Consider the following 115343-nt stretch of genomic DNA (forward strand, 5'->3'; position numbering starts at 1 on the left):
TTGAACTCGCCGGTTCGGTAAAGGCGATGGAGCTTGCATACAAGATTACTGGCCGTGGCGGCACAACCATCACAGCAGGATTGCCTCCAGCCACAGACACGATTCCCGTGCCGCAGGTCAATCTTGTGGCCGAAGAGCGCACGGTGAAGGGAAGCTACATCGGAAGCTGTGTGCCGGTTCGCGACCTTCCTCGCTATATCTCGCTGTACAAGATGGGGCGCCTGCCGGTGGACAAACTTGTCACCGGAAAAATGCCTCTCGCTGAAATTAATACCGGCTTCGATCGCCTGCACGAAGGCAAAGCGGTTCGCCAGTTGATCGTGTTCTAGTGCGCCGAGGGTGAGCGATTTGATGAAGCACTTCCAGGTGAGGCGAGAGCCTCACCTTTTTGCAACGATTGATACTCGTGCGCAGTGTCAATGTCCAGAGCCGCTTCGGGTAAGTCGATTGTCAGAACGCGTTCGCGATGGTGACGGAGCACTTTTGACGCACCCATGTCTCCCTGTAGCTCCGCAAGTTCTGGAAAAAGTTCTCGAGAGATCAACGCAGGAACCCCCGTTACATCACCGTAGCGCGCAGCGACCGCCAAGGGTAACGAGGTCTGCCAGCGCAGGAGCATTTGATGGAGGTGTGTCGCGGTTACGAGCGGCTGATCGCAAAGCATGAAAAGCGCAGCCTCAATCGCGGATGTTGCCGTCGCAGCGCGCAGGCCGCAGCGGATGGAACTCGCTATTCCTTCGCGCCACTCATCATTGATGAGCACTTGCGTGTCACAGTGTTGAATCGCAGGTCCGATCACGTCCGCGAACGCTCCAAGCACAGTGAAAACGGGCGCGAAACCGGCATCTGCCGCAGTGCTGATCACATGCGCAAGCAGCGTCTTGCCGTGGTAGGGCAACAGTTGCTTTGGTCGTCCCATGCGCGAGGACTCTCCTGCCGCAAGCACGATTGCTGGAATGCGACTCTTGGTCTCAAGCGGCATCGGCAAATAATTCCAGCGATGGGCGGCTGTGTATCGGTCCAGCGACGTCCTTTAGAAACACTGCAGGTCTGCCTGCATTGAGCGCCTGAATCTCCGCCAAAATCGACAACGCGATCCCTTCGGGAGTAGTAGCGCCAAGATCCAGACCAATTGGGGCTCGAATGGCCGCGACGCGATCGGCGTCTGCGCCCATGTTGATAAGCGCAGCTGAGAGTTCGCGAGCGCGGATCTTCGGTCCAAGCAAGCCGACGTATCCTGGCGAGTACGCGAGTGCAACCGCGAGTGCCTCAAGATCGGCGCTGAAGTTATGGGTGGCGACAACACAAGCTGTGTTGGTAAGCCAGGGAATGTCTTGTAGGAGCGTGTCAGGTGTTCCGGTGGAGCACACGATTGATTTCGGCAACTGCGCACCAATTCGCGAGAGCGTGCCCGGGCGACGGTCGTTGATGATCACGCGATGGCCAAGTGCGTCGGCGCAACGCGCAAGCGGAACCGCTTCAGGCCCGGCACCGAATACGACGATCGTTGGTGCGGGAATGAAAGATTCAACGAGAAACTGCCAATCTCCTTCCGACCGTGGGAGCGAGAAAACTTCGGTCCTTCCAGTTTCGAGACAATCGACTGCGCGAGCATACAGCAAGTCTGCAATTGGTTCCGGCAGTCTGTGTCGAAATGTCTGGTCCGCCTGCAGCAGAGCAGCGGCACCGACACTTCCTTCGTTTTGGGGTGCTTGAAAACAGGTGATCAGCACTGCTGGCTTCGCGAGAGATGCGAGTTCATGGAGCGAGTAGATCCGATCGGGCTCAGCAGAGATCAGTTCGGTGAGGATGCAAATCTTGCCACGACAACCTGTTCCGAATCCGCCTTCCAAATCTTCCGTGTCATAGATCGTGAGCTGTGAACGGTGTTGAAGAAGCACCTGTCGGCATCTGCGGATCACATCGCGTTCCAGACATCCGCCGCTGATATTCCCAACCACTTCGCCGTCTTCGCGGAACAACAGCCGTGCACCAGGTCGGCGATAGCTGGAGCCCTGAACTGAAACCACTGTTGCGATTGCACAAGAGAGTCCGCGTACTCTGGCCTCCGTTTCGCAAGCCACAATCGCTCGCAGTTCATTTGCAGAAACCATCCAGTACTCCCGTTCTAAGTTTCATACGCATGTCATCATTCGATGCAGATCATGTATTCCGGGGCTCATCGAAGCATCACGTCGCAACCGCTGATGCTTGCGACGCATCCACGAAAATGTGAAGCTACGTCGAACCCGAAAAACGTACGGCAGTACTCCACCAGATCAGCCACAATCGTCAGATCCAAATCGGCCGCATTCCGAAGGCTCGACCTCGCAAGGCATCGAGGCTATGCAACTGCGCAACGGTGCACTGTGTGAATGGCCGTTGTCGCGGCGCGAGTTCATCGTCGGTGCGACAGCGCTGGTCGGTGCCTCCGCAGGTGCGCCTCTTTGGACGCCTGAGCAGCTCAATGCGCAACAGGCCGTTGCGCCGGTTGCAGAGATCCCGGTCAGCATCATCGTCAATGGTGAGCATAAGAACGTTACCGTCGATCCGCGAATGACTCTTCTCGACCTGCTGCGTGAAAAGCTGAAACTCACGGGGACGAAGAAGGGTTGCGATCACGGCCAGTGTGGCGCGTGCACCATCATTGCGAATGGAAAGAGAATCAACTCCTGTCTTGCGCTGGCCGTGTCTCATAACGGTGACCAGCTCGTAACGGTTGAGGGGCTTGCGAAAGATGGTGAGCTGCATCCCGTGCAGCAGGCGTTCCTTGATCACGACGGATTCCAGTGTGGCTATTGCACTCCGGGACAGATCATCTCCGCCACAGCGCTGATTGACGAGGCAATGCATGGCGAAGCAAGTTTTGTCACCAAAGAACTGCACAACTCAGGCCCAGTCATTTTGAGCGAGGATGAAATCCGGGAGAGGATGAGCGGCAACATCTGCCGTTGCGGAGCGTATCCCGGCATTGTCGCTGCGGTCATGCAGGCATACGAGTCGAAGCAGGCGGAGAAAGTGGGAGAGACAGATGCGTCCGTTTGATTTCCAGCGCGCGCAAGATCCGGATGCGGCCATTGGTGCCGTCGCGGGCACGAAAGATACGAAGTTTCTGGCCGGAGGCACCAATCTGGTCGACCTTATGAAGCAGCAGGTCGAAGTGCCTGCGCATCTGGTGGACATCAACCAGTTGCAGTTGTCAAAGATTGAAGAACTGCAAGACGGAGCGCTGCGCCTGGGTGCGTTGGCGCGAAACTCCGACACAGCAAATCATCCGCTGGTGAGGGAGCGATATCCTCTGCTTGCGCAGGCGATTCTCGCCGGAGCTTCTCCTCAGCTTCGCAACATGGCTACCAACGGTGGAAACCTGCTTCAGCGGACTCGCTGTTACTACTTCTATGATCCGGCTTTCAGCGAGTGCAATAAGAGAAATCCTGGTAGTGGTTGCGGGGCGATGCACGGCTATAACCGCATCCATGCGATTCTAGGTGCCAGCCCGGAGTGCATTGCGACGCATCCTTCCGATATGTGCGTAGCGCTGGCGGCGTTGTCCGCTACGGTGAACGTGCGTGGAAAGGGCGGCAATCGCGCCATTCCCTTCGCCGAATTTCATCGCCTTCCGGGTTCGACTCCGCACCTGGATACGAACCTCCGCCCTGACGAGCTGATCCTCTCCATCGATCTTCCCAAGAACTCGTACGCGGCACACTCGGCATACGTCAAGGTTCGCGATCGCGTAAGTTATGCCTTTGCGCTGGTTTCTTCAGCGGCTGCATTGGAGATCGATGGTGAAACAATTCAGAGTGCTCGTCTTGCGCTTGGTGGCGTGGCGCACAAGCCCTGGAGATCAGAAAAGGCAGAGGCTCTGTTGAAAGGAAAAGCAGCAGGCGAAGCAGCGTATGCCGCCGCGGCGGATGAAATACTCTCCGGCGCAAAAGGCTACGAGCACAACGAATTCAAAATTTCGATGGCGAAGCACACCATCATTCGCGCCTTCACTCTCGCGCAGCGGGGCGGAGAAAGAGCATGACGAAAATCGGCGACCCCATCACTCGCGTCGATGGCAAATTGAAGGTCACAGGACAGGCGAAATACGCGGCGGAGTTCGAGGTGCCAGCACTCGTCTATGGCGTGATGGTGACCAGCACTATCGCAAATGGCCGTATTCAGCGCATGAACACATCCGCCGCCCAGCATGCTCCCGGAGTGATTGCGATCATGACTCCGGCGAATGCTCCGAAGTTGCCGCAGGGTGGGAAAGCAGCAGTTCATCCTCCTGCGGGGCGCGTGCTCTCTTTGTTGCAGGATGCCGATGTGCACTACAACAACCAACCGATTGCCGTGGTTGTAGCCGAGTCGCAGGAGCAGGCATTCTACGCGGCCTCGCTGATCGAGGTTCGCTATGCGACGGATACGCCTGTGCTCGATTTCAAAGCCGGGTTTCCGAAAGCTCATCCTGGGACTCACGGGCGAGATCCCGCAGATGTTTCCGTGGGCAACATGGCCGAGGGATTGGCGGGAGCCGAAGTCAAAGTCGATGAGGTCTATACCACTCCGAAGCAGAACCACAACCCGATGGAGCCGCACGCGACCATAGCGTATTGGGAAAACGATAAGCTCACGGTCTATGACGCCACCCAGTACATTAGCGGCGTCAAGCAGGTGCTATCGAAGGCCATCGGAATGCCCGAGGACAATGTGCACGTGCTCTGTCCGTTTGTCGGCGGAGGCTTCGGCTGTAAGGGCTCGACTTGGTCTCATGTGGTGCTTGCGGCAATGGCCTCAAAGGTCGCCAAGCGCCCGGTCAAGCTGGTTCTTGAACGTCCGCAAATGTTCGGGCCTGTCGGAGGCCGTCCCGAAACGCATCAGCACATCGTGCTCGGGGCAAGGCGCGACGGCACGATCACTGCGATTGAGCATCGTGTGTATTCGCACACGTCTGTGATTGAAGATTTCACCGAACCCTCTGCTACCGTTTCGCGGATGCTGTATGCCAGCCCCAACATTGCGACGTCGCAGCGCCTCGTGCCCATCAATGTAGGCACACCCACGTTTCAGCGCGCCCCCGGCGAAGCCACTGGCAGCTTTGCGCTCGAAATCGCGATGGACGAACTCGCGGAGAAACTCAAGATGGATCCGGTTGAGCTGCGCCTGAAGAATTACGCACAGAAGGACCCAACGAGCAGCAAGCCATTCTCAAGCAAGCACCTGCGCGAGTGTTATGAGCAGGGTGCACAGAAGTTCGGCTGGGCAAAACGCAATCCGCAACCGCGATCTGTGAAGGAGGGTCACGAACTGATCGGGTTGGGAATGGCTACGGCTACTTATCCGGCAAATCGCTCCTCGGCCTCGGCGTTAGTTCAGTTTGAGCCAAACGGACGTGTCACGGTCGCCTCCGGAACACAGGATCTGGGAACGGGAACGTATACCATCATGGCGCAAACCGCGGCGTCGGCACTCAATCTGCCGATTGAGATCATCGATGCAAAACTCGGAGATTCCAAGCTGCCCAAGGCGCCAGTATCTGGGGGATCGCAGTCTGCGGCGAGCGTACTTCCTGCGATTCAAGCTGCGGCCAAGCAGGCTGAACTGAAGCTGCTGAGTGCAGCCACAATGGATCAGCGCTCACCTCTTCATGGCGCTCAAGTGGAAGACTTGGAGTTCAAGAATGGGCGCATCATCCGCAAAGGGCAGCCCGACTCCGGAGAGAAGTTCACTGAGTTGCTTGCACGCAATGGCAATCAGCCCATCGGCGCTGTTGGATCGGCGGAAAAGGAACAGGACAGTGAGCGCTACTCATCACACTCGTGGGGCGCGGTCTTTGCCGAAGTGGGTGTGGACGAACGTTTGGGAATGGCGCGGGTGCGCCGAATCAACGCAGTTTACGACGTAGGGACGTTGCTGAATCAGAAGACCGGGCTTAGCCAATTGATCGGCGGCATCGTGTGGGGCGTAAGCCTGGCGCTGCATGAGGAAACTCACGTGGACGCGCGCAATGGACGCATCGTAAACGCCAACCTTGCGGAGTACCACGTGCCAGTCAATGCCGACATAGGGAAGATCGACGTGTCAGTGTTGAATATCCCGGACGAGAAGTTCGAGCCATTGGGTGCTCGTGGAATCGGCGAGATTGGGATTACGGGTGCGTGTGCAGCGGTTGCAAACGCGATCTACAACGCTACGGGCAAACGAATCCGCCGTGCTCCCATTTCCCCGGATCTGTTGATGGCGTAAGGCTGGCGGTTCGCTGGCTTACTCGGACTCAACTCGCCTGGTATGGTCTTCCAGGCGGGTTGTAATAGAACCCTCTCGGCTTGCGTGTCGCGGTCTCCAAGCTCACCACTAAGTCACCGATCCGGTCACCTTTCATGAACCAGTAATCCCAAGGAGCCGGGTTTCTTTCGGGAGGGTGGGTGCCTGAAAAGATGAAGACCGGTAACTCCGGTCGCAGCAGTTTTGCTGCTTGCGCCAACTCATCTCCGTTCATCGTAGGCATTCGGAAATCACTGATCACACCATCTATTTCCGTATCGCTCTGCAGCATGTGGAGAGCTTCTACAGGATTGCTGGTTGCCCTAACTACGAACCCGAACTCCTGGAAGACTGTGCTTAGGACGCTGAGCACATTGATGTCGTCATCGATGAGCAGGAGTGTTGGCTTTTTTCTCTTCGTGGTCATAGTCAAGAGCTCCTCTCCGCGATGCGCCATGGCTCCTCATGATCGACTGCGGGATGGCCTTGCAAGTTTGGACGTCCTCTCGGTTAAGAATCTCCGCCCAGACATGCAAGACCGCTCCGCTCCAATTCCCTGATACTCCCCCAAGTCTCAGAGAATTGGTTCTCGGTTGACAGCATTTCTGGCACTCGCTGTCAGAAATTCTGGCAGTACGTTCAGTGCTGCCTTCAAAAAACCCTCGAAATCACTAGCTCGCCGAACGACCTTGTGACTCGATAGCCATCTCAAGAGCAACTTGAATTCCAAAATTGCCTATCGTCCGTTTCCGATGCTATATTCCGCTCAAGATGAATTTGGCTAGCAATGATGACTCCCCTTGGAATTCTGAGGAGCTGAGGCTCCTATACAGAATTTCTCAACAGTTGCTCGAAGACCGCGAGTATGGCGAAGTGCTCGCCACCGTTCTAAACGCAACCATTGAGGGATTGCGTGCCGAACGCGGCTTCGTGGTGTTGAACGAAAAGGGAACCTTCCGAACCGTCGTTGCGAGTAACTTCCGAAGTGAAGCTCTAAATGAAGCGGAAGCCGTCTTTAGTAAGTCGATTGCTGCCGATGTGGTTCGACGCGGGCGTGCGCTGCTGCTGGCAGATGCGCTGAATTCCGAAGAGTTCGGAAATAATGCGAGCGTGCAAAAGCTATCGTTGCGTTCCGTGCTTTGCGCTCCGCTGGTGAACTGCGACGAAGTGTTCGCTCTCATCTACCTGGAAAATCGAAAGTTCACAAATTTCTTCACCGAGAGGACTCGCGAGCTGCTGGACGAAATCTGCTCGCTGGCCGCACCTCGCATTCGCACCGCATTTGCCATGCGCGAAGCAGAGCGCCGTGCGTCTGAGATCCAGACCTTGATTTCCGGTAACGAGGGCATCCTGACGGCCGACGCCAAAATGGCTGACGTGCTGAGCACGATAAGGAGAGTTGCGCCCACCGATCTCCCCGTGTTGATCCAGGGAGAAACCGGCACAGGAAAGGAACTCGTCGCACGCGCCATCTACCGATACAGCGCGAGATCACAGGGCGCACTGATTGTGTTGAACTGTGCAGCGCTTCCTCCCACGTTGATCGAGTCTGAACTGTTCGGGTATGTCCGCGGTGCCTTTACAGGTGCAAATCGCGATCGCATCGGAATGATTGGCGCTGCGCACCGTGGAACATTGTTTCTCGATGAGATAGGGGAACTCCCCTTAGAGCTTCAGTCACGGCTGCTACGCGTATTGCAGTCCGGAGAGTTCACCAGGGTCGGAGCATCGCATTCGGAAACGGTTGACGTAAGAGTGGTTGCGGCTACCAATCGAAATCTCGAGCAGGAAGTAGAAGAGGGGCGCTTCCGCAGTGATCTCTATTTCAGGCTCTGTCCGATCGTTCTGAAGATTCCGCCGCTTCGTGAACGCAGGCAGGACCTGCGCATGCTTGCCGAGCATTTCCTCGGGACGTATTCGCGACGCTATGGACGTGAGGTTCCGAAGCTATCCGATGCGGCGTTTGAAGTACTGTCCTCCTACAATTTCCCGGGAAACGTACGCGAACTTGAAGGAGAAATGGCACGGCTGGTCGCAATGTGCCCAGCAGGTTCGACTATATCCCCCGAGAACCTGAGTGATCGTGTTCGTGGCGCTCAGCCAAAACAAAGTTCCCCATCGGAAGCCATGCACATCCGTCCCATGCCGCTGGCCGAGATGGAAAAGCACTTGATTGCGTCGGTTCTCAACAGTACTGGAGGGAACCGCACCAACGCCGCTGCGATTCTTGGAATTACCCGAGAGGGGCTACGAACAAAGATGCAACGCCTCGGGCTATCTGAAACACCTACTGCGTAATAACGGCACTCTCGCGGTTCTGCACTTCCCGTCTTCGCGAATACAAACCCGGGTATCCTTCCACAGAACCGCGTCCGGAATTTCCGCGCCTAGAGCCTCCCTGTCGGAAAACTCCGTTGGAAATGAATTTTGCTTTGCGTATACCCGTTCCACTTCGTTCACACCACTGCCGGTGAAGTCTTCGGGCCAACTTAGAGTTAAGGTCTTTATTAAGTTGACCAATCTAGAGAAAGGAGCAAATATCCCCCACCTGAAGAGGATTTTCGACGACTCCGGTGTTCTGATGTCGAAGAGTCGTCACTTGTCCCGACGTCAGATTTCCCCCAGTCACCCAGCCCACCGCATCTTCCACCATCTCCAAAGAATGAAAGGAAGGCCCCTCAATGGGTTTGCTCTCGAAGTACACCAGCCGACGACCCACGACCATGTTGCTGGTCACTGTATTGATTTCTTTCGCTTTGACAGCTTCTGCACAGACGACCCCCACTAAGAGTTCAAGTTCTGGTACGCAAGAGGACCCTAACTTCCTCGTTTGCGATTACGGAACGTTGACCGCCTACTTCACGTACAACAGCTTCGCCATCTGCCGTCAGGACAGTGGAGGTACACGTCAGTGCGTCGGCCACCTCGTCACCGACGCGGTGGTGACAAATCCGCTAAACGGCAAAGTTGCGACCGGCAGTTGGACATTAAGTACGAAGGAAAGCTCTACCTCCGTCGTAAATGCGGGGGAAGTTCTTGACTTGAACGTATCTGGCGTGGGCAAAGTAGCCCACTTGTCGGGCAGACTGGTCTTCGATTTGGGTACCGGAACCGTTGTGTTTGGTACCCCATCGCTAGACAGGAGCTTTGTACCAGCTCTGTGCTCTGCTTTGCGCTAACCTAGCGATTCCCAGCCCCGGTATTAGGCCCCGTTCGGGTTTCCCTGTGAGCGGGGCTTTGTCGGCCTGATCGAGCTTTCCGCTGTTCACGAAAATCAACGTTGTCCGTTGAATGAGCCGCACTTAGATTTCCTTCTTGAACACCTTTGCAAGCTTGTCCTCACGTGCTGCTTGAACTGGCGCATATCGCAGGTAATCCAGAGTTACTGCAGAGTTGTCATTCTTCTTCCTTCCCGAAAAACTCGTTCAGCTCCTCCGCAAGTTCGCGTGAGAACAACAACGCCGACCAATAGCGGTTCCCATATTGAATTCCGCCAAACCATCTCGGTGACCTGCGCAGGGCTTATTCGAATCGGAGGAGGCGGTTGATAGTCTGCGCTTCCGAGGTCTAGGAAGATTCTTGCGATGTTTTTTCCTGTGCTCCAGCGGCAGGTCGGCCGGAGGACGTTGACGCGAGACCAGACGGCCTCGAGCGGCGGAGCAGCGATTTCTCGAATCGCCTTTCTGCGTCGTCGTCCTTCGCTTACCCGCCTCTGGCCTCCATCACCCTGAATCGAGCGGAATAGAAAACCATTTTGAACATTATTTTCAAAGCGTGACTTTGGTCATCGTCTCACATCGCTGCCTCGGGAAGAATGTGAATCGTGGGAAGGACATAGGAGGCAACATGCAGACACAAGTTTCGAAAACGGTTAGAGAGATCGCTCTGGAGAGCACAGCGGCTCCCGCGGTATTGGAAGCACTCGGCATCGACTATTGTTGCGGCGGACACGTTCCTTTTGAAGAGGCATGCAGAAAGTCGGGCAAGAGTCCCGAAGCGGTGATCGCTCAGCTTGAGAAGGCGGCGCGCGAGGGCGAAGCGCGCAATGACAAGAGCACTGACTGGAACTCGCAGCCTTTGACGGCCCTGATCGATCACATCACCAAGACTCACCACGCATTTGTTCGCAGCGAATCTCCGCGCCTGCTGGCACTGGCTGAAAAAGTGGCAACCAAGCACGGACCGAACAAGCCCGAGCTGAAGCGAGCGCATGAAATATTCAACGCACTGGCCGAGGAACTCGCCGCTCACCTCATGAAGGAAGAGCAAATTCTGTTCCCGTATGTCGCGCAGCTTGAGCAAGCGTCTGCGCCGGCTGCTTCGTGCTTTGGCTCGGTTGAGAATCCCATCCGCATGATGATGTTTGAACACGACAATGCAGGCGAAGCTCTCCGCGAACTGCGTAGCCTGACGAACGATTACACGGTTCCGGCTGAGGGCTGCATGAGCTATCGCGCGCTGTTCGAGGGTCTCGCGGCATTTGAGGCCGACCTGCACCAGCACATCCATCTCGAGAACAACATCCTGTTCCCCCGCGCTGTCGAACTGGCGCACAGCAAGTAAGTGGAGAGAGCAATGAACTACAAGCGTCTTTGGATCGCATTGGCAATCGTGCTCATCGCGTCTTTTGCAGTTCTCGGCGGCGTGGGCTACAAAGGCATCAAGAGCGCGCCTCCGCTGCCGGAGAGGCTGGTCACGACGGATGGGCAGGTTCTCTTCCAGGGACCAGCCGTCATGGATGGCCAGAATGTGTGGCAGTCGCTTGGCGGCCAGGAAATCGGCTCCATCTGGGGACACGGCGCTTATGTCGCTCCAGACTGGACGGCGGATTATCTGCATCGCGAGTGCGAGATCATTCTTGATCGCTGGGCACAAGAAAAAGGCGCGGCGAATTTCGCCGCAATGTCCGTTGAATCGCAAGCGGGTCTGCGTGGACGTCTCGAGCAGTTGATGCGTCGCAATACCTACGATGAGGCGACCGGCACAATTACCATCGATCCCGTGCAGGCCGTTGCTTACACGCAACTCGCCACCTACTACGCCAACATCTTCGAGAATGGGCGCAGCGACTACGCAATCCCGCAAGGTGCACTCACCGATGCGACGAAGCAGCAAAAAATGGCGGCGTTCTTCTGGTGGACCGCATGGGCAGCCTCTACCAATCGCCCTGGGCAGACGGTTAGTTACACGCAGAATTGGCCGCATGAAACGCTTGTTGGCAACAGTCCCACCGGAAACGCAATCGTCTGGAGTCTCCTCAGCTTCGTTATGCTGCTCGCCGGAGTTGGCGCTCTGGTTTGGTATTTCGGAGCGAAGCAGGAAGCTCCTGAAGCGGACCTCAAGCCGCACAGCGATCCTTTGCTCGGACTTGTTCCCACACCATCGCAACGCGCAACGGTCAAATACTTCCTTATCGTAGCAGCGCTATGGGTGTTGCAAATCGGCCTCGGAGTCCTGACTGCGCACTACGGAGTTGAGGGCAATGGATTCTTCGGCATTCCGCTCGCGAAGTGGCTGCCCTATTCCATCACGCGCACCTGGCATCTACAGATTGCGATCTTCTGGATCGCGACATCGTGGCTGGCAACGGGCTTGTATATCGCACCAGCCGTGGGTGGCGCCGAACCAAAGGGACAGCGCCTTGGCGTGAACATTCTGTTCGGCGCGCTCGTGCTGGTCGTCGGTGGCTCGCTCACCGGTGAGTGGCTCGGCATCCAGCAGAAACTCGGCAACCTGTGGTTCTGGCTGGGTTCGCAGGGCTTCGAATATGTTGATCTCGGCCGTCTATGGCAAATTCTGTTGTTCGGCGGACTGATCTTCTGGTTGTGGTTGATGTATCGTGCGCTCAAGCCGGCTCTCGCCAAGCGCGATGAGAATTTCGCTCTGCTGATGATGTTCGTCATCTCGGCCATCGCGATCCCGACCTTCTACGCCGCCGGACTGATGTACGGCCAGCGCTCGCACCTCGTCACTGCCGAATACTGGCGCTGGTGGGTTGTTCACCTCTGGGTCGAAGGGTTCTTCGAGGTCTTCGCCACGGTGGTGATCGCCTTCCTGTTCACACGACTGCGCTTGCTCTCCGTGAAGTCTGCGACTCGCGCGGTGCTGTTCTCAACCGTAATCTTCTTGTCCGGCGGAATCATCGGCACATTCCATCATCTCTACTTCACAGGCATGCCTGCCTCGGTTATGGCGCTGGGCGCGGTATTCAGCGCTCTCGAAGTGGTGCCGCTTGTGCTGGTCGGCAAAGAAGCTTGGGAAAACATTCGGCTCACGAAAGCGAATCCGCGTGCTCCCTGGCTTGGTGCCTATAAGTGGCCGGTGTACTTCTTCGTCGCGGTAGCGTTCTGGAACTTCGTTGGCGCAGGCTTGTTCGGCTTCCTGATCAACCCGCCGGTAGCGCTCTACTATGTGCAGGGCCTCAACACTACTCCCGTGCACGGACACACCGCTCTCTTCGGTGTTTACGGAATGCTCGGACTTGGATTGATGTTGTTCTGCCTGCGTGCGATCAAGCCCGCAGTGGCCTGGAAGGAAAAGCCGATCGCGCTGGCCTTCTGGTTGATCAACATCGGACTGGGCGCAATGGTGGTCTTCAGCGTCCTGCCCGTGGGTCTAATGCAAGCCTGGGCCTCGGTCGATCACGGGACGTGGTATGCCCGCTCCTCCGAATTCCTGCACGGTCCATACATGACTGCGTTGAAGTGGATGCGCGTTCCCGGCGACGTACTGTTCGGAATCGGTGCCGTGATCCTCGGCTACTTTGTCATCGGCCTGATCACAGGACACTCCTACGACCTGGGCCGCTCATACGAAGAGGACTTCGAGGAGGTTGCTACCCGAGTAGCTGCTGGCGACTAACTGAAGCCGTGAGTAGCTCGAATACGTACCGTTCGGGCTACTCACGCACCATCTCTTCCCCTGTCAGAACTCCCATCCACGCTGATTACATCCGTTCCCGCTGTGCAGCTCTGAAGTAGTTTGCAAGCTCCGATTGCGTAACGCTGCGCTTAGTAGCGATTGAGCGAGTACGTAATTTTCCGATCAACTTCCCCGTCAGCTCGCAATCCGGACTTAGTCCCTCAGCGGCAAGCAGGTATGCGATTGCCGCTTTCCCGGAGTGTCGTCCCGCCGTGATCTCCGAACGCCGTCCCACCTGCGCCGGAACGAAAGGTTCAAACGCCCGCGAGTCCCGCAGTTGTCCACTGCAATGAATGCCAGATTCGTGCTGAAAGGTGCTTCGTCCGACGATGGGTTGCGACTCGGGAATCTTCCGGCCCGAGAACTCAGCGACCACTCTGCACAACTCGGCAAAGCGCTCTGTCTCAACTTGGCAATCTCGTCCCAGCGAATGACGAAGCGCCATCACAACCTGCTCCAGCGCGGCATTGCCCGCCCGCTCTCCCAGCCCGTTCACTGTCAGGCTGATGCAGTCCGCGCCTCCATGCACGGCCGCAACGCAGTTCGCAGTGGCCATGCCCAGATCGTTGTGTCCATGAAATTCCAGCAACATGTCACCGGCAACGCCGCGCAATGTGCGAAACGTTTCAACGAGCTGAATAGGATTGCAAATGCCTACCGTGTCGGCAAATCGAAGACGCTGCGCGCCAGCAATGCGTGCTGCCGCGACGAACTGATGCAGAAATCCTGCCTCCGCCCGCGAAGCATCCTGCGCACCAACTGCCACGAAATCGAAATTCGTTCTTGCGTACGCCACAAGCTCAGCCACAGTTGCTAACGCCCACGACTCATCCTGCCGAATGCACCCAAGCTGGATATCCGACACGGGAAAAGCGATGTGTACGGAACGCAGTCCGCAAGCCGCGGTAGCGTCGAGATCTTCACGCCGGGCGCGGCACCATCCCGTCAGCCGCGCGTGCAATCCGAGTGCGGCAATGCTGCGGATGTCTTCGCAGGCATCTTCCCCCATGGCAGCAATGCCGCACTCGAGTTCAGGAACTCCAACAGCATCGAGCATGGTTGCGATCTTCATCTTCTCTGAGCGCGAGAAGGCAACGCCAGGAGCTTGCTCGCCGTCGCGAAGACTCGAATCGATCAGCCATACTCGGTGGGTCATCTGTTTGCCTTGGCTAATTCAGGAGGTGCGCCGTCGCAGGTTCGCCATCTTCCAGCGAATCGAGCACTTCGTCAATCTTGTCTTCATTCATCTCGCCATACCAGAAGCCTTCCGGATAGATGACCATCACCGGACCCTTCTCGCAGCGATTCAGGCAGCCGGTACTTGAGACCATCACGTCTTCCATGTCGCGATCAGACAATTCCGATTCGAGATACCCGAGCAGTGAGCCCGAGTCCTTGCGATGACACGCGCCCTTGCTCTCGCCTGCTGCGCGAAAGCTCGCGCATACCAATATGTGGTGCTTCGGCCTTTCCATAATGATTCCTCCTTAGAATTTATGCGCATCCCATGCCGGTGCCCTGGCACTCGGAAGATGAACAGGACCTGAACTGTTTCTTCATCGAGGCGGGTACATCACCCGTCCGATGCAAGCTCTCCATCACATCTGAAACCAATCCGCTGACCTCGAGCACGCGAAGCCCTGACTGCTCCAACACCCATCGCGGAGCGCGGCCCACTCCGCTTACCACCACCGTGTGGCAATCCTCCAGGCTCGACGCCAACTCGCGCCACCGTGCGTTGCCCCCACCAGTTTCAGGAGTGTAGCGAAGCTCAATCAGCTTGGGTTCGTCTTCCGCATACTCCATAATCCAGAGCCGTGTTGCTTCGCCAAGATGCTGATTGACCAGAATGCCTTCCATGCTTGCGACGGCAACATATGGGCGACCCTTGCGATCGTCGAGAAGTCCATTGGCAGCGGCCCGCATAATCTCCACCAACTCTGCAGACTGTTCCTGTCCAAGCAGCCCCACAGCATCGGCACGGCAACGGGTGCAGTGCTCCATCTGCGGAATGATCTCCGACACCTGCGCGCGAATCTCACGCATCGCGTTCTCGGAAATCTCTTCCTTATCCTCAAATGCCGTATCTTTCACCGGGTACACCGGGATGCAGTTCATCACATCGACACCGAGGTGGCGCATGCGCTCGGCAACCAGCGGTGCGTGATCGTCGTTCACTCCCGGAACAAGGATCGTGTTCACCTTCACCGTGATTCCAGCGGCCTTCAATGCCGCCACCGCCGCGAGTTGGCGATCGAGCAGCAATTGAGCAGCCGCCGTTCCACGATAGATGGTCTTGTTATCTCGCACCCACGCATAGATCTGCGCTCCAATAAGCGGATCGACCGTATTGATCGTTACCGTCACGTGGCTCACCTGCAATTGCGCGAGTTCGGCAACGTGCGGCTCCAGGTTCAGTCCGTTCGTCGCCACGCACAACAGCATCTCGGGATACTTCTCGCGAACCAGGCGCAGCGTCTCGAGCGTCTCCTCCGGCTTGGCAAAAGGATCTCCGGGACCGGCAATGCCCACCACTCGAAGTTGCGGTGCGCGCTCCAATGCCTGGTCGAGATACGCCAATGCCTGATCCGGCTTCAGCACAGCGCTTGTGACGCCGGGCCGGCTCTCATTCATGCAGTCAAATTTGCGATTGCAATAGTTGCATTGGATGTTGCAGCGCGGAGCAACCGGAAGATGAATGCGTCCAGTCTGGTGCCTTACTTCTGAGTTGAAACACGGATGCTGCGTAAGATCTAGTGGCATAAGCCCTCACATATAGCTGTAGCCCACAGGCGACGAGTTTTGTTTGCGTTCAATGATGGTGTTGACGACGAGATCGAAGAGTTGTTGTGTGCCGCGATAGCCGACGTGCAGAATGCGCTGTCCGCCCACGCGGTCGTGTATCGGGAAATCGACGCGAATCAGCGGAATGCCCAGTTGGCGCGCAAGTTTTGCGCCCTTGCTGCTGCCGATCATGAAGTGAAGATTGCACTCTCGCGCCATCTGTTCCATGGTCATGAAGTCGAGGTTGTCCCGCGCCATCACTGGCTCGAGGCAGTCCTTCGTGACTTCGGCGATGGAGGATGCAAACCCACTGCTCTTTCCTCCCGCCGCGCACAGCGCCGGAACCACGCCCATCTCCGACAGGAATGACGCAAGGCCCACGACCATGTCATCATTGCCAAAAACCAAGGCGCGCTTGCCAAACGCATACTTGTGTCCATCGACGTAGGCATCGAGCAGTCGGCCTCGCTCCAACTCATACCTCGAAGGCATCGACTTCCCAGAAAGCGCCGAGAGCACCGAAAAGAATGCATCCGTTTCCCGCACTCCGATTGGCATTCCGATCCGATGTGCCTTGACTCCAAATCGTTCTTCGAGGTGACCTGCTGCCGTAGCCTTCGACTGCAGCGCGCGTCCGAACTCGATGCTTGCAGTGGCAGTATTTACCCTGCGAAGTTGTGCAAGCGGAGTTCCTCCCACCGGAATCTTCTCGTAATGCGCCACAACGGGAGAGTCCAGCGTTTCTGAATAGTCCGGAAAAAGCGTGAGTGGAAGGTCGAAGTCGGCGGCGATCTCCTTCAGGTGTCGCAGATCGGCAGGCGACACCATCCCGGGAAACAGGTTTATCCCCACACGAGCGGCGTCACTCTTCTCGGCGCTACCTGCAAGCTGTTCCACCACTGCGCGAACTGCTGCATGGAATCCGTCCAGGTGCGTGCCGTTGTAACTAGGTGTCGAGACGTGGACCAGTTCCGGGGCACTCTCGCCACTTCGCGATTCACGGTAGTTCCGCAGCATCAGCCCCACATCTTCGCCAATCGTCTCGGTCAGGCATGTGGTCGCGATTCCGACGAGCCGCGGCCTGTACTGTTCAGTGACGTTCTTCAGCCCCTGCATCAGGTTCTGCTCTCCGCCGAATATCGTGCTCGCCTCACTAAAGCCGGATGCTGCAATGTCCATCGGCTCGCGGAAATGGCTGATGATGTAACGCCGCATGTATGTCGCGCAGCCCTGTGATCCGTGTAGAAATGGCAGTCCGCCTTCGATGCCTCGCATCACCAGCGAAGCCCCAAGCGGTGCGCAGAGCTTGCACGGATTGCGCGTGCTTACAAAGTTCGGCGCCGTAGTTTTCAGGACGGTCAGCTCTGTGCTCATCGCGCCACCTCCGCGCAGCCTGCACGACGCCGCGGCATGAGTTTCCACACCGGACTTGCGACGCTGCTGTACACCTCGCGTGCAAAGTTCACCATGCCTTCAAATCCGGCGAGCGCTTCCTTGCGCTCGTGGTTGTGATCGCAGAATCCAATGCCCAACTTGTACGCAATGGGCCGCTCCTTCACTCCACCGATGAACACATCGACATCCTTCTCCTGCAGAAAGCTCGACAGTTCCAGCGGATTCGAGTCATCGACGATGATCGTGCCTTCGTCGCAGAGCTCGCGCAGCAGTTCGTAGTCTTCGCGGTTTCCCGTCTGCGACCCAACCATCACGGTCGTCATTCCCAGGTGGCGAAGAGCTCGCACCAGCGAGAAGGCCTTAAACGCCCCGCCCACATAGATCGCGGCACGCGCGCCTTCGAGCTTGCGGCGATACCGCGAAACCTCAGGCATAATGCGCTGCAGTTCATCTCGAACGAGATCTTGCGCACCATGCATGATCTCTTCGCTCTTGAAGAACCGTGCCACGTCATAGAGCGCCTGCGACATGTCTTCCATGCCGAAATAAGAAACCTTGATGAACGGCGTGCCCCAGCGCTCTTTCAGCTTCTTTGCCAGGTGTGTCATTGAGCCCGAGCACTGCACCACGTTCAGAGCAGCGCCATGTGCGCGGTTGATCTCCTCCACGCGGCCGTCTCCCGTGATGCACGAAACCACTTCGACTCCCATCCGCCGGTAGTAATCTTTGATGGTCCATATTTCGCCCGCGAGGTTGAAGTCCCCAAGGATGTTGATACTCGTAGGAGTCACCGTTTCGGTGTTGCCCGTGCCGATCAGTTCGAACAGCGCATCGCAAGCGGCGCGGTAGCCATCTTTCTTCGTTCCCTTGAAGCCTTCCGAATGTACCGGCAGGACAGGGATTCCTTTCTCCCTGCTTACCCGCTTGCAGACCGCCTCGACATCGTCGCCGATCACGCCAACGATGCAGGTCGCGTACACAAATGCGGCTTTCGGATGATGCGCGTCGATCAATTCGCAGAGCGCGGAGTAGAGCTTTTTTTCTCCACCCTGAATCACATCGAGTTCCTGCAGATCGGTCGAGAAACTCAGTCGATGAATCTGCGGGCCCGACGAGAGCGCTCCGCGAATATCCCACGTATAACTTGCACAACCAATAGGTCCATGCACGACGTGAAGGGCGTCAGCAATGGGATAGAGGACCACGCGCGACCCGCAGAATACGCACGCGCGCTGGCTTACCGAACCCGCCGCGCTCGGCTTCTCGCAGTCGAGTTGGAAGGGTTGTTGCCCCTTACGGTAAACCTGCTTCGTCCGCTCTCTCAGAATGTCTGCCATTGCTACGCCCCGCTCCGGTGTTTGTGTTCGTGCAGTTTGCCTACATCGTCAATTCAAACTTCTCTTCGGGTGCTTCGCGATCCTGGCGGTCCATAAGAACGCCGAGAATCTTCTCCAGCAATCGCATGCCGCCCTCGTAGCCCACCGTTGGGAAATATTGATGTCCGACACGGTCGAGTATCGGAAAACCGTGGCGCACGAACGGAATATCTTCATCGCGCGAAATGTACTTTCCGTAGGTGTTGCCAATCAGCAGATCGACCCCTTCGTTTTTGATCCACTGATGCATCAGGTACATGTCAGCTTGCGGCCCCGCCTTGATCTTCGCCGTCTCCGCAAGTCCGCCCAGAACCTGCGTCACCCGCTTCTCAAAACGCGGTGACGGAGTTCCCGTGACGACATACGCCGGCTTCATATCAAGAGCAACGAGGAACTCGCACAGTGATACGAGTTGATCTGGATCGCCGTAGAGCGCCACACGTTTGCCGAATGTGTACTGGTGCATATCGGCCATCATGTCCAGCAGGCGTCCGCGCTCGTCGGTAACAGAATCAGGAACCTTCACTCCTGCCATCTTCCGCAGAGCTTCAATGAAGCGATCCGTCGCCTGGATTCCGATCGGAAGTTCGAGCATCTCTCGTGGCACTTCGCACTTCTGCTCCAGGGCATCAGCGGCGCGAGTCGAGGCCGTGAGTCCAAGGCCGAGCGTTCCAATACTCGAGCCCGCACTCTTCAACTGCTCAATGGTTGCTCCGCCGCGAGGATAGAACTCGTGCGTACCAGTCTGTGGAGCATCCAGCACGTCGCTTGTGTCGGGAAACATCACGACGTCCACGCCCAGTTTGTGCGCCAGACACTTGAGTTCGCGCATGTCCGACGGCTCCACCCAACCCGGAAGAATGTTGACCTGCTTCTTCTCTTCCTTCGAGGACTCGGCGAAGTAATCCACGATTCCCTTGCACATGTTGGCAAACCCCGTCACATGCGAGCCCACATAGCTCGGCGTGTTCGCGTGGATCACAAACTTGCCTTCGGGAATCTTGCCTTCGTCGCGTGCCTTCGCAATGATCTGCACCAGGTCATCACCAATCGTTTCCGAAAGGCAGGTGGTGTGTACCGCGATCACGTCAGGGTTGTACACGGCAAAGATGATCTGGATTGCCTGCAGCAGGTTAGCCTGCCCGCCAAAAACCGAAGCGCCCTCGGTGAATGAACTTGTGGCGGCCATCACCGGCTCCTTGTAGTGGCGGGTCAGAGTGCTGCGATGGTAGGAGCAGCATCCCTGCGATCCATGGCTGTGAGGCAAGCAGTTGTGAATGCCGAGTGCGGCATACATCGCTCCGATGGGCTGGCATGTTTTCGCCGGATTCACGGTGAGCGACGTGCGCTCCAGAACCTCAGTGGGTGTGTGTCGCAAAAGCATAGACTTCTCCCTTCTGCTCCAGTGAGCAGCGGCTGTTGACTCTCATCATTCGGAAATTAGTGGGCGGCGATTTTGGTAGGCTCTGGCTGCTGCCACGGAGCCACGGTCAATTTCCAGACCTTCATGTTCACCATGCGGTCAATCTCGCGATAGAAGTTGATGGCGCCTTCAAAACCCGCGTACGGGCCGCCGTAGTCGTAGCTGTGAAGCTGCTTGCATGGAATACCCATCTTCTGGACGGCGTACTTCTCCTTGATGCCGGCACAGAAAATATCAGGCTTGTAGAGTTCAAGCAGCCGCTCTGTTTCGTGATGGCTGATGTCGTCAATCACAAGTTGATCGGCATCCATGTCGGGCATCATGCCGCGGTAATTGCGGAACTCGAGTTCGACATCTGCCTCGAGCTTTGCCAGTTCTTCCGGCGTGCGGCGCGGGCGATAGCGGATGGGATCGGGAACCACCTCGATCTCTTCGATGTTCTTGCTGTCCGCATCCACCTTCAGATCGCCCAACACGCGACGGCCTTCGTAATCGTCGCGATGTCCGAATTCATACCCGGCAGCGATGGTCTTCATCCCAAGCTCATTGAAGAGCATCTGATAGTGGTGCGCGCGTGAGCCGCCCACGAAGAGCATGGCAGTCTTGCCCTGCACGCGGCTGCGAACTTCATCGCGAACAGCATTCACCTTCGGCAGTTCTTCCGTAATCACCTTCTCGACGCGTTCGGTCAATTCTGGATCATTGAAGTACTGCGCCACTTTACGTAGCGACTTCGCCGTCGCCTCACCCCCGATGAAGTTCACCTTCAGCCAGGGAATGCCAAACTTCGTTTCCATCATCTCGGCCACATAGTTGATCGAGCGGTGGCACATCACGATATTGAGATCGGCAGTATGCGAATTGGCGAGCGTGTCGTAAGTAGAGTTGCCGCTAAAGGTCGCAACCACCTTGATGCCGCAGCTTTTCAGGATTTCGTCGATAACAAATCCATCACCGCCGATGTTGTATTCACCAAGAAGATTGATCTTCCATTTCTCTTCATGCTGCGTTTCGTTCAGTCCAATCACATGCTTGAAGAGCTGATTGTTTGCGATATGATGTCCCGCCGACTGGCTCACACCTCGATACCCTTCGCAGGAGAACCCGAACACATTGATGCCGAGTTCCGCCTTCATCTCGCGAGCAACCGAGTGCACGTCATCGCCGATCAGTCCCACCGGGCAGGTTGAGAAGATCGCAATCGCCTTGGGATGAAATAGCTGATAAGCCTCGCGGATTGCTTCCTTCAACTTCTTCTCACCGCCAAACACGATTTGTTCTTCCGTCATGTCGGTCGAGAGGCAGTAGTTGATGAAGTTTGCGTCCTCCGGAGTAGGCGGCAGCGTCTGGTTCCGGCGAGTAAGCCAAGAGTAGAAGCCGCAGCCGATAGGCCCATGCGTGATGCTCAGAATGTCGCGGCTCGGGCCAATGACCACGCCCTTGCAGCCTGCATACGTGCAGCCGCGCTGTGTAATGATGCCCGGGCTGCTGCGCGTGTTCGCCTTGATTTCCGGCACCGTGCCGTCAGGACATATCTCATTTACCACGATCTGATCGGCGCGTTTCCGGGACAGTTTCTTCGGGTAAATTTGTACTAATTCTTCTTTTACTTTTCTCGGATCCAACGTCATAAACCGCTCCATCGCTGCGCCACATCAGGCGTCTGTGCTGTGCGCGCCGGCACGGTGTTCGCCAGGCCGGCGCGGATCAATCTGGAGGATCGACTAGGCGATCGCGTGCTTCGGTGCGTCTTCGGAAAGACCGAAGTCGATCAGCAGCTTTTCCAACGCCTCGATTTCCAGCGGCTTCGGGATCACGAAGTTGGTGTTCGTGTCGATCGCCTTCGCCAGTGCACGATACTCATCAGCCTGTGCGCACTCTGGACGCCACTCGATCACCGTCTTGCGATTGATCTCCGCGCGCTGCACGTCGTTGTCGCGGGGTACGAAGTGGATCATCTGTGTGCCGAGCTGGCGAGCCAGTTCCTGGATCATTTCTCGCTCGTTATCGACCTTGCGGCTGTTGCAGATCAGTCCGCCGAGGCGTACACCGCCCGCCTGTGCGAACTTCACAATACCCTTGCAGATGTTATTGGCCGCATACATGGCCATCATCTCTCCAGAGCACACGATGTAAATCTCCTGCGCTTTTCCTTCGCGAATCGGCATGGCAAAACCGCCGCACACAACGTCACCGAGAACATCGTAGAAAACGTAATCGAGACCGACGTCTTCCTTGTAGGCTCCGAGCTGCTCAAGCATATTGATCGAGGTGATGATGCCGCGGCCTGCGCATCCTACGCCTGGCTCGGGGCCACCGGACTCCGTGCAATAGGTGTTGCCATAACCCATGCGCCGGATGTCTTCGAGATCGACCTCGTCGCCTTCTTCGCGCAGCGTGTCGAGCACAGTCTTTTGTGCCAGTCCGCCTAAGAGCAGCCGCGTAGAGTCCGCCTTTGGATCGCAACCTACGACCATTACCTTCTTGCCCATTTCAGCCAATGCTGCAACCGTGTTCTGAGTGGTGGTTGATTTGCCGATGCCGCCCTTGCCGTAGATCGCTACTTTTCGCATGATTTCTTGTCTTCCTTTCAGAGAATTCTTGAATAAAGTCGATCCCGCACTCCGGAGTAAGTAGACCGGTGCGCCGCGCTGCGGTGAGTGCGAAATGCTGCTGTGCTTTGTTGAAGGTAGAGTTCTGCTTTCGGCTGGAATCAGCCGCAGTATCGCGTGCTCGAGCTTGGAGCGGGATTTCTCAGGCGTCAGCTACAGCGCGACGCTGATTAGAAGAATAGAAAGTGCGACAAGTCAGCGACGTCCGTGGTCGGTTGATTGTCGGTAACCATTGCTGGTGAAGGAGAGAATAGGAGAGAAGCTCTCCGGAGTCCAATCGGAATTTTCTATCCGGCCGATTGCATTCGCTGATGAGGCATTGCCGCAAGCTCACCACTGAAACAGGCCTAAACTATCACATCGACATGGCGAGTTATACGCGCTTATAGATGGAATAAGAACTATTGATTGGCGCGGGTCAGCAATACCGAACTACTCTCACTTAATCCTGAAAAGCACCAGCTTCAATTCAAGCGAGGAAGTCATGCTTCCGAAAGATGAGACCGCGATGTGGCAGGTGGAAATCCTGCATCGCACAAGCAGAATTGTCAGTTCCGGGTTGTCGATCGACGACATGCTGGCGGAGCTTATCGCCATCACAGTCGAGGTCACTGGCTGCGATGCTTGCCTCATCTACTTGCCCGACCATGAAACAGGAGACGTTGTTTTGCGCGCTTCACAACTCCCTCATGACGCTGAGATCGGAAACGTGCGTCTCAGCATGGGTGAGGGAATTGCAGGCTGGGTTGCCAAGCACAAGACTGTAGTGGCGCTCTCAAACAACGCATGGGCCGACGCTCGCTTCAAGACATTCTCCACGATGGTCGAGGACACTTACGAGGCGCTCGTTTCCGTTCCGCTGGTGCGGGGTGGAGAAGTGATCGGCGTGTTCAATGTGCATCATCGCGAGGTGCACAACCACACTCCGAATGAGATCAGCTTGCTCAGCTTTCTCGGCGAGCAAATGGGCGGAGCCATCGCCTATTCCGCACTGGTCGAGCACAATACCCGACTCAAGCAGGAGGCCCTATTAGTGCGCCAGCAACTTGAGGAACGCAAACTCGTCGAGCGCGCGAAGGGCATTCTGCAGCAGCGTTTTGGCCTTTCAGAGCAGGAGTCTTACCAAAGCCTGCGTGAGGAAAGTCGCCGCCATCGCAAGTCAATTCGCGAAGTTGCCGAGGCCGTGCTGATGGTTGAAAACATCGCCACCCGACGCCCCACTGCAGCGCGCGAACAGAGTGGTGAATCTGAGTAGTCCTACAGTTGTTACGGGCCTTATCGACGCAGTCTTACCGACCAACGACACGTGGAGGAATTCGAATGACGTTCAATCTTGTCGCCATCAACCTGAAGGATGCGCAGGGAAACCTTCCCGCATGCCACGTCGCCAAATGCGCGAATCAAGGCCGGTATCAGTTCTTTCCTCCGCTTGCCGAGGGCGATCTGCCCGACTGGGAAGGGAAGTCCATCTGCTCCAAGCATCTTGTCGATGAAGCTCGGTATCGCCCCGAGATCATCTTGTCATTGCTCGATATTCTGATCGATGCCATGGAGTCGAAACACGTGCTCACTGGGCCTTCCGCGCCGCGTGGACCTGGCCGCGTAGTTCCGCTGCGGTAGTTCATCGCTTTGCAGCGCTTCTTGTTGATGCCTGATCGACTGGAAGCCTAGTCGCTACTCGCCGATCCGAGCAGCACTTCGGTGGTCGAAGCAGGCATCACAACGTGAACCTTCGCATGTTCTTTTCTGGATGAGAACCTTGACCTGAGAGGCAGGTCAAGCGCGTACAGCGCGAATGCTGCTATCGAAAAAGAGCCCGCCAGTAAAACTGCCATACTGCTCATGCCTAGCGCGAGCATGGCTATGAATGCCGGAAGGTGAAACAGGTAAAGAGGGTACGAGATGTCTCCAAGCCAGTCGAGCAATCGCGCCCAGTTGCCCTTCACCACAACTTCTGTACTCATGACCAGAACGAAGATTGAGAAGAACAGCGGCAGTCCCCAATTCTTGTTCAGCGCCAGTGCCAGGGTTGCAGGGAAGGCCAGTATTGTGAACCCAAGCGGCGTTCTTCTCAGCCGGAAGTAAACGAACCCAGTCACCCACATCCAGGAGGACACCAGCAGAATCCTCCAATTGGCAAGCGTTTCAATTCCGCCGTTCGGAGGATGGATCAACATGAATGCAAGAAATGACGCAAGAAGCAACGCGATCAGCGCAAACGTCGGCAGCTTCCTGAGTTGAGGAGCCACCATGTAGTGCCACCATTCCGGACTGAGCGACCAGAGTGGTCCGTTGAGTGGGACCGGCGCGCTGATTACGCTCTGCAGCATCAGAAATGAAGCCACGATGGAAATCGTAGATGCGCTCGAAACCTGCTCCCCAAGCGGCCACACAAAGATCTGCGAATGCAACGTGTGGTGAACCAGTAATTGCACCGCCAGTGCGAACACAACCGAGGCGATGTACATTGGCCAGATTCGCAGAAAACGACGTCTGTAAAAGCCGACGCTCTCTCGCTCTACGCTCGCTGCAATGCTGTACCCGGAAAGCACAAAGAATCCGAAGACCGCGCTGCTTGGATTCAGATGATCAGCCCTGAAGATTACGTAGAGGTTGGGCTTCACCAGCATGGAGTAGTGTCCCAGGACGACCACAGACGCAAGAAAAAAGCGCCAGGCCGCCAGCAGGCTCCAATTTGTTTGGGGTGCGATGTTTTCTGACATTGAGCGTTACGTCTTCTTCAATGTTATCGCATGATGCTGGAGTGAGACATATCCGCCCATGATCTTGAGACCCGCAGCGAGCGCCAAGGCTGCTATTCTGGAAATGTGACTTCCACGGTATCTACACGAGCCAAGGCCTCGAGCCGGAAACGTTCGGTTCCTACCCTTGTTCGACGGTTTGCGTTCGGCCTCGTCAGCATCTGGCTGTTTGCCGTGCTGCTTCTTGTTGCTGCGCGGTGGATTAATCCGCCAACAACCGCGGTGCAGATGCAGCGCCGTGTGCAGTCCTGGTTCCGCGACACGCCTTATCAGAAGCGCTACACGTTCGTCCCCCTAAAACAGATCTCGCCCGATTTTCAGCACGCCGTCATTGCCGCGGAAGACACGCGCTTTTACCAGCATCATGGATTTGACTGGCACGCCATCCGACTCGCGGCCGAGGAAGACATAGAAGGTGGCCGTACACGCGGCGGGTCCACGCTCACGCAGCAACTCGTGAAGAACCTGTTCTTCGGAACCGGACGTTCTTTCCTCCGCAAAGGTGCGGAAGCCACGCTGGTGCCAGTAGCCGAAGTCGTGCTCGGCAAGCAGCGCATTCTGGAGCTATACCTCAATGTAGTCGAGTGGGGGCCTGGCGTTTATGGTGCAGAGGCGGCTTGTCGCTACCATGACAGAACCTCGGCCCGGCATATCGGCCGCGAACAATCGGCACGGCTGGCTGCCATTCTTCCTGCGCCGCTGAAACGACGCCCAGAGCGCATGAACAGCTACAGCGCTGTCATCCTCAGGCGAATGCGCCAAGTCGGTTGGTAGTAGCCAGTCCTGCTGGTTATTAGGTGCAACAGCCTACATGAAGAATTCGGTTCCAGAGACGTCGTTCATTTGAGATAAATGAGTGGAATGCGAAAACTCTTTATCTTCAACGACTCGCCTTACGGTAGCCAGAGGACCTACAACGGCCTACGCCTGGCGCTCGCCTGTGCCCGCAAAGCAAAGATTCGCGTCTTCTTCTTCGGCGATGGTGTGACTTCCGCCATCGCGGGACTCTCCCCCGCGCATGCCGAATACAATCCGCAGGAGATGCTGACGGCGATTTCTGATCTTGGCGCCGATCTCGCTGCGTGCGGCACCTGCATGGAAGCCCGAGGGATTAAACCAGAAAATCTGATACCGCAGGTACAGCGCGGCTCTCTCGACCAACTCGTCGAGTGGACAGAAGACGCTGACAAGGTTCTGACCTTCTAGCAACGCCTCTGCGAATCGCTCTTCTCAAAATTCAACCGTCCTCAATCTCGTGCGCGGGAACTAGCTTTCTCGCGCATCGGCTACACCTTTGTGTCGCGGCGAACGTGAGCGGGTGATGTATGTCACTGAAGCACGTGTCATTCCGTAGTACATCAGGAATAACCGCAATATTTCTTGTTGTTATGTTAGCTCCTGCCGAACGTCAAAAGGGGTAGAGGAACAAATGGGGATAAGCCGAAGAGACTTATTGAAGATGGGCACTGGTGTCGGTCTGACTCTTGCCGAGTTGGGCATCCAGGTTCCACAAGCACATGCGGCGACCAAAAAGGAGAAGTTAGCGGGCACCGAGGAGTTCACGACTGCCTGTAATTTCTGTTCTTGTGGTTGCGGCATGATTGGCCATGTCAAAAATGGCGAGCTGGTGAATCTGGAAGGCGATCCGGACCACGTAATCAACGAGGGCGCGCTGTGCAGCAAGGGCGCCGCCATGCTGGAGACTCACCGGTCTACCCAGCGTGTGAAAAAGCCTATGCTTCGCACTGCTGGCAGCGACCAGTGGAAAGAGATCAGCTGGGATGAGGCCTATGACCGCATTGCCCGCAAGATCAAGGACACTCGCGACGCCAACTGGATCGCCACCGAAAAAGAAGGCGACAAAGAATTTGCGGTAAACCGCACCGACGCCATTGGCTTCATGGGCGGTGCGCAGAACACGAACGAAGAGTGCTACATCGTCAGCAAGATGGCACGTCTGCTCGGCACTGTTCAGGTAGAACATCAGGCCAGGCTTTGACACAGCCCCACGGTCCCCAGTTTGGGGGCAGCATTCGGTCGTGGCGCTATGACCAATCACTGGTTGGATCTGCAGAACTCTAAGGTGTTCCTCATCGAGGGATCCAATGCTGCAGAGAACCACGTGATGGCCATGAAGTGGATCCGCAAGGCGCAGGAAAAGGGCGCCATCATTATCCACGTGGATCCTCGTTTCAATCGCACCTCCTCGACAGCGGACATCTATGCCCGCATCCGTCCCGGTGCCGATATCGCGTTCCTGAACGCGGTTACCAATTACATCCTTGAAAACAAGCTCTATGACGAGCCCTACGTAAAGCTTCACACCAACGCTCTCATGGTCAGCAACAAGGAGTTCAGCTTTGAGGACGGACTCTTCTCCGGATATGACCAGGAGAAGCACAAGTATCACCAGGAAGGCTGGGGATACGAACTCGGTTCGGACAAGAAGCCTCTCAAGGCAAAGTCGCTCGACGACCCCCGCTGCGTATTCGCACAGATGAAGAAGTTCTTCTCGCGATACACGCTCAAGGTGGGCAGCGACATCTCGGGAATTCCCGAAGAGCAGATTAAGCTGATCGCCGAAACCATGGCGAAGCACAAGCCGGGCACCATCATGTATGCGCTCGGCATGACGCAGCACACCGTTGCAGTGCAGAACATCCGCTGCTATGGCATCATCCAGATGCTGCTCGGAAACATCGGCAAGCCTGGCGGCGGCGTAAACGCTCTCCGCGGTGAGCCAAACGTGCAGGGCGCCTGCGACATGGCCGTCCTGAACAACTACACTCCGGGCTACCTGAACTACCCGAATTACAACGAGCCCACGCTGAAGGAATGGACGAACAACAACGGTACGCTTCGTCGCAAGTTCCTCATGAACACGTTGAAGGCTTGGTTCGGCGAGAACGCAACGGCGGAAAACGACTACGGCTATGCATGGCTGCCGAAGCGCAACACCGGCGATTACTCCGTTCTTGGCATGCTCGAAGGCGCACTCAGTGGCCGCACGAAGATGCTGTACGTCGTCGGACAAAACCCGGCAGTAACGAATCCCAATCTGAACGTTACCTTTGCGGCGCTCGAGAAGCTTGAGATGCTCGTCGTTCAGGAACTTTGGGAGACCGAGACCGCCAGCTTCTGGCATCGTCCGGGCGCTGACCCCAAGTCGATCAAGACCGAAGTTCTGTTGCTTCCTGCGGGCTACTTCATGGAGAAGGAAGGCACCATTTCCGGCTCCGGTCGCATGGTGCAGTGGCGCTACGCGGGCGTCAATCCTCCGGGAGAAGCGAAGCCCGATCTGGAAATATTCGACACGCTCTTCAACAAGGTGCGTGCGCTGTATAAGAACTCGACGGATCCGAAGGATGTGCCGATTCTGAAGGCTGCATGGAACTATCCTGCGAAGGATCGTGCCGAAGCCGTGCTGAAGGAAATCGGCGGATTCGACCTGACCACCGGTCAGCCGGTCAACGGCATCGCCGACCTCAAGGACGATGGTACAACTTCTTCGGGAGCCTGGATCTACGCTGGCTGCTTCAAGGGTGGCAAGAACCTGACGAAGCGTCGCGACAACAAGACCGATCCCAGCGGACTCGGTATGTATCCGAACTTCGCATGGACCTGGCCGGGCAACATGAAGATTCTCTACAACCGCGCCTCGTGCGACGAGCATGGTGTGCCGTTCGATCCCGAGCACAAGATCGTCTGGTGGGATGCCGAGCAGAAGAAGTGGGCTGGCGTCGATACTCCTGACGTTCCGGTGCCGACCGATGGGCCGGACACTCCGAATGGACAGCGCGCGTTCCGCATGAACGGAGAAGGTGTCGGACGTCTTATCGCTGGGCCTTACAAGGATCCTGACGCGAAGGACAAGGATAAGCTTCCGCGCGATGCCTCCTACACGCCCAAAGATGGTCCGCTGCCTGAGTTCTACGAGCCGGTCGAAAGTCCGACGGAGAACTCTCTGCACCCCGCTGTTAAGTGCAATCCGTGCTTGAAGTATCCGCGCCTTAAGGATGGCAAGCACCCAATTGGCACCGTGCAACAGTTCCCCTACGTGCTCATGACGTCGAGCATGTCGGAACACTGGTGCGCAGGTTCCACCACGCGCAACGTGCCGTGGCTCAATGAACTCGTCCCAGAGCCGGTGGTTGAAATTCCAGAGAAACTCGCGCAGCAACTGGGTATTGCGACTGGCGATCGGGCCGATGTCAGTTCGGCTCGCGGCAAGGTGACTGTGAAAGCTGTCGTCACCAAGCGCATGCAGACGCTCCAGATCAACGGCAAGGAAGTGACGATCGTTTGGATGCCCTATAACTGGGGATTCAAGGGCCTGAGCACCGGTCCTAGCACAAACGTTCTGACCATCGATGCCGTGGACCCGGGAGCTGGCACACAGGAAACCAAAGCCTGTCTTGTGAAGGTGGAACGTGCGAAAGACGGAGGTGCACATGTCTAGCGGAATGTTGATAGATACAACCAAGTGCATCGGTTGCCGTTCGTGCCAGGTTTCCTGCAAGGAATGGAACGACCTGCCCGCCGAGAAGACGAGTGCGCCGGAAAAGGGCCTCGGATTGCAAAATCCGAAGGTGCTTTCCGCAAAGACGCTGGTGGTGATCACCGATCATGAGATCGATGACGCCAAGGCGCCGGGCGGAATCCGCACGATCTTCGCCAAGCGGCAGTGTATGCACTGCGACGAGCCGGCATGTGTTTCGGCCTGCCCTGTCACAGCAATGCACAAGACAGCCGAAGGCCCGGTCGTTTATGACAAGTCACGCTGCATCGGATGCCGCTACTGCATGTGGGCCTGCCCCTGGGGCGTTCCCACCGCGCAGTGGGATTCGCTTGCGCCGCAGATCAGCAAGTGCACCATGTGCTACGACCGCCATGCTCAGGCATTGCCGGTCGCACGCAATGGACAGTCGATTCCGGACAAGAACGGGTCTTACGCGACCAAGTTGTCTGAACCGATGTGCATCAAGCAGTGTCCCGCTGGCGCTCTCAAGTTTGGCGAGCGCGAGCACCTTCTCGCCGAGGCGAAGAAGCGGATCAAGGACAACCCCGGCACATACGTCGAGCACATCTACGGCGAGCATGAAGCGGGCGGCACCGGAGTTCTCTATCTCTCGAGTGTTCCATTCGAGCAGATCGGGTTCCCCAAGGTGCAGACCGAAGCTCTGCCCAAGATCAGTGCCATCGCCCTCGGCTCGGTTCCTCCGGCTGTGGTTGGCGTAGGAGCTGTCCTCGGCGGCGTGGCGGCGTTGAACAAGCGTCGTGCGAAAGTTGCCGCAGAGGAAGGGAAGTCCGCCAGCAAGAAGGAAGAAGCTCATCATCATCATGTAGAGTTTGCCCCTGTTCCGGGCGGCAATCCCTTCACGCGCCAGAACCTTCTCTCGCGTGGCAATATGACGCTGCTGTTCCTCATGGCCTTTGGAGCGCTTTCATTCCTCGTGCGATTCGCTCTTGGACTTGGAGGCAGCACCAACCTCTCCGACACCTGGGCCTGGGGCCTTTGGATCGTATTCGACTTCGTGTGGATTGCGATCGCCGCGGGTGCGTTTGCTACCGCTGGTCTGATCTACGTCTTTGCACGAGAAGACCTATACTCCATTGGTCGCGCCGCCGTCCTCATGGGAATGCTGAGTTACACGTTTGTCGTGCTCACGCTCATGGCTGATCTTGGTCTGCCTTGGCACTTCTACGCGCTTGGAATGTATGCACCGAAACATTCCGCCATGTTCGAAGTGTCCTGGTGTATCACTTTCTACCTCACGGTCTTGGTATTCGAGTTCCTGCCCGTGCCGCTCGACTACTTCGGTCTGACGAAGTGGAAGGCGCTGTGGACGAAGTACTCGGGTTCCTACGTTGCGGTCGCGGTATCGCTCTTCGTGTACCTCATGTCCCGCAACCTGATCTACACCGTGGCGGCACTTGCAGTCTTCGGGTTCATGGCTTACATCTTCCGCACTAAGGAAGGGCAGAAGCCGGTTCCTGTGATGCTGGCCATTGCGGCGGTAACGTTCTCCACCATGCACCAGAGTTCGCTTGGTTCGCTCTTCCTGCTCATGCCGGATAAGCTCAACCATCTCTGGTGGTCACCCGTCATGCCGATCTGCTACTTCTTGTCTTCGGTTGCAGCGGGCACGGCACTTATGGTGCTGGTCGAGATGTGGATTGCGAAGGCCTTCAAGCGGACGCTCAACATGAAGCCGGTTTCGGCCATGGGCAAAGTGGCATTCTGGGCGCTGCTCGTGTACCTGGTTGCACGTCTTACGGACGTCGCCATCCGCGGACAGCTTGCTAACGTCCTCACCTCATCTCAGGGTGTTCTGTTCCTGATTGAGATTGTGGTTCTGGGCTTCGTACCGTTGATCATGCTTGGTTCGTCGAGCGTGCGCAATCGCCCTGCAACACTGGGCATCGCGGCACTGCTCTCCGTCAGCGGCATCGTTTGGAACCGCTGCATGGGCGTGATCTTCGCAATGAATCTCACGGGCCCCGTGCCTCAGATCGCTCCGGTACATTACTTCCCGAGCATCTGGGAGTGGGGAATCTCGGTCGGAATGATTGCGACGACCATCTTCCTCTTCGGGTTGGGAGTGCGACTCGTTCCCGTTCTCCCGAAGGAAGAACAGCAAGCTTCATTCACGGACTAACCATCCATTCACCGGGGCCGTGTTTTAACAGCACGGCCCCGTTCTAAAAACATCTATGTAGCTCGTCTCTGACCGGATCGGTCTAAAGATGCCATGCATCCAGGACCCAGCCGGCGGCGATCCTGACAAATCCAGTAGTGATCAGGGTCCAAGGGCTGTGCTGGAAACGGCGCTGCCTCCCTCTGTTGGAAAGGAGACATTTTTGAACTCCGCAGCAGTTCTCCGCACATTTGCGTCTCACCCAGTCTCGCCTCAGCAGAATGCCGTCCGAGTATTGCGTCTGTCGCTCACTGATCGCTGTAATTTTCGCTGTCGCTATTGCATGCCCGAGCGCGGCGTAGATTGGGTTCCGCACTCGCAACTGCTCTCGCTCGAAGATCTCGCCGATCAGGTGCGATGGCTTTGCCAATACACATCCATCGATCGGGTCAAACTCACCGGCGGCGAACCGCTGGTCCGGCGCGGCCTAACCGATCTGATCCGATCCCTTCGCGACATCCCGCAGATTCGCGAAGTCTCGCTTACCACCAACGGCTCCATGCTGGCCGAACACGCATCCGAACTCAAACAGGCAGGGCTGTCACGCGTGAATGTATCGCTTGACTCTCTGGATGAGCAGCGTTTCGCCACACTGTCCCGCGGCGGAAAGCTACAACAGACATTGAGCGGAATCGAAGCGGCACTTCGCGCCGGACTCACGCCGCTGAAACTGAATGCCGTTCTCCTGCTCAGTTCATGGCAGCAAGATGTTCCAGAACTCCTCGACTATGCCGCGAACCTTGGCGTCGAGCTTCGCTTCATCGAACTCATGCGCACCGGAACCGAGCGCGACTGGTGTGCTTCTGAATTGCTGATCGTAGATCACGTCCAGGAGTGGCTCGCCCACCAGGCCCGAGTGGAGCCCATCTCCGACGGTTCAGCATCTCCTGCCCGCCGCACACGAGTTCATTGGAAAGGCAAAGAGATCACTGTTGGATGGATCACCCCGCGCTCGCTTCCATTCTGCTCAAGCTGCGAACGCCTTCGCATGGATTCTCGCGGACGCCTGCGCCGCTGTCTCATGGATTCCGAAGTTCTCGATCTGCCGTCGCAGAGAACGAACAACAGCTCTCATGCCGAGGAAGAGTTCCGCCGCTACATGGCAGGCAAGCACGCTCCCGAGTCCATGGACACCATGCACGCCATGGTCGGCATCGGCGGATAACTTTCTTCGCGGCTATCTCTCCATCATCGTTTTCAGGCTGCCGACAAGGCAGCCTGATCTTCTTAACTCGCGCCCAGGTCATCAAGCGGCCGCTCGACCCGAATCCAATAGCCGAGGTGGTCTCGCTAGCAATCCTCGTATGGTGTTGAGCAAAGTTTTTGGGTCCGAGAGTCCCTTCACAAGCACTGCATCCACCAGCTTGTACACGGATTCTGGAACCACCGCGTCTCCTGTGAGCAGGATAATCGGCATTTCTGGAGATCGCATTCGCGCCTCTCGCGCGATCAAATCTCCTTTTTCTCCACTGGCCAGGTGATAATCCACAATCAGTACATCGACGAAGTTTTCCTGCAGTGCCCGTATGGAGGACGCGTAATCTCGGGTCGTCAGAGTCTCAAACCCGAAGTGGTTCAGTAACATGGAACGTGCTTGAAGAGTTTCTGGGCGGTCATCTACACACATGATCTTGGGTCGGCGGTTGTCCACACATGCTCTCAGTTTTATCGAGTGTGTCGCATTTATGACGCTTTCGGTGTGAGATGCGTTCAAAAAACGAAACGACGCAGCCTGCCGACATTATCGCGAGTTCGTCCATGGTGTGAATGCGAGTTCATCTGTTGCGCTCTCCAAACTTATGTCGCAATGAGGCTTGGATCGGAAGAGTTATCTGAAAAGTTGAACTAAATGCGGCAGCGACTCTGCTTCGAGCATCTCTTAACCCAAAGCTTACATTCCACGCTGACCAGGTCTGCCCATGACGAACATTCCTCGTGACCCATCCTTCGATGGCACACACTCCTTACTATTTTCCGAGGGATACAGGTATGTCTCCAATCGTTGCGAGCGGCTTGGTGCCGATCTTTTCGAGACTCGCGTCATGCTCCGTAATGCAATATGCATGCGAGGTGCCGAGGCGGCTGAAGAGTTTTATCATCCTGGACGTTTCACGCTCCGCGGAGCAATGCCCCTGTTCGCCACCAACCTCATTCACGATCTTGGCAGCGTGATGATGCTCGACGGAGAAGACCACCGCCGCCGCAAGCGAATGTTCTTATCTTTCGTCTCTCCCGAATCGCTCAATCGACTTGTTCGCATCACTTCGCAGCATTGGCGTGCGCACGTTGAGCGATGGCACGGCATGTCGAGCGTCAGCCTATTTCACGAAGCGCACTTTCCCCTCTGCTCAGCTGTGTGCGAGTGGGCCGGGCTTCGTCTTGATGATCGCGAAGTGCGCCAGTGTGCGCGCGAGTTTGAGGCCATGGTAGAGGGCACCGGCTCCATTGGTCCCCGCAACTGGCGCGGACACCTGATGCGCATTCGCACTGAGCGATGGATGCGGCAGGTCGTGCGTAACATTCGTGGCGGCAAATTTCTCGTTCCCTCGTCCAGTCCGGCTTATCTCATCAGCACCTTTCGCGATAATCGTGGCCGCTTGCTGGACGTGCGGTCCGCTTGCGTCGAGTTGATCAACCTGCTTCGCCCAACAGTGGCCAATGCGCGTTACATCGTGTTTGCCATGATGGCTCTTCACGCCCATCCGGAGTGGCGCAAGAGGCTAGCCGACAGCGACGAGCAACTCGGATATTTCGTCGATGAAGTCCGTCGCTATTACCCGTTCATTCCAGTGATCGGCGGACGGGTGCTTGAGGAGTTCACATGGCGCGACCATCACTTCAAGAAGCGCGACTGGGTCATCATGGATCTCTACGGGACGAATCACGATCGGCGCATCTGGGGCGATCCCGAGCGTTTTCGTCCGGAGCGTTTCCAGCGCGAATCGCATGGCGTTTACGATCTCGTCTCCCATGGTGCTGGCGACCGCCGTGTCACACATCGTTGTCCCGGAGAGTGCATCACCGTCGAGCAGATGAAGGCCATCGTACAAATCATGGTGCGCGAAGTGAAATATGAGATTCCGAGGCAGGATCTTACCATCGACCTGCGCCGCATACCGGCCCTACCCAAGAGCCGATTCGTCATCTCCAACGTTTCCTGGCAGGCGCATGACAGGCGCAATATGACAACCGCCGTCGCCTAAGTTTCGCGCAGAAAAAAGCTCCCGTATTGGCTCACCGTTACGTCCAGGAGCGTAAGTCGTCATAGATGCCGCAACGCAACAGTAGAGCGCTGAGATCTGCATAGATGCATTCTCGACGCCCGCTATCCAACATTGCTGTGTACGGCGCCCGACGATCAAGGCCACGCGCACTCATCACCGGGCGATCACGGCGAATCTGTCATCGACCCGCGCCGTACACTTCCACGTTCGCACTTCTGCCCTCAGCTTCGTACCGTCAACACTGGGCAGCGCGCCTTGCAAACCACACCTGAAGCTGTGGCCCACGGTAGGTGAGTAACCAGCGCGCTTCGTGTCGAGTGGTGCGCTCCCATCACGATTATGCTTGCGTGCTTTGCCTCGGCGACTTCCAAAATCGTGCTCACTGCAGGGCCGCATTTCACCATCGTGTGCGGGTGCAGCTCTTTCATGATCGCCGGCGGAATGAACTCTTCCACTCTGCGATGCGCCATTGAGATTTCTTCGGAGATATATTCCATCGAGAGTCGAGTTGTTGGTGCGCCGCAGTTGAAATCCGACGGAACAATGTCGACCGACACCGGCACTGCATGCAGCACGATCATCGGCGACTCATATGTCCTCGCCAGCGAAACTGCGTACGGCAAAGCTTCCTGCGAGCCTTCCGAAAAATCTGTCGCCAGCAGGATCGTTCCATTTCTCAGGGGCGTTGCGTTCGCCGCCTCTGGACCGACCGTCAGCACCGGGCACCTGGCCTGCCGGTACACTTCTTCCGCAGCCGATCCCATTACTAACTTGCTCAGTCCGCGGCGGCCATGCGTGCCAAGAACAATCAAGTCAATCTTGCGTTCTTCAATCAACTCTTTCAGCACGGGCCAGAAATCTCCATAACGCGATGTCCATGTGCAATTCGAGTCGCCAAACGGTTTTCTGGCTTGTAACTCGCGAAAAGAGTTTTTCGCCATTTGGCTGTGCACATCCAGTTCCGGCATCAGGTCCAGCGGAACCTCCAGCACCGGTTCCGGAACTACCACATGCACCACGTGAATCGTTGAACCGTAGTGCTCCGCGATATCGCGCAGGTAAGGAAATGCTCCTTCAGAGCACGAAGAGAAGTCGGTTGCAAACAGAATGTTTCTTAGAGAGGGAACAACTGAAGTTTTTGCTGAACTCAACATGGGATACCTCCTGTCGGAGACAGTTCCCAGCGTGGAAGTGTATGCCGATTTCGTCCCTTCGCTGTGACCGCCATCACCCTACTGAGGCCCACCTTGCCTCCAGCACGTCACCGCAGTTCCAAAATGGGAATCCATAGAACCTTACATTTCCATTCACACTTGACGTGACAAAATTTGCTACATCGAACAAATACATCTCCAACCCGCATATACATACACGTTTGAGCTGAATATACATCTCCATGCATATTCATGCATTGCGGATTCCAAATGGTCTTTCTAGTTAAGAAGGTCTCACTACTCTCGCGCCCCAATTGGCACCCAGCCGTGTGACGCCGCTCACCGCTGCACCCCGTGAGTGGGAACAATCTCTCTGCCACAGGAGGCAGGATTCCAAGGCGAACCTGCTATGACCTATGAAGAAACTGATCATTCTTGGTGCTGCCGGACGCGACTTCCACAATTTCAATGTTCTTTATCGTGACGATCCGCAAGTTAGAGTTGTCGCCTTCACTGCCACACAAATACCCGACATCGCTGGCCGCAAGTACCCACCCGAACTCGCTGGTCCGCTTTATCCTCAGGGAATCGATATCGTTGAAGAGTCGCAACTCGAGGAGTTTATTCAGCGCGAGCAGATCGATGATGCTGTTTTCTCCTACAGTGACATTGCCCACGTCGATGTCATGCATTTGGCGTCGCGCGTCGTTGCCGCTGGAGCCAATTTCGTATTGGCCTCCAAGCAGAGCACCCAGCTCAAATCGCACCATCCGGTAATCTCCGTCTGTGCCGTGCGCACCGGATGCGGCAAGAGTCCCGCGACGCGCCGCATTGCAAAGCTGTTGCGCGAGCAAGGTTGGACACCGGTCGTCATTCGCCATCCCATGCCTTATGGCGATCTCGCACGCCAGGCATGCCAGCGCTACACCCGCATGGAAGACCTCGAATTCCACCAGTGCACGATTGAGGAGCGTGAGGAATACGAGCCGCACATTCAGCAAGGCACCACCGTGTATGCGGGTGTGGATTACGAGCACATCCTGCGGAGTGCCGAGCGCGACGGCGACATCATTCTCTGGGATGGCGGCAACAATGACACACCATTCTATTGCAGCGATCTCGAATTCGTTGTGCTTGATGCTCATCGCGTCGGGCACGAACTCACTTACTATCCCGGCGAAGTAAATTTCCGGACAGGCGCGGTGCTCATCATTAACAAGGTAGACAGCGCCAACATGTTCGAGGTGCGCCAGCTTCACGAACACTGCCGTCAATACAATCCTCAGGCAAAGGTCGTCGAAGCAGCCTGCCGCGTCAGTGTCACCAATCCGGAGATGTTGAGGGGCAAGCATGCGCTGGTCATCGAAGATGGACCGACGCTCACGCATGGTGGCATGGCTTACGGCGCCGGAGTCATCTGCGCACGCAATTGCGAAGTCGCAAGCATCGTCGATCCGCGGCTTCACGCCATCGGTTCTATCCGTCAGACCTTCGCCAAGTATCCGCACCTCAGCGGTGTGCTCCCCGCCATGGGATACAGCGAAACGCAGCGGCTCGAGCTGCAGGAAACCATCGAGCGCACCGCATGCGATGTCGTAGTAATTGCCACTCCTATTGATCTAACGCGCGTCATTCGTATTAAGAAGCCGACAGTTCGCGTCAGTTACGAACTCGAGGAAGTAACTCGTCCTGATCTATCCGAAATTCTCGAAGACTTCACTCGTACTCACCAGCCCGCAGCCTTGGAGGTGGCCATCGTGTGAACGACTTCATCTCAATTCGCGATCTCAAGCCAAGCGACATCAGGCACTTGTTGCAGGTGGCCAGCGACATCAAGGCCACTCCTTCGTCCTATGTCGATGCGCTCAAAGGTAAGACGCTTGCCATGCTTTTCGAGAAGCCCTCGCTACGCACTCGCGTAACGTTCGACGTCGCAATGCATGAACTCGGCGGGCATTCACTCTATCTCGGCCCTGATGAAATCCGTCTCGGCCAGCGCGAGAGCGTACACGACGTTGCCAAAAACCTAGAGCACATGGTGGATGGCATCATGATCCGCACCTTCGATCACCACCGTGTCGAGGAACTTGCGCAGCACGCCTATATTCCCGTCATCAACGGACTCAGCGACTACAGTCATCCCTGCCAGGCTCTTGCCGACTATTTCACCATCCTGGAAATCAAGGGCCGCATTCAGGGACTCAAGATCGCCTACATCGGCGATGGCAACAACGTCGCGCACTCTTTGCTTTTCGCCGGTGCGTTGCTCGGAGCCAATCTCTTCATCGCTACACCGTCTGGATACAAACCGGATGCACCGGCTTATCGCTGGGCCAATTCCTGGGGCCACGAGACTGGGTTTTCCTGCACCATCACCCATGATCCCCACGCCGCAGCCATCGATGCCGATGTCATCTACACCGACGTTTGGACCAGCATGGGCCAGCAGGATTCTGCTTCTGAACGCAAACGCGATTTCAGCGACTATCAGGTCAACATGTCGCTGTTCCGTCTTGCGCGTTCGAATGCCATGTTCCTGCACTGTCTTCCCGCTCATCGTGGCGAAGAGGTCACCGACGAAGTCATCGATTCGCCAAACTCGTTCGTATTCCAGCAGGCAGAAAATCGCCTGCACACGCAGAAAGCGACTCTGCTTGAAACCATGTACAACCTGCCGGAGCGCATGGCCCGTCACGATGCCATGCTGGTCTCCGCGCAGTGAACAAGGAGCGGAGCAATGACCCAGACTGCGCTGATCGCCATCGGTGGCAACTCGCTCATCCGCGAAGACGAGCGCGGCGAAGCCTCGCAGACCGCACAGAACCTGCGACGCACCGCCTCGGCCGTCATCGACCTCCTGCGAGATGGCCTTCGCGTGGTGATCACGCACGGCAACGGCCCACAGGTCGGTGCCGCATTGCTCCGCTCTGAGATTGCTTCTGACCGCGCCTATCCGCAGTCACTCGATCTCTGCGACGCTTCCACTCAAGGCGAGATCGGTTACGAACTCCTGCAAGCCTTGCAGAATGCGCTCTCCGCGACCGGGCTGAGTGTGCCGGTCGCAAGCGTAATCACGCAAACCGTCGTTCATGCCGACGACCCCGCTTTCACTCACCCCACCAAGCCTATCGGCGCCTTCTACACAGAAGAGGAAGCGCGTGCGCGCACCGCGCAGCTTGGATGGCACATGGTGCGCGACCGTCAGCGGGGCTATCGTCGCGTTGTGCCTTCGCCCGATCCCGTCGAGATTGTCGAGATCGAAATCCTGCGCCGCCTCGTCGCTTCAGGCGCTCTGGTCGTCGCCGCCGGAGGCGGAGGCATTCCCGTTGTTCGCACTCCACACGGTCTGCACGGAGTCGAAGCCGTCATCGACAAGGACCTCGCATCGTCGCTCCTCGCCACTGAACTTGGTTGCGACCTGTTCCTGATTACAACCGATGTGGAGCGCGTCTTCATCGACTACCAAACCACGACGCAGCGGCCCATCGACACCATCCATGTTGAGGAACTCGCAACCCTGCGGGATTTTGGGCAATTTCCTCCCGGCAACATGGGGCCGAAGATCGAAGCCGTCCTTCGTTTCATCCGCGCCGGAGGCACTCGCGCCGTCATCACCGATTGCGATCATCTGCATGACGCACTGCGCGGCATCGTCGGTACCCAGATTCTCCCCGCCCGCTTGCGGCCTTCGCGCGCCGCAGCCGTAGAACACCAAGCCTGCAGCATTCGCTGATTTTCAACAAAGTCTCGCCATCGACGGTCGTAAAAAAAACGCGCCGGCGAGTACCGGCGCGCACCCCTAAATCAAAATGCAGCTACTTCTTTACTACCATCGCGTCGTAAGAATGCGTCCGAGCCGAAATCAGCTCGAGTGCTTTCTGCGCGATGTGTTCGGCTGACACTTCAAATTCCTTTACCAGCTCCCATGGCGCCCCGGAATCACCAAAGCGGTCCTGCACTCCGATGTATCCGGTCACCACCGCGCGATGAGACAGAGACGGCTCTTCCATCACCAGTCCTGCCACGCGCCATCCCAGCGCTCCGACCTGATGTTCTTCCGCCGTGATCAGCACACTTGTTTCGCGAGCCGCTCTCAGCACTGCGTCGCGGTCGATTGGTTTCAGCGTGTGCATGTTCAGAATGCGCGTCTGGTACCCATAATCGTTGTTCAGAATCCACGCTGCCCGCATTGCCTCCGGCACCATCGGACCGCATGCAATGATCGTCAGGTCCTCGTGTTCGTTTTCGTACTCTTCTGCTAAGCAGGTCTCAAACGCCTCTGCAAAATGCTCTTTTTCACCACGGAATCGAATTACGTTTGCCTTGCCAAAGACCCATGGCGTGGCCACATCCGAAATCACCGGAGTCGCCTCGCGTGCGAAGCGCACATACTTCGGTCCCTTATGCTCCAGCAGCATGTACTCTGTTGCCTTCTTCGTCTCAACGGAATCCGCCGGAACCACCACGCTCATGTTCGGCAGCCCGCACATGGCAAACAGGTCTTCCAGCGCCTGGTGCGTCGCACCATCCGGACCCACGCTCACACCGCCATGCGCTCCGGCGATAAACACATTCAGATTGCCGTAGCACACCGACACGCGCACCTGATCCAGATTGCGCGCCGCTGCAAATGTCGCATACGTCCCGAACACCGGCAGCTTGCCTTCCTTCGCCAAGCCCGCTGCCACGGCGGTCGCCGACTGCTCTGCGATTCCCATGCTCAGCCAGCGCGACTTTCTCTCCGGATGCCCGGTGTAGAAATCGCTAATCGTAATCGAGCCCGAGATATCGAGACCCAGTCCGACCACGCGCTCATCATTGCCCTTCGCGGCCAACGCTTGCCCAAACCCTTTTCGCGTCGGCTCCATGGCGACGTGCATTTTCTGCTGCGAGTTCCACCAGTAATTTTCGGTGAACTTCGGCATCTTCGCCGCGAGTTTGCGATCCACGCCCTGCTGATATTCGCCCGCATATTCTGAAAGCGCTTCCACGTCGATTTTGTCGCTGACACCCAGCTCTTCCAGAGCCTTCATCAACTCATCTCGATTTGGAGTCTTTCCATGCCAGCCCGCCACGTTTTCCATGAAGCTGACGCCCTTACCTTTAACCGTGTCAGCGACGATCACCTTCGGCTTTCCATTGCGGCTTTGCTTTGCATCGGTCAGCGCCTTCACGACCTGCTGCATGTCGTGACCGTCAATCCGCACCACTTCCCATCCAAAGGACACATACTTCTCCTCGATGGGATCAATCTCCATCACATCCGAAACCTTGCCATCGATCTGCAGACGGTTCTTGTCAATAATGGCGACCACATTGTCCAGCTTGTAGTGAGCAGCCTCCATCGCGGCTTCCCACACCTGGCCTTCCTGCTGTTCGCCGTCGCCCATGATGCAGAACACCGTGTATGACTTGTTGTCCAGTCTCGCGGCCAGTGCGTTGCCCACGGTCACGCTCAGCCCCTGCCCCAGTGAGCCGCTCGAAATCTCGACCCCTGGCAGCTTCACCCAGTGCGGATGCCCTTGCATGGGCGATGACAGTTTCCGCAGCAGCGCCAGGTCATGCTTCTTGCAGAACCCTGCAAATGCCAGTCCGACATACAAAGCTGGAGCCTTGTGTCCCGCCGACCAGATAATGCGGTCGCGCTCAGCCCACATCGGATTCTGCGGCACATGATCGGCGACCTGCAGGTAGAGTGCGGCCGTAATGTCCATGATCGAGAGCGTGCCGCCCGCGTGTCCGGAGCCCGCGCAATAAAGAGCTGCCAGGTTATAGCCGCGCATCAGCGCTGCCTCTGTTTTCAGTTCCTCAATCGAATACTGTCGAACCGGTTGGAGCGTTTCGCAATCAAGAATGGACATTTTCGCCTCAGTCGGGTGTACGGGGACGGCCTCCGGCACCCTTTTTAGCCGCCACACCGCGCGACACTTTATGTCGTCGTCTTCAACTGCGCAGTGAGCGATGTCACGCCCTGCATGTGATGTGTGTTCCGCCCGCCAAACCTCCGCGATTTGCCTCCTGCCTCTGTCCGAACCAGCAGCTTCGTAATCCGCCCTGAGCTGGCGCATTGAGGGCAACTCCGGCCTGCCACCCCCATTCTGAGTGCAAGCAAGTCATGGATCGATACACGATCCTGTCACTTCACCCAGGAGAGTCTTATGAAGTTATTCACTGCAATTGCCGCGGCCACCCTGCTCATGGGCAGCATGGCCGTCGCACAGGATTCGGCAATGGCCTCCAAGGCCGACAACATGCGTACCGGCTCTAACGTCGAGCAGCAACTTAAGGACATGGAAAACCAGTGGGCTAAGGCCGCGCTGGCTCATGATGGCGACGCGCTCACGCCCGTGCTCGCCGAAGATTTCGTTGGCATCGACGCCGATGGCTCCGTGCACAACAAAACCGAGCTTATCGACCGCACTCGCAAAGCCAAGTTTGAGGTTAGTCAGCTCAGCGACATGCAAGTCACTCCACACGGCGACACTGCCGTCGTTACTGGCACTTGGACCGGCAAAGGCATGGACGCCAGCGGCAAAGCAATCGACGCCAAAGAGCGCTGGGCCGACACCTGGGTCAAAAAAGATGGCAAGTGGCAATGCGTCGCTTCCGCCTCCGCGCCTCTCAAATAACCTTCGAAGCTCGGGCTCCATCGCTCTCACCTGTGCGGGGAGCCCGTGGATTTTGTTCTTGCCGGCTTCAGCCCAATTACCGAAGTAACTGGTTTATCAAGCTTTTCCGCATCTTTGGTTCAGGTCTGGGTGTACAGTGACACCCTGCGGAAATGCAAGTCCCTTCCCCCTCCGCTGCAGTGATGGCAGGCAGTCCAGCAACATTGGATTCTTATGAATTCGATTTTCCAGCTTTGGACCACCGGATTCGCTGTTGCCCTCTTTCTTTGCTTGATGGTGCAGCTTCCCGGAGTGGTGTATCTGCGCTGGTGGCTCTTTGCGTCCGCCGCCGGATTCGCAGTGTCGCTGCTCGAGTGGTTCGCTGCCGGAGATCCTTCCCGTCGCATTCTGTCCATCATCCTGCTTTGTCTTTGTGCGCAAATGGGCTTAGTCGCCTGTGGATTGCTCGCCCATCTCCGCATTCGCAAACCGGCTCCCACGGTCATCGCGGGCTGCATTCTTCCCGGGTTAATCGTAATCACCCTCTTCGGAAACTCCATCGACCGCCTTGCCGCCTGCCGCTGCCTTATCGCTGCGCTCACTCTCGCCATCATCTTTTTCTCCTTCTGGAAAGAGAAGGGATTCCACAGCTGGGCGCGATTCGTCATCTCGGGGCTTTTGCTGTTTGCCATGGTCCATGAGCTGATTTCGTTTTTCATCTGGAGCCTGCGCATGTGGTGGGCACTTGCTCATCTTCCGTCGATCAGTGTCGCCGCCGTCATCGACTCCTGTGCCATCACCATTGCTCTCGTATTTCTTGCCTTAAGTGGGCTCGCCTTCGATCTTGACGAGGCTCGCGCCCGCTCCGAACGCATGACGCAGTTGGTGAACTCCACCTGCCACGGCATTTGCGAAATTGACCAGAGCGGCCTTGTCACCTTTGCCAATTCCGCTGCCGCTGACATTCTCGACACCAACGACAGCTCCGCAGGCGACGTATGGATTCAGGAGAAACTTCAGCCTGACGACGAGGACTCTTCGGTTCGTGCCGTCTCAGAGTTCATCCTTCGTCCCACTGCCGCGTTCGATCGGGTGCGTGCTCGCATCTCGCGTTCTACCGGCGCTTCGGCTCCGGTCGAGTGGTCCTCCTCTCCCATTCTGTCCGACGGAGCGGCCATAGGTGCGACCGTCACCATCAGCGACGTCTCCGAGCGCGACTCCTCCGATCGCTTTCTTCTCCATCGCAATGAGCTTCTGGAGATGATCGCGCGCAAGAAGCCCGACGAAGACGTCGCCAGAATGCTTGTATCTGCCGTAGAGGAACGCCTGCCCGGATTTGCCTGTTCGATTCTGGTCTGCGACGTCGAGAGCTTTCGTGTAATCGCCTCACCGCGTCTGCCTGAAGCCGTTCACCACGCCATGAATGCCATGCCCTGCAGCCGCATCTTCCAGGTCACCGAGCGCAAAGGTTCCATGGAGCTCAAGAACTGGGAAGACGAGTTGCGCCGCATCGCCGGTGACTACAACTACGCGGGGACCTGGGCCGAGCCCATGATTTCCACCGCCAACGAGCTGCTTGGCACCGTCGTCCTCAACTATCCCGTTATGGCTCCGCTCGAACCTGCGCACACCCGCGTCCTTGCCGAAGCTGCCCGTCTCGGCGCGCTCGCCGTCGAGCACCACATGGGATGGGAGCGGCTGTTGCATCAGGGATATCACGACGCGCTCACCGGCCTTCCCAACCGTCTTCTCCTCGCCGACCGCGTCAAGCAGGCGCTTGCCCGTGCCGAGCGCAACCATAATCATGTCGCCTACATATCTATTGATCTCGACCGCTTCAAGGACGTCAATGACACCTTGGGCCACGATGCCGGAGATCTCTTTCTAAAGCAGATCAGTGTTCGTCTTCAGGCCCGCGTCCGTGCCACCGACACCTTGGCCCGCACCGGAGGAGACGAGTTCACGCTCATACTTCCCGACCTTCCCGACGTTCGTGATGCCAGCCGCGTCGCCGAAGCACTCACCAATGGATTCCGCGAGCCCTTCCGGGTTGAGAAACACACGCTCTATGGAAGTGCCAGTATAGGCATTGCCATCTATCCTCAGGACGGTCGCGATATCGACACCCTCCAGCGCAATGCTGACCGCGCCATGTATCGCGCCAAAGGTCAGGGACGCAATCTCTACCAGAACTATTCCGATCAGGATTCCATCGAGGATCGCAATCGCATCGAGATCGAGTACCACCTGCGCAAAGCCATCGAACAGGGCGGCTTTTCTCTCAATTTCCAGCCGCAGTTCACCTGCGACCACCGCCTCGTCGCCTTCGAAGCGCTCCTGCGCTTCCAGCATCCCAAACTCGGAATGGTGCCGCCCAGCCGCTTCATCCCCATGGCTGAAGAGAGCGGACTCATACTTCCCATCGGCGAATGGGTGTTGCAGGAAGTGTGCCGGCAACTCGCTGAATGGCAGGAAAAAGGACTTCGTCCCATCCGCATCGCCATCAACGTCTCTCCGCTTCAACTCGCCCGCGGAGATTTCTCTGACACCGTTGCGCGTGCGTTGCAGGCAAGCGGCGTCCGCCCCGACCTGATCGAACTCGAACTCACCGAGGGTGTACTCATGACTACCGTGCGAGATTCGGCCCAGCAGATCTCGGCCATGGCTCGCACCGGCGTCCGCCTCTCCGTTGATGATTTCGGCACCGGATACTCATGCCTCAGCTATCTTCATCAGTTGCCGTTGCATGTACTCAAAATCGACCGCTCGTTCGTCGCCCGCATGCTTGAGCCCGATGGGACCCGCTGCATCGTCGAAGCCATCATTTCGCTCGCTCACCGTCTCGGCCTCCAGACCGTCGCTGAAGGCGTCGAGAACGCCAATCAACTCGAATTCCTGCGCAATCTCGGGTGCGATCTCATCCAGGGATTCTTCTTCTCCCGTCCGCTTTCCGCCATCGATGCCTCCTGCCTCCTCTGGAAAGACACTGTCCTCGTGAAGCACGACTAGCGTCTTGAGCAAACCAACGTTGCCCAATCCTCATCGCACCTCTACGCACTCCGGCCTCTTGGTGTGCGCAAGGCCCGATGATCCTTGATCACACATCAGAACTCACGGTTAGCGACTCTCTCGTGCGACCCGCCTGGCGCGACCTCGTGGAATTGTGCGTTGGCTACGGACTCATTCTGGTTGTCATCTGGACGCCTCAACCCTGGCAACGAATCTTCTTCTTCGTCGCCCTTGCCTGGATCGTGCTGGTCACCTGCATTTCCTTCGAGGGACTGCGTGCCATGGGCCTGCGCGGCGGAGCATTCCTGCACTCGCTCTGGATCGTGGCCCTTGCTCTCGCTCTCGCAGCCGTTGCGGTTGCCATAGCAGGGAAGTATCACGCAATCCCAAACTCGCCTGCCATGCTCATCAGGCGTTTCTGGGGGTACGCCATCTGGGCCTTCCTGCAGGAGTTTCTTCTGCTCGACTTCTTCCTACTCCGCCTACTCCGGCTGATGCCTGACCGCAAAACTGCCATCCTCGCCGCCGCCGGACTCTTCACCTTCGCTCATCTCCCCAGCCCCATTCTCACCTTCGTTACTCTCGTCTGGGGACTCGCCGCCTGCGTGCTTTTCCTTCGCTACAAGAGCCTGTACACACTCGGCATGGCTCACGTCATTTTCGGAGTCTGTGTCGCGATCAGCGTTCCCTATACCGTCACTCACAACATGAAGGTCGGTCTCGGATACCTCAAGTACCGTCCTCCGTCCGCCACCTCCCATCCCTGACCTGCTTCCGAAGTTTTGATGGAAATTGCCCTGCAATTCCCGCGACGTATTCGGTTCATCGAGCATCTGTCCACTAAGGAGAAGGCCTTTGTATAAGCAATGTTCACATCTCAACCAGATCAAGGTGACCACGACCGATACGGATGTCTGTGAAGAGTGCATAAAGATGGGCGATGATTGGGTCCATCTCCGCCTTTGCCTCGAGTGCGGACACGTGGGATGCTGCGACTCGTCCAAGAACCGCCACGCCACGCTCCACTACCACCAAACGCATCATCCGCTCATGCGCTCGATTGAGCCGGGAGAAAGCTGGGTGTGGTGCTACATCGACGAGACCGCTCCCGGAGAGATTCGCAAACAGGGCTTCGTCCCCATGCACAAGGTGAGCTGACGCAGCTTGCAATCTCTTCGGTGAATGCCCACCACCGCGAGCTGAATCGGCAGTACAATATTTGCCCGCGAGGGGACTAGATACGCCCGCAGGAGGCAGGCATGTGCAGTAATTTCGGACTGAATCTCCACCCCGGACGCAAGCCATGCGCCCTGCAATGGCAGTGGTACAACTTCACCCTTCAGCTCTACCACCGCTTGCGCCGACGCTTTTTCCCCCGCGCCCTCCGCCTGACGAAATACCACCCTAACTAATCGTCGCCGGGGCACTCCGTGTGTCCCATATGAGTTCTAAGCACCGCGGGTGCCCCATATTAGCTCGCCTCTTTTGGCGAGCTAATGTGGGTCCTAATGAAGACCGCGAAGCGCTCCAAAGGTTCTTCTTCTGTCTTTGTTCTTGTCTTATGAATTTTGTCTTGAAGAATTGATGCCAGAACGCAAAACATATCACTGAACCGGGTGCCCCATCCTTTACCCCGCCCACACCCTCACACCTTCAGAAACACCCTCTTCCGATACAGCATCCACGTCGCCACCCAGCAGATCGCCGTAAAGAACACCGCATATCCCAACGCTCCCCACGCCACCCACGGAACACTGTCAAACGAATACAAGCTGATCGCCTCTTTCACTCCCATCAACTTGCCGCCCACGCGAAACTTAAACGCCACAAACGCGATCGCCACAAACTCCGAAAACGCGTATGCGAAAATGCAGTTCGTCCCAAACACCACCGGAACAATCGTCCACCGTCCACGCACCCTCTTCACATCCACCAGCCAGTAGCACACGGCCAGAGCGAGCATCGCGAATCCGACAGTGACGAGCACATAAGAACTCGTCCACAGCTTTTTGTTGATCGGGAACACCCGTCCCCAAACCTCGCCTGCTACAAAACACGCAACGCCCGCCGTGACCAACCGCCGTACCAGCTTTCCTGCATCGCCACGCAGTTCACGAATCCACTCGCCCACCGCAATCCCAAATAGCGTGTTGGCCATCGCCGGAAACGTGCTCAGAATTCCTTCCGGGTCGCGCACCTTCTCGTACAAATGTCCCCACATCACCTTGCGGTCAAGCCATGCCACGATGTTTCGATCCGGATCGAGCAGCGGAATATCCACCCCCGGCACTCCAAATCCCGGAACTGCGACATAGCGCATCATCACCCAGTAGCCAATCAGCAGCCCCGCAATGATGGCCCAGCGTGCGCGCACTCCCGTCCACAAATACAGAATGGCGCCCACCGCATAGCAGATCGCGATTCGCTGCAGCACTCCCGCCACGCGCCACGTCGATAGATGGTAATGAGGAAAGGCGTTGATCAGCAGCCCGATGCAGAAAATGATCGCCGAACGCCGCAGAATATGCGGCAGCATCTTCAGGCGCGATTCGCCTTCCGCGCGCCGAGAAGCAAACGAAAACGTCAGCGACACACCGGTGATAAACAGGAAAGAAGGGAAGACCAGGTCGGTCAACGTCCAGCCGTTCCAGTCCGAGTGCAGCAACTGCGCAAACGATCCCGGGCCGCTGTTGTTCACCACAATCATCAGCAGAATCGTGAATCCCCGAAAGATGTCGAGCGACATCAGGCGCTGCGTTTCAGCGCGCGGGACAATAGCAGCAGGAGCGGTCATTGCTCCTCATTATATCGGCCACTCTGCCCGCCTCGCGAGCATTCATTTGCCCGAGCGATACGTCCCCAGCACGCGCAACTCCACCGTGTTCGGAGCCAACTCGGCCAACGCCTTCTGCATGCGCGGGTCCTGTTCCGCCGCTGCCACTTCCATGAAGAACCTGTAGTGCCACGGCGTCCCCACCAGAGGACGGCTCACCAGGCTCATCAAATCCACATCATTCTTCGCAAACGGTTCGAGCGAATGAAACAGCGCACCCGGTTGATTCGCAATCGTCACCACCAGCGCCGTCGCGTCCGCCTCGCCATCCACCGGCACTTCGCCCGTCACCGGCTTCAGCAGTCCAAATCGCGTGTAGTTGCTGGGATCGTCTTCCACGCCTGCCGCCAGAATCTCTCCACCATACTCGCGCGCCGCATATTCACTGGCGATTGCCGACTCTGTTTTATTGCCTGCCTGCAATATCTGCCGCACGCTGCCCGCCGTGTCGTCAGCAATGCGCTTCGCAATCGCCGGATGCGCGGCAAAGAATCGCTCGCACTGCGCCAGCGCCACCGGATGCGACTGAATCACGCGAATCTCTTCCAGCTTCGCCCCCGGACATCCAATCACGCAGTGGCCAATCCTTAGCACCACCTCGCCCATCATTCTTAGCGACTTTTCGGTCGAGCCCTGGTACAGCAGGTCATAGCAGCGCAGCACCGGTCCTGCCAGCGTGTTCTCCAGCGGCGCCAGAATCAGCTCGGCCCTGCCGTCGTCGATCGAAGCGAACAGCGACTCAAACGTAGGGCAGGGAACTGTCTTTACCCGCTCGCCCAGCAGCTTCCGCGCTGCAATCTGGCTGAACGCGCCCGGTTCTCCCTGGAACGCCACGCGCGCGCCGTCTGCTATCTCGTGCATGTATCCACTCCCATCTGATACTGCAACCGCCGACTCTCCGCCAGGATCGAACCGAAGATCCGTTTCACGCTCGCCGCATTCAGCGGTCCCGCATTCTGCTCCAGCACCGCATTCAACACCGCGGCCTCGCGCGCCTCGTCCGACACCGGAAGATTGTTGCTCCGCTTCAGCCTCGCAATCTCGGCCACCGCCTCAGCGCGTCGGTTAATCAGGTTCAACAACTCCATATCCAGATGATCGATTGCTGTCCGCTTCTGGCTCAGTTCCTGGTTCATTTCCTGCTCTCCTTAGCTGTTTTGCGCAAAAACACGAAGGCCGCGATCTTTGGAATCGCGGCCTGGGATGAAGAATTGTGCGAAGTCTAGAGTTGTCTCTCGGAAGCGCACACCCTCATGCCCAGCCGCGGTGTAAAGAATCCGCGGTAAGCAAAAAAGCCGAAGCTAAATCGAGTGGTGTGCATAAACTCTGTCAAAACCTTAGCGAAACTCGCCTCCCCTGTCAATCAGCTTTGAATCCATCCCGCGCTTTTGCCCGTGCAGGAAAGGATGTTCGTGCGATGTTTGAGCAGCAAGTCGATTCGGGTCGAACCCCAGGCATCGCGCGTGAACCGAGCCCAGGCGCCGCGGGTGCCCCATATACGCTCGCCTCTTTTGGCGAGCGCATGTGGGTCCTAACAAAGAACGCGCGTAGCGCGCTCCAAAGGTTCTTCTATTGTTGTTGCTCTTGCCGTTGCTGTTGCCGTTGCTTTTGCTCTTGCTCTTGACGTCGCTCTTCTTCTGCCGTTGTTCTTGATCTTAGTGTCATCCTGAGCGAAGCGAAGGACCCCTACCCCCTCCACCATTCCCCCCAGTCTCCACCCTCACTTCACCGGCGCAAACCCATACTGCGCCATCAACCCCACAATCTCCGGTGTGCGCACAAATTCCATAAACCGCATCGCCCCCGCCCTATCCCGAGCGTTCTTGAGAACCACCGCTCCCTGCTCCAGCGGAGCATAGTCCGACGCCGGAACCTCCACCCACCTTCCCGCATTCTTCATCGCCGGACTCAGCGCCAGAGATAGCGCGATCAGTCCCGCATCCGCATTTCCCGATTGCACAAACTGCGCCGTCTGCGAAATGTTCTCTCCCACCACGAACTTCCCTCGCAGCTGCTCATAGAGACCTTCGTGCTTCAGCGCCTCGGCCGCGGCCCTCCCATACGGCGCATGACTCGGATTCGCCACAGCCACCCGCGCCACCTGCGGCCCCAGCAGCGCCCTCAATCCCTGCTGCAAATTCACCTGCGAGCGATTCGGCACATACAGCACCAGCTTTCCCACGGCATACTTGTACAACGAGTTCGGAACCGTCATCCCCTCCGCCTCTAGTCGCTTTGGAAACTGTACGTCTGCGGAGAAGAAAACATCGATCGGCGCGCCGTTCTCAATCTGCAGAAGGTACTGTCCCGACGAGCCATAATTCACCCGCACCTTCTTGCCCGTCTGCTTCTCAAACCGTGCTGCAATCTCCGGAAACACCGACGACAGATCCGATGCCGCCGCGATCGTCAGCTCCTGCGCCCACGCCGCCGAAGACAGCAGCAGCACAGCAATGGCGACAACAAGTTTCCTCATTGCGCTTACGCTTCCTTGCCTTTCCAGATTGTCCCTGCAATTCCCACCGTGATCATCTGCACCAGAACGATCAGCGCCACGCACGCCTTCCACTGCCCGTAGCGCCACAGCAGCCCCGGCAACACTCCCGCCACCGATCCGCCAATGTAATAGAACATTACATACAGCCCCGAGGCCGATGCGCGCCCGCCCGACTTCGCTTCGCGTTGAATGTAGCTGGTCGAAGCCGACTGGCAGATGAACACTCCCGATGACAGCATCACCAGACCCAGCAGGATCACCGCCATATGCGGCACCAGCGTCAGCAGCACTCCACAAACTCCCGCCATCACTGAAAAAATCAATGCCGCGCGCGATCCCACGCGTGAAATCCAGACTCCGCCAAACGGTGTCACCAGCAGCCCAACCAGATACACCATGAACAGCGCGCTCAATTCCGCAGGCGTCAGTTCAAACGGCGGCGCGGCCAAGTAGAAAGTGATGTACGTAAACGTCGCGACCAGCGTAAACAGCACATTGAATCCCACCGCATAGGTCGCCAACAGTTGGGGATTCCTCAGATGTTGCGTAAACGTACTGTGATTGTTCTTCGCGACCTCCGCCACCGGAGAATCGCGAGGCAGCCATCGCCACAGCAGTATTCCGAAGATGATGTCAAACGTGCCGATGAACGCAAACCCGTTGCGCCAGCTTGGCAGCACAAACGGAATCAGATGATGCGTGGCCGCGACGCCCGTAAAGATTCGTCCGAGAAATCCTCCCGCCACCGTGCCGCTCACATAAATCGACGTCACCTGCGGCACCCGATGCCGAGGCCATTCCTCGCCAATATAGGCAATCGTTACGCCGAACACACCCGGCATCAGCACGCCCTGCAGAAATCGCCAGAAGACCAGCACGGAGAGGCTTCCTGCCGTAGCGGCCATGATCGTCGGCACCGCCAGCAGAAAGATCGAGATGACGATGACCTTGCGCCGCCCCACGCGCTCTGCCAGCGCTCCGGCAAAAGGCGCACTCAGCGCCACTCCCAGCGTCGCCGCCGAAACCGTTCTTCCCACCTGCGACTTCGAGGCGTTAAACAGCTCTTCCAGCAGCGGCAGCAGCGGTTGTGTCGCGTACAAATTAAAAAACGCGGCGATGCCGGCCAGCGTAACGGCAATCACCGCGCGTGTATCGTTCTTTTCTGGAACTTCGTCCAGCGAGGGCCTCGCCGTCGTGGACTCGCCGGCTGCCACTACGGCGTCGGCTGTTTCATCACTGGAGAATCGGTCAGAACCTTCAAATGCTTGCATGAAACCTCAACATTTAAGGTTACACCCGCCGATTCTCCAGCAGCGAGTTGCGATTTACCTTGCTTCCATCGCCAGCTTTGCGATGGTCATCAACTGCATGTTCGAAGTCCCTTCGTAGATGCTGCCAATCTTCGAATCGCGGAAGAACTTCTCAGCCGGATACTCTTTCGTGAAGCCCACTCCTCCAAAAACTTCCACCGCCTGCGAAGCCACGCGCTCCGCCACCTGTGACGCATACAGCTTCGTCATCGCGGCTTCTTTCAGGAAGGGGATTCCGGCATCTTTCATGCGCGCGCAGTTATAAACCATCAACCGCACCGCCGTGATCTCCGTCGCCATCTGCGCCAACTGGAACTGAACTCCCTGGAAGTTCGCCAACGGCTGCCCAAACTGCTTGCGCTCTCTCGCATACTTCGCAGCCGCTTCCCACGCGCCCTGCGCCAACCCCAGCATCTGCGCGCCAATCCCGATGCGTCCTTCGTTCAGCGTCTCGATCGCGACCTTATACCCTTTGCCTACCTCGCCCAGTAGATTCTCTTTCGGCACGCGGCAGTCCGTCATAATCAACTCCGTCGTGCTCGATGCGCGAATGCCGAGTTTGTTTTCCTTCTTGCCCACCGCAAAGCCGGGGAAGTCTTTCTCCACGATGAATGCCGTGATGCCCTTGTACCCCGCCGAAGGATCTACAGTGGCGATAATGATGAACAGGTTCGATTCCTTGCCGTTCGTAATCCACAGCTTCTGTCCATTCAGCAGCCAGTGGTCGCCCTTGTCCTCCGCGCGCGTCTGCAGCGCAAACGCGTCGGAGCCGCTGCCCGCCTCGCTCAGCGCATAGGAGCCGACCCACTCGTTCGCCATCTTCGGCAGATACTTCTGCTTCTGCGCCTCCGTGCACCAGCGGATCAGCGCATTGTTCACCAGCGTATTCTGCACATCCACCAGCACGCCCACCGAGGGATCTACTCTCGACAGCTCTTCCACCGCGAGAATCGCCTCAAAGAACGTGCCACCGCCCCCGCCATATTGCTCGGGAACCTCAATGGCCATCAGTCCGAGTTGATGGAATTGCTCCACCAGCGAGTGGTCCATCACGCCGCGCTCGTCCATCTCGCTCACCAGCGGACGCACGGACTCCTCGGCAAATCGCCGAATGTTGTCACGGAATAGCTGCTCGTCTTCAGAAAGCACGAGCAAAGGTTGTGGCCCTTTTTCACGCCCTGTAGCAGTTGTCATTTTAGAAACGAGGCCTCGCTTGAAGGGAGATGAGGAACGGGCGATTGTAGTTAGTTTCCAGCGACTGCGCAACTTGAAGGGAAAAGGACCAGATTGGGTGGCCCAGAGTTGGCGTTTTTTCAACTCTGGGACTGATTGCATCCAGCAACCTGCGTAAGCACTAGGCAGAGACTTGACCGCCTCGAGCAACCTGCTTGAGCACACGCAGAGGCATCGAGCAACCTGCTCCAGACAATCAATTCTGTATGTTATTGCGTCGAGCACTCTGCTCAAGACGAGACAAACCGCTCTACTACGGCCGCCGATAGACGATCTTCAGCTTCTCTACTTCCATCAGCTTCTTATACTGAGCGCGTGCATGTACGGCCCACGGCCCTTGCACATCGAGATTCAGATACGCTCGCCAGTGCTTGATCGATTTCCGAGGTTGCCCCGAGCGCTCATAGGCCAGAGCCAGATTGTAGTGCGCATCGGCATACGTCGGAGCCAGTTGGATAGCGGTCTTGTAGGCCGCAATTGCCTCCGTCATACGTTGCGTCTCATCCAGCACATTGCCCAGGTTGAAATACGCCAGCGCATATCGAGGATCGCTCTCGATAGCTCTGCGATAGTGCGCCTCCGCCAACGGATACTCCGAGTGGTTGTAGTAGATCGTGCCCAGGTTAATGTGTGCAGGAGCGTACTTGGGATCCAACTCCAGCACTTTCTTGTAATACTCGACAGCCTCGTCCGCCGACGTCGGATCGTCTTCCAGCGCCACGCCGCGCGCAAAGAGTTCAGCGAGCGATTTGCCCTCTGTCGCCGGAACAGGACGCGCCACCGTAGCCGTGGTCTCCACCACCTGCCCCGAGTCGCCAAAATCCATGATGAATTGCCCATTGATCGGGTCCAGCGCCTTGCCTTCCGTCCGAAACGCCACGCGCGAGCCAAAAGAGAACGATCCTGCTTCGAGCAGCGGATTCTCCATCCCTGCCACACGCGCCTGCATAGCCAGCAGCGAGGCCAGAATGGTTGCGCTCTTCACGCGCTTGGCCCTGAGGTCGCGAACTTTTTTAATTTGGAGGAGGTCGAAAAATGAGAAATGGTCGCCCGGAGCAACCAAGCCGGCCCGTTGCCACCCGCTGAGTTGCCTCGCCGTGATTCGAAGAATCCTGAGTAGATCCGTTCGTTCGAAGTGGGTCACAGTTAAGCGTCGCCGTTCAAGGTCATTATGGCCAGCAAGAGTTTTGAATGCAAGGGAAATCGTTGATCTTGAAGGAATTGCACCACAATGAAGACACTTTTCTGAGAGAGCGACCGGCCCCCGGAACCAAACTGGTAACATCGCGGCTGCCTATAGGTGATCAAGAGGCTGTACCCGGATCAGAGCGACTGATTGGCGCAGCGTAGCCCCGGTGCCCCACCTCTGCCCTCCTTTGGCAGAGGTGGGTGTTTCGCAGAGGTGGGTATCTCAAGGTGGCCTGGGCGGGGTGCCGCAACTTCGACCCGCGTTTTCCGCGGCCAAAATGGGAGACCAAGACGCCTCTGGTTACCTCAAGCATTGCATTCGCCCCGGCATCGTGGAACTTAAGCTTCAAATCGGCGTAAAGTGCTGACTGACTTCGGCAGAGGGACTCAACCGCGACTGTGCCGGTTCGCGCCGTCGATCTTTCCCAGACCTCAGTGGAAATCGCGAGGGAGAGAACAACTCATATGCCGCTATCGGGAAAGACAATACTGCGTGTCGCGCTAGGTGCGTTGGCTGCATTGATGGTGCCGCTCGTCGCATCGCAGCTCGTCGAAGACTGGAACTGGCCCGCGCGAGCTTTCGTCTTCGTGTATGTCCTGTTCTTCGTTACGGGGATGGCGTATGCGGTGATCGCGAGCGAGATGGACGCGTGGTCCTACAAGGTGGGCGTTGCGGTGGCGCTGTTTGCGGGGTTCGGTTTGGCTTGGTCCAACATGGTTCATGTCGCTGATTCCGGAAATCCGGCGAACCTGTGGTACTACAGCGTGCTCGCCGTAGGAGCACTTGGCGCCTTTCTGGCGCGGCTGAGGGCGCGAGGCCTTTCCTGCACCTTGTTAGCCATGGCCGCGACGATGGCGCTGATTGCCCTGATCCTGCCTTCCGGTGCTCCTCCCGACTTGGCGCGAAATATGGCCATCGGGCATGGTGGATTAGTGGCTTTGTTCGCTGCTTCGGCTCTACTGTTCCGGCACGCGAGTTTGTCACAAATGAAGTAAGACCGGCGTCGATCCCTTCGCCCTTAGCAACAAGCGTCTCCTCCAACTCACGCCTAAGTACAGTACTTGAGGCTAAATCGCAATCCTCCTAAGTCATTCCACCGCTACGTTTGTACCCGGAAAATCAGTAGTGTGACGTAGTCGCGATTAACTTCGGCAAAACTGGCCAATTCCTGAGGATTCGAATACCCCTCTACCGGTATTGCTCTGTACTCGCCCGCAGATTCGGATTTCCGCGTTCTGGATCGCGATTTGAGGTATTGCAGCGCAGAGTTGACGTTCATGAGAAGCAAGGAAAACGTTAAGCACCGGATGATCCGCGAGGTGATCCAGACCAACCTCGAAAATCCGGCCGCCAAGCTGCGCCGCAAGCGCCTGCGCTGGCAAATCCTTCGCTGGGCGCCACCCATTACCGTCACTGCCGTGCTCGCCGTTTCCTCTTTCGTCGTTCTCAGGAGCAAGGTACCGCCCAGCCGTCCCGTCAGCCCGAATACGGCCAGGGTCCCACTCTCCACCGAGCGCCGTGTCGTTGCTCAACAAACTGCCGAACCGTCCATTTCCGAGCAGTCCATCCCTCAGACGCCTCCAGCCGATGTGACCTTGTCTGTCCTGCCGCTTGCCGTCAAACGCATCGTCATCGACCCCGGCCACGGCGGAGACCAGCCCGGAGCGAGGTCCCGAACGGGCTTGGCCGAGAAGGATGTCACATTAGACATCGCGCTCCGCCTGCGTCAACTCATGAAGCAGTCTTCCTACGAAGTCCTTCTGACCCGGGACACTGACCAAACCGTCACGCTGGCCGATCGCGTCACCTACGCCAACTCGAAGAAGGCCGATCTATTCGTTTCCATCCATATCAACTGGATGCAACCGCGCTCCATCCGCCCGCTCGAAACCTACTACGTCGGTCCCAGCAAGGACCCCCACGTCGTACAGCTTGCGGGCATCGAAAATCGCGACTCGGGATACTCCTTATCGCAATATCGCCAGCTTTTGGAGAAGGTCTATCTCGACGTCCGGCGCAACGAATCTCAGGCGCTTGCCAAAAGCATAGACGCCGAGCTTTATAACTCCCTCAAGACACTCAACCCCAAGCTGGATGACCGCGGAGTCAAGATGGCCCCCTTCGCGGTTTTGGTCGGCACGCAAATGCCTGCCGTACTGGCCGAGGTCTCATCTCTGTCCAACGATGAAGACGACAAGTTACTGAAGGACGACCAATACAAGGAAAAGATCGCAGTTGCACTTTTCAAGGCAATCAACAGTTATGCAAACACCCTTAACAACTCCGGAAAGCGAGGCGGTACCCCCAATGGCACAACATGAAGAGACAATCTGTGTAGGAATTGACTTGGGAACTTCAAGGAGTTCCATTTCGGCCTCCAACGGCGAGCGCCATGTCGTGGACAGCTATGTCGGCTGGCCCCTGGACATGGTCGCCCGAAAAATCATGAAGAAGGAAGTTCTGATCGGCCGCGAGGCGCTCGAAAAGCGTTCTATGCTCGACCTGCGTCGCCCACTGGAGAACGGCGTAATCAAAGATGTCTCCGAACGGGACGCAAACGCCGTCCGTGAACTGTTGCGCCACCTGGTCTCCCTGCTCGGCGCGAAAAACAACGGCACAACCTACAAACTGCGTGCCGTCGTGGGCGTCCCTGCTGAGGCGATGCAGGCGAGCCGCTTGCGCATTCGCAGCGCGATGGATGGCATCGCCGACACCGTCATGCTGGTCTCCGAGCCCTTCGCCGTCGCCTACGGCACCGAAGCCCTCATGCATGCCATGGTCATCGACATCGGTGCCGGAACTGCCGACATCTGCGTCATGCAAGGCCGCTATCCTACTGAAGACGATCAGCGAACCCTTCCTAACGCCGGTGATTCCATCGATCAGCGGCTCCTGAAGGCATTGCAGGAACACCATCCTCAAGCGCAGTTTTCCATTCATACCGTGCGCTCCTGGAAGGAGAAGTTCAGCTTTGTCGGTGAGCCAAAGCGCCGCGTCGTGGTAACAACATCAGCAGAAGGCAAGCCGGTCGAGATCGACATCACCGACGACATGCGCGCCGCCTGTGAATCGATCGTCGCACCTATCGCCGAAACCGTCCGCGAACTGCTCGCGCGAGTCGAGCCCGAATACCAGCAGCGCGTGCTCGACAACATCACTCTCGCCGGAGGTACCTCGTTGATCGATGGCCTGTCTGAGGCGTTGAAGAGCGCTCTCTCGGAACTCGGCAAGGCGAAAATCACCTTAGTTCAAGATCCGGTGTTCGCAGGCTCTGACGGCGGACTCGCCATTGCCCGCGACGCCTCCGATGCTGATTGGGAGAAGTTGTCGCTCTAGAACTGCTATGTCCGCAGGTGCCTGTAGATTCTCGAAAACAGGTGCCCCACATTCAACGCGTCTTGAAACATCACAGGTGCCCCACCTCTGCCTTCCTTTGGCAGAGGTGGCTGTGTTGCTCTTGCCTTTGTCATTGCCGGTGCAGTTGTTTTCGGCCTCAAATTTCCCGCACAAAACAACAAAGCCCACCGCAAACGGTGGGCTTTGTTGTTTTGTTTAAAGGATTTCTGGAGCCGACGATCGGACTTGAACCGATGACCTGTCGATTACGAATCGACTGCTCTACCAGCTGAGCTACGTCGGCATCTCCTCACCTATAGTAACGGCAGCTTCCCACTCTCGTAAAGAGCCTCCGGAGCACGATTTCGCCGTCCACCCTGTGAATAAACGTGGATAAACGAACCTTCTCTCGGCTCCGCGAATCCAAATCCAACCTGGAGCCGTTTTGCCTCGCCTCGCCAGAGCTGGCTGGTTCCAACCGAGACCTTTCAGCATCTAAAGAACCGTGCAGCCGGTTGTCGCGGACGTGTGTAGTTCGCCGCACCGGAAACCATGGAGCTAGTCGAGACGTCTCATCGGGTCGTATTCGTCCTAAGCCCGCAAGCATTTCCAGTCCACGGTTTCCCGAACCGCCTGCGGTACCAAGGCTTTCGATCACCATGTTCTCGCGCGAGAGCAACTATGCGAGCGCGAACTGCCAAGCGGCAGCAGCAATCAGAAGAGGCTTATGAGTTCAACGACAAGTGTTGACACAATTCGGGACCTGGCGCAGCGGGAGTACAAGTGGGGTTTCGTCTCCGACGTCGAGTCCGAAAGCGTCCCCAAGGGCATCAACGAAGACACTGTTCGCCTGATTTCGGCCAAGAAGAAAGAGCCCGAATTCATGCTAGAGTGGCGCCTCAAAGCTTACCGCTATTGGGCATCGCTTGAGGCGGCGCAGGCCGAGCCCAAGTGGGCGAACATCAAGTACGATCCCATCGACTACCAGAACATCGTGTACTACTCCGCTCCCAAGCAGAAGCCGCAGCTTGAGAGCATCAACCAGCTTGACCCCGAGCTCTTGCGCACCTATCAGAAACTCGGCATCCCGCTCGAAGAGCAGAAGCGGATGAACAACGTTGCCGTCGATGCCGTCTTCGACAGCGTTTCCGTCGTCACGACCTTCAAGGAAAAGCTGCGCGAAGCCGGAGTCATCTTCTGCTCCTTCTCCGAAGCTGTGCAGCAGCACCCCGAGCTGGTCAAAAAGTATCTCGGCTCCGTCGTCCCCTATACCGACAACTTCTTTGCCGCCCTCAACGCCGCTGTCTTCTCCGACGGTTCGTTCGTTTACATCCCCAAGGGCGTTCATTGCCCCATGGAGCTTTCGACCTACTTCCGCATCAACGCCGCCGAGACAGGACAGTTCGAGCGCACTCTCATCGTCGCCGATGACGGTGCCTACGTCAGTTATCTCGAAGGCTGCACCGCCCCCATTCGCGACGAGAACCAGTTGCACGCCGCTGTCGTCGAACTCGTGGCTCTCGACGATGCGCAGATCAAGTACTCCACCGTGCAGAACTGGTATCCCGGCGACAAGGAAGGCCGTGGCGGTATCTACAACTTCGTCACCAAGCGAGGCAAGTGTCAGGGCGTCAATTCCAAGATTTCCTGGACGCAGGTCGAGACCGGCTCCGCCATCACCTGGAAATATCCGAGCTGCATTCTTCGCGGCGACAATTCGGTCGGCGAGTTTTACTCCGTGGCCTTGACCAACAATCATCAGCAAGCCGACACCGGCACCAAGATGATTCACATTGGCAAGAACACCAAGAGCACCATCGTCACCAAGGGCATCTCCGCCGGCTTCGGTCAGAACACCTATCGCGGACAAGTAAAGATCATGAAAGGTGCCGAGGGCGCGCGCAACTACACTCAGTGCGACTCGCTGCTCATCGGCGACAAGTGCGGCGCGCACACCTTCCCCTACATCGAGGTTCGCAACTCCACCGCTCGCATGGAGCACGAAGCATCGACCTCGAAGATCGGTGAAGACCAGATGTTCTATCTGCGTCAGCGCGGCATCACCGCCGAAGACGCTATATCGATGATTGTGAATGGATTCTGTAAGCGCGTATTTAAGGAACTCCCCATGGAGTTCGCCGTCGAAGCCCAGAAGCTTCTCAGCGTCAGCCTCGAAGGCAGTGTCGGCTAATTGGTGGCCCAGAGTTGGAGTTGTTCCAACTCTGGGATGTACGTTCATCGCGGAACCTGCGGGTGCCCCACGTTCGCCCTCTTTGGCTAACGTGAAAAACGAAACCACAGCCGAAAGCCTCACTGAGGCAGGAGAGAAACATAAGAATGACACCATTGCTCGAAGTCAAAGATTTGCACGTCAGCGTCGATAATCACGAAATATTGAAGGGTATCAATCTAACGATCAACCCTGGCGAAGTGCACTCCATCATGGGCCCCAACGGCTCTGGCAAGAGCACGCTTGCCCAGGTGCTCTCCCGACGCGATGCCTACGAGGTCACCTCCGGCGAAGTCCTTCTCAACGGCAAAGACCTCCTCGCCATGAAACCAGAGGAAGCTGCATGGGAAGGCGTCTTCATGGCTTTCCAATACCCGGTTGAGATTCCCGGCATCAGCAATGCTTACTTCCTGCGCTCTGCCGTCAACGCCGTGCGCAAGGCTCGTGGCCAGCAGGAAATGTCAGCCATGGAATTCATCCCCATGTTCCGCGAGAAACTCGCTCTGCTCGAGATGGACGACCGCCTCATGAACCGCTCCGTCAACGAAGGCTTCTCCGGCGGCGAAAAGAAGCGCAACGAAATTCTCCAGATGGCCGTTCTCGATCCGCGTCTTGCGATTCTCGATGAGACCGACTCCGGACTCGACATCGATGCTCTGCGCATCGTTGCCAAGGGCGTGAATGCCATGCGCGGTGGCGAGCGCTCCATGATCGTCGTCACGCACTATCAGCGCCTGCTCAACTACATCGTCCCCGATTTCGTTCACGTCCTCATGGATGGAAGAATCGTTCGTTCCGGTGGCAAGGAACTCGCGCTCGAACTGGAAGAGACCGGTTACAGCTCGATTGAGCCCAGCCACTCGGCGGCCTAGCGAAACGCCTATGGCTACATCAGTCATGGAATCGCTGTAGAAAGGATCGACTTGAGCACAGCAATACAGACGCCACACAAATACCTCGCCGCCTTCAGCGAGTTTGAAAACCGCACCGCTGCGCACGACCCCGCCTGGTTGCGCGAGTTGCGTCGCGAGGCTTTCGCGCGCTTCAGTGAGAAGGGTTTTCCCACCACCCACGATGAAGACTGGCGCTTTACCGACGTTTCTCCCATCAGCCATTCCGAATTTGAACTAGCTGGTCCCGTTGACTCTCACGTCGGCGCCGAGATCAACGTCTCCCCGCATGCCTGGCGCGTTCCCGGAGCCGGATGCCAACTCGTCTTCGTCAACGGACACTTCGCGCCCGAACTGTCTTTACTGCACGCGACCACACGCGGAGTCACCGTGCTGGGTCTTGCCAGCGCCCTGCATAGCAAGGATGCCGCGCTCGTTGAGCAGCACCTCGGTCAGTATCTCAACCAGGAGCGCGACAGCTTCTCCGCCCTCAACACTGCCTTCGGCGCCGACGGAGCTTTTGTCCATGTCACGCGCGGCGTTGTTGTCGAAGCGCCAATCACCTTGCTCTTCATCTCCACCCGCCAGACCCCGGGTGTAATGAATCATCCCCGCAATCTCATCCTGCTGGATGAAGACAGTCAGGCCACGGTGGTTGAGGAGTACGTTTCTGTGGGCACCGGCACCGCGTTCTGTAACTCTGTCACAGAGGTCGTCGCCGAAGACAACGCCGTGCTCTCGCATTACCGCATCGAGCGCGAGCAGGCTGGCACCTATAACGTTTCGACCCTGCGATTGCAGCAGGGACGCAGTGCCAACATCGACTCACACTCCGTGCTGCTCGGCGGAGCGCTCGTGCGCAACAACGTACATCCTGTGCTTGCCGGAGAAGGCGGCGAGTGCCTCATCAACGGACTCTTCCTCGGCACCGCGACGCAGCATCTCGACAACTACATGCTCGTCGAGCACGCCAAGCCTCACTGTGCGAGCCGTCAGTTCTACAACGGCATCCTCGATGACCGCGCGCACGGCGTCTTCCACGGACGCATCATCGTGCACAAGGATGCGCAGAAGACCGACGCCAAGCAGACCAATCGCAACCTCCTGCTCTCCGACGATGCGCAGATCGATACAAAGCCGCAGCTTGAAATCTACGCGGACGACGTCAAGTGCACCCACGGCGCCACCATCGGTCAGATCGACGAGGAAGCGCTCTTCTACCTGCGTTCCCGCGGCATTGCCGAAACCACCGCGCGCAACCTGCTCCTGCTGGCCTTTGCCGGCGAGTGCCTTGAGCGCATGAAGGAAGGTCCCGCGCGCACGCACGTCCAGGATCTGGTCAACAAATATGTCGAGGGCATGACGAATCGCCGGAAGCCCGTGCTCGTGAAGTAGTTTTTATGTCAACTGAACCAATCAAACTCGCACGCGACACCGAAGTCGTCGAAATTCCCAGCGGCGCGCGCCGCGTGCTTCCCTCCGGAATGTCCGTCCGTGTCACGCAATCACTCGGCGATAGCTACACCGTCGAGGCTGGCTTCGGACAGCTCTTCCGTGTCGATGGCCAGGATGCCGACGCCCTCGGCATCACGCCAACTCAGCGCGCCGAAGACGCCCACGTCGAGTTCAACGAGAAAGCCGTCTGGGGAACCCTGCGCACCATCTTCGATCCCGAGATTCCGGTCAACATCGCCGATCTCGGATTGATCTACGCCTGCGACATCACTCCGCTCGGCGACGATCAACATCGAGTCGATATCAAGATGACGCTCACCGCGCCCGGTTGCGGTATGGCTGACGTGATCAAAGCAGATGTGGAACGCAAGCTCGCTGCATTGCGCGGCGCCAAGGAAGTGAAAGTAGAAGTTGTGTTTGACCCCCCGTGGGAGCCCAGCCGCATGTCCGAAGCCGCCAAACTCCAACTCGGCTTCGATCTCGACTACTCTCCTCCACCCTCGCTCCCCATCGTCGATCGACGTCACTAACTCCTTTGAAGATCACACTACGGGTGCCCCACCCTTGACTCGCACGCGAGTTTAGGGTGGGGTAGTTGTCTTTGTTTTTGTTTTCAGGTGTCATCCTGAGCGCAGCGAAGGACCCCTATCCACCATCACTGTCCGCTGTTACACCCCTGCGCCACGTGCTTAAAGCTCACTACCGAGAATGACGGTTGTGCCCCTGTCGCCTGTGCATTCGAACTCTGATCAGAAGACGACGAGCTCATCGATCCCGCCTGCTGTCCCGTCGAGGTGGAGGCTGAGGAACTTGACGCCACGGTTCCCGTTACTGCAATCGTGTGTCCCACGTGTTCCTGCAGCCCTGCGGTATTTCCCGACAGATGCACGCTCGCCGAGCGATCCGTCAGCGTGTAGTTGCCGTCCGATCCTGAGAGGCACCCTTGGATCGTCTTCGTGTCAGAGCTCGTCTGGGTTGTCGTGGTAGTGGTGCTTTGGCTTGTGGTGGAACTCGGTTGATTCTGGGCAAAGGTCCACACGGCTGAGAGCAGCAGAACTGAGCTGAGCAAAACTGTTCGCTTCATAGTCATTCTCCTGTATTAGCGGCGCAGTAATGAAAGTGGCGCCAAAGGAGAACGGGGTTGCACCGATGCCTTCGAATATCGGTGCAATCCCTGAGCGTGAGATTGTGATTCGGAGATCTACTTCAGATTGTTCGCCGTCGTGCTCTGGATCTGCCTCAGTGCGGCCACCCGTACCATGTTCACCATGCCCATCAGCCCCAGTGACTTCCCCATCGAGAGCTCTCGCCCGAAGATTCGGTAGATCACGTCCGCCGGAATCGTGGCAATCTCCTCCAGCGGAGTCCCATTCACGGTCTCGTCCAGAATAGCCGCCAGGGCCATCGCAGAAATCCCCTGCGGGTTCTCCACCGCGAAGTAGAACTGCATGGTGTCATTCTTTGCGCCGGGCTGCGCCCACACATATGCTTCGGACTCGCATCCTGGCACGCGATTCTCCTGCGGAAACGGCCTCTGCGCGACGCTCGCCGGTACAGGTTTGAATTGCCCTGCGATGTCGATCAGCATCTGAATGCGATCCTGCCGGTCAAGACTTTCAAGAGTTGAAACGAGTCTCTCCAACTTATCAGGCCGCAGCTTCATCCCTTGCCTCGGCAGTCGGATTTTCCACCGGAACACCTACCAGGTTGCCCCACTCCGTCCAGCTTCCATCGTAGTTGCGCACCTTGTTGAAGCCTAGCAGATAAGTGAGCACAAACCACGTGTGGCTGCTGCGTTCACCAATGCGGCAATACGCGATCACGTCATCATCGGGACGAAGCTTGTTATCTTCCACGTACAGCTTGCGCAGCTCAGTCGAGTCCTTAAACGTGCCATCGTCGGTGTTCACCGCACGCGCCCACGGAATATTCAGCGCCCCCGGAATATGTCCGCCGCGCAACGCGCCTTCATTCGGATACTCCGGCATATGCAGTCGCTCTCCGCGAAATTCCTCCGGGCTGCGCACATCGACCATCGGCAGATGCTTCTTCAAATGTTCCAGCGTGTCATCGCGGAATGCACGAATCCGGTGGTCATCCCTCTCCGGAGCCGTGTAGTTGCTGCTTGCGTACTTCGGAACTTCGCGCGTCACCGGACGGCCTTCCTTGATCCATTTCAAGCGCCCGCCGTCCATCACTTTCGCGTTCGTGTGCCCAAACAGTTGCAGTACCCAGAAGGCATACGTAGCCCACCAGTTGTTCTTGTCGCCATACAGCACGATTGTCGTGTCCCGCGTCACGCCCATACGGCGCATCAGCTTTTCAAATGCGGAACGGCCAAGGTAATCGCGGCGGACCGGGTCGTTCAGGTCGCGAGTCCAGTCGATTTCCACTGCGCCCGGGATATGGTCGGAGGCATACAGAAGCGGATCCTCATTGGATTCAGCCAGACGAATGTTGGGATCTTTCAGATGTTGCTCAACCCATTCAGTGGAGACCAATACATCGGCCTTGGTGTATCCGCGCGCTTCAATGTCTTTGCTCATGCCAAACCTCAGAACCGAGTTGAATCCGGTTAAGGTTTGGATGCTCTTACAGCGCGGCAGGAAGCAAGCAGCACGGCAGAAGTTCAGATTCTGCACCAATTTGCAACAACTCTTGCTCTTGTCTTCGCTCTTGCTCTTGCCTTTGTTCTTGTTCTTGTTCTTGCTATTGCTTGCCTTTGCTCTTGCCGTTGCCTTCGTCTTTGTTTTTAAGTGTCATCCTGAGCGAAGCGAAGGACCCCAGCACTGCTTGCATTACCACTGCCGGCCCAGGTCACCTACCACCGAACCGTGTCGTAACCCACCACCCGCAACGTTACTTCGCCACACCTCTTGCCTTGGTCTTCCGCTTTGGCGCGTCCAGGTTCTCCGGCTCAAATACGCATCGGTGCTTCGGATCCGCCGCCATCGTCCGGCATACGTTCATAAAGGCCAGCCCCGCGTGCGACAGCGTTGCCCCCTTGCGGGTTACCAGACGCAACGTGCGCTCCAACCGCAGTTCATTCACCGACACTGCCACCAGCTCACCGCGCTGTAACTCGCCTTCCACGCTCATTCTCGGCACCAGGGCCACGCCGTTCCCCATGCGTACAAATTCCTTCACGCTCGACAGCGTCGGCAGCTCCACATCCATATGCAGCGTCGTCCGCGTTCTCTTGAAAGCGTCGATCACCTTTACCCGCAACGGAGAGGGCACATTGTGAGCCACAAACGACTCCGCGCCCAGATCGTGAATGCTCACCTTCTCCGCATGCGCCAGCGAATGCCCCGGATACACCACAAACACCAGCTCATCACGATAGAAAATCGTCGAGCTCAGCTGCTCATCCTCCGGCTTAAACGAGAGCACGCCAAACTCCACCTGATGCATCAGCACATGCCTTGGAACATCCGAGGCCAGCGTGCGTTGTACCTGGATTTTGATCGACGGATGCATGCGGTGGAACATGTGCAGCGCCGGAAGCAGACACAGCGAGGTGAACTCATTGGCCGCCACCGTCAGTTTGCCTTCGTGCAAGCTGCGCAGCTCTGAGATGGCGTCTCGCGCACGTTCTCTCAGGTTCAGCAATTCCTCGGCATATTCCAGCAGGACTTTTCCTGCCGCCGTCAGAGTGCCGTCGCGCGATGAGCGCTCAAAAACCTTCTCGCCGATTTGTTCCTCGAGCTTTCCAATCGTCTGACTCACGGCAGACTGCGTTCTGTGCAGGCGCAGCGCAGCTCTGGAAAAGCTGCATTCCTGGGCGACAGCAACAAAGGCTTCCAGCTGATAGAGATCCATATCGATAAGCCATCCGCGACGTGAGATTAGTTGTGCTTATTAAATCACACTGTCTTATGAGGGTGGAAAGAAAAGTAGTTTGACTAATGACATCCTGTGTCAGAAGGTTAGATATGGATCCTGACGTAGTTCCCCCAACCGATCAAATCCTTATCTTTGACACAACACTGAGAGACGGAGAGCAATCTCCCGGCTGCAGCATGAACACGGACGAAAAGCTCACCGTGGCTCATCAGCTTGCCCGCCTTGGCGTGGACATCATCGAGAGCGGTTTTCCGGTCGCCTCCCGGGGTGATTTCGAAGCCGTCCAGCGCATCGCCCGCGAAGTCGAGGGGCCGCGCATCGCCGCCCTTGCCCGCTGTAATCGCAATGACATCGAGGTCGCAGCCCAGGCCCTTAATGACGCGGCGCTTTCCCGTATTCACACCTTCCTCGCCACCAGTGACATTCATCTCGCCTTCAAGCTCAAGATGTCCCGCGACGAAGCCCTGCGCACCGCGCGTGAATGCGTCGCTCATGCACGCGAGCTTTGTGAGGACATTGAGTTTTCGCCCGAAGACGCCACCCGTTCCGATCCCGATTTCATGTGCGAGGTGCTTCAGGCCGCCGTCGATTCCGGCGCAACAACCCTGAACATCCCTGACACGGTCGGCTACACCATGCCCGAGGAGTATGGCCGCCTCATCCGCAAGATTCGCGCCACCGTCACTGGCAACTACACCATCTCCTGCCATTGCCATAATGATCTCGGCATGGCCGTGGCCAACTCCCTTGCTGCGGTTGCCGCGGGAGCGCGCCAGGTCGAGTGCACCATCAACGGCATCGGCGAGCGCGCCGGAAACGCCGCCCTCGAAGAGATCGTCATGGCCCTGCACGTCCGCGCTGACGTTCACCCCGTCGCCTGCGGAGTGGATCGCACCCAGCTTTATCCGGCCAGCCAGCTTCTTTCGAGCACCCTTGGCTTTGCCGTGCAGCCCAACAAGGCTATCGTTGGCCGCAACGCCTTTGCCCACGAAGCAGGCATCCACCAGCACGGCGTACTCAGCAACCCGCTTTGCTACGAGATCATGACCCCCGAGTCCGTGGGCATGCCTCCCGACCGTCTTGTCCTCGGCAAGCATTCGGGACGCCACGCCCTCATGCACCGTTTCAAGGAACTTGGCCTTGAGGTCTCTCCCGCCGAGCTCGATGGCCTTTATGCGAAGTTCACTCATCTGGCCGATCGCAAGAAAAAGGTTTACGATCAGGACTTAATCTCGATGGTGTTAACCCATCAGCACCCCGTGAGCCAGTCACGGGATCGAATGGCGGCACAACAACAATGAAACTGAATATTGCAGTTCTTCCCGGCGATGGAGTCGGCCCCGAGGTCACATCCGAAGCTGTTCGCGTCCTCCGTGCGGTTTCCGACTTCTGTGGATACGAGTTCAAGTTTGAGGAAGCTCCCATCGGCGGCGGAGCGGCGGTCGAGTTCGGCTCGCCCTTCCCGCAGCAGACAAAAGAGCGCTGCCTTGCAGCCAACGCCGTACTGCTCGGTGCCGTAGGAGGCCCACAGTTCAACTCGCTTCCCAACGAGCGTCGTCCTGAGGCTGGTCTCCTTGCTCTGCGCCAGGAGCTTGGCTGCTTTGCCAACCTGCGTCCTGCGGTTGCCATCGAGTCCATCTCTGACTGCTCGCCCCTTCGCGCCGACCGTATCAAGGGCGCCAACCTCATGATCGTTCGCGAACTGCTCGGGGGCCTCTATTTTGGAGAGCCTCGCGCGCTCGACGCCGCTGCCCATAGCGCATACAACACCATGCGTTACAGCGAGCAGGAAATCGAACGCGTCGCCCGCATCGCCTTCAGACTGGCCGAGGGACGCAGCAAGAAGCTGGTTTCCGTCGATAAGGCCAACGTCCTCGAGTGCTCTCGCCTCTGGCGTCAGGTCGTTACTCGTGTTGCCAGCGAGTTCCCAGAGGTCACTCTCGAGCATGCTCTGGTTGATTCTTTCGCCATGAACGTCATCACCGCGCCCACGCGCTACGACGTCGTGCTCACCGAGAACCTCTTCGGCGACATTCTTTCCGACGAGACCGCCGTCATTGCCGGATCGCTCGGCCTGCTTCCCTCGGCCAGCATTGGAGGCAAGGTCGATCTCTACGAACCCATCCACGGTTCCGCCCCTGACATTGCGGGCAAGGGAGTTGCGAACCCAATCGGCGCCATCGCTTCGGCCGCCATGCTTCTTCGCCACACGGCCAAGTTGCACGCCGAGGCCGATTGCATCGAGTTCGCAATCGAGCAGGTGCTCAAGTCCGGCATGAGAACCGCCGACCTGCTGCCGCGTGTTACAAACGCTCCCAACGTCAGCACCGGAGGTCGCAGCGTCGTCAGCGGAAACTCCGCCGCCAGCACCACCGATATTGGAAAGCGCATCGCCGAAGCCACCGTCGAGGCGCTGAATTCGCGCATGGCATACTTTGCCGTCTAAGGAATCTGAGTTGAGTACGCAACCCGCATCACCCAAGAGTTTGTTCGACAAGTTGTGGGCCTCGCACGTCGTCTGGCACGAAGAACCGCAGCCCGCGCTTCTTTACATCGACCTGCATCTTGTCCACGAAGTCACCTCTCCGCAGGCATTTGAAGGGCTCCGCCTCGCCGGACGCAAGGTGCGCCGCACCGATCTGACCTTCGGAACCGTGGACCACAACGTGCCCACGACGAAGAACGAGCGCTTCAACATTCTTGATCCCATCGCCGCGCAGCAGATCAACACCCTGCGCCAGAACTGCGCCGACTTCGGCATCACGCTTGCCGATGTAGGCTCAGCCGAGCAGGGAATCGTTCACGTCATCGGCCCCGAACTTGGCCTCACGCTTCCTGGCAAGACCATCGTCTGCGGAGACAGCCATACAAGCACCCACGGAGCATTCGGCGCGCTCGCCTTCGGCATCGGCACCAGCGAAGTCGAGCACGTGCTCGCTACCCAGACCCTCCAGCAGAAGCGTCCTAAATCGATGCTTGTGAATGTAAAGGGTGCGTTGCCTCCCGGCGTCACCGCCAAGGATCTCGCTCTCGGCATCATTCATCAGATCGGCACCGACGGTGGCACCGGATACGCCATCGAGTACGCTGGCGAAGCCATCCGCGCGCTATCCATGGAAGGCCGCATGACGCTCTGCAACATGAGCATCGAGAGCGGCGCGCGCGCCGGAATGGTCGCCCCCGACGAAACCACCTTCGCCTACGTCAAGGGCCGCAAGTACGCTCCCTCTGGTGAGCGCTGGGAACGAGCCGTCGCCTACTGGCGCACCCTGCCCACCGATCCCGGAGCAAAGTTTGACCGCGTCGTTGACTTCGATGCCTCCACTCTTCAGCCCTGGGTCACCTGGGGCACCTCGCCCGGAATGTCCGTCCCCGTCGGCGGCACCGCACCGCGCCCCGAAGATGGCAAGAGCGAAATCGAGAAGACCGCCATCACTCGTGCCCTCGAATACATGGGCATCAAGCCCGGCGAGCCTTTGACCGCGCTCTCCATCGATCGCGTCTTCGTAGGTTCCTGCACTAACGGACGTCTCGATGACCTCCGCGCTGCCGCCAAGGTTCTCAAGGGCCACAAAGTGAGCCCCAACGTGCTGATGATGGTCGTTCCCGGCTCCGAGCAGGTCAAGAAACTTGCCGAGCAGGAAGGCCTCGACCGCATCTTCCGCGAAGCCGGAGCCGAGTGGCGCGAGCCCGGATGCTCCATGTGCCTCGGCATGAACCCCGACACCCTGCAACCCGGCCAGCGTTGCGCCTCCACCAGCAATCGCAACTTCGAAGGCCGCCAGGGTCGCGGCGGACGAACGCATCTCGTATCGCCCGCCATGGCCGCCGCCGCTGCCGTCACCGGACACTTCACCGACATTCGCGACTGGGATTTCAAGGACTAGGTTTCAAGGAGTAGCAACGATGCAGCCAATGCGCATCCATCGCGGCCAGGTCATTCCACTCGACCGCGCCAACATCGACACCGATCAAATCATTCCGAAGCAGTTCCTCAAGCGCATCGAGCGCACTGGCTACGGCCCTTTCCTGTTTAACGACTGGCGTTACGAGCAGGATGGCCGGCCGCGCCCCGACTTCATCCTCAATCAGGAACCCTACAGCCACGGCTCTATTCTTCTCGCCGGAAAGAACTTTGGTTGCGGCTCCTCCCGCGAACACGCCGCTTGGGCGCTCTCGAATTTCGGCATCCTTGTCGTCATCGCCCCATCGTTTGCCGACATCTTCCATTCCAACGCCGCCAACAACGGCCTGCTCACCGTCGCCCTTCCCGAAGACGCCATGGCCGAACTCTTCGCCCGCGCCTCCGCCAAACCCCACTACGAACTGACCGTCAACGTCGAAACACTCACTGTCTCCGACGACACTGGCTGGACCCGCACCTTCCCCTTGGACTCCTTCCGCCAGCACTGTCTCCTCAACGGCCTAGACCAGATCGGCCTGACCGAACAAAAATCCCAATACATCCGCGACTACGAATCCCGCCCCACCCCCTTCTAGCCGTCCCCTAACTTCCGCTTTCCGGTGCCCCACCTCTGCCTTCCTTTGGCAGAGGTGGGTGTTTTGCCCTTGCCTTTGCCCTTGCTCTTGCTCTGTTCTTGCTTGCTCTTGCTCTTGCCCTTGCTCTTGCTCTTGCTCTTGCCGTTGCTTTTGTTCTTGCTCTTGCCCTTGCCTTTGTTTTTGTTTTTGTTTTTGTTCTAAAGCTGTCATCCTGAGCGTAGCGAGGGATCTCTACCGCCCTCCCCATCTCCTCCACCTCCCCAGGTCACCTACTGAAACCCCCAAAAAATACGGCCTGCGATATTCCGCAGGCCGTGACTCATAGTGCAAGTATGAGCCGCAGGGATCAGGAGATTCCTCGCACAGTTCTACTCACCAAAATTCGTTTCGCTCTTCAGCTCAATCTTCTCTGCTGAGCTTCCCACCAGGATGTCGAACTTCCCTGGTGCCACGGTCCACGCCTTCGAGTTCACGTCGTAGTAGGAGAAAGCTCTCCGGTCCAGTTCCACCGTGACCGTCTTGCTCTCGCCCGCCTTCAGTTCGGTCCGCGCGAAGCCTTTCAGCTCCTTCACCGGGCGTTCGACCTTTGCGTGTCCATCGCCCACGTAGATTTGCGCCACTTCCGCGCCATCACGTTTGCCTGTGTTCGTCAGCTTGAAGCTCACCGCCACGCGATCCTTGCCCAGCGCTGCCACTTTCAGGTCGTCGTATTTGAAAGTGGTGTACGACAGCCCATATCCGAAGGGGAACAGCGGCTTCGTCTTCGATTTGTCGTAGTGCCGATATCCCAGGAAGATGCCTTCCTTGTACGCCACTCTCTGGCTGTGATCCTTGTCGTAATAGCTGTCGTGCACGGGATTGTCTTCCCAGCGGCGTTCAAACGATGCCGGCAGCTTGCCCGACGGATTCACCTTTCCGGCAATGACCTCTGCCGCCGCGGTTCCGCCTTCCTGTCCCGCATACCAACCATGCAGAATTGCCGAAGCCTTCTCGACGAACGGCGTCATATCCACATTTCCGCCCGCGTTCAGCACGACGATGACGTGCTTGTTCACGGCCATCACGCGCTCGATCAACTCGCGCTGTTCCGCGCTCAGTTCAAAGGCGCGATCCGAGCCTTCGCCTTCGCTCGTCTTGTTAAAGCCCACGCTCAGGATGACCGCATCCGCTGCCTTTGCCGAGGCTACTGCCTTCTCCAGCGCGGCCTTCCCATTCGAGGCGATTCCGAAGCCGATCTTCGCCGAGCCATCTCCCTCGAAGTACTCCACCCGAATCTTGTAATGGTGTCCGGCCGCGAGTTGCAGATCCTTCTTCTTCAACGTTTCGCCCTGGTAGTACCACTGCTCGATCACCGCCTTGTCATCCACAAACAACCGGAAACCGTCATCGCCCTGAATCTCGAACGTGTACGTCCCTGTCGTTTTCGGCGTGAAATACGCGTTCCATTGGGCCGAGAAGTTATCCAACGGCTGTCCCGCCGCATAGCTTCCTTCGCCCCAGTCAAAGGCGATCTTCGCATCCGTGCGCGTTACCACAGGTTCGCCGCTCATCTGCGAGTTATTGAAATACTTGCCCGTGGCGCCCGGCTTCGTCCCCTCCGGATCCACCGTCAGGGGCGTCTGCGCAAAGATCTCGTCCACCAGCTCCAGCCCCGATGCGTAGGTGACCTTCGCCTGCTTGCCCATCACCTCGCGCACGCCATCGACCAGGCTCACGGCCTTAAACGGAGTTACCAGCGAGCTTCCGCCTCCGCCCGTCACCGCCGGATTTGCGTTCGGTCCAATCACCGCGACCGTCTTGTACTTGTTGAATTGCAGCGGCAGGATGCCGTCATTCTTCAGTAGCACGACCGATTCTTCAGCCGCCTTCAGCATCACCGGCTTCGCTTCGCCGTTGTCGAGTGCAATCGAGCTATCTTTTTGCGCGTGTTCAAAGAATCCAAATGCCAGTGCCGTGCGTAGAATTCTCAGAACCTTCTCGTCGATCGTCGCCTGCGTAATCTTCCCGCTCGCCAGCGCTTCGGTCAGCAGCTTCTTGTTCATGTATTTGGCGCCGGGCATTTCCAGATCCATGCCACTGGTCGCCGCCGCCAGCCCATCCGTCACGGCGTTCCAGTCGCTCATCACGATTCCCTGGAACCCCCACTGCTTGCGCAGCACATCCGTGTTCAGGTAAGGGTTTTCGGTTGCGTGCTGGCCGTTCACCAGGTTGTAGGAGTCCATAATCGCTCCCACATGTGCCTCTTTCACCGAGGCTTCAAATGCGGGCAAATAAATCTCATGCATCGTGCGCTCGTCGATATCCGAGCTGACGCGATACCGCTGCCACTCCTGGTTGTTGCCCATGTAGTGCTTGGCCGTCGCCACCACGCCCTGGCTCTGGATGCCTTCAATTTCTGCCACTGCCATCCGCGATGCCAGGAAGGGGTCTTCGCCGAAGTATTCGAAATTCCTGCCGCACATCGGAGCGCGATAGATATTCATCCCCGGTCCCAGCAGGAAGTGGACTCCCCTTGCGCGCGAGTCCTTGCCCATCATCGTGCCAATCTGTTTTCCCAGCGCCGGGTCCCAGGTCGCGGCCATCGCGATTCCTGAGGGATAGGCGTTCGCGTGTCCATCATTGCGCAGCCCCAGTGGGCCGTCGCTCATCTTCAGCTCTGGAACCCCCAGTCGCGGGATCGCCCGGATGTAGAAATCGTTGAGACCGCCGATGTAGTCCAGTTTCTCGTCCAGCGTCATTTGCGACAGAATCTTCTGTGCGCGCTGCTCGACCTCGGGCGAGGCCGGAAATCCGCTCTGCGCAAGAGCCGTGGTGCCGAGGACGAATGCCAGGGCAAGTACGGCCAGAATCACTGTTCGGTAGTTACGTTTCATCATTCTTATAATTCCCCTGCCTATGCTGTCCTCTGTACCGGACATGACTGTCTTTTAGGGCGTGGCCCGTCATTGAAAACTTATCCTGTGGGTGCTTGGAAGTCTCTGGAAGGACCCAAAAGCTTTGCTGAGGGTTTCCTGATGAACCCTTGGCGGTTCCTTAACTCTATGTTTTCCCAGCTGAATATCCGGGTATAATGGCGTGCATACAAATGTTTCCGAGAGGGTCCGCGTGTGAAGGGCGATTTCCACATCGCTGACTGGGAGGTTCAGCCACAGCTGAACTGCATACGTCGTGGGGACCAGTTGCTCCATCTGGAACCCAAGGTCATGCAGGTTCTGGTGTACCTCGCAGCTCACGCCAACGAAGTGCTGTCCAAAGACCGCCTCATGAGCGCAGTCTGGCCCGACACTTTCGTTGGCGATGACGTGTTGACCCGCAGCATCAGCGAAATCCGTCGCGCCTTTTCCGACGATGCCCGCGCCCCCCGAGTCATTCAGACCATCCCTAAGGGCGGCTATCGTCTCATCGCTCCCGTGGATATCCCCGCGCCGGTCACCGCTTCGGCGGGCGACTCCAGCGTTGCTGCCTCGGGAAGTGCAGCCCCCTCCGCGCCGGTTTCCGCGCACGCAAGCGCGCATCCCGAACAGGCGCAGCCAGCCGACGCACCCGTGCAGGTCACAGCGGTGCCGCCGCAACCCGTAGCCGTATCTGCCGCGCCCACCCCTTCCAGGTTCCCGGCTACCGCAAAATTGTTGGCCGGAGTTCTGTTCGCGGTCCTGCTGGCAGGTGGCATCGGATGGCATTACCTTCTGACTCGCCCTACCGCGCGCTCATCCAGTGCCATGCGTACCGTTCCCTTCACTTCCTATCCCGGACTGCAGATCCAGCCCGCATTCTCTCCTGATGGGAATCAGCTCGCGTTTGTCTGGAATGGCAGTGGCCGCGACAATCTCGACGTTTACGTCAAGGTGGTTGGAGCGGAAACCCCGCTGCGCCTTACCACCAGCACCGTCGCTGAGCTCAGCCCTGTCTGGTCTCCCGACGGACGCTACATAGCGTTCATGCGCTCCTCGGATTCCGATCAGGGCCTATATCTCATCCCGGCTCTAGGCGGAAGCGAGCGCAAGCTCTACACTCCCACGGGCAAGATCGAGTGGGAGCGCGGATCGCTCTCCTGGTCGCCTGACGGCAAGCAACTGGTCTTTCCGGATGGCAAGTCTGCCAGCTCGCCTTCGCAGATTTATGTTTTGTCGCTCGACACTCAGCAGGCGCAGCGAATCTCCACGCCTCCCGACCACTGGGACGGCGACACCAAGCCGGTCTTCTCGCCTGACGGAAAACACATTGCGTTCCTCCGCGCCATTGAGGCTTCCATTCGCGATATCTACGTAATGGATCGCGATGGCGCCGACGTGCGCCGAATCACCTTCGATAACCGTTCCGTTCAAGGGCTCACATGGGATGCGGAAGGCGAATCCATCATCTTCTCGTCCGACCGCGGAGGTCGTCCCGCGCTATGGCGCGTAGGTCTTGAAAAGGGTGCGACTCCGCAGCGTATTGAGGTTGGCAGCGAGGACGCGACCGACCCCGCCATCGATCGCAAAGGGCACCGCCTCGCCTACTCGCAAAGCAAGTTCAACTGGAGCATCCTGCGCGTTAACCTCCGCTCGCCCAAAGCCGGAGCGAAGTGGACTCCGCTGCTCTCCAGCACCTTGCAGGATTCCTCGCCGCACTACTCGCCAGACGGCAGCCGCATCGCATTCCAGTCCTGGCGCTCCGGCACGCAGGAAATCTGGATCTGCAACGGCGATGGAACTTCTCCTGTAAAGCTGACGAGTTTCGATGGGCCGCTCACCGGCAGCCCGAGCTGGTCTCCCGACGGATCGCACATCACCTTCGACGCACGCCCGGATGGGCACAGCCATATCTTCTACATGACCACCGAAGGCTCATTGCCCAAGCCCATCACCTCGGGCGACAGCAATGACATCGTTCCCAGCTGGTCACAGGATGGCAAGTGGATTTACTTCGGCTCCAATCGCAGCGGCTCGTGGCAGATTTGGAAGGTTGCGGCCGGCGGCGGTGAGCCGCAACAGGTCACAAAGGATGGCGGCTTCATTGCCAATGAAGCTCCCAATGGGCGCTGGCTTTATTACACCAAGACCGATCTTGCCGGACTCTGGCGGATGCCCGTCAATGGCGGCACTGAGGAGAAGGTGCTCGACTCGCCACGTCTCAAATACTGGGGTTACTGGAGTCTGACCTCTGACGGCGTTTACTACTTCGAGGGAAGCGGCATCTCGTTCAAGAACCTGGCCACCGGAGCCACAACGCGGATCGTGCAATTCGATCACATTCCCCCGCCATTCGCTGGCATCACCATCTCTCCAGACGGAGCCTCACTCCTGTTCACCGATATCACCGAGGCTTCCAGCAACATCACCATGGTCGAGAACTTCAAATAGTTTTCGCACTCCCCCAGCGCACCGCGATTCCCCTCTCACCCGCCCACTCGAATACAATCACCCAGTGAGCGATGCCGCGCAGACACAGAAGAAGCTCGACGCACCACCGTCCCTTTGGAGCCGCGCTCCTCTCGCCGGCATGGTCGCCTCCGAAGTAGCGATTACCGTCTCCATCGAATTGCTCGCGCGCCGCGCCCATCTCTCGCTCGCAACGATTCTCATCTATCGCTCCCTGCTCGCACTCTTGCTGCTAGTCGTCATCGTGCGCCCCACTCGCTCGCAGTGGACCCCGCGCTCACTCCCTCTCGCCACCGTGCGCGTGCTCACCGGAGGACTTACCTTTGTCGGCTGGTTTGGCGCCATCGGCATGCTCAGCGGACGAGTCACGCAATCCGTCTTGCTGCTCGATGCATTGATACTTGCCTATGTTCGCGGAGAGCGCAGGAGCTACGAGCGCCGCACTCTTCTGGTGCTTGCCTCGGCGCTGATCCTTTTCGCCGCCGAAGCCGTCCGCGAACCCGGAACCGTCGTCAACGCCGGACGCGGAATTCTATTCCTGCTCATCGCGCTTGCCTCGCGCGCTGCCACCTATAAGGTCTGGGAGCGCGCCCAGGGCAAGCAAGAGCACCTCTTCTGGCTCATCGCTCCCGCCCTCGTCGGAGGCACACTGGGAGGCATCTTCCTAGGCCTCGGCCGCGGCGGCGTCCAGTCGCTCTCTCCCGCCATGTGGGCCGTAATGCTTGCGGTCGCCATGGTCGGACTCACCGGCTACTTCTACATGAACACCGTCATGTCGCTTCTCGGAGCCTTCTACACGCGCGTCGTCGAGCTGTGGCAAGTGCCGATGCTGTGGCTCATCCATCTTCTGACCGACCACGCCAAAGCCGATCCGCTCCAGGGCGCGCTCGGCACCCTCGTCGCCTGTGCCTCCGCCTACACCTACTGGCAGCACCGCCAAGCCAAGCGCAGGGAGTTGCAAGAAAGTTAATGGCCGGAAAACGGCAAATCCCCTCACCCTCCCCAAAAAATTCCTGTGAATTTCCCTTTGCGGAACCGAGAGCCTTGGTGCCCCACCTCTGCCCTCCTTTGGCAGAGGTGGGTGTTTTGCCTTTGCCTTTGGCGCTGAATTCCAGTGACCCATTAACCTCCTTCTCACCCCCTGCACTCGCACCCATATCTCCCCCGCCAATCCTTGCCGCCCTCTCCGTCCTGTTTACCCACTCGCAAATGACCCCTCTCATGCGATAACCAGAAAACAAGCCAACAAAAATGAGGCGCCGAAGCGCCTCAATCTAACGTCGTAAACAGAACAGAACTCTTATGCCAGACCCATCTCCTCAATTGCCATCTGCCGCATGACAAACTTCTGCACCTTGCCCGTGACCGTCGTAGGGAATGATTCGACAAACTTGATGTACTTCGGAATTTTGAACCTTGCGATCTTATCGCGGCAGAACTCCTGAATCGCGCCGGCCTCCAGCGTGATGCCTTCATGCGGAATAATCCAGGCCATCACCTCTTCGCCATACTTTTCGCTCGGAATGCCGATTACCTGCACATCCTTGATGCCCGGATACGAATAGAGAAACTCTTCGATCTCGCGCGGATAGATATTCTCGCCACCGCGAATGATCATCTCCTTCAAGCGTCCCGTGATCTTCACATACCCATGCTCATCCATGCTGGCCATGTCGCCCGAGTGCAGCCAGCCATCGGGTTCAATGGTTGCAGCCGTCGCCGCGGCATTATTGTGATAGCCATTCATCACCAGATAGCCACGCGTGCAGAGCTCGCCATTTTGGCCAAGCGGCACAATCTCTCCCGTGTTCGGATCGATGATCTTCACCTCGGTATGCGGCAACGCGCGTCCTACCGTAGTGACCTTGCGCTCAAGCGTGTCTTCCGTTGTGGTCTGCGTAATTACAGGCGATGCCTCGGTGAGTCCGTAGCAGATCGTCAACTCCGAGCAGTTCATCTCGCGAATCACTCGCCGCATCAGCTCAATCGGACAAAGCGATCCAGCCATGATGCCCGTGCGCAGCGAGGTGAAATCGAACTCCTTAAAACGTGGGTGCGCGAACTCCGCGATGAACATCGTCGGCACGCCGTAAAGTGCCGTGCATCGCTCCTCATGTACCGCCTGCATCGTCGCCAGAGGATCGAAGAAGTCTGCAGGAATCACCATCGCCGAGCCGTGAGTAAGGCACGCCATGTTGCCCAGCACCATGCCGAAACAGTGATAGAAAGGCACCGGAATGCAAACCTTATCGCACTCCGTGAGCTTCATCGAATCGCCAATGAAGCGGCCATTGTTCGCGACGTTGTAGTGGCTCAGCTCCGCACCTTTCGGCGTTCCGGTGGTTCCGCTCGTGTACTGGATGTTGATCGTGTCGTGCGGGTTAAGCGTGCGTTCGCGCGCGCGCAGATCCGCGTGACTGACGCGGTCCGCCTGCTGAATCATCGTCTTCCAGCTCAACATTCCTGCCGGAGCAGTGTCGCCGATGAATATCACCTGCCGCAGTTGCGGTAACCGCGTCGAGCGCAACTCTCCCGGCAAACAGTCGTCGAGTTCCGGAGCGAGATGGCGAAGCGTTTCGACATAATCGCATTCGCGGAATCCCGCCTGCATGACGAGTCCCTTGCAGCCCGACTGCTTCAGTACATACTCAAGCTCGTGCGCGCGGAAGCGCAGATTCAGGTTCACCAGCACGATTCCTGCACGCGCCGTGGCAAACTGCATCAGCACCCATTGCGAAACGTTGGTTGCCCAGATGCCTACGCGATCGCCTTTTGCAAAGCCGCGCGCCATCAACCCGCGAGCCGTGCGATCGACCTCAGCCTGCAACTCTTTCCACGAGAAGCGCAGATACTCCTGCGAGAGGATCAGTGCCGGTGAATCGGGATAGCGCTCCGCCATCTGATCGAGAATCTGCCCAATGCAGAGATCCATCAGAGGCGGGTAATCCGGGCCTTTGGAGTAGCTGGTGGTCCTAGTAAGCACAGCTTCAGTCATGCAAGACTCCGTCTGCCGCTAGCAGTGTGGTTCGCTTGCTAATGTTAAACGGAAAGTTCATTTGTGCCGCTTATAGTGTCGTGAGTTTTGCGAATACCTTGTGGAAGATGTAAGCCAAAGGAGAGCAGCGGGATAGGCGCGACAGCCATAACTATCGCGCACACTGGGACGATAGCAATCAGGCGGCAATGCGGTCTTCGCGCATCCGGCGGTCTGTCGCTCGCTCCGGTCTTCCTACAGGGATGCTTACGGGCCACGGTTCATCAACTCCGGCCAGTGCCAGTGCGCCTCCCAGCAGGGCAGCGTTCTTCATAAAATTGATCATGTTGGCCTGCTTTGCTTCCGGCGATGCGTCATTCCAGAAGTCGTGCATCACTGGCGACACTCCGGCGAGAAATGCAATTACGGCTGCGGCGCCCAGCTTGGGACGAACTCCGAGTAGCAGACTCGCGCCTCCTACTGTGAGCAGGGCTCCTGAGCCGAGTACTGCGGCTTCGGCCATTGGAACCTTCTTCGACGCAGCATAACCGGCGAGGTTCTTGTACTGTAGAAAGTGATTGATCCCGTTGTAGAGGAAGAATCCTCCAAAGATAAGGCGGCCAAGAGTGAACGGCAATTTCATCTGTGTTTTCCTCTCAGCGATAGGATTCGGCGTCCGCGTCAATTGTTGCAGCCGAGGAATACAGTGAACCCAGCAGTAATGAACTCTGAAAGGCCGCTCGCATGAAATTCAATTCCGACGTTCTCATTCTTGGAGCCGGAGCGGCTGGTCTCATGTGCGCCATCGAGGCCGCAAAACGTGGCCGTTCCGTGACAGTGCTCGAGAGCTCCAATCGCGCAGGTCAGAAAATACTGATCTCTGGCGGAGGCCGCTGTAACTTCACCAACCGCGACGCCACCGCCACGAACTACATCTCCTCCAATCCGCACTTTGCAAAGTCGGCGTTGGCGCGCTACACGCCGCAGGATTTCATCGCCATGGTCGAGCGTCATCGCATCGCCTGGCATGAGAAGAAGTTGGGACAGCTTTTCTGCGATCGCAGCGCGCAGGACATCCTCTCGATGCTCGAGTCGGAATGCGTGAACGCGGGAGTTCGCGTGCGGCTCTCGGCGCGGCCGCAGGAGATCCGGCACAATGGCCGATTCACCGTGACGAGTGCAGAGCACGAGTTCACGGCACCTGCGCTGGTGGTGGCCACCGGTGGGCTCTCGATTCCAAAGATGGGAGCAACTCCGTTTGGCTACGACGTCGCGCGGCAGTTTGGAATCAATATCGTGGAGCCGCGTCCTGCGCTCGTCGCTTTCACCTTGAATGCTCAGGATGCGAAACACTTCTGCGATCTCTCGGGAGTTTCGACAGAGGTCACCGCCAGCATTGGAAAGGCGCGTTTTCGCGAGAAGATGCTAGTCACTCACCACGGTTTCAGCGGGCCCGCGATGCTACAAATTTCCTCGTACTGGAAGCCCTGCGAGAAGGTCACGCTTGATCTCGCGCCTGACAAGCAGGTCTTTGCCCGTCTGCTCGCCTCGGAAGCCAGACACGACGAGAGTGCGGCGTTAGCGGCCCTGCGCGATGTGTTGCCGATTCGGCTTGCCGAACGCTGGCTCGAACTGCATCCGTTTGGCAGGTGGAACAATCCCGCAATCGAGCAGGCAGAGAGGCTGTTGCATCACTTCGAATTCGTGCCCGCGGGCACCGAAGGCTTCGCCAAGGCCGAAGTAACTGCCGGTGGCGTAGACACAGATGAACTCTCGGCAAAAACGATGGAGAGCCGGAAGGTTCCAGGGCTGTACTTCATCGGCGAGGTAGTGGACGTCACAGGCCAGCTGGGTGGATATAACTTCCAGTGGGCCTGGGCATCGGGATTCAGCGCGGGGCAGGCTGTCTAGGCCACGCGCCGATTTCGGATCAGTGCAATGATGGCGGCGATTTCTGTGACCACGATGATGCCCGCCGAAGTGACGCACCAGATGCAATATGTCTCGAGTACTCGAGCCTCGATATAGGTCAGATAGGCTGAGAATGCGACTGCTCCCGTCGTAAGTACGAGCACAATCCACCAGCGGCGCAGCAGTGCAAACAGCGCGATGGCAGCATAGCCCACTATTCCAAAGACAGCCACGGGAACTCCGGCGATCTCGGCAAACGGACTGTGGTTGACAGCGCCGCAATCCCAACGGTCGTTGATGCTGCAGGGCGAAGGCTCGGTCCGATAGTGCTCACGCAGGGCAAAGCAGGATACAAGGAGTCCGGCTATGGCAAGAATGGCGATCACGTAACGCATGGCTCCTATTGTAAGCAGAGCCCACGCTCGAGGACTACACCGGGCAGGAGCTATAAACGCACGTGGATGTTTCGAGAAGCGAAGTATCGAAAGTCACCACAAGTCATCGGCACAAAACGTTACGGACGATACTTGTCTTTGGATTAGGTTCAGCACACAATCATCTTGTCAGTTTGAAGTGGTAGCTCCTCGGGGGAGGGGAATCTACCAAGGGCGTCCCAATTTCGGGGCGCCTCTTCAGTTTCAGGGCTAATTTTCGCGTTGTTCCCGCTTCTGCGTCCATTCACAGGGTTGAGACATCGAATTGTAGTGTTACGATGAACTTTTAGCTGTACTTGCCTTGGCAGTGTAACGGCAGAAAGCTTTCGTCAAGAGAAACTGGAGGAACAATGGCAAGCAATGCGATCGTAGAGGTTACCGACACAAACTTCGATCAGGAAGTTCTGAAAAGTGACCAGCCCGTCCTGATTGATTTCTGGGCCACCTGGTGTGGTCCCTGCCGCGCTCTGGCCCCCGTTGTCGATGAGATCGCGAAGTCGTATTCGGGCAAAGTCAAGGTTGCGAAGATGGATGTGGACCGCAACACGGCGACTCCGCAGCGCTATGGAGTGCGCGGAATTCCGACGCTGCTGGTTTTCAAGGGCGGTCAGGTGCAGGAACAGATTGTCGGCTATGTGCCTAAGGAAACAATCGAGAAAGCATTGGAAAAGCTTGCCTAGCAGTTTCCGTGTTCCTGGAGCCCGGCCGCGTGCCGGGCTTTCGTCTTGCCGCGTTCTGCCGATGTGTCCAGCGAGACATTCACCTTGTAAGTTTCAGGCGTTTGAATGTACTTTGTATTCATCTCTCGCTTGGATTGAGCAGTCATGGCTGTGGACCCTGTTTCGGAAGAGAAGAGCTCCAGTTGCTCTGAGCCGCTTGCGTACGCGCTTCTGGAAGCCATGCCCGGACCCGCCTGGGTCGTGGACTGTTCATCGTTCCAGGTTCTTCAGCGCAATTCCGAAGCAGCAGCGCTCTCTTCATCGGATGAATTCCCGTCGGTGTTCCCGACCGGGCTGGATTATGGACTGCTCGGACGCTTGCGCTCATCACAGCAGCGAGTCAGCTTTCATGCGACATTCGATGGCGACCGCACGTACTATCTCTTTTCTGCCTCGTTGATGCCAGGTGCAACGCACCGTCTGGTGATTGCTCAGCCGGTTGCGCTCTTCAATGTCCCCTCCCAGTTGACCTTTGATGAACTGCTGGACTCTTCCTTCGACGGCTTGGCAATACTCGACTCCGAGCGGCGCTTCCATCAGGTCAGCCTGCGGTTCAAGGAAATGTTCGGCTACTCCATTCAGGAGCTTGAGGGTAAGACGCCTGATCTGCTGGTCCCGCCTGGGCGAGAGCACGAGTTTCAATCAGGAAACAAGACACTCGACCGCGGCGGCGTGTACGTACTTGAGACCCGTCGTCTGCGCCGCGATGGAAGCGAGTTGGAAGTGCTGGTAATTTCGCAACCGATTACGACGGGGCGTCTTCGCGGCGGCCTGGTCGTGGTTTATCGGGATCTGACCGAGACGAATCGCAATGCCCGTTTTCACAATCTCCGGTTGGACGTAACGCGAACGCTGGCGACTGCGACCTCGGTGGAAGGTGCGGGAGGGGAATTGCTGCCTGCTCTCGGCAAGGCGCTCGGATGGGAGATCGCACGCCTCTGGACCATCGCCGAGGAGGGGCTGAAGTGCGTCGTTGGATACACGCAGTCCGGCCTTCATTGTCAGGGGAGCGCCACAGGACCGGGACGGCGCTGTACCAGTCGCGCCCAGCGCGTAGCGCACGACGGAGAGGCGATTTGGCTCAACGACCTCGACCCGGATTCGTCCTGTATCGGGCGCGAAGGATGCAGAATTGAGAACGGCTCTCTGGCAGCGTTTCCTATCTTCGACAGCCACAAGCAGATTCTCGGGGTTTTGGAACTGATGTCCTCGAGTACGATGCAGCCCGAGCCGGGACACCGCGAGCTGCTTGAAGGCATATGCGCGCAACTTGGGCAGTTCATCACCCGCTGCAACGCGGAAGCGGCACTCGCCGAGAACGAAGCGAAGTTTCGCACTCTTGCCGAGATGGCTCCAACCGCCATCTTCATCCACGTTGATGGCTGGGTCATTTATGCCAATGCGGCGTTTGAGTCGCTCACCGGGTTCACTCGCAACAACATTCTGAATCGACTGGCATGGCCGCTTTTTCATCCCGAAGATCGCGAGATCCTGCAGGACCGCGCTCGACGCCGTGCATTGGGGCAGGAAATCCAGAAGCGCTGGCAGGCGCGCGTCGTCCGCAACGACGGCGAAGTGCGCTGGATCGATTACGCGGCCGCTCGCATCATGCTCAACAATCGTCCCGCCGTGTTGTGTGCGCTGACCGACATGACGGAACAGCGTGCGCTCGAGATGCAGCTTCGCCAGACGCAAAAGATGGAAGCCATTGGGCGTCTTGCCGGAGGCATCGCGCATGACTTCAACAATCTGCTTATGGTGATTGGCTGCTGCAGCGAACTCATCATGCAATCGCCAGAGTTGCCTGAAAATGTGCGCAAGGACGTGCAGGAAATCAGTAACGCTTCCGAACGCGCTGCGGCTCTTACTCGACAGCTACTCGCATTCAGCCGCCATCAGGTTCTCGAGCCGAAAATCCTCGACCTGAACTCCACGCTCACCGGCACCGAACTTATTCTTCGCCGCGCCTTGGGAGACGACATCCAGCTACACTTCGACCTTGAGCCCGATCTCGGACTGATCCTTGCCGACCCCAGCCAGATCGAGCAGGTGGCAATGAACCTCGCGGTAAACGCGCGTGATGCTATGCCCGACGGCGGGCGACTGAACATCCGCACCTACAGTGTGCATCTGGAACACTCTGTCGCGCAGGCGGGAGACTACGCTGTGCTCGCCGTGGAAGACACCGGCATTGGCATGTCCCAGGAAGTGCAGCAGCACATCTTTGAACCGTTCTTCACCACCAAGAGCGAAACCAAGGGAACGGGGCTTGGGCTCTCGACGGTGTACGGCATCGCGAAACAGACGGGCGGGTTCGTCACTGTAGATAGTCAGCCAAAATGTGGAGCGACATTCAGGGTCTTCTTCCCAATCGCTGCCGGACTTGCACTCGCATCCGACAAGCGCGATGAGCATGATGTTCTACAGTCTCGCTCAGCGACTGTCCTGCTTGTCGAAGATCAGGACGACGTTCGCGGAGTACTGCACAGCACTCTGGCGCGTGATGGTTATCTCGTTATGCAAGCTGAGAGCGGCGCGCAGGCGTTGGAGATCAGCGCGACATACGCCAGCAAAATCGACCTTCTGGTGACCGACGTTGTCATGTCGGGAATGTCGGGCCGCGACCTCGCCGATCAATTAACACAGATCCGCCCCGGCCTCAAAGTGCTCTACGTTTCGGGATACAACGAGGACACGATCCTGCAAACCGGAGTCGTCGAGGGCCAGACCGAGTTTCTGCAAAAGCCATTCTCGCCCTCCGTTCTGTGCCGCAAGGTCCGCGAAATTCTGGCGAAGTAGATCCTTACCTCGATGTTGGGTGCCCAGATTCACGAAGCGAAGCGTAGTTACCCTGGCACTGAATCTGAGCAACAGTAATCGGACAAAAATCTCTAGTACTTCCGCAGCACCGCCACGACCCTGCCCTGCACCTGCACGGCTTCTGCCGGAACCATAATCGGCTGCATGTTTGCATTCGATGGCTGCAGGCGAATCTGCTCGCCTGCGTGGTAGATGCGTTTCAGCGTTGTGTCCGAGCCGTTGACCAGCGCTACTACGATCTCGCCTTCGCGCGCGGTTTGCGTCTTCTCTACCAGCACATAGTCGCCATTCATGATGTGTTCGTCCTGCATGCTGTCGCCTGAAACTTGCAGCACAAAAACATCTTTCGCGCGTGTGAAGTCAGTGAGCGAAATGGTCTCCGGAGTTTCCACCTGCTCAATCGGGCGGCCTGCCGCGATGCGTCCGACGAGAGGCAACTCCACTGTGCTCACGGCCACCGCAGATGCTCGCTCGGGAATTCCATCGGGGAGCGGCAGCACATCAATGGAACGGCTGCGGTTGAAATCGCGGCGCAGCAGCTTTTTGCTTTCGAGATTGTTGATGTGCTTGTGGACAGTGGCCAGAGAACTAAGTCCCAGGGCCGCGCCGATTTCTTCAAACGAGGGGGAGTAGCCATTATTCTGTACGAATTCGGCGATAAAGTCGTACATCTCACGCTGTCGCTTGGTTAATGCCATTTCGCAACCTCTCGTGTGCCCACCCGCACAATCCCAACATTCTGGCGAATAAAAGGCGAAGTGTCAATCGCTGGCCCATGTCTAGTTGGATACCCCTATTTCTTACTTTTTCTAGACTAAGGAGATGTGCAGAGGTGTGAGTTGCAGAATAGAATCGCACAAAGATGAACGACGCCGCCAAACGCGTAGAGCGTGCCGAAAAGCTGCTCGATAGAGGCAAGCCCGAGCTTGCTCTGGCCGAGTATCGCCAGGCTATCGAAATGGAGCCCGATAATCTGCCTTTGCTGCAGAAGGCTGCCGACATCAGCATGTCGGTGGGACAGTTGGGGCTTGCGTCGGACATGCTGCGGCGGCTGTTTGCCCAATATGTAGACGGCAAGCAGCTCAGCAATGCGGCGCTCGTCTTTCGCCGTCTGCAACGCATGAAGGCCCTGGATCCCGAGATGGTGATCCGTTACGCCGAGCTTTTCGTTAGCACCAGCCGCAAAGATGCGGCCGAAGCCTACCGTATCGCGTTCGAGGAATTCCAGCGCCTGGGTGATCCTCGGCGTGCGCTGCACTGCATGTCGCGCTCGCTCGAACTCGAGCCGCGCATGGAGGATTATCGCGAGCACGCCCGCATGTGCGAAGCCCTTCACGAGCCGGTACTCGCTGCCGAGTCCCTTGTGCAACTGGGCACCATGCTGGAAAAGCTAGGCCAGGACGCATCGGAAACCTACGCCCGTGCTTTCGCCGCCAATCCCGCTAACACCGCTGCGCGGCTGGGAAATGGACGCGCACTCATCGCGCAGAACCGTCCCGCAGAGGCCGTGGAAATGCTGCAGCCCATTGCCACTAGTCTCTCGAGCCCCGACGAGGTTCGCGAGCCCTATGCGCTGGCGCTGATCGCCCTGGGGCGTGTGGAAGAGGCAGAGCCCTTTGCGTGGCGGCTATATGAGCGCGATCCGCATAAGAATCTCGCAGCGCTGCTTTCCGTCATTGGCGGATTGATTGATCGCGACCTGGTGGACCGCGCGCTGGGACTAGCGCGCCGCTTGGAGGATTTCAATCGCAAGCAGGGGCACCTCATTGACTTCATGAAGCACCTTGCGCAACTCGCCGCCGAGCGCACGCCGCGCATTCGCTTCTATGAATACATGGCCGAGCTCTACAACAGCGCCAACCGCGAGGTAGAGTACGCGCAAGTGCTGTCACGTCTCTTTGATCTCTACTTTGAGGCAGGGAGCTACTCCCGGGCGCTCGACGCGCTGGATCGCGCTGTGGACATCGACCCCTATGAGTCTGCGCACAGGGATCGGATGCAGAAGCTCGCGGGGCACGTGGCAGAAGATCGCCTGCAGACCGTGGCGAAAAGGCTCGGCGTCGATGCACCGGAGATGTCCGCGCCCGTCGTGCAGGAGCAGGAGGCAGCGTCCGAAGCTCCGGCTCCCAAGGTGCTTGAGGACTTGATTCTTCAGGCAGAGATTTTCCTGCAGTACGGCATGCGCGATAAAGCGTTGCAGAAGATCGAGCACTTAAGGCAGGTGTTTCCGGTGGAAACGGAAACCGACCCGCGAATCCGCGAGCTGTTCACCACTGCGGGACTGGCAGCGCCAGCCCTGCGGGAGGAAACAGTCGAGCGCAGCCGTCCGTCTGACGGCATGGCTCGCGCGGCGGAGGTAAGCCGCATCATTGCGCGGCAAAGCGATCCACGTTCAGTGCTTGTGACGGCCGTGAATCAGATTGGCGCGAAGTGGCAGTACAGCCGCTGTCTTGCGGCGTTGGCAATTCCGGGCAAGCCTCCATCTCTCGTTGTCGAGTACTGCTCGCCCGAGGTGACGAAGTCGGAGCGTGCCGCGATGGTGCGTCTGCTCGCCATGAGTCAACGGCTCACGGCGATCGAGCCGGTTTTTCCTGCGGCAGATGTGCAGTCCTCCGAACCGTTGTCGCCGATTCGCAAGGAACTGGCGCGGCTCAACATTCACTCGCTGGTTGCACTTGCATTGATGAGCGAGGATCAGCCGATTGGTCTTCTGATCGTTCAACAGTGCGGGGTGCGCCGCCGCTGGTCTGCCGATGATCTTGCGCTTCTGCGCTCGTTGGCCGATCAGGTTGCACTCGCGGTTCACAATGCGCGCCTGCGTTCGCTGGTTTCAACCCTGGGCGTGGCCGAAGAGAAGACCGGATTGCTGAAGCGCTCGGCTTACATCGATGCTGTCGTAGCCGAACTTGGCAGGCAGCGCACGACGCACGATTTCTCGAGCACCCTGGCTCTGCTGCAGATTGCATCGGCAACGCCTTCCGACGTCGAGCACGCCGTCAGCGAAGTGGTGCGTACGCTGCGCTCGATTGCGCAGGATCAAGCGATGTTGTTCCGCTACGAGGGCGACACGGTCGCCATGCTGGTCCCGCATCTTGAAATACCGGAAACCGAGGCCCTGCTTGCACAATTGCGCGATGCGCTCGGGCCGGTCGGAATCAACATTACTGCGGGAATCGCCAAGGCAGGAGCCTTCGCCGGATTTGAGCCGGAAGATGCTGCGACCGAGTGGATCAATCGTGTCGCTCGCGCACTCACCGAAGCTGAGCACACTCCGGAACATACCTGTGTGCTGCCACCCGAAGCAGCGTCTCTCGCGTAGGTTCGCTGGTGCCGCAGGCGCGTGGCTGCGTGCTACACTTACACGGCAAACGACCACAATTCTCATCGAAATGAGCACACGAAATGCAGACTAGCGCCATTCTCGAGCGCTTCTTTTCCGCTGTCCGCCTGTACCCAGATCGTCCAGCCATCATCGGTACCGAATATTCCATCACGTTCGCTGAGCTGGAGCGTCGAGCCTCGAGCGTTGCGCGCCGCATCGCCGAGCGCGTCAAGGGAGAGACCGTTGCGCTGCTCTATGGCAACACTCCCGAATTTGCTCCGCTCTTTCTCGGCGCTTTGTGGGCAGGGAAGCGGATTGCCGTTTTACCAACGCTTGCGCCTCCTCCGCTGCTCAAGCTTATGGCGATGGAAACCGGCGTCGAGCTGGTGATCACCAGCGAAGAGTTCGTGCCCCACCTGATGGGCGTGGGTATGCAGTGCTGGATCGGCGACACGGCGGTCGAAGATGAAGCAATCGAATTTCCGAAACAGGCGCATCCGTCCAGCCCCGCGGTGTTCCTCTACACCTCGGGAACCACCGGACGGCCCAAAGCAGTTGCTCTCAGCGAAGAGAACATCATCGCCAACATGGATGGTTGCAAGCAGGCGACAGGCTTCAACGCCGACCAGGTGATGCTCGCCGTGCTGCCGCTGTTCCACGCCTACGGACTCACGATCACCACGCTGCTGCCCCTCACCGTGGGCGCAAGCGTCGTGGTGCCCGAGCGCTTCGTGCCGCGCCAGATTCTGCAGCTTATCGAGAAGCACCGCGTCTCATGTCTCATTGCCGTGCCGGGCCAATATCGCGTATTGACCAAGGATCCCACGCCGATCGATGCCAGTTCGCTCTGGCTCTGCATTGCCGGAGCAGAGCGTCTGCCCGATCGCGTCGCACAGGAATTTCATGAACGCTTTGGTCACGTGCTGGCGCAGGGCTACGGAACCACCGAGCTTTCGCCCGTCGTATCGTTCAGTCCGCCTGAGGACTACCGTCCCGGCTCTGTGGGCAGGCCTCTGCCGAACATCGAGGTGACAATTCGCGATGAGAATGACGCCGTGCTGCCCGCAGGAGAAGTCGGCGAGGTCTGCGTCTCCGGACCCTCGGTAATGATGGGCTATCTCGGCGACGCGGAAGGCACCGCGAGGAAGATTTGCAATGGAATTCTGCACACCAGCGACAAGGGCTATCTCGATCAGGACGGCTTTTTGTTCCTGATGGGACGCGCCGATGACCTGGTAAAAGTGTCGGGTGAAAAGGTGTATCCCTCCGAGGTTGAAAACGCATTGGAGACAATCGACGGTGTGGAAGAGGCAGCGGTCGTCGCATTTCCCGATGAGAAACACGGCTCTCGTCTGCATGCGTTCGTACAGCTTCGCCCGGAGTCGTCGTTGACCGACGCAGAGCTGCGCACAGCCTGCCGCGAACTGATGGAGCACTACAAAATTCCGCGTGCGTTTACATTCGTTTCCCAGATGCCAAGGACGCTTTCCGGCAAGACGGACAAGCGTGCGCTTGCCACCTCGACCGCGAGTTAAGGAAAGTCGCGACAAGCAGAAGGCGCGGATCATCTCCGCGCCCTTCATTTTGCTGTCTCATCATGCCTGCTTTTTTCATTTCGGAAACATGATGTAATCCGGGCGGCGAAATGCTTTCGGCAACACTTGAGGCAGTGAGATGATTGAGCAACGAAGACTCGTCATGATCGGACCACTTACAAAACGTGAAAAGGTGCGATTCGGCCTCATCCTTTTCTCTTGCGCCATGATCGTTTTCGTCTTCGCGGACACCGCGCTTGTGAGATTTCAAAGCGGCATGCCGTGGTTCAAGCAGGCGCTGGTAGCGGTGCTCTGGGGGGTGATCGCCATTGTGACTACATTGAGGTTTCGCCGTCGCTCGAAGCTGACCCGCTGAGCGGCATCTCTTCTTCCCCTTCTCATCTGTGGAACTGCCCCCCGCTTGCCAGCGTATGTACTGACAGAGGCGCGCCATGACATTCTTTCTCTGGCTCATCGTTCTGTTCTTCTGCTGGCCCCTTGCACTGATCGCAATCGTTCTCTACCCGATCGTGTGGCTCTTCCTGCTGCCGTTCCGGATCGTTGGCATCGCAGTCGAAGGCGTATTGGAACTGATTCGAGCTGTCATCATGCTGCCTGCGCGCGTCCTCGGCGGAGGCCCGCGCCGATATTAATCCCATCCTGCCATTCCATTTTGTATTGACACTGGCTCGCGATTCAGAGATGCTGTTCACCCGTCAGGTGCCTCCCCCTTTCTCTTTCACCGGAGCGATTTCCCGCATTTTCAGTTGCAGTTTGGGCTCTCATTCTTGTGTCACAAGAAGTTTAGGAGCGTGTGCTGCTATGAAGAAAGTTTGGCTGGTTTGCTCGCTGGCACTTCTAGTCTTTTCGATTAGCTGAGGTCATCCCATGACGTTGATGTCGATCACCGTCAGCCCGGCATCCTCGGCGATCACCGGTTCAGGATCTTTGCTCGCCACCTTGCCGGTTCAATACAAGGCTTACGGCAACTTCATTCATCCACAAGAGGTGGTCGATATCTCTAACTATGTGTCGTGGACCAGTTCGGTTCCAGGTGTCGCAAATTTGGACAACACCGGACTCGTTAGAGCTTCCGGTAACGGAAGCTGCGGAACAGTGGTCATTACAGCGACAGCGAGCAAGGGGCTCGTAGGACCCGGAACATCGGGTAATCGTCGTTGGAACGGCGACATTCACCGTAAACGACGTTAATAACACGAACTGCAAATGAAGGGTGCCTGCTCTTCGGAGACGTCGAGTACGCAAACTGCGCCGGGTTGAAGGCACCCTCGTGCTTCCAGGTTACCGCCCTGGGGTCGCTGCCAGCGCCTGTCCGGTGTAGCTGCGCTTGATCTTTGCCACCTGTTCGGGAGTCCCCTGCGCGACCACGCGACCGCCGTCTTCTCCGCCATCCGGTCCCAGATCGATGATCCAGTCGGCGTTACGGATTACGTCGAGATTGTGCTCGATGATCACGATCGTATTGCCAAGATCGGTCAACCGATGAAGCACTTCGAGCAACCGGTTCACGTCCTCGAAATGCAATCCAGTAGTCGGCTCATCCAGCAGATACATCGTGCGCCCCGTCTGGCGCTTGCTCAGCTCGCGCGCCAGTTTGATGCGCTGGGCCTCGCCGCCGCTCAGCGTCACCGATGATTGCCCGAGGTGAATGTAACCCAGTCCCACATCGACGAGAGTTTGCAGTTTCTGCCGTGCCTGCGGAAAATTCTCGAGCACACCGAGAGCTTCGCTGATCGGAGTATCCAGCAGGTCGGCGATGCTGTAGCCCTTGTACTGCACGGCCAGTGTCTCGCGGTTGTAGCGCTTGCCGCCGCACACCTCGCACAGCACATATACATCCGGCAGAAAGTTCATTTCAATGCGACGCTCACCCTCGCCCTGGCATGCTTCGCAGCGCCCGCCGGAAACGTTGAACGAGAAACGCCCCGCCTTGTATCCGCGCTCGCGCGATTCGGGCAGCATGGCGTAGAGTTCGCGGATTTGAGTGAAGACGCCGGTGTAGGTTGCAGGATTCGAGCGCGGCGTGCGGCCAATCGGCGACTGATCGATCCGGATGACCTTGTCGATTTCGCCTACGCCTTTGATCTCGCGATGGTCTCCCGGTTCCTGCCGCGACTTGTAAATTTTCTGCGCCAGCGCGGCGTAAAGAATGTCATTCACAAGTGTCGATTTACCCGAGCCCGAGACGCCGGTGACGACCGTCATGACTCCGAGCGGGAAGCTGACATCGATATTCTTCAGGTTGTGCTCGCGTGCGCCCAGCACCTCGATGGCGTTTCCGTTAATCTTTCGTCGCTCGAAGCGCACTGGAATCACCTTGCGACCCGAGATGTACTGGCCCGTGAGTGAGTCCTCGTCTGCGGCGATTTGCGTCGGCGTGCCCGAGGCAACTAGTTCGCCGCCAAGTTTGCCCGCGCCCGGCCCAAGGTCGATAACGTAATCGGCGCGGCGGATCGTCTCTTCATCGTGCTCCACCACGAGAACCGTGTTGCCCAGATCGCGCAGCGACTCCAGCGATTGCAACAGCTTTTCGTTGTCGCGCGCATGCAGGCCGATCGAAGGTTCATCGAGCACGTATAGCACGCCGCGAAGCTTCGACCCGATCTGCGTCGCCAGCCGGATGCGCTGACCTTCGCCGCCGCTGAGCGTGGCAGCCGAACGGTCGAGCGAAAGATATCCCAGCCCGACATGATTCAGAAAACCAAGCCGCTCGCGAATTTCGCCAACAATGCGGCCGGCGATCTTTTCCTCGCGTGCGTCCAACTGGATCTTTGTTGCCGCTTCCGATGCACGTGCCACAGGCAGCGCCGTGAAATCGGCGATGCTCATGCCGTTCACCTTTACCGCAAGGCTCTCAGGACGCAGTCGGCGCCCCTGGCACACCGGGCAGGGCGTGGCCGACATGAACTGCATCAGGTATTCGCGGTAGTTTTCGGTCGTGACTTCTTCCAGGGTCTGCTTGTGATACGCGAGTATGCCTTTGAATCCCGATCTCAGGCGCTTGCCCTGCTCGCCGTAGAGAAGGAATTTCTGTTGCTCTTCGGAAAGCTTCTCGAAAGCCGTGTCGAGGTCGATACCTTTGTCTTCGGCAGCGCGCTTCACCATCGCCCGTAGTGCGACCGAAGCTGCGCCAGGGCCCAGGCCGCCGTCAAAGAGCGGCTTTGACCAATCGACAATGACCTTTGCGGGGTCGAAATCGAATTTCGATCCAAGGCCGTTGCACTCGGGACAGGCGCCATACATGCTGTTGAAGCTGAATGAGCGCGGCTCGAGCTGAGCAACGTTCACGCCGCATTCTGGGCAGGCCATGCGCGATGAATACATGTGTTCATCGCCGCCCACCACGCTCACAATCAGCAGCCCGGAGCCAAGCTTCATTGCGACCTCGACCGAGTTGGCCAATCGCTTCTCGATGCCCTCTTTTACCAGTAGCCGATCAACTACGACTTCGATCGTGTGATTCCGCCGCTTGTCGAGCTTGATCTCCTCTTCGGTCGAGCGCAGTTCGCCATCAATGCGGGCGCGGGTAAAGCCGTGAGCCGCAAGCTTCTCAAGTTCCTTGGTGAACTCGCCTTTGCGCCCGCGCACGATTGGGGCCAGCAGCATCACTCGTGGCTCGGAACCGGGCTTCGCGCCTTCTGCGAGTTCCATCACGCGAGCAGTGATCTGCTCCGCCGACTGGCGCGTTATTTCGCGACCGCAGTTCGGGCAATGCGGAACTCCTATCGAGCTGTAAAGCAGGCGTAAATAGTCGTAAATCTCGGTGATTGTCCCGACTGTGGAGCGGGGGCTGCGCGACGTAGTCTTTTGTTCGATGGAAATGGCGGGACTCAGTCCGTCAATCGAGTCCACATCGGGCCTCTCCATTTGATCCAGAAACTGCCGGGCATAGGCCGAGAGAGTTTCGACATACCGCCGCTGTCCCTCTGCGTAAATCGTGTCAAAGGCCAGTGACGACTTGCCCGAACCGCTCAGTCCGGTGATGACCGTCAGCGTATTGCGAGGAATCTCGACGCTGATGTTCTTAAGATTGTGCTGACGCGCGCCGCGCACGCTGATGTTGCGAATTGCCATGATGATGGGTTCCTGCCGAACCACTCCGCCATGCTTGCCCGCGCTGTGTTTGGTACAAGGCCGGTCGTAATTAGACTCGGCCACACAGTCGCGTTAAAACGACTATGCAGATAGTTCGACTCAGGTATCTTATTTGCCAATAGCGCTCCGGGTCAAACGGACGCATATTGAACTCTGGATTTCCGGCGAGCCGAGGAAGCTCACCGTCAATGCAATCGAGCACAAATGGTCGTGGATTCGAACCGTTTTGGTGTTCACGATCACAAGCGATCGATTGCAAGAGAGTTAACATTGAATCGTCGGACTGCGCTTCGATGTTCGCATCTCCAGAAGGCAGTCCAGCATCAAAGCTGAAAGGTTCACTGTGTTTTCCTTAATGTCGCTCGTGATGGTCGCCGTGATTGTTCTTTCGCTCGCCGCAGGCGTTGGCCTCGGTTACGCAATCATTTTCGGCATCCTCAACGCATTCGATCGCAGCCGCCAGTTGATCAAGGCCGCTCCCGCACAAATTCTTACTACGAGTTCCGGAAACGACTAGCGCGCTCCGTCACGCTCCGCACACGTCTTAGTCGAACGCAAGAAAAGCTCCGCATCCCTGCGGAGCCTTTCTTTTTCGTTCTCTCCTACTATCGCTGCTGGTTCCGCTGCTGCTCCAACTGCTGCAGTTCTTTGAACAACTGCTCAGGAGTCTTCGGCTGGTTCGGGTCCTGCTGCTGTTGCGGCTGCGCCTGATCCTGCTGCTGTTGCATTTGTTGCTGCTGCTCAGGTTGCGCCTGCTGCTGTTGCGGCTGCGCCTGATCCTGTGCCTGCGGCTGTGGTTGAGGCTGTATTCCGGGGAACTGCTGAGGTTGTGGCTGCCCCTGAGGCTGACCTTGCGCGGGCTGCGCCTGTTGTTGCTCAGGATTCTCATCCGGATTAGGCGGCACGCCTCCATCTTCGAAGCGATCGGGCATGCCATCGTCCGGCTGCTCCTGCGCCGAATTCTGTGGCTGCGGGGGCGGTGCGGGCCTGTTAGCTTCCGCCGTCGTGGTCTGCGGCGTCAGCATCACCTTGGTGATTGCATTGGGCCGCTCGGGAGATCCAAGAATGACGTAGCCGTAGGGAGTTCCGTGTAGCAGAGCGGCAATCACCTGCTCGGGGTTCCCGGGACCGAGCTTCACGGCAACGCGCTCATTGGGCGAGGCACCTTCGATGCTCGCTCCCGTAGCGCGGCGAATCCCACTCAGAACATCGCTCAGCGTCGAGTTCGGAGCATCAATCGTGAGCTGTCCGTTGTTGAGCGTCACCGTGGGCTTTACGGGCGCGCTGTTCATCAGGGTTGCCGGAACCGGCGGACTCACCTGGGCAGGAACCTGTGGCTCTTGCGATGGCGTTGCTGCGCTGGGTTTCTGCTTTTTTGCCGTTGCTTTTCGCACATGCGGGCTCGCCGGGGCCGAGGCGGGTTGCTGCGCCCACACCGCACACGAGAACATCGCTAGCACGGTAGTTATTGCCAGGCTTCTTCTCATCCGACGCTCCGCTTTGCTGGGCAAATCATTCGCCGATTCTACCGCCTTCTTTAATCTGGATGCACGCCGCCTGCCTGTTCCCGCTTGCGGAATCCTTTTTTGCCGATTCCTTATTCTGATTTTGCGCTGCCGCTCTCGCCCGGGCCGAACATCTGTCCTCGCCCGCGGGGCATCTATTCTGCTTAGATTAATCCGTCTCTTGCCGATGCGTTCTTCATCGCCGGTACGAGAATAGGCTTAATAATTTCAAGCGGAGCAACCATGTCTCGCAAAGTCTTCCGGGGACTTGTTTCCTCGATCGCCGTCACCATATGCCTGCTGCTCTCGACCATCTCCTTTGCGCAGGAGTGTTCTCAAGCCGGCGAGATTCAGCCCAACCTGCGGTCAGCCATCGACAACGCAGGCACTCAGTTCATCCAGTTTGCGGCGCACGGCGATGTGCAGAGCTTGCGGCAAGCCTCGATTCCATCCCTCGCCGCGGCCTTCGATGGAGTGCAGCAGGCAGTGACGCACGACAAAGGTCAGATGGGTGATCAGGTCACCATCCGCCGCGAGTATTTCCTTGACGCTTCCAAGGCTACAGGACGCCTGCAGCGCGCCGAATTCTTCTGCGGCGTCTATGGCGAAAACGGCCATACCAATTCCAGCGCCAGCTTCGTCATTCCCAACCTGGATCCCGGCCAATACGCACTCGTGCTGACCAATGTCAACGGCGGCAAGATCCCCTACATGGTCACCGTCGTATTGCAGAACCTGCAGGGGCAGTGGAAACTCGCCGGCTATTATCCCAAGCCCGGCCTCGTCGCCGGACACGATGGCGTGTGGTACGTCCTGCAGGCGCGAAAATACAAGAAGCAGGGCGAGTTACTCAACGCGTGGTTCTACTACGTGCTTGGGTGGGAAATCTACGCGCCGGTGGATTTCATGAGCAGCCTTCAGTTGGATAAGACCTCCAACGAAATCCAAGCCGCGCGTCCCGCCGGTGTTCCCACGGGCGATCCGGTTCCGTTGCAGGCAGCCAACGGAAAGACCTACATGCTGACGCAAGCCTTCGCCGCCCCTGACGATCATGGAGAGCTTTCTCTAGTGGTGAAATATCAGGAACCCGACGTCAGCAACACCGCGCTCGCCTTCCAAGACAACAACGCCGTGATCAAGACGCTGGTAACCAGGTATCCCGAGCTCCGGCATGCCTTCAGCGGCATCGTTGCACGAGCAACAGCCCCCGGCGGCCAGGACTACGGAACGCTGCTGGCCATGAAAGACATCCATTAACCGATTGTTACGAGAACGGTGTTTTCAGGGGGTCGGCGCGTCTGAAGTCTTGCGACGGGGCGCCCTGTCCAGAAGAATATAGGAGAGGACAGCGACAAGCGCTAACAGAAGGATGTAGACCAACCGCCTACTTTTGCGACTTTGTACATTGAAATCTTCAAGAGCGCTGATCCCCGGGTTCTGGGAGTCATAGTAAACCACCACGGTCTGACCGAATCCGAGTCTATCGTCAGCGCGACTGACACCCGTGTACTGCTCATCGCCAACTGGGAACGTGTAGTGACAGTAGTTTTCACTAGAACGTCCGCGATATTCACACTGACCGATAATCCCGAAGCTTGTTTGCTGGTTGCTCGCTGCATCGTTCTGATTTATCGCTTGATATCCGTATAAGAGAATAGTGAATACCAAGACAGGAACGAGCCTCCACAATCGATGCCATGACTTACCGCTGCTCTTAGAGCGCGACGCGAAGGGATTGCGGAAGAACTTCATGGTCGATGATCCTATTGAGGATCCTATATCAGAGACCTTCCGGGCCGGTGGCCGGCTCAACGCTCTTTTCGTTCAGGTTGTTTAGAACTGCTCCACCGCGAGATAATGATGCAGCCGGTAGTGCTCCCACTGGTCCGCTCTTCTGCCTGTACCTTTTCTCTGATTTTCCCCTCTTGACTTCCCAATAAGCCAAGCTAAAATACCCCAACCTACCGCTTCGGCGGAGTTTTTCGTTATGCCTTCACCTGAATCGCAACGCAATGACCTCCAGTCGGTGAGCAGTCCCATGAACCCAAAGTGTCGCCATCCGCGCGTGCAAATTGTCGCTCGCGACGAAGATTCAGAATTCGTAGAATGCCTTGAATGCCGAGAGGTATTTGAGAGCAGCGAATTCAAGGACATGGCAATCGAAGATTCCGCGGCCTTTGAAGCTTAATTCCCGGTCTGAAACTCTTCCATTTTGGAATCGTCGCCGTCGTGTGCGCCGCTCCGCCCTGCAACGAACATTGCAGCGCAAGTGGTCAGAAAGTGTTATACATAGACTGACCAGAAGTATTAGACCTTCTGGATAGAACATGTCTGCCCAGTCGCCCATCCCGAAGACTGCCTTGGTCGTAGACGATTCCATGCTTATCCGGCACACCGTGTGTCGTTTTCTTGAGGAGCGTGGTTTTATCGTCGAGTCCGCAACCAACGGCGTTGAGGCACTGGAGGTCCTTAACAATTTCGTACCCGATCTCATCATTACTGACCTTTCCATGCCCCGCATGGGCGGCGCTGAACTGGTCTCACGAGTCAGGGAACTGGATGTCTTTTCGGACACCCCTATCGTTGTTCTTGCAGCTAGACGAAGCGCCGGTGAACTGGCGGCTGATATGCCGACCGGTACCGCCGCCGTCATCTTCAAGGACATCGATATAGAGGAGCAGCTAGGCAACGCACTCGATACCATGATCGCCTGAGGGCTGGCGCGCTTCCCCCCGCGCGCGATAATCAGCATTAGGCGGATCACAATCAGTTGTAGGTAGAGAAGTCGAAACAGACGTAAGGGCAGATTGTGTAAAACCATCCTGTTCTTGCAGTCGCAGCGTTTTCTGCGCAGGAGACACTCGGAGTAGCACGTGGAACCAACGACTTCAGATGTCCCGGAATTGCTGCTGGGCTCTTTGTACGATGCTGCAATGCAGCCAGAGAAATGGGGGATCTTTCTCCGGCTTGCGGCTGACGTTTTTCATGCCGACACAGCGGCCATCATCTTCCACGATCCAACGACCGCGCGCACTGCCATCTCGGCGGATTTGGGATTCACAGATGCGCTGCGCAACGACCTTCAACAACTCCTGAAATTCAGTCCATGGATGCGCGAGATCCGCAAGCACCAGAGACAAGGCTGGTACAGCGGTACGCCTGAAGAGGTCGTATCCATGGACTCATTCCGTGAAACTGCCTATTTCAAGGACGTCTTTCGCAAGCATGGTCTCGAATGGGCAGGAGCTGTGTTCGTTTTTGGTGCCAACGGCGCACTTCGCGGCATGACTTTGTCCCGCCGAGACCCGAAATTGCCATTCGATGACCGTGACCGGCTGATACTCAAGGCGCTGGCGCCTCACTTTATGCGGGTGTTCGATATTCACAGGAGGATCAGTTCGCTGCAGGAGCGCAGTCTGGTCGCGCAGCATGCACTGGATCTGACGGGTGCAGCCTGCGTCACGATGGACGGAAACCGACACGTGATGTCCGCGAATCGGCGCGCCCAGCAGATACTTGCTCGCGGCCACGCGATCAAGGTGAAAGATGGCCGCCTCCTGGCAGCCAACACCGAAGATCAGAACCTTCTTGATGCCTGTATCGTGCAGGCGTGTTCACTGTCGAAGTCAAATGGGACCCCGTGCGCGGTGACGTTACGGCCAAAGACCGGAACCCCGCTATACGTCTCAATCCTGCCCTATCACCATGGCGAGTCGTATTTGGAAGCTATGGCGGACACGCCGGCAGCTCTCCTTTTCATCACAACTCCCGAGGAAGAGGCGCAGGGCGAGCATCGCCTCTGGCAGGAGATGTTTGGGCTCTCTCCGGCCGAATGCCGGGTAGCCGAAATGATGAAGCAGGGAGCCGAAGTGGCCGAGATCTCGCAGGCACTGAAGATCAGGAGCAATACCGTGCGTTATTACCAGAAGAGCATCTATCGCAAGACCGGGGTCCCAGGGCAGGGATTGCTTATCAGGCTGCTCACAAGACTGCCATCAAGTGATACATAACCGAGCTTACCTCCCATTTGGGAGATATTGCCTGTACCACCTTTGTCCTATAGTCAATTCAAGGGCTCATTGCTCTGGCCTGCCTCCGGGGGGAGGAGAACAGGTCAGGACATGCAGGTTCCGAGCGGAGGCAGCCAAAAGCTGCCTCCATTCTTTTGCTTTCCTGATACCGATTACCGCAACTGCAGGTTCGCTTCCGCCGAAATATTCAGCTCTGCAAAATCGCGGGCAAGCCATTTGGGGTAGGCCGCAGCCGCAATCATCGCCGCATTGTCGGTGGACATCACTCGGGAAGGGAAGTGCACCCGCAACCCCTGACGCGCCCCGCGCTGCTCAAAGCTGTTCCGCAGTGCGCTGTTTGCCGCCACGCCTCCGGTCACCAGCAAAGTCCGCACCCCATACTCTTCGGAGGCAGCGAGAGTCCGGTTGGTCAGGTCGCGCACTACTGCTGCCTGGAAGCTTGCAATCAGGTCTAGCGTCTGCTGATCGCACAGCCGCTTGAAATCATCATCGGTCGGCCTCGGGATCTCCAGCAGTGCCAGCCGTCGCGCCTCGATGGCCGCAAACATGTCGTGCGTTTCCACATAACGCAGTACGGCCGTCTTGATGCCGCTATAGCTGAAGTCGAAGCGTTTTCTGTCCTGCTCGATGCGGCCGGCGCGCTTGGATTCGTGCCGCGCCTCATGCTTCAGTTGAGCAAAGGTAAACGGCACGGCTTTGGAATTCCCAAGCTTTGCCAATCGGTCGATAATCGGCCCACCCGGGTAGCCGAGCCCTAGCAGCTTCGCTGTCTTGTCAAAGGCTTCCCCCGCCGCATCGTCGCGAGTGTGGCCCACATTTTCGTAGTGCCAGCTCTCTCCCTGCTGCTCGGCCAGGAACAGATGTGTATGCCCGCCGCTGACCACCAGCGCTAGCACCGGAAACGCCAGCTCTCCTTCTCCCTTTTGCCGCTGTTCGAGCAACACCGCGTGAATGTGTCCCTCGATATGGTTCACCGCCACCAGAGGCTTATCCAGAGCCCACGCCAATGCCTTGGCGAAGCTCACACCGGTCAGCAGCGCCCCAGCCAGTCCAGGCCCTTTCGTGACGGCGATGGCGTTCACGTCTGCGTACGTCAGGCCCGCTTTTTCGAGTGCCGCGCGGGTCACCGGCACAAGGTTGCGCAGATGTTCGCGACTGGCTAATTCGGGTACCACGCCGCCAAACGGGGAGTGAATGGCGATCTGCGAGGCGACCACGCTCGACACCAGTTCTTCGCCGCCGCGCACAATGGCCGCTGCCGTTTCGTCGCAGCTACTCTCGATCCCCAGAATCAATGCACTGTTGTCCACGTCTCAAGCATACCGAATCACGATCTACAATGTCCTCATGCACCACGACGCCGCTCTCCAAGCGATCAGCACCCTGCGCCGCCACGGCCACCAGGCCCTGTGGGTAGGGGGATGCGTACGCGACCTGCTGCTCGGGCGCGATCCCGCCGACTATGACGTAGCGACCTCTGCCACGCCATCGCAGGTGATGCGCATTTTCCCCGAAACCTACGCCGTCGGAGCGCAGTTCGGCGTTGTGCTGGTGCCCGTAAAGGTTCTCGGAGAAAACGATGGGCGCGGCCACATCGAGGTCGCCACCTTCCGCTCCGACGGTGCCTATCTCGATGGACGGCATCCTGACTCGGTGCGCTACACCACCTCGCCGCAACACGACGTTGAGCGCCGCGACTTCACCATCAACGGCCTGCTGCTCGATCCGTTGTCTCCTCAGCCCAACACTCCGCATGGTGAGCTGCTGGATTACGTCGAAGGCCGCCGCGATCTCGACCGCCACATCGTCCGCACCATCGGCGATCCCATCCGCCGCTTCACCGAAGACAAGCTGCGTATGCTGCGCGCCGTGCGATTCGCTGCCCGCTTCGACTACGCCATCGATCAGCCCACGGCGGACGCCATCCGCAAACTTGCCCCGGAAATTCACTCCGTCTCCAGTGAACGCATTCGCGACGAGCTCACAAAGATGCTCACCGAGGGGCGCGCGCAACATGCCTTCCGGCTGCTCGATCAAACCGGACTGCTCAAACAGGTGCTGCCCGAGATCACAAAGATGAAAGGCGTGGAGCAGCCTCCGCAATATCATCCCGAGGGCGATGTCTTCGTGCACACCCTGCTGCTGCTGGCGGGTTTGCCCGCAGGATGTCCATTGACGCTGGCCTGGGGCGCCCTGCTGCACGATGTCGGCAAGCCAGCCACGTTCCGTCGCGCTCCCGACCGCATCCGCTTTGACGGACACGTAGAAATCGGTGTGCGCATCGCTGACGAAATCCTCACCCGCCTGCGTTTCAGCAACCGCGATCGCGAGCAGATTCTAGCTTTGGTCAACAACCACATGCGTTTTGCCGATGTCCGCAAAATGAAGGATTCAACCTTCAAGCGCTTCGTGCGGCTTGAGGACTTTGACGAACACCTTGCCTTGCATCGTCTCGACTGCCTCGCCAGCCACAAGAATCTCGATCTGTACGGGTACACGAAAGAGCGCCTCGCCTCCATCCCCGCCGGAGCCGTGCGCCCCGCGCCACTCATCACCGGGCATGACCTCATCGCCGCCGGATACCGCCCCGGTCCGCGTTTCGCCGAAATTCTCGCCGTCGTCGAAGACTCGCAACTCGAAGGAACCATCGCCACCCGCGAAGACGCCCTCGGCCTCGTCGCCAGCAACTTCCCGCCCGCCTAGACTCAACTTCACCATGGGTTTTCGTTTGAGTGTCATCCTGAGCGAAGCGAAGGACCCCCGCCAGCCATCACCTTTCCTGTGCCGCCCAAGGTCACCTACTTCCGCTCCTGCTTTTGCTGTTGCTCTTGTTCGCGCGTTCTAAAATAGAAATCACCAGAAATGACGACCACCCCTGCTCTCATCGAAATGCGCCATATCTCCGTCGTCCGCGGCGGACGCCCCGTCCTGCACGATCTCAACCTCTGCATTGCTGACGGCGAGCACGTCGCCATCATGGGACCAAACGGATCAGGCAAGAGCACGCTCATCAAAACGATCACCCGCGAACTGTACCCCCTCTACGATCCGCAATCTTCCATGAAGCTTTTCGGAGAGGAGCGTTGGAACGTCTCTGCCCTTCGCTCGATGCTTGGCATCGTCAGCAACTATGTCGATTCGTTCTACAACCGCTCGGTCACCGGCCGTGAAGCCGTGCTTTCCGGATACTTCAGCAGTGTCGGCATCTCGCGCCATCAAACCGTTGAGCCCGAGATGGAGCAGAAAACCGACGAGCTGATGTCGTGGTTGGAAATTGCGCACCTCGCCGACCGCGAAGTCAGCCAAATGTCATCCGGCGAAATCCGTCGAGTTATGGTCGCCCGCGCTCTCGTGCACAATCCGCGCGCGCTGCTGTTCGACGAACCCAGCAACAGCCTCGACGTTTTTGCGCAAATCGAGCTGCGCCACACCATGAGCAAGCTAGCGCAGTCGGGAATTGCCTTGCTGCTGATCACCCACTACCTGCCCGACGTCGTGCCGGAAATCGAGCGCGTCATCTTCATGCGCGAGGGTCGTATCGTGGCCGATGGAAACAAAGCAGAGCTGCTCACGACAGAGCACCTCGCCACTCTCTTTGGCTGTCCCGTGCATGTCACTCGTCAGGATGGCTATTACCACCTCGTGTCCTGATCTTAGTGCAGCTTCATTCGGCGACGATGATCTCGCCTGGCAAGATGGGCCGCGTCCTCGGCAGTGAGCCCCGATGCGCGGCCACGCCCATTACGAGCAGCGTTCCGGCGAACACAACCAGCTTGAGTGCGTTCGTTCCCCGGGGCTGCGGCAGAGTCTGCCACAGCACGAGCAGCAATGTTTGAGCCGCCGTCACTGCCCACACCGAGCCGTAGAAGTACCGCCTCTCAGTGCCTTCGCCCTTGGTCGAAGGTCCAACCCTCGGAAGTCTTCCCATTAGCCCGAGCAGCAGAATCGTCGCGCACAGCGGAGCGTAAGCGTAGTGATAGATCTGCTTCATGTACCACACGCCCGTCGATGCCGAAATGAGGAGTGCCGCCACGTTCAGCAGCGTAAAACTAAGCATCGCATTCCACGCAAATGTGTAGCACACGCGCCGGTAAAGAGGGTTTGGCTTGTCCTCGTCGAAGCGCAGAATGTACGGACACGGCTCCACCCCCGGCAGCCGTCCTCGCAAGCCAGCAATGCCCGTGCCCGAAAGAACCGCAACCAGCCACAGCAGATTGCCCCTGCCAAACCCGCGCGCAAATAGCGAAAACGTCAGCGGGCCCGGCGCCAGAAAGAACACCCATATCCAGATGGGCCAGTGCGCAAACCGATAGCTCACTTTATTGCGCGTCCTCATCTTGCGCTGGTCGCAATACTCCACTTTGCCGCGGTAGCTCATGGGCGCAACTCTCCCCGCATGTCGCTGCGTCTGTCCGGCATGGACCATTCGATTCCGAAGTTCGGCCTGCGGGTGCATTGGTCAGCGCCGTTTTGTTCTCCGCTATAATCGGTAGATGGAGCAGGTTTCCAACACATTGAAGCGCATCATGGCGCAAGCTTTGCGACGCCTGCCTCCTGCCCAGCTACCGGCAGCCGCATGGGATTATGCCGCCGGAAACGCAGTCTCCGCGCGAACCCGCGTCATCGGCTGCGAAAACAAGACGCTCACGGTTGAGGTTCCCGATGCCAACTGGCGCGCGCAACTCTACGCCATGACGCCGCAATTCCTCGGGCAGCTCAATCAATTCCTCCCCGTCGAGCGCATCGAATTCAAACTTGCACGCCCGCAGGACGAAAAAAGGAAATCATGAAGGTCACCGACAAAGACGTAGCCTACGTCGCCGATCTCGCGAATCTCGAACTCACTTCCGAAGAGAGCACGCGCATGGTCGCCGATCTGAACTCCATCCTGACCTACATAGACAAGCTCAATGAACTCGACACCAGCAACGTCGAGCCGCTTGCCGAAGTGGTTTCGGCTTTTGCTTCTCCGGCTGCCAAGGGAAGTGACCGCTTCGCATACGCGCAGCGTCCCGATGTGCTTGTCCCCGGCTTGAGCCGCGAAGCCGCGCTCGCCAACGCACCCGACACCGATGGAACCTGTTTCAAAGTTCCCAAGGTCATTGAGCGCTAACGGAGAAGATCGATGAATATCAATACACTCACAATCGACGAAGCGCGCTCTCTCGTCCAGAGCCGCGAAATCTCCGCACGCGCCCTCGCCGAAGCCCACTACGCCCAGATCGAAAGCAGCGACGGAGCCATCGGGTCCTTCCTCACATTGACCAAGGAGCGTGCCTTCGCCCAGGCCGAGCACATCGACCAGCTTGCGCAAAATGGTGATCCTCTGCCGCCGCTCGCAGGCGTTCCCGTCGGCATCAAGGACGTGCTGATGACGCGAGGTGAGCGCACAACAGCGGGTTCCCGATTCCTGGAGAAGTTCATCGCACCTTACGACGCTACTTCGGTCGCCAAGCTCGAAGCCGCTGGCGCCGTCTGCCTCGGCAAGCTCAATTGCGATGAATTCGCCATGGGCTCCTCCAACGAAAACTCAGCGTTTCATCCCGTGCGCAATCCGCGCGACACCACGCGAGTCCCGGGAGGTTCCTCAGGCGGTTCCGCTGCGGCCGTTGCCGCCGGATTCGCTGTAGCCACGCTCGGTTCCGATACCGGTGGTTCGATCCGCCAGCCCGCGGCTTTCTGCGGCGTTGTCGGCCTTCTGCCCACCTACGGACGCGTCTCGCGCTACGGATTGATTGCCTTTGCCAGCTCCCTCGACCACGTCGGCCCCTTCGCCCGCACCGTGAAGGACTCGGCTACTCTGCTTGATGTGATCGCCGGACGCGATCAGCGCGACTCGACTTCCGCCGACGTGCCCGTGCCAAATACGGCTGCCGAATGTGGACGCGAGGTGAAAGGTTTGCGCATCGGCATTCCGAAGGAGTATTTCGGCGAGGGTCTCGATCCCGAAATTCGCGAGGCAATCGAGCGTCGCATTGACGCCCTGCGTGACGCCGGATGCGAAATCGTGAATGTCACGTTGCCGCATACCGAGTACGCCATTCCCGTGTACTACATCGTCGCCACCGCTGAGGCCTCCGCCAACTTGGCGCGCTTCGACGGCGTGCGCTATACAACGCGTTCTCCGCAGGCCAAAACGCTTGCCGACATGTATCGCCGCAGCCGCGATGAAGGCTTCGGAGCCGAGGTCAAGCGCCGCATCCTGCTTGGCACCTACGCCCTGAGTGCGGGCTACTACGATGCCTACTACCTCAAGGCGCAGCAGGTGCGCGCGCTGCTCACGCGCGACTTCCAGAATGCATTTACAAGTGTGGATGCGATTGTCACCCCGGTCACGCCGACCGTAGCATTCAAACTCGGCGAGAAGACCAACGACCCCGTCGCAATGTATTTGAACGACATCTACACCGTGACCGCGAATCTCGTTGGCGTCCCGGGCATCTCGCTGCCATGCGGAACCAACAGCGAAGGTCTGCCCATAGGGATACAGGTCCTGGGCCGCCACTTTGACGAACCCACCGTCATTCGACTGGCGCACGCCATGGAGCAACAGCAGCAGTAAACAAAACAGGCGCCCTACTTCTGCCGTTTTCCGCAGATTTGGGGCGCCTCGTTCTCATTCTCCGATCAGTGCGCCGCGCTGACCGCGCCCTTCTTAGCCACTACCTTCTTCAGGAAGAACACAATCGGCACGCACGCAAAGCAGACGAACGCGATGTAGTAGAAATCATCCACGTAAGCCTGCAGTCGCGCCTGTTGTCCCAGGATGCCGTTGATCAGCGCGTACGCCTGCAGCTTCGATCCACCCATACGACTCGTAAGCGCCTCGGCGCCGCTGAGCATTTGCTGGAAGGTGGTGCTGGCGGCATTCAGATGCTTCGACAGTTCCACTCTGTGCACCTGTTCGTGGCGCGCAACGATCGTGTTCACCACCGAGATTCCAATCGACCCACCGATGTTGCGCATCAGGTTGAACAATCCGGCTGCGTTTCCTATCTCCTGATTCGGCAGGCTTGCCATGCTCGTCGAAGCCAGCGGCACAAACACCATGCCCGCGCCGAATCCGCTCAGGATCACTGGCCACAAGAAGCTCCACTGCGAGATGTCGAGGTTTACCTTCGCAAACCAGATTCCGCAGAAGCCGAACAGCGTGAATCCGAAAGCCAGCAGGTAACGGTTGTCGATGCGGCTGCTGATCAGCCCAATCAGCGGCATCGCCACCAGCGACCCAATACCGCGCGGGCTCACGGCCATTCCGGCATCGAGCGCGTTGTACCCGAGCAGTTCCTGGTAGAGCAGCGGCAGCAGCGTGATCATGCCGTAAATCACGCCACCAAACAGCCCGATCAGCAGCGAGCCCAGCATGAAATTGCGGTTGGTGAACACGCGCAATTTCACCAGCGGGTCGTGCCTTCTCAACTCCCATACCAGGAAGGTCACAAAGCAAATGACGAGGGTGGCGACCGCCCAGCGAATCCAGACCGCGCCAAACCAGTCGTCCTCCTGACCTTTGTCGAGAACGATCTGCAACGCGCCCAGCCACACCGCGAGTAGTCCAAAGCCGATGGAATCGAATCTCCCCGGTTTCGCGTTTCTGATGTATTCCGGGTCGTGCACATAGCGCAGGATCATGAAGATCGCCATGATACCCACGGGAATGTTGATGTAGAACGCCCATCGCCATGAGTAGGTTTCGGTGAGCCATCCGCCCACGGTCGGACCCAGCACCGGAGCCACAACCACGCCCAGTCCGAACAGAGCCATCGCCTGCCCGCGCTGATGTGGCGGGAAGCTTTCGAGCAAGATTGCTTGCGACAGCGGTTGTAGAGCGCCTCCGCCCGCACCCTGCACTGCGCGCGCAACCAGGATGACGAGTAGGCTATTCGCAGCTCCGCATGCAAAGGACGAAATGGTGAAGATCACGATACAGGTGATCAGGAATCGCTTGCGTCCAAACCGCTGAGAAAACCACGAGCTTGTCGGCAGGATGATGGCGTTTGCCACCAGGTAGCTGGTTAGCACCCACGTGGCTTCATCATTAGTTGCCGACACTGAGCCCGCAATATAGGGAAGAGCTACTGCTGCAATCGAGGTGTCCAGCACCTCCATGAACGTCGCCAGCATTACCGCGACTGCCACCAGCCAGGGATTCGAAGCCGGAGTCTCTGGCGTGGAATTTTGAGGTGTATCACTCATCAAACTTCTGCTTTCTGATCTATGTATGTCGCATCACGAGTGGCTCGTTGGCACACCTCGATTCGATCGTTCTATTCAGTCACCCGATTCACTTTTCCGCCGGGGCCGCAGCCGGAGCGGGCGTGTTCGGAGTCGCATCCACCGGTTGTATTCCGGTCAGCCCTCCGCCCACCAGCCGTAGTCGCGAATCTCCCTGAATGGCGTCCAGCAGCGCATGCGTCATGCGATCGTCAATCTGTGCGGCTTGCGACAGCACCACCGGGTAGAGGATCACGATCTCCAGCCCTGTCTCTTCCAGCCGCAATCGCACCTGCGGTTCCGTACTCGAAATGTGAATGGCCAGTGAGCTTTCGAGCACGCGATGCTGGCGGTCCAACTCGGACTTGTACGTGTCATACACACGCGCCACGGCCTCGGAGATGCGCTTCTGCGCCAGCGCGTAATCCACATCTGCCGCCAGCGTCAGCGTAATCTTGCGCCACGCAAAGTTCGATCCGGGAAGCTGTTTGAAGAAATTAGACGACGGCTGGAACACCACTGAATTCGAGAATACAACAACGCGCCCTGTGGGCCGGGCTTCGCCCGACGATGTGTCCAACTCCACCAGATGCAGACGCACCAGGCCGATGTCCACCACGTCGCCCGTCACCGAACTGATCTGCACGCGATCGCCCACCCGGATACCATAACGGCCAATCAGGAAGAAATATGCCGCGACGCTGAGAATCACGTTCTGCAACGCGACCGCGATGCCGGCCGTAAGAAATCCCGCAAACGTTGCCAGCGACCCGATCTCGGTCGAGAGGCCAAAGACCACAATCAGCGTGATGATCAGCGTAACCACAATCCGCCTCAGCAGCAGAAACTGGTTGCGCCGCCTCTGCTCGCGAATGTAGCGGAAAATCGCTCGCCTCCATAGTTCGGAGGCGATAGTGACGGCGATAATAGCGATTACCAGCACGCCTACGTGGAACAGCAGTGTGCGCGCCTCCGCCGTGTACGTACGCTGAGTTTCGCCGCGCCACTCCGAAAGATTGTTGCTCGTCGCGTCCAGCAGGATGCTTGCCTTGCCGAGAGGCATCACAATGGTCGAGAGATGCTTGAACTCGCTCGTAAGCGCATCGATCTGCTTCTTGCGGTCCGCCAACTCCGCAGGATCGTTCGTCTGCGGCTGTGCTGAAAGCTCATCGCCTTTCTGGTTGATAGCTCTCAACTGCTGTCGCAGCGGCGTGCGGACGCGGTCGAGCGCGGCTTTCAACTGCGCAGTGGAGTTGATCGCCTCGCGTTGCGCGTTCAGCTTGTTCGTCAGCGAGAACAAGTCGCTAGCCAGCGATACGATTCCTGTTTCTGGCTGTTTCGGCTGTTGCTGTGCGGAGGTCGTCGGCGTAGGCATCGGCACCGGACTCAGCGTGATGATAGTCGAATTCGCATTGTTGTCCGCATTCCCTGTACTGTCATCGCTTGTCGCGCTGCCCGCGCTTCTGCTCGCTTTCGTATCTGCGGCACCTCCCTCCGAATTGGCGGCATTCGTCGCCGCAGCGGTTGCCGTCGTGCGGTTCGACTGCGAACTGCGCACCGTGCGTTCCACCGTGCGATTGAGTCGTGCTTCAGGCACGTTGCGTTCCAGTTCGTTGATTTTGCCCAGCAATCCTGCCGACGCGCCTGCGGTGGCAAATGCGTTCATGTTCTGCAGAGCTTCTAGTCGCGCCTGTGCCAGCTCCAGTTCGCTCTTCTGCTCCGCCACCTGGCTTTGCAACGTTTGCAGCTTTTTGCCGCTGGCGTTGGCCGCCTGTCGTTGCAGAGTCTCGAGGTCAGCAGTAGCCTGCTTCACGCGATCCTGTGCCTTCAGCAGCCATTGAGTCAGGTTGCGTCCGGACTGAGCATTGTCGTTCGCTGGCGCTGGGTCTTTTGTACTAGCGGCCTGCAACTGCAGCGCTTGGTTGCGCGCAAACTCAAACATCAGCGAGACTGCCTGCAAGCTCGCGCTCTTGTTGTAGCTGGTGTAGATCGAGTCGGCAGGATCTTTCGAAATCTGGCTCGGAACCTGCACCCGCCGATACCAGTCAATCGACTGATTCAGCAGCGAGATCAGTACATCGCCCGGATCCTGGTTCTGCTCCTGCGCAACTGGAAACGCGGCTCCCGCGAGAAGCAATAAAAGGAGGGCAATACGTCTTAGGTTTGAGATTTTGGATTTATGCATGATGAGTTCTAGAAAGAATAAATGACACTCCGCCCGCATACTTCAACGGGACAGGTTTAACGGTGGCTTTTCGTTTAGATGACAGGTGAGGAGAGCGGGTTGCAGTGCTGCTGGAGTTGAGGTTGCGGTTCAGCAATGCCCCACGTTACCAAGGTCGGTGAACGTGGGGCTCAGAAGGGAATGGACGACTATCTGCGGTCGCGCCAATCGTCCCTATCGTGCCTTTCGTCCCGTCTCCAGTCGCGATCACGCCATTCATCACGGTCACGGAATACGGCAATAGCCGAGATCCGGTCGTTCCAGTTCCTGCCCCGGCCTTCGGGCACAGGCAGACGCCGCAGGTCGCGCACATCGCGATCAATCAGTGAGTTGGGACCGCTGAAATTGTCACCGTTGAACACTCGCAGCCTTGCCCCGCCAAACACTCGAATCGACGTGATGCGATCGTTAAAGCCCGCAGGCATCGATGGCCACCGGTCGCCATCCTTCATGCAGAAGTAGTCTCCCCTGAAATCAGTGTCTCGATAAAAACAGGCACCTGCTCTGGGCGGACGAGGACGTCCCCACCCCCATTGGGCCGAGGCGGGCAGCGACATCGCGAGCAGCAACAGAACAGTTATCGGCAAGTAACGCAAACGCATTGTTCCTCCTATGGCGTTTTGGGCCAAACTTCAAGCGCCTAGCATTGTACTCCCGGAACCGCACTCATTTTCGCAGTTCAGTCAGCGCTTCCCAGCGGACGCGTGCGCCAGTCGAAGTGCACCGAAAGCAGCCTCAGCAGAAAGCACGATCCGGTGCCAACCACCGTACTTGCCGTGCGTCCCATTCCCAGCGAATCGCAAAGCAGAAATGCGGCACTGCCCGCCAGCGCTGCAATCGCGTAGAACTGGCCCCTCTCGAAGACTCTCGGCGTGCGGCCTCCAAGCACATCGCGCAGCGAGCCTCCACCCACGGCCGTCACCAGCCCCAGCAGAATGCTCGGCAGCACCAGCAGACCATCGTTCAGTGCGCGCGTTGTTCCTGCAATGGCAAAAAGTCCGAGCGCCGCCGCATCTGTAAAGTCGATGGCGCGGTCCATCCCCGGACCCATGCGATGTTCAAACGCAGCAGCCACCCCCGCTCCAAGCAGTGCGATAGCGATGTAGTAAATCCCCTGAAATGCCAACGGCGGCCCATGCTGCAGAATCACATCGCGCGTGATTCCGCCCCCCAGGGCTGTCACAAATGCCAAACCAAAAACGCCGATCAGATCGTACTTATAACGGGTGTCGCGGATTGCGGTGAGTCCTCCGCTCAGTGCGCCAACAAAGACTCCGAGGAACTCAACCACGAAGAACAGCGTGCCAAGATGCAACAACTTCATACGCTTCTATTATGCAGGAGCAGAGTTCTGCCCCCGAAAGTGGACATTCCGCCCGAAGCCGTAGTTACATAGAAGCAGCATAGTCGAAGCGTTATACAGGCCAGTATCATCAGTATCTTGAGGACTTAAGTGCTGCGTAGGATTCGGGAAGACATACAATCCGTGCTGGAGCGCGACCCGGCTGCAACCGGGCCAGTGGCCGTCCTGCTCAACTACCCCGGACTGCACGCCGTATGGATGCACCGCCTGAATCACTGGCTCTGGCGCAAAGGTTTCCGCCTGATAGCTCGCTACTTGTCGCAGGTCTCGCGCTTCTGGACCGGCATTGAGATTCACCCCGGAGCGACCATCGGCCGCCGACTCTTCATCGATCACGGCATGGGCGTCGTCATCGGAGAGACTTCCATCGTCGGCGACGATGTCACGCTCTACCACGGCGTCACCCTCGGCGGCACCAGCCTTGAAAAGAAGAAGCGCCACCCCACCATCGGCAACGGCGTCGTCATCGGCAACACGTCCAGCGTGCTTGGCAACATCGTCGTCGGAGACAACTCCCGCGTCGGCGCCGGCTCGGTCGTCTTGCGCGACGTGCCGCCCAACTCCACCGTCGTCGGAGTCCCCGCCCATCTTGTCTATCGCGACGGCAAGCGAATCCTGATTACCGATCCTCACGAGATACAGGACCCGCTCAGCAACGCTCTCATCGCCCTGGCCAAGGACGTAACCGAGCTTCGTTCCCGCGTGGACCGCATCGCCAATCTCGCCATCACCGCCGGAGAAGTCGATGGCTGCGTGGCAGAACTTACCCACGAGGACGAGGAGCGCCGCGAATACCGCAGCGAATTCGACAAGAGCGGATTTGCAGATTACGGTGCCGGAATTTAGACCTGGTTTCTGAATCGTATTTTCTCGGGGTTCCACCTTCGACGAGCGTTTTGTGCGCGGCTAAGGTGGGAGAGAAAGCGCCTATGGCTGCAACGATCTTGGGAATCGCTCTAGCCCTCATTGCGCAGAATCTCGGCTCACTGATACCATCAGAAAGACCTGCCCACATCTCCAGCATGAGGCGCGGTAGCCAAGTGGTAAGGCAGAGGTCTGCAAAACCTCCATCACCGGTTCGACTCCGGTTCGCGCCTCCAAATTTCTGTGTTTCTAGATGACCGATGCTGAAGTTTCCCGACGGATTTCTCTGGGGCGTCTCCACCTCCGCTCATCAGTTCGAGGGCTCCAACCAGCACAATCAGTGGCATGCGTGGGAGCAGCAGGGAAGGATTCGTTCCGGGCACACCTGCCGCCCCGCGTGCGATTGGTGGAACAACGCATCATCTGACCTCGATCTTTGCCGCGATCTCGGCCTCAACACCCTTCGCATCTCGCTTGACTGGGGACAGCTTGAGCCCTCGCCCGGCGCGTGGAATGCCGCAGCCGTCGAGCATTATCGCAACCTGCTGCAACAGATTCGAATCCGCGGCATGCGCCCGTTCGTCACTCTTCATCACTTCACACACCCTTTGTGGTTTGAGCAGCAGGGAGCATTCGCCAACAGCGATGCGGTCCCGCAGTTCGTCTCCTATTGCGAGCGCGCCGTCGCCGACTTCGGAGATCTGTGCTCCGACTGGCTCACGTTTAATGAGCCCAATGTTTACGCCATTTTCGGCTACATCTTCGGCGAGTTCCCGCCCGGACTGCAGTATCAGCTCCGTACCGCTGCCGTCGTGCTCTCAAACACGCACCGTGCGCATGCAGAAGCCTTCGCCGCTATTCATCGCATTCAGTCGCATGCATCTGTCGGAATCACAATCAACTGGACGGAGTTCCAGCCCGCCACTGCCTCTCCTGCCGATCGCCTGCTGGCCTATGTGTACGATGGCGTCTTCAATCGCTCTACCCTGCAATACCTTCTAAGCGGAGCTCCCAATTTCCCCTTCGGAGCTCTTGCGCCCGAGGTGCCGCAAGCCATCGGAAAGGCAGATTTCATGGGCCTCAACGTCTATAACCGACTTCACGTCCGTGCGCCCTTTGATCAGTCATCGCGACGTACCGGAGGCATCTTCGTTCCTCCTGAAGTGCCGCAGGGAGACCCCGGCGTCGAGATGCCTTATGGCGAAGCCTTTCCCGAGGCCATCCTCAGTGCCGCACGCGAGTACAGCAAGCTGGGAGTGCCAATCTACGTGATGGAGAATGGCGTGCCCGATCGTGCCGACCGCATCCGTCCCTGGGTCATCGTGAACACGCTCAGGCACATGCACCAGCTCGTCCGCGAGGGCGTGGACCTGCGCGGTTATCTGCACTGGAGCATTGTGGACAACTTCGAGTGGAATGAAGGATGGATCCTACGCTTCGGGCTTTACGAGCTTGATCCTGCCACCCAGCGCCGTCGCCCGCGCTTCAGCGCATCGTTGTATCGCGACATTGTGCGCGCAAATGGAATCAGCGACGAACAGCTCAGCAGGTTCTCCGAGCCTTCGTCGCCGCCAGCGATTGCTACACCCCCAAGCTTGTAGCCTCCGCTAAACCTCTTCGGTCCAGTAATTCTGGTCCCTTAGAAAGTAATTAGGATTCCAGGTGTTTAGAGCCGTCTTGCAAAACATCTTCGCCACCCGCAGATGGCCCATCTTGCGAAAGCGCCGATTCGACGTATAGATTCGACCCGGCACGATTCCGAAACGCGATGGCCGCACCTGCTTGCTCAGCAGGTAATCCTCCGCATACAGAGCCCGCTCGTCGAATCCACCAAGCCTGTCGAATGTGGCTTTCTCAAACAGCATGAACATGCCCGTTGCAAACGGCTTTGTCCATGAAGCGAAACGCTGCACGAGATCGTTGCAGATATACAAAGCGTGATCCAGTAAGCGCCCATCGGCGCACCAGATATTGGTCGTCGCGCACTGTAGCTTGCGGCGTTTAATGGTTTCCATCGCGCGCCGCAGCAACGTCGGGTCACGCAGTTCCACATCCGCATCCAGAAAAAGCACATATGGAGTCGTCGCCAGCCGTGCTCCCGCATTTCTGCCCACAGCCGGCAGTCCGCCCGCAATCACGCTGATGCGCAGCACGTCGGCAAACGCCATCGCCACCGTTGCGGTGCCATCGTTCGAGCCTGCGTCAGCAACGTACACTCTCGTACACCCCAACAGTGGGTAGTCCTGCTGGCTCAAGGTATAAAGCAGGTTGGGCAATCGCCGGAACTCGTTCTTGGCTGGTATTACGATCGTCAGCTCTGCATGCGTATTCATGGATGCGAACTCCTTCGGAAGCCACCGTGATGTAGGTCGCCATCGGATTGATCCAGGCACCGGTGTTGTAGTACTCAATCC

The 115343-nt window shown here is 57.8% G+C and carries 99 protein-coding genes, 2 tRNA genes, 1 pseudogene and 1 riboswitch (2 of these 103 running past the window's edge); of the genes and pseudogenes, 58 read left to right on the forward strand and 44 right to left on the reverse strand.

The window, feature by feature from the left end:
* Window positions 1-329, forward strand: partial view of a zinc-dependent alcohol dehydrogenase family protein gene (locus tag AC6IY8_RS00740; RefSeq protein WP_497776684.1) — the 3' portion only. It extends 796 nt beyond the left edge of the window; only the last 329 of its 1125 coding nucleotides appear in the window; the start codon falls outside the window, past its left edge; its stop codon occupies window positions 327-329.
* Here the strand turns inward: AC6IY8_RS00740 and AC6IY8_RS00745 are convergent.
* Together AC6IY8_RS00745 and AC6IY8_RS00750 are read right to left on the reverse strand one after the other, a co-directional pair.
* Complete coding sequence (locus tag AC6IY8_RS00745; protein WP_497776685.1) at window positions 326-982, reverse strand: nucleotidyltransferase family protein; 657 nt, start codon at window positions 980-982, stop codon at window positions 326-328. The two genes, AC6IY8_RS00740 and AC6IY8_RS00745, sit on opposite strands and share 4 nt — an antisense overlap.
* Entirely contained in the window at window positions 972-2114 is a 1143-nt protein-coding gene (locus AC6IY8_RS00750) for an XdhC family protein (protein WP_497776687.1), read from the reverse strand. Before AC6IY8_RS00750 ends, AC6IY8_RS00745 begins: the two co-directional genes overlap by 11 nt.
* 232 nt (window positions 2115-2346) lie before the next feature.
* On the opposite strand from AC6IY8_RS00750, the gene AC6IY8_RS00755 reads away from it, so the two are divergent.
* Genes AC6IY8_RS00755 through AC6IY8_RS00765 form a run of 3 tightly spaced genes read left to right on the forward strand, consistent with a single transcriptional unit; the run spans window position 2347 to window position 6234 of the window.
* A complete protein-coding gene (locus AC6IY8_RS00755; RefSeq protein WP_497776688.1) occupies window positions 2347-3045 on the forward strand; it encodes a (2Fe-2S)-binding protein in 699 nt (232 codons plus the stop codon).
* Window positions 3032-4030 (forward strand): FAD binding domain-containing protein, encoded by a 999-nt coding sequence (locus tag AC6IY8_RS00760; protein ID WP_497776689.1) that lies wholly within the window; start codon window positions 3032-3034, stop codon window positions 4028-4030. Before AC6IY8_RS00755 ends, AC6IY8_RS00760 begins: the two co-directional genes overlap by 14 nt.
* Window positions 4027-6234 (forward strand): xanthine dehydrogenase family protein molybdopterin-binding subunit, encoded by a 2208-nt coding sequence (locus AC6IY8_RS00765; RefSeq protein WP_497776691.1) that lies wholly within the window; start codon window positions 4027-4029, stop codon window positions 6232-6234. Before AC6IY8_RS00760 ends, AC6IY8_RS00765 begins: the two co-directional genes overlap by 4 nt.
* Window positions 6235-6262: 28 nt before the next feature.
* On the opposite strand, the gene AC6IY8_RS00770 is transcribed toward AC6IY8_RS00765, so the two are convergent.
* The gene (locus AC6IY8_RS00770; RefSeq protein ID WP_497776692.1) at window positions 6263-6679 is read right to left on the reverse strand and encodes a response regulator; all 417 of its coding nucleotides are present in this window, start codon (window positions 6677-6679) and stop codon (window positions 6263-6265) included.
* A 419-nt stretch (window positions 6680-7098) separates the two neighbouring features.
* On the opposite strand from AC6IY8_RS00770, the gene AC6IY8_RS00775 reads away from it, so the two are divergent.
* From AC6IY8_RS00775 to AC6IY8_RS00790, 4 genes are all read left to right on the forward strand, one after another.
* Window positions 7099-8550, forward strand: a complete 1452-nt coding sequence (locus AC6IY8_RS00775) for a sigma 54-interacting transcriptional regulator (RefSeq protein ID WP_497776694.1) — start codon at window positions 7099-7101, stop codon at window positions 8548-8550.
* Window positions 8551-8933: 383 nt separating this feature from the next.
* Complete coding sequence (locus AC6IY8_RS00780) at window positions 8934-9431, forward strand: hypothetical protein (RefSeq protein WP_497776695.1); 498 nt, start codon at window positions 8934-8936, stop codon at window positions 9429-9431.
* A gap of 667 nt (window positions 9432-10098) precedes the next feature.
* Window positions 10099-10815, forward strand: a complete 717-nt coding sequence (gene ric / locus AC6IY8_RS00785) for an iron-sulfur cluster repair di-iron protein (protein WP_497776696.1) — start codon at window positions 10099-10101, stop codon at window positions 10813-10815.
* Window positions 10816-10827: 12 nt separating this feature from the next.
* Window positions 10828-13113, forward strand: a complete 2286-nt coding sequence (locus AC6IY8_RS00790) for a nitric-oxide reductase large subunit (protein WP_497776698.1) — start codon at window positions 10828-10830, stop codon at window positions 13111-13113.
* 85 nt (window positions 13114-13198) lie between these two features.
* Here AC6IY8_RS00790 and AC6IY8_RS00795 read toward each other — a convergent pair whose 3' ends face one another.
* From AC6IY8_RS00795 to nifH, 8 genes are all read right to left on the reverse strand, one after another.
* Complete coding sequence (locus AC6IY8_RS00795; protein ID WP_497776700.1) at window positions 13199-14329, reverse strand: hydroxymethylglutaryl-CoA lyase-like TIM-barrel protein; 1131 nt, start codon at window positions 14327-14329, stop codon at window positions 13199-13201.
* A 13-nt stretch (window positions 14330-14342) separates the two neighbouring features.
* Window positions 14343-14648 carry a (2Fe-2S) ferredoxin domain-containing protein gene (locus AC6IY8_RS00800; RefSeq protein ID WP_497776701.1) on the reverse strand — a complete coding sequence of 102 codons (306 nt, stop codon included), beginning with the start codon at window positions 14646-14648 and terminating at the stop codon, window positions 14343-14345.
* Window positions 14649-14667: 19 nt separating this feature from the next.
* A complete protein-coding gene (locus AC6IY8_RS00805) occupies window positions 14668-15936 on the reverse strand; it encodes a radical SAM protein (RefSeq protein WP_497776703.1) in 1269 nt (422 codons plus the stop codon).
* A 6-nt stretch (window positions 15937-15942) separates the two neighbouring features.
* Entirely contained in the window at window positions 15943-17331 is a 1389-nt protein-coding gene (locus AC6IY8_RS00810) for a nitrogenase component 1 (RefSeq protein WP_497776705.1), read from the reverse strand.
* On the reverse strand, window positions 17328-18689 hold the full coding sequence (nifE, locus tag AC6IY8_RS00815) for a nitrogenase iron-molybdenum cofactor biosynthesis protein NifE (protein WP_497776707.1): 1362 nt from the start codon (window positions 18687-18689) through the stop codon (window positions 17328-17330). The genes AC6IY8_RS00810 and nifE overlap by 4 nt, the downstream gene beginning before the upstream one ends.
* Before the next feature lie 40 nt (window positions 18690-18729).
* Window positions 18730-20112: a nitrogenase molybdenum-iron protein subunit beta gene (gene nifK / locus AC6IY8_RS00820; protein WP_497776708.1), complete on the reverse strand. Its 1383-nt coding sequence runs from the start codon at window positions 20110-20112 to the stop codon at window positions 18730-18732.
* A gap of 56 nt (window positions 20113-20168) precedes the next feature.
* Window positions 20169-21782 (reverse strand): nitrogenase molybdenum-iron protein alpha chain, encoded by a 1614-nt coding sequence (nifD, locus tag AC6IY8_RS00825; RefSeq protein ID WP_497776709.1) that lies wholly within the window; start codon window positions 21780-21782, stop codon window positions 20169-20171.
* Window positions 21783-21875: 93 nt separating this feature from the next.
* Window positions 21876-22724 carry a nitrogenase iron protein gene (gene nifH / locus AC6IY8_RS00830; RefSeq protein WP_497776711.1) on the reverse strand — a complete coding sequence of 283 codons (849 nt, stop codon included), beginning with the start codon at window positions 22722-22724 and terminating at the stop codon, window positions 21876-21878.
* Window positions 22725-23247: 523 nt separating this feature from the next.
* Here nifH and AC6IY8_RS00835 point away from each other — a divergent pair.
* Window positions 23248-24018, forward strand: a complete 771-nt coding sequence (locus AC6IY8_RS00835) for an ANTAR domain-containing protein (protein ID WP_497776713.1) — start codon at window positions 23248-23250, stop codon at window positions 24016-24018.
* A 65-nt stretch (window positions 24019-24083) separates the two neighbouring features.
* Complete coding sequence (locus AC6IY8_RS00840; RefSeq protein WP_497776715.1) at window positions 24084-24383, forward strand: hypothetical protein; 300 nt, start codon at window positions 24084-24086, stop codon at window positions 24381-24383.
* A 47-nt stretch (window positions 24384-24430) separates the two neighbouring features.
* Here the strand turns inward: AC6IY8_RS00840 and AC6IY8_RS00845 are convergent, their stop codons facing one another.
* Window positions 24431-25486, reverse strand: a complete 1056-nt coding sequence (locus AC6IY8_RS00845; RefSeq protein WP_497776716.1) for an acyltransferase family protein — start codon at window positions 25484-25486, stop codon at window positions 24431-24433.
* 105 nt (window positions 25487-25591) lie between these two features.
* Here AC6IY8_RS00845 and mtgA point away from each other — a divergent pair, with 105 nt between their 5' ends.
* From mtgA to moaA, 6 genes and pseudogenes are all read left to right on the forward strand, one after another.
* The gene (gene mtgA, locus AC6IY8_RS00850; RefSeq protein WP_497776718.1) at window positions 25592-26299 is read left to right on the forward strand and encodes a monofunctional biosynthetic peptidoglycan transglycosylase; all 708 of its coding nucleotides are present in this window, start codon (window positions 25592-25594) and stop codon (window positions 26297-26299) included.
* Window positions 26300-26386: 87 nt separating this feature from the next.
* Window positions 26387-26731 (forward strand): DsrE/DsrF/TusD sulfur relay family protein, encoded by a 345-nt coding sequence (locus AC6IY8_RS00855; protein WP_497776719.1) that lies wholly within the window; start codon window positions 26387-26389, stop codon window positions 26729-26731.
* 253 nt (window positions 26732-26984) lie between these two features.
* Window positions 26985-27524, forward strand: coding sequence for a molybdopterin-dependent oxidoreductase (locus tag AC6IY8_RS00860; RefSeq protein WP_497778656.1), 540 nt, complete (start codon window positions 26985-26987; stop codon window positions 27522-27524).
* A 12-nt stretch (window positions 27525-27536) separates the two neighbouring features.
* Window positions 27537-29984 (forward strand): annotated as a pseudogene (gene fdnG, locus AC6IY8_RS00865) (formate dehydrogenase-N subunit alpha); the annotation flags it as partial.
* Window positions 29977-32184 carry a 4Fe-4S dicluster domain-containing protein gene (locus AC6IY8_RS00870; RefSeq protein ID WP_497776720.1) on the forward strand — a complete coding sequence of 736 codons (2208 nt, stop codon included), beginning with the start codon at window positions 29977-29979 and terminating at the stop codon, window positions 32182-32184. The pseudogene fdnG and the gene AC6IY8_RS00870, both read left to right, overlap by 8 nt.
* 54 nt (window positions 32185-32238) lie before the next feature.
* Window positions 32239-32396: riboswitch (molybdenum cofactor riboswitch) on the forward strand.
* Window positions 32387-33388, forward strand: coding sequence for a GTP 3',8-cyclase MoaA (gene moaA, locus AC6IY8_RS00875; protein WP_497776721.1), 1002 nt, complete (start codon window positions 32387-32389; stop codon window positions 33386-33388). (Overlaps the previous riboswitch by 10 nt.)
* Before the next feature lie 81 nt (window positions 33389-33469).
* On the opposite strand, the gene AC6IY8_RS00880 is transcribed toward moaA, so the two are convergent.
* The gene (locus tag AC6IY8_RS00880; protein ID WP_497778594.1) at window positions 33470-33850 is read right to left on the reverse strand and encodes a response regulator; all 381 of its coding nucleotides are present in this window, start codon (window positions 33848-33850) and stop codon (window positions 33470-33472) included.
* A gap of 292 nt (window positions 33851-34142) precedes the next feature.
* On the opposite strand from AC6IY8_RS00880, the gene AC6IY8_RS00885 reads away from it, so the two are divergent.
* The gene (locus tag AC6IY8_RS00885) at window positions 34143-35426 is read left to right on the forward strand and encodes a cytochrome P450 (RefSeq protein ID WP_497776723.1); all 1284 of its coding nucleotides are present in this window, start codon (window positions 34143-34145) and stop codon (window positions 35424-35426) included.
* A 242-nt stretch (window positions 35427-35668) separates the two neighbouring features.
* Here the strand turns inward: AC6IY8_RS00885 and AC6IY8_RS00890 are convergent, their stop codons facing one another.
* Window positions 35669-36601, reverse strand: coding sequence for a universal stress protein (locus AC6IY8_RS00890; protein ID WP_497776724.1), 933 nt, complete (start codon window positions 36599-36601; stop codon window positions 35669-35671).
* Window positions 36602-37017: 416 nt separating this feature from the next.
* Here AC6IY8_RS00890 and AC6IY8_RS00895 point away from each other — a divergent pair, with 416 nt between their 5' ends.
* The 3 genes from AC6IY8_RS00895 to arcC are packed head-to-tail and all read left to right on the forward strand — an operon-like array spanning window position 37018 to window position 40334.
* On the forward strand, window positions 37018-38364 hold the full coding sequence (locus AC6IY8_RS00895; RefSeq protein ID WP_497776725.1) for a cyclic 2,3-diphosphoglycerate synthase: 1347 nt from the start codon (window positions 37018-37020) through the stop codon (window positions 38362-38364).
* Window positions 38361-39323, forward strand: a complete 963-nt coding sequence (argF, locus tag AC6IY8_RS00900; RefSeq protein ID WP_497776726.1) for an ornithine carbamoyltransferase — start codon at window positions 38361-38363, stop codon at window positions 39321-39323. The genes AC6IY8_RS00895 and argF overlap by 4 nt, the downstream gene beginning before the upstream one ends.
* Before the next feature lie 15 nt (window positions 39324-39338).
* Window positions 39339-40334: a carbamate kinase gene (arcC, locus tag AC6IY8_RS00905; protein WP_497776728.1), complete on the forward strand. Its 996-nt coding sequence runs from the start codon at window positions 39339-39341 to the stop codon at window positions 40332-40334.
* Between the two features lie 82 nt (window positions 40335-40416).
* Here the strand turns inward: arcC and AC6IY8_RS00910 are convergent, their stop codons facing one another.
* Window positions 40417-42462: a transketolase gene (locus AC6IY8_RS00910; protein ID WP_497776729.1), complete on the reverse strand. Its 2046-nt coding sequence runs from the start codon at window positions 42460-42462 to the stop codon at window positions 40417-40419.
* A 297-nt stretch (window positions 42463-42759) separates the two neighbouring features.
* Between AC6IY8_RS00910 and AC6IY8_RS00915 the strand changes: the two genes are divergently transcribed.
* The 5 genes from AC6IY8_RS00915 (at window position 42760) to AC6IY8_RS00935 (ending at window position 47630) form a co-directional block, all read left to right on the forward strand.
* Window positions 42760-43230, forward strand: a complete 471-nt coding sequence (locus AC6IY8_RS00915) for a nuclear transport factor 2 family protein (RefSeq protein WP_497776730.1) — start codon at window positions 42760-42762, stop codon at window positions 43228-43230.
* A 213-nt stretch (window positions 43231-43443) separates the two neighbouring features.
* Window positions 43444-46218 (forward strand): putative bifunctional diguanylate cyclase/phosphodiesterase, encoded by a 2775-nt coding sequence (locus AC6IY8_RS00920; protein ID WP_497776732.1) that lies wholly within the window; start codon window positions 43444-43446, stop codon window positions 46216-46218.
* 77 nt (window positions 46219-46295) lie between these two features.
* Window positions 46296-46985 carry a CPBP family glutamic-type intramembrane protease gene (locus AC6IY8_RS00925; RefSeq protein WP_497776734.1) on the forward strand — a complete coding sequence of 230 codons (690 nt, stop codon included), beginning with the start codon at window positions 46296-46298 and terminating at the stop codon, window positions 46983-46985.
* A gap of 88 nt (window positions 46986-47073) precedes the next feature.
* The gene (locus tag AC6IY8_RS00930) at window positions 47074-47376 is read left to right on the forward strand and encodes a ubiquitin carboxyl-terminal hydrolase 14 (protein WP_497776735.1); all 303 of its coding nucleotides are present in this window, start codon (window positions 47074-47076) and stop codon (window positions 47374-47376) included.
* Between the two features lie 101 nt (window positions 47377-47477).
* Window positions 47478-47630: a hypothetical protein gene (locus tag AC6IY8_RS00935; RefSeq protein ID WP_497776736.1), complete on the forward strand. Its 153-nt coding sequence runs from the start codon at window positions 47478-47480 to the stop codon at window positions 47628-47630.
* Between the two features lie 233 nt (window positions 47631-47863).
* Here AC6IY8_RS00935 and AC6IY8_RS00940 read toward each other — a convergent pair whose 3' ends face one another.
* The 7 genes from AC6IY8_RS00940 to AC6IY8_RS00970 all read right to left on the reverse strand — a co-directional run bounded on the left by AC6IY8_RS00940 (window position 47864) and on the right by AC6IY8_RS00970 (window position 55076).
* The gene (locus tag AC6IY8_RS00940; protein WP_497776738.1) at window positions 47864-49012 is read right to left on the reverse strand and encodes an acyltransferase family protein; all 1149 of its coding nucleotides are present in this window, start codon (window positions 49010-49012) and stop codon (window positions 47864-47866) included.
* 42 nt (window positions 49013-49054) lie between these two features.
* Window positions 49055-49912 carry a prephenate dehydratase gene (locus AC6IY8_RS00945; RefSeq protein ID WP_497776739.1) on the reverse strand — a complete coding sequence of 286 codons (858 nt, stop codon included), beginning with the start codon at window positions 49910-49912 and terminating at the stop codon, window positions 49055-49057.
* A complete protein-coding gene (locus AC6IY8_RS00950) occupies window positions 49900-50187 on the reverse strand; it encodes a chorismate mutase (protein ID WP_497776740.1) in 288 nt (95 codons plus the stop codon). Before AC6IY8_RS00950 ends, AC6IY8_RS00945 begins: the two co-directional genes overlap by 13 nt.
* Before the next feature lie 584 nt (window positions 50188-50771).
* Window positions 50772-51527, reverse strand: a complete 756-nt coding sequence (modA, locus tag AC6IY8_RS00955; protein ID WP_497776742.1) for a molybdate ABC transporter substrate-binding protein — start codon at window positions 51525-51527, stop codon at window positions 50772-50774.
* A gap of 5 nt (window positions 51528-51532) precedes the next feature.
* Window positions 51533-52819, reverse strand: a complete 1287-nt coding sequence (locus AC6IY8_RS00960) for an MFS transporter (protein ID WP_497776744.1) — start codon at window positions 52817-52819, stop codon at window positions 51533-51535.
* A 54-nt stretch (window positions 52820-52873) separates the two neighbouring features.
* Entirely contained in the window at window positions 52874-54052 is a 1179-nt protein-coding gene (locus AC6IY8_RS00965) for an acyl-CoA dehydrogenase (RefSeq protein ID WP_497776745.1), read from the reverse strand.
* A gap of 292 nt (window positions 54053-54344) precedes the next feature.
* Entirely contained in the window at window positions 54345-55076 is a 732-nt protein-coding gene (locus AC6IY8_RS00970; RefSeq protein ID WP_497776746.1) for a tetratricopeptide repeat protein, read from the reverse strand.
* Window positions 55077-55744: 668 nt separating this feature from the next.
* On the opposite strand from AC6IY8_RS00970, the gene AC6IY8_RS00975 reads away from it, so the two are divergent.
* The 3 genes from AC6IY8_RS00975 (at window position 55745) to AC6IY8_RS00985 (ending at window position 58616) form a co-directional block, all read left to right on the forward strand.
* Window positions 55745-56275: a hypothetical protein gene (locus AC6IY8_RS00975; RefSeq protein ID WP_497776748.1), complete on the forward strand. Its 531-nt coding sequence runs from the start codon at window positions 55745-55747 to the stop codon at window positions 56273-56275.
* Between the two features lie 282 nt (window positions 56276-56557).
* Window positions 56558-57601, forward strand: a complete 1044-nt coding sequence (locus AC6IY8_RS00980) for an N-acetylmuramoyl-L-alanine amidase family protein (RefSeq protein WP_497776749.1) — start codon at window positions 56558-56560, stop codon at window positions 57599-57601.
* Window positions 57588-58616: a rod shape-determining protein gene (locus AC6IY8_RS00985; protein ID WP_497776750.1), complete on the forward strand. Its 1029-nt coding sequence runs from the start codon at window positions 57588-57590 to the stop codon at window positions 58614-58616. Before AC6IY8_RS00980 ends, AC6IY8_RS00985 begins: the two co-directional genes overlap by 14 nt.
* 228 nt (window positions 58617-58844) lie before the next feature.
* Here the strand turns inward: AC6IY8_RS00985 and AC6IY8_RS00990 are convergent.
* Window positions 58845-58920, reverse strand: a tRNA-Thr gene (locus AC6IY8_RS00990).
* A 423-nt stretch (window positions 58921-59343) separates the two neighbouring features.
* Here AC6IY8_RS00990 and sufB point away from each other — a divergent pair.
* From sufB to sufT, 4 genes are all read left to right on the forward strand, one after another.
* Window positions 59344-60807 (forward strand): Fe-S cluster assembly protein SufB, encoded by a 1464-nt coding sequence (gene sufB / locus AC6IY8_RS00995; protein ID WP_497776751.1) that lies wholly within the window; start codon window positions 59344-59346, stop codon window positions 60805-60807.
* A 146-nt stretch (window positions 60808-60953) separates the two neighbouring features.
* Window positions 60954-61718, forward strand: a complete 765-nt coding sequence (gene sufC, locus AC6IY8_RS01000; protein ID WP_497776753.1) for a Fe-S cluster assembly ATPase SufC — start codon at window positions 60954-60956, stop codon at window positions 61716-61718.
* A gap of 51 nt (window positions 61719-61769) precedes the next feature.
* Window positions 61770-63131 (forward strand): Fe-S cluster assembly protein SufD, encoded by a 1362-nt coding sequence (gene sufD, locus AC6IY8_RS01005; protein WP_497776754.1) that lies wholly within the window; start codon window positions 61770-61772, stop codon window positions 63129-63131.
* A gap of 5 nt (window positions 63132-63136) precedes the next feature.
* On the forward strand, window positions 63137-63721 hold the full coding sequence (sufT, locus tag AC6IY8_RS01010; protein WP_497776755.1) for a putative Fe-S cluster assembly protein SufT: 585 nt from the start codon (window positions 63137-63139) through the stop codon (window positions 63719-63721).
* Window positions 63722-63846: 125 nt separating this feature from the next.
* On the opposite strand, the gene AC6IY8_RS01015 is transcribed toward sufT, so the two are convergent.
* From AC6IY8_RS01015 to AC6IY8_RS01030, 4 genes are all read right to left on the reverse strand, one after another.
* Window positions 63847-64275: a hypothetical protein gene (locus AC6IY8_RS01015; protein ID WP_497776757.1), complete on the reverse strand. Its 429-nt coding sequence runs from the start codon at window positions 64273-64275 to the stop codon at window positions 63847-63849.
* A 117-nt stretch (window positions 64276-64392) separates the two neighbouring features.
* Window positions 64393-64854, reverse strand: a complete 462-nt coding sequence (locus AC6IY8_RS01020) for a SufE family protein (protein ID WP_497776758.1) — start codon at window positions 64852-64854, stop codon at window positions 64393-64395.
* Complete coding sequence (locus AC6IY8_RS01025) at window positions 64838-65737, reverse strand: sulfurtransferase (protein ID WP_497776759.1); 900 nt, start codon at window positions 65735-65737, stop codon at window positions 64838-64840. The genes AC6IY8_RS01020 and AC6IY8_RS01025 overlap by 17 nt, the downstream gene beginning before the upstream one ends.
* A 313-nt stretch (window positions 65738-66050) precedes the next feature.
* Complete coding sequence (locus AC6IY8_RS01030; RefSeq protein WP_497776760.1) at window positions 66051-67013, reverse strand: LysR family transcriptional regulator; 963 nt, start codon at window positions 67011-67013, stop codon at window positions 66051-66053.
* A gap of 113 nt (window positions 67014-67126) precedes the next feature.
* Between AC6IY8_RS01030 and AC6IY8_RS01035 the strand changes: the two genes are divergently transcribed.
* From AC6IY8_RS01035 to leuD, 4 genes are read left to right on the forward strand one after another with little or no spacing between them, the layout of a single operon-like run.
* A complete protein-coding gene (locus AC6IY8_RS01035) occupies window positions 67127-68338 on the forward strand; it encodes a 2-isopropylmalate synthase (protein WP_497776762.1) in 1212 nt (403 codons plus the stop codon).
* Window positions 68335-69483, forward strand: coding sequence for a 3-isopropylmalate dehydrogenase (gene leuB, locus AC6IY8_RS01040; protein WP_497776763.1), 1149 nt, complete (start codon window positions 68335-68337; stop codon window positions 69481-69483). The genes AC6IY8_RS01035 and leuB overlap by 4 nt, the downstream gene beginning before the upstream one ends.
* Before the next feature lie 10 nt (window positions 69484-69493).
* Window positions 69494-70924 (forward strand): 3-isopropylmalate dehydratase large subunit, encoded by a 1431-nt coding sequence (leuC, locus tag AC6IY8_RS01045; RefSeq protein ID WP_497776764.1) that lies wholly within the window; start codon window positions 69494-69496, stop codon window positions 70922-70924.
* Between the two features lie 19 nt (window positions 70925-70943).
* Window positions 70944-71537 (forward strand): 3-isopropylmalate dehydratase small subunit, encoded by a 594-nt coding sequence (gene leuD, locus AC6IY8_RS01050; protein WP_497776766.1) that lies wholly within the window; start codon window positions 70944-70946, stop codon window positions 71535-71537.
* A 368-nt stretch (window positions 71538-71905) separates the two neighbouring features.
* Here leuD and AC6IY8_RS01055 read toward each other — a convergent pair whose 3' ends face one another.
* Window positions 71906-74413, reverse strand: coding sequence for a glycoside hydrolase family 3 C-terminal domain-containing protein (locus AC6IY8_RS01055; protein WP_497776767.1), 2508 nt, complete (start codon window positions 74411-74413; stop codon window positions 71906-71908).
* A 231-nt stretch (window positions 74414-74644) separates the two neighbouring features.
* Between AC6IY8_RS01055 and AC6IY8_RS01060 the strand changes: the two genes are divergently transcribed.
* A complete protein-coding gene (locus AC6IY8_RS01060) occupies window positions 74645-76879 on the forward strand; it encodes a DPP IV N-terminal domain-containing protein (protein WP_497776768.1) in 2235 nt (744 codons plus the stop codon).
* 64 nt (window positions 76880-76943) lie between these two features.
* Entirely contained in the window at window positions 76944-77867 is a 924-nt protein-coding gene (locus AC6IY8_RS01065) for a hypothetical protein (protein ID WP_497776769.1), read from the forward strand.
* A gap of 330 nt (window positions 77868-78197) precedes the next feature.
* On the opposite strand, the gene AC6IY8_RS01070 is transcribed toward AC6IY8_RS01065, so the two are convergent.
* On the reverse strand, window positions 78198-79892 hold the full coding sequence (locus AC6IY8_RS01070; RefSeq protein WP_497776770.1) for an AMP-binding protein: 1695 nt from the start codon (window positions 79890-79892) through the stop codon (window positions 78198-78200).
* 178 nt (window positions 79893-80070) lie between these two features.
* Window positions 80071-80514 (reverse strand): DoxX family protein, encoded by a 444-nt coding sequence (locus AC6IY8_RS01075; protein ID WP_497776771.1) that lies wholly within the window; start codon window positions 80512-80514, stop codon window positions 80071-80073.
* A gap of 101 nt (window positions 80515-80615) precedes the next feature.
* On the opposite strand from AC6IY8_RS01075, the gene AC6IY8_RS01080 reads away from it, so the two are divergent.
* A complete protein-coding gene (locus tag AC6IY8_RS01080; RefSeq protein WP_497776773.1) occupies window positions 80616-81782 on the forward strand; it encodes a BaiN/RdsA family NAD(P)/FAD-dependent oxidoreductase in 1167 nt (388 codons plus the stop codon).
* Here AC6IY8_RS01080 and AC6IY8_RS01085 read toward each other — a convergent pair.
* Complete coding sequence (locus tag AC6IY8_RS01085; RefSeq protein WP_497776775.1) at window positions 81779-82177, reverse strand: vitamin K epoxide reductase family protein; 399 nt, start codon at window positions 82175-82177, stop codon at window positions 81779-81781. The two genes, AC6IY8_RS01080 and AC6IY8_RS01085, sit on opposite strands and share 4 nt — an antisense overlap.
* Window positions 82178-82566: 389 nt before the next feature.
* Between AC6IY8_RS01085 and trxA the strand changes: the two genes are divergently transcribed.
* Window positions 82567-82896 carry a thioredoxin gene (gene trxA / locus AC6IY8_RS01090; protein WP_497776776.1) on the forward strand — a complete coding sequence of 110 codons (330 nt, stop codon included), beginning with the start codon at window positions 82567-82569 and terminating at the stop codon, window positions 82894-82896.
* Here trxA and AC6IY8_RS01095 read toward each other — a convergent pair.
* Window positions 82893-83042 carry a hypothetical protein gene (locus AC6IY8_RS01095; RefSeq protein ID WP_497776777.1) on the reverse strand — a complete coding sequence of 50 codons (150 nt, stop codon included), beginning with the start codon at window positions 83040-83042 and terminating at the stop codon, window positions 82893-82895. The two genes, trxA and AC6IY8_RS01095, sit on opposite strands and share 4 nt — an antisense overlap.
* Between AC6IY8_RS01095 and AC6IY8_RS01100 the strand changes: the two genes are divergently transcribed.
* Window positions 83041-85734 carry a PAS domain S-box protein gene (locus AC6IY8_RS01100; protein WP_497776778.1) on the forward strand — a complete coding sequence of 898 codons (2694 nt, stop codon included), beginning with the start codon at window positions 83041-83043 and terminating at the stop codon, window positions 85732-85734. The genes AC6IY8_RS01095 and AC6IY8_RS01100 overlap by 2 nt on opposite strands.
* A gap of 92 nt (window positions 85735-85826) precedes the next feature.
* Here the strand turns inward: AC6IY8_RS01100 and lexA are convergent, their stop codons facing one another.
* Window positions 85827-86453 (reverse strand): transcriptional repressor LexA, encoded by a 627-nt coding sequence (lexA, locus tag AC6IY8_RS01105; RefSeq protein ID WP_497776780.1) that lies wholly within the window; start codon window positions 86451-86453, stop codon window positions 85827-85829.
* A 164-nt stretch (window positions 86454-86617) separates the two neighbouring features.
* Here lexA and AC6IY8_RS01110 point away from each other — a divergent pair, with 164 nt between their 5' ends.
* From AC6IY8_RS01110 to AC6IY8_RS01130, 5 genes are all read left to right on the forward strand, one after another.
* Window positions 86618-89074 carry a tetratricopeptide repeat protein gene (locus AC6IY8_RS01110; protein ID WP_497776782.1) on the forward strand — a complete coding sequence of 819 codons (2457 nt, stop codon included), beginning with the start codon at window positions 86618-86620 and terminating at the stop codon, window positions 89072-89074.
* A gap of 83 nt (window positions 89075-89157) precedes the next feature.
* Window positions 89158-90612 carry a class I adenylate-forming enzyme family protein gene (locus AC6IY8_RS01115; protein WP_497776784.1) on the forward strand — a complete coding sequence of 485 codons (1455 nt, stop codon included), beginning with the start codon at window positions 89158-89160 and terminating at the stop codon, window positions 90610-90612.
* Between the two features lie 163 nt (window positions 90613-90775).
* Window positions 90776-90988: a hypothetical protein gene (locus tag AC6IY8_RS01120; RefSeq protein ID WP_497776786.1), complete on the forward strand. Its 213-nt coding sequence runs from the start codon at window positions 90776-90778 to the stop codon at window positions 90986-90988.
* Window positions 90989-91064: 76 nt separating this feature from the next.
* Entirely contained in the window at window positions 91065-91265 is a 201-nt protein-coding gene (locus AC6IY8_RS01125) for a hypothetical protein (RefSeq protein WP_497776788.1), read from the forward strand.
* Window positions 91266-91500: 235 nt separating this feature from the next.
* Window positions 91501-91824, forward strand: a complete 324-nt coding sequence (locus AC6IY8_RS01130) for a hypothetical protein (RefSeq protein WP_497776789.1) — start codon at window positions 91501-91503, stop codon at window positions 91822-91824.
* A 90-nt stretch (window positions 91825-91914) separates the two neighbouring features.
* On the opposite strand, the gene uvrA is transcribed toward AC6IY8_RS01130, so the two are convergent.
* Window positions 91915-94707, reverse strand: a complete 2793-nt coding sequence (uvrA, locus tag AC6IY8_RS01135) for an excinuclease ABC subunit UvrA (protein ID WP_497776791.1) — start codon at window positions 94705-94707, stop codon at window positions 91915-91917.
* Between the two features lie 364 nt (window positions 94708-95071).
* Here uvrA and AC6IY8_RS01140 point away from each other — a divergent pair, with 364 nt between their 5' ends.
* On the forward strand, window positions 95072-95245 hold the full coding sequence (locus AC6IY8_RS01140; protein ID WP_497776793.1) for a hypothetical protein: 174 nt from the start codon (window positions 95072-95074) through the stop codon (window positions 95243-95245).
* Window positions 95246-95333: 88 nt separating this feature from the next.
* Here the strand turns inward: AC6IY8_RS01140 and AC6IY8_RS01145 are convergent, their stop codons facing one another.
* Entirely contained in the window at window positions 95334-96215 is an 882-nt protein-coding gene (locus AC6IY8_RS01145) for a hypothetical protein (RefSeq protein WP_497776795.1), read from the reverse strand.
* Window positions 96216-96476: 261 nt separating this feature from the next.
* On the opposite strand from AC6IY8_RS01145, the gene AC6IY8_RS01150 reads away from it, so the two are divergent.
* On the forward strand, window positions 96477-97490 hold the full coding sequence (locus AC6IY8_RS01150) for a hypothetical protein (RefSeq protein ID WP_497776797.1): 1014 nt from the start codon (window positions 96477-96479) through the stop codon (window positions 97488-97490).
* 24 nt (window positions 97491-97514) lie between these two features.
* Here the strand turns inward: AC6IY8_RS01150 and AC6IY8_RS01155 are convergent, their stop codons facing one another.
* Window positions 97515-97985 carry a DUF3592 domain-containing protein gene (locus AC6IY8_RS01155; protein ID WP_497776798.1) on the reverse strand — a complete coding sequence of 157 codons (471 nt, stop codon included), beginning with the start codon at window positions 97983-97985 and terminating at the stop codon, window positions 97515-97517.
* Window positions 97986-98560: 575 nt separating this feature from the next.
* On the opposite strand from AC6IY8_RS01155, the gene AC6IY8_RS01160 reads away from it, so the two are divergent.
* Window positions 98561-98947, forward strand: coding sequence for a response regulator (locus AC6IY8_RS01160; protein WP_497776800.1), 387 nt, complete (start codon window positions 98561-98563; stop codon window positions 98945-98947).
* 159 nt (window positions 98948-99106) lie between these two features.
* On the forward strand, window positions 99107-100243 hold the full coding sequence (locus AC6IY8_RS01165; RefSeq protein WP_497776802.1) for a helix-turn-helix transcriptional regulator: 1137 nt from the start codon (window positions 99107-99109) through the stop codon (window positions 100241-100243).
* A gap of 173 nt (window positions 100244-100416) precedes the next feature.
* On the opposite strand, the gene tsaD is transcribed toward AC6IY8_RS01165, so the two are convergent.
* Window positions 100417-101559 carry a tRNA (adenosine(37)-N6)-threonylcarbamoyltransferase complex transferase subunit TsaD gene (gene tsaD / locus AC6IY8_RS01170; RefSeq protein WP_497776803.1) on the reverse strand — a complete coding sequence of 381 codons (1143 nt, stop codon included), beginning with the start codon at window positions 101557-101559 and terminating at the stop codon, window positions 100417-100419.
* Window positions 101560-101566: 7 nt separating this feature from the next.
* Between tsaD and AC6IY8_RS01175 the strand changes: the two genes are divergently transcribed.
* Both AC6IY8_RS01175 and AC6IY8_RS01180 read left to right on the forward strand, forming a co-directional pair.
* On the forward strand, window positions 101567-102967 hold the full coding sequence (locus AC6IY8_RS01175) for a CCA tRNA nucleotidyltransferase (RefSeq protein WP_497776806.1): 1401 nt from the start codon (window positions 101567-101569) through the stop codon (window positions 102965-102967).
* A 159-nt stretch (window positions 102968-103126) separates the two neighbouring features.
* Window positions 103127-103915 carry an ABC transporter ATP-binding protein gene (locus tag AC6IY8_RS01180; protein ID WP_497776807.1) on the forward strand — a complete coding sequence of 263 codons (789 nt, stop codon included), beginning with the start codon at window positions 103127-103129 and terminating at the stop codon, window positions 103913-103915.
* Between the two features lie 13 nt (window positions 103916-103928).
* Here AC6IY8_RS01180 and AC6IY8_RS01185 read toward each other — a convergent pair whose 3' ends face one another.
* Window positions 103929-104642 (reverse strand): hypothetical protein, encoded by a 714-nt coding sequence (locus tag AC6IY8_RS01185; RefSeq protein WP_497776808.1) that lies wholly within the window; start codon window positions 104640-104642, stop codon window positions 103929-103931.
* Window positions 104643-104757: 115 nt separating this feature from the next.
* On the opposite strand from AC6IY8_RS01185, the gene AC6IY8_RS01190 reads away from it, so the two are divergent.
* The 3 genes from AC6IY8_RS01190 to gatA are packed head-to-tail and all read left to right on the forward strand — an operon-like array spanning window position 104758 to window position 106826.
* Window positions 104758-105054, forward strand: a complete 297-nt coding sequence (locus AC6IY8_RS01190) for a DciA family protein (protein WP_497776809.1) — start codon at window positions 104758-104760, stop codon at window positions 105052-105054.
* A complete protein-coding gene (gene gatC / locus AC6IY8_RS01195) occupies window positions 105051-105377 on the forward strand; it encodes an Asp-tRNA(Asn)/Glu-tRNA(Gln) amidotransferase subunit GatC (RefSeq protein ID WP_497776811.1) in 327 nt (108 codons plus the stop codon). The genes AC6IY8_RS01190 and gatC overlap by 4 nt, the downstream gene beginning before the upstream one ends.
* A gap of 12 nt (window positions 105378-105389) precedes the next feature.
* A complete protein-coding gene (gene gatA / locus AC6IY8_RS01200) occupies window positions 105390-106826 on the forward strand; it encodes an Asp-tRNA(Asn)/Glu-tRNA(Gln) amidotransferase subunit GatA (protein ID WP_497776812.1) in 1437 nt (478 codons plus the stop codon).
* A 65-nt stretch (window positions 106827-106891) separates the two neighbouring features.
* Here gatA and AC6IY8_RS01205 read toward each other — a convergent pair whose 3' ends face one another.
* From AC6IY8_RS01205 to AC6IY8_RS01220, 4 genes are all read right to left on the reverse strand, one after another.
* Window positions 106892-108460, reverse strand: coding sequence for a DHA2 family efflux MFS transporter permease subunit (locus AC6IY8_RS01205; RefSeq protein WP_497776814.1), 1569 nt, complete (start codon window positions 108458-108460; stop codon window positions 106892-106894).
* 88 nt (window positions 108461-108548) lie between these two features.
* On the reverse strand, window positions 108549-110663 hold the full coding sequence (locus AC6IY8_RS01210) for a mechanosensitive ion channel family protein (RefSeq protein ID WP_497776815.1): 2115 nt from the start codon (window positions 110661-110663) through the stop codon (window positions 108549-108551).
* 188 nt (window positions 110664-110851) lie between these two features.
* Window positions 110852-111304, reverse strand: a complete 453-nt coding sequence (locus AC6IY8_RS01215; protein WP_497776816.1) for a peptidase inhibitor family I36 protein — start codon at window positions 111302-111304, stop codon at window positions 110852-110854.
* Window positions 111305-111381: 77 nt separating this feature from the next.
* Window positions 111382-112026, reverse strand: a complete 645-nt coding sequence (locus AC6IY8_RS01220) for a trimeric intracellular cation channel family protein (protein ID WP_497776817.1) — start codon at window positions 112024-112026, stop codon at window positions 111382-111384.
* Window positions 112027-112155: 129 nt separating this feature from the next.
* Between AC6IY8_RS01220 and cysE the strand changes: the two genes are divergently transcribed.
* The 3 genes from cysE (at window position 112156) to AC6IY8_RS01235 (ending at window position 114530) form a co-directional block, all read left to right on the forward strand.
* The gene (gene cysE, locus AC6IY8_RS01225) at window positions 112156-112911 is read left to right on the forward strand and encodes a serine O-acetyltransferase (protein ID WP_497776818.1); all 756 of its coding nucleotides are present in this window, start codon (window positions 112156-112158) and stop codon (window positions 112909-112911) included.
* A 180-nt stretch (window positions 112912-113091) separates the two neighbouring features.
* Window positions 113092-113165, forward strand: a tRNA-Cys gene (locus AC6IY8_RS01230).
* A 24-nt stretch (window positions 113166-113189) separates the two neighbouring features.
* Window positions 113190-114530: a glycoside hydrolase family 1 protein gene (locus AC6IY8_RS01235; RefSeq protein WP_497776820.1), complete on the forward strand. Its 1341-nt coding sequence runs from the start codon at window positions 113190-113192 to the stop codon at window positions 114528-114530.
* 6 nt (window positions 114531-114536) lie between these two features.
* Here AC6IY8_RS01235 and AC6IY8_RS01240 read toward each other — a convergent pair whose 3' ends face one another.
* Both AC6IY8_RS01240 and AC6IY8_RS01245 read right to left on the reverse strand, forming a co-directional pair.
* Window positions 114537-115205, reverse strand: a complete 669-nt coding sequence (locus tag AC6IY8_RS01240) for a glycosyltransferase (protein WP_497776822.1) — start codon at window positions 115203-115205, stop codon at window positions 114537-114539.
* Window positions 115132-115343 carry the 3' end of a UDP-2,3-diacylglucosamine diphosphatase gene (locus AC6IY8_RS01245; protein WP_497776823.1) on the reverse strand. The gene runs 598 nt beyond the window's last position, so only the last 212 of its 810 coding nucleotides appear in the window; its start codon lies beyond the right edge, outside the window; the stop codon is at window positions 115132-115134. Before AC6IY8_RS01245 ends, AC6IY8_RS01240 begins: the two co-directional genes overlap by 74 nt.

The sequence above is a fragment of the Koromonas soli genome, from assembly GCF_059726265.1.

Coding starts and splice junctions, on each gene's coding strand:
- AC6IY8_RS00745 (WP_497776685.1), bottom strand. CDS start 982: ATGCCGCTTGAGACCAAGAGTCGCATTCCAGCAATCGTGCTTGCGGCA.
- AC6IY8_RS00750 (WP_497776687.1), bottom strand. CDS start 2,114: ATGGTTTCTGCAAATGAACTGCGAGCGATTGTGGCTTGCGAAACGGAG.
- AC6IY8_RS00755 (WP_497776688.1), top strand. CDS start 2,347: ATGCAACTGCGCAACGGTGCACTGTGTGAATGGCCGTTGTCGCGGCGC.
- AC6IY8_RS00760 (WP_497776689.1), top strand. CDS start 3,032: ATGCGTCCGTTTGATTTCCAGCGCGCGCAAGATCCGGATGCGGCCATT.
- AC6IY8_RS00765 (WP_497776691.1), top strand. CDS start 4,027: ATGACGAAAATCGGCGACCCCATCACTCGCGTCGATGGCAAATTGAAG.
- AC6IY8_RS00770 (WP_497776692.1), bottom strand. CDS start 6,679: ATGACCACGAAGAGAAAAAAGCCAACACTCCTGCTCATCGATGACGAC.
- AC6IY8_RS00780 (WP_497776695.1), top strand. CDS start 8,934: ATGGGTTTGCTCTCGAAGTACACCAGCCGACGACCCACGACCATGTTG.
- ric (WP_497776696.1), top strand. CDS start 10,099: ATGCAGACACAAGTTTCGAAAACGGTTAGAGAGATCGCTCTGGAGAGC.
- AC6IY8_RS00790 (WP_497776698.1), top strand. CDS start 10,828: ATGAACTACAAGCGTCTTTGGATCGCATTGGCAATCGTGCTCATCGCG.
- AC6IY8_RS00795 (WP_497776700.1), bottom strand. CDS start 14,329: ATGACCCACCGAGTATGGCTGATCGATTCGAGTCTTCGCGACGGCGAG.
- AC6IY8_RS00800 (WP_497776701.1), bottom strand. CDS start 14,648: ATGGAAAGGCCGAAGCACCACATATTGGTATGCGCGAGCTTTCGCGCA.
- AC6IY8_RS00805 (WP_497776703.1), bottom strand. CDS start 15,936: ATGCCACTAGATCTTACGCAGCATCCGTGTTTCAACTCAGAAGTAAGG.
- AC6IY8_RS00810 (WP_497776705.1), bottom strand. CDS start 17,331: ATGAGCACAGAGCTGACCGTCCTGAAAACTACGGCGCCGAACTTTGTA.
- nifE (WP_497776707.1), bottom strand. CDS start 18,689: ATGGCAGACATTCTGAGAGAGCGGACGAAGCAGGTTTACCGTAAGGGG.
- nifK (WP_497776708.1), bottom strand. CDS start 20,112: ATGCTTTTGCGACACACACCCACTGAGGTTCTGGAGCGCACGTCGCTC.
- nifD (WP_497776709.1), bottom strand. CDS start 21,782: ATGACGTTGGATCCGAGAAAAGTAAAAGAAGAATTAGTACAAATTTAC.
- nifH (WP_497776711.1), bottom strand. CDS start 22,724: ATGCGAAAAGTAGCGATCTACGGCAAGGGCGGCATCGGCAAATCAACC.
- AC6IY8_RS00835 (WP_497776713.1), top strand. CDS start 23,248: ATGCTTCCGAAAGATGAGACCGCGATGTGGCAGGTGGAAATCCTGCAT.
- AC6IY8_RS00840 (WP_497776715.1), top strand. CDS start 24,084: ATGACGTTCAATCTTGTCGCCATCAACCTGAAGGATGCGCAGGGAAAC.
- AC6IY8_RS00845 (WP_497776716.1), bottom strand. CDS start 25,486: ATGTCAGAAAACATCGCACCCCAAACAAATTGGAGCCTGCTGGCGGCC.
- AC6IY8_RS00855 (WP_497776719.1), top strand. CDS start 26,387: ATGCGAAAACTCTTTATCTTCAACGACTCGCCTTACGGTAGCCAGAGG.
- AC6IY8_RS00860 (WP_497778656.1), top strand. CDS start 26,985: ATGGGCACTGGTGTCGGTCTGACTCTTGCCGAGTTGGGCATCCAGGTT.
- AC6IY8_RS00870 (WP_497776720.1), top strand. CDS start 29,977: ATGTCTAGCGGAATGTTGATAGATACAACCAAGTGCATCGGTTGCCGT.
- AC6IY8_RS00880 (WP_497778594.1), bottom strand. CDS start 33,850: ATGTGTGTAGATGACCGCCCAGAAACTCTTCAAGCACGTTCCATGTTA.
- AC6IY8_RS00885 (WP_497776723.1), top strand. CDS start 34,143: ATGACGAACATTCCTCGTGACCCATCCTTCGATGGCACACACTCCTTA.
- AC6IY8_RS00890 (WP_497776724.1), bottom strand. CDS start 36,601: ATGTTGAGTTCAGCAAAAACTTCAGTTGTTCCCTCTCTAAGAAACATT.
- AC6IY8_RS00895 (WP_497776725.1), top strand. CDS start 37,018: ATGAAGAAACTGATCATTCTTGGTGCTGCCGGACGCGACTTCCACAAT.
- arcC (WP_497776728.1), top strand. CDS start 39,339: ATGACCCAGACTGCGCTGATCGCCATCGGTGGCAACTCGCTCATCCGC.
- AC6IY8_RS00910 (WP_497776729.1), bottom strand. CDS start 42,462: ATGTCCATTCTTGATTGCGAAACGCTCCAACCGGTTCGACAGTATTCG.
- AC6IY8_RS00915 (WP_497776730.1), top strand. CDS start 42,760: ATGAAGTTATTCACTGCAATTGCCGCGGCCACCCTGCTCATGGGCAGC.
- AC6IY8_RS00920 (WP_497776732.1), top strand. CDS start 43,444: ATGAATTCGATTTTCCAGCTTTGGACCACCGGATTCGCTGTTGCCCTC.
- AC6IY8_RS00925 (WP_497776734.1), top strand. CDS start 46,296: ATGATCCTTGATCACACATCAGAACTCACGGTTAGCGACTCTCTCGTG.
- AC6IY8_RS00935 (WP_497776736.1), top strand. CDS start 47,478: ATGTGCAGTAATTTCGGACTGAATCTCCACCCCGGACGCAAGCCATGC.
- AC6IY8_RS00940 (WP_497776738.1), bottom strand. CDS start 49,012: ATGACCGCTCCTGCTGCTATTGTCCCGCGCGCTGAAACGCAGCGCCTG.
- AC6IY8_RS00945 (WP_497776739.1), bottom strand. CDS start 49,912: ATGCACGAGATAGCAGACGGCGCGCGCGTGGCGTTCCAGGGAGAACCG.
- AC6IY8_RS00950 (WP_497776740.1), bottom strand. CDS start 50,187: ATGAACCAGGAACTGAGCCAGAAGCGGACAGCAATCGATCATCTGGAT.
- modA (WP_497776742.1), bottom strand. CDS start 51,527: ATGAGGAAACTTGTTGTCGCCATTGCTGTGCTGCTGCTGTCTTCGGCG.
- AC6IY8_RS00960 (WP_497776744.1), bottom strand. CDS start 52,819: ATGCAAGCATTTGAAGGTTCTGACCGATTCTCCAGTGATGAAACAGCC.
- AC6IY8_RS00965 (WP_497776745.1), bottom strand. CDS start 54,052: ATGACAACTGCTACAGGGCGTGAAAAAGGGCCACAACCTTTGCTCGTG.
- AC6IY8_RS00975 (WP_497776748.1), top strand. CDS start 55,745: ATGCCGCTATCGGGAAAGACAATACTGCGTGTCGCGCTAGGTGCGTTG.
- AC6IY8_RS00980 (WP_497776749.1), top strand. CDS start 56,558: ATGAGAAGCAAGGAAAACGTTAAGCACCGGATGATCCGCGAGGTGATC.
- AC6IY8_RS00985 (WP_497776750.1), top strand. CDS start 57,588: ATGGCACAACATGAAGAGACAATCTGTGTAGGAATTGACTTGGGAACT.
- sufB (WP_497776751.1), top strand. CDS start 59,344: ATGAGTTCAACGACAAGTGTTGACACAATTCGGGACCTGGCGCAGCGG.
- sufC (WP_497776753.1), top strand. CDS start 60,954: ATGACACCATTGCTCGAAGTCAAAGATTTGCACGTCAGCGTCGATAAT.
- sufT (WP_497776755.1), top strand. CDS start 63,137: ATGTCAACTGAACCAATCAAACTCGCACGCGACACCGAAGTCGTCGAA.
- AC6IY8_RS01015 (WP_497776757.1), bottom strand. CDS start 64,275: ATGAAGCGAACAGTTTTGCTCAGCTCAGTTCTGCTGCTCTCAGCCGTG.
- AC6IY8_RS01020 (WP_497776758.1), bottom strand. CDS start 64,854: ATGAAGCTGCGGCCTGATAAGTTGGAGAGACTCGTTTCAACTCTTGAA.
- AC6IY8_RS01025 (WP_497776759.1), bottom strand. CDS start 65,737: ATGAGCAAAGACATTGAAGCGCGCGGATACACCAAGGCCGATGTATTG.
- AC6IY8_RS01030 (WP_497776760.1), bottom strand. CDS start 67,013: ATGGATCTCTATCAGCTGGAAGCCTTTGTTGCTGTCGCCCAGGAATGC.
- AC6IY8_RS01035 (WP_497776762.1), top strand. CDS start 67,127: ATGGATCCTGACGTAGTTCCCCCAACCGATCAAATCCTTATCTTTGAC.
- leuB (WP_497776763.1), top strand. CDS start 68,335: ATGAAACTGAATATTGCAGTTCTTCCCGGCGATGGAGTCGGCCCCGAG.
- leuD (WP_497776766.1), top strand. CDS start 70,944: ATGCAGCCAATGCGCATCCATCGCGGCCAGGTCATTCCACTCGACCGC.
- AC6IY8_RS01055 (WP_497776767.1), bottom strand. CDS start 74,413: ATGATGAAACGTAACTACCGAACAGTGATTCTGGCCGTACTTGCCCTG.
- AC6IY8_RS01070 (WP_497776770.1), bottom strand. CDS start 79,892: ATGACTGAAGCTGTGCTTACTAGGACCACCAGCTACTCCAAAGGCCCG.
- AC6IY8_RS01075 (WP_497776771.1), bottom strand. CDS start 80,514: ATGAAATTGCCGTTCACTCTTGGCCGCCTTATCTTTGGAGGATTCTTC.
- AC6IY8_RS01080 (WP_497776773.1), top strand. CDS start 80,616: ATGAAATTCAATTCCGACGTTCTCATTCTTGGAGCCGGAGCGGCTGGT.
- AC6IY8_RS01085 (WP_497776775.1), bottom strand. CDS start 82,177: ATGCGTTACGTGATCGCCATTCTTGCCATAGCCGGACTCCTTGTATCC.
- trxA (WP_497776776.1), top strand. CDS start 82,567: ATGGCAAGCAATGCGATCGTAGAGGTTACCGACACAAACTTCGATCAG.
- AC6IY8_RS01100 (WP_497776778.1), top strand. CDS start 83,041: ATGGCTGTGGACCCTGTTTCGGAAGAGAAGAGCTCCAGTTGCTCTGAG.
- AC6IY8_RS01095 (WP_497776777.1), bottom strand. CDS start 83,042: ATGACTGCTCAATCCAAGCGAGAGATGAATACAAAGTACATTCAAACG.
- lexA (WP_497776780.1), bottom strand. CDS start 86,453: ATGGCATTAACCAAGCGACAGCGTGAGATGTACGACTTTATCGCCGAA.
- AC6IY8_RS01110 (WP_497776782.1), top strand. CDS start 86,618: ATGAACGACGCCGCCAAACGCGTAGAGCGTGCCGAAAAGCTGCTCGAT.
- AC6IY8_RS01115 (WP_497776784.1), top strand. CDS start 89,158: ATGCAGACTAGCGCCATTCTCGAGCGCTTCTTTTCCGCTGTCCGCCTG.
- AC6IY8_RS01120 (WP_497776786.1), top strand. CDS start 90,776: ATGATCGGACCACTTACAAAACGTGAAAAGGTGCGATTCGGCCTCATC.
- AC6IY8_RS01125 (WP_497776788.1), top strand. CDS start 91,065: ATGACATTCTTTCTCTGGCTCATCGTTCTGTTCTTCTGCTGGCCCCTT.
- AC6IY8_RS01130 (WP_497776789.1), top strand. CDS start 91,501: ATGACGTTGATGTCGATCACCGTCAGCCCGGCATCCTCGGCGATCACC.
- uvrA (WP_497776791.1), bottom strand. CDS start 94,707: ATGGCAATTCGCAACATCAGCGTGCGCGGCGCGCGTCAGCACAATCTT.
- AC6IY8_RS01145 (WP_497776795.1), bottom strand. CDS start 96,215: ATGAGAAGAAGCCTGGCAATAACTACCGTGCTAGCGATGTTCTCGTGT.
- AC6IY8_RS01150 (WP_497776797.1), top strand. CDS start 96,477: ATGTCTCGCAAAGTCTTCCGGGGACTTGTTTCCTCGATCGCCGTCACC.
- AC6IY8_RS01155 (WP_497776798.1), bottom strand. CDS start 97,985: ATGAAGTTCTTCCGCAATCCCTTCGCGTCGCGCTCTAAGAGCAGCGGT.
- AC6IY8_RS01160 (WP_497776800.1), top strand. CDS start 98,561: ATGTCTGCCCAGTCGCCCATCCCGAAGACTGCCTTGGTCGTAGACGAT.
- AC6IY8_RS01180 (WP_497776807.1), top strand. CDS start 103,127: ATGACGACCACCCCTGCTCTCATCGAAATGCGCCATATCTCCGTCGTC.
- AC6IY8_RS01185 (WP_497776808.1), bottom strand. CDS start 104,642: ATGAGCTACCGCGGCAAAGTGGAGTATTGCGACCAGCGCAAGATGAGG.
- AC6IY8_RS01190 (WP_497776809.1), top strand. CDS start 104,758: ATGGAGCAGGTTTCCAACACATTGAAGCGCATCATGGCGCAAGCTTTG.
- gatC (WP_497776811.1), top strand. CDS start 105,051: ATGAAGGTCACCGACAAAGACGTAGCCTACGTCGCCGATCTCGCGAAT.
- gatA (WP_497776812.1), top strand. CDS start 105,390: ATGAATATCAATACACTCACAATCGACGAAGCGCGCTCTCTCGTCCAG.
- AC6IY8_RS01205 (WP_497776814.1), bottom strand. CDS start 108,460: ATGAGTGATACACCTCAAAATTCCACGCCAGAGACTCCGGCTTCGAAT.
- AC6IY8_RS01210 (WP_497776815.1), bottom strand. CDS start 110,663: ATGCATAAATCCAAAATCTCAAACCTAAGACGTATTGCCCTCCTTTTA.
- AC6IY8_RS01215 (WP_497776816.1), bottom strand. CDS start 111,304: ATGCGTTTGCGTTACTTGCCGATAACTGTTCTGTTGCTGCTCGCGATG.
- AC6IY8_RS01220 (WP_497776817.1), bottom strand. CDS start 112,026: ATGAAGTTGTTGCATCTTGGCACGCTGTTCTTCGTGGTTGAGTTCCTC.
- AC6IY8_RS01235 (WP_497776820.1), top strand. CDS start 113,190: ATGCTGAAGTTTCCCGACGGATTTCTCTGGGGCGTCTCCACCTCCGCT.